The 111,231-nt window shown below is 68.2% G+C and carries 105 protein-coding genes and 1 pseudogene (1 of these 106 only partly in view); 36 read left to right on the top strand and 70 right to left on the bottom strand.

What is annotated here, in order from left to right; genetic code table 11:
- A protein-coding gene (locus AC3A6R_RS17220) for a cupin domain-containing protein (protein ID WP_487865036.1) crosses the window boundary here: on the top strand, positions 1–191 show its end. Its footprint begins 352 nt before the window's first position; 191 of the gene's 543 nt are visible here — the last part of the coding sequence; the start codon falls outside the window, past its left edge; the stop codon is at positions 189–191.
- Here AC3A6R_RS17220 and AC3A6R_RS17215 read toward each other — a convergent pair.
- Positions 144–2,201: a hybrid sensor histidine kinase/response regulator gene (locus AC3A6R_RS17215; protein WP_487865035.1), complete on the bottom strand. Its 2,058-nt coding sequence runs from the start codon at positions 2,199–2,201 to the stop codon at positions 144–146. The genes AC3A6R_RS17220 and AC3A6R_RS17215 overlap by 48 nt on opposite strands.
- Before the next feature lie 274 nt (positions 2,202–2,475).
- On the opposite strand from AC3A6R_RS17215, the gene AC3A6R_RS17210 reads away from it, so the two are divergent.
- The gene (locus tag AC3A6R_RS17210) at positions 2,476–2,733 is read left to right on the top strand and encodes a hypothetical protein (protein WP_487862020.1); all 258 of its coding nucleotides are present in this window, start codon (positions 2,476–2,478) and stop codon (positions 2,731–2,733) included.
- Between the two features lie 25 nt (positions 2,734–2,758).
- On the opposite strand, the gene AC3A6R_RS17205 is transcribed toward AC3A6R_RS17210, so the two are convergent.
- The 6 genes from AC3A6R_RS17205 to AC3A6R_RS17180 are packed head-to-tail and all read right to left on the bottom strand — an operon-like array spanning position 2,759 to position 8,284.
- Positions 2,759–4,744 (bottom strand): hybrid sensor histidine kinase/response regulator, encoded by a 1,986-nt coding sequence (locus AC3A6R_RS17205; protein WP_487862019.1) that lies wholly within the window; start codon positions 4,742–4,744, stop codon positions 2,759–2,761.
- Between the two features lie 2 nt (positions 4,745–4,746).
- Positions 4,747–5,619 (bottom strand): sensor histidine kinase, encoded by an 873-nt coding sequence (locus AC3A6R_RS17200; protein WP_487865034.1) that lies wholly within the window; start codon positions 5,617–5,619, stop codon positions 4,747–4,749.
- A gap of 3 nt (positions 5,620–5,622) precedes the next feature.
- Positions 5,623–6,669 (bottom strand): ATP-binding protein, encoded by a 1,047-nt coding sequence (locus tag AC3A6R_RS17195; RefSeq protein WP_487865033.1) that lies wholly within the window; start codon positions 6,667–6,669, stop codon positions 5,623–5,625.
- The gene (locus tag AC3A6R_RS17190; protein WP_487862016.1) at positions 6,660–7,064 is read right to left on the bottom strand and encodes an anti-sigma regulatory factor; all 405 of its coding nucleotides are present in this window, start codon (positions 7,062–7,064) and stop codon (positions 6,660–6,662) included. Before AC3A6R_RS17190 ends, AC3A6R_RS17195 begins: the two co-directional genes overlap by 10 nt.
- Entirely contained in the window at positions 7,054–7,428 is a 375-nt protein-coding gene (locus AC3A6R_RS17185; protein WP_487862015.1) for an STAS domain-containing protein, read from the bottom strand. Before AC3A6R_RS17185 ends, AC3A6R_RS17190 begins: the two co-directional genes overlap by 11 nt.
- A gap of 10 nt (positions 7,429–7,438) precedes the next feature.
- Positions 7,439–8,284: an STAS domain-containing protein gene (locus AC3A6R_RS17180; RefSeq protein WP_487865032.1), complete on the bottom strand. Its 846-nt coding sequence runs from the start codon at positions 8,282–8,284 to the stop codon at positions 7,439–7,441.
- Positions 8,285–8,610: 326 nt separating this feature from the next.
- Between AC3A6R_RS17180 and AC3A6R_RS17175 the strand changes: the two genes are divergently transcribed.
- The 3 genes from AC3A6R_RS17175 (at position 8,611) to AC3A6R_RS17165 (ending at position 9,894) form a co-directional block, all read left to right on the top strand.
- Positions 8,611–8,868: a hypothetical protein gene (locus AC3A6R_RS17175; RefSeq protein WP_487865031.1), complete on the top strand. Its 258-nt coding sequence runs from the start codon at positions 8,611–8,613 to the stop codon at positions 8,866–8,868.
- Positions 8,853–9,314: a hypothetical protein gene (locus AC3A6R_RS17170; RefSeq protein WP_487865030.1), complete on the top strand. Its 462-nt coding sequence runs from the start codon at positions 8,853–8,855 to the stop codon at positions 9,312–9,314. The genes AC3A6R_RS17175 and AC3A6R_RS17170 overlap by 16 nt, the downstream gene beginning before the upstream one ends.
- A gap of 70 nt (positions 9,315–9,384) precedes the next feature.
- Entirely contained in the window at positions 9,385–9,894 is a 510-nt protein-coding gene (locus tag AC3A6R_RS17165; RefSeq protein ID WP_487865029.1) for a guanylate cyclase, read from the top strand.
- A gap of 1 nt (position 9,895) precedes the next feature.
- Here AC3A6R_RS17165 and AC3A6R_RS17160 read toward each other — a convergent pair whose 3' ends face one another.
- The 6 genes from AC3A6R_RS17160 to AC3A6R_RS17135 form a co-directional block, all read right to left on the bottom strand.
- Complete coding sequence (locus AC3A6R_RS17160) at positions 9,896–10,264, bottom strand: GFA family protein (protein ID WP_487862010.1); 369 nt, start codon at positions 10,262–10,264, stop codon at positions 9,896–9,898.
- 238 nt (positions 10,265–10,502) lie between these two features.
- Positions 10,503–11,660: an acyl-CoA dehydrogenase family protein gene (locus tag AC3A6R_RS17155; protein ID WP_487862009.1), complete on the bottom strand. Its 1,158-nt coding sequence runs from the start codon at positions 11,658–11,660 to the stop codon at positions 10,503–10,505.
- On the bottom strand, positions 11,657–12,862 hold the full coding sequence (locus AC3A6R_RS17150) for an acyl-CoA dehydrogenase family protein (RefSeq protein WP_487862008.1): 1,206 nt from the start codon (positions 12,860–12,862) through the stop codon (positions 11,657–11,659). The genes AC3A6R_RS17155 and AC3A6R_RS17150 overlap by 4 nt, the downstream gene beginning before the upstream one ends.
- A 4-nt stretch (positions 12,863–12,866) precedes the next feature.
- Entirely contained in the window at positions 12,867–13,853 is a 987-nt protein-coding gene (locus tag AC3A6R_RS17145; RefSeq protein WP_487865028.1) for a tripartite tricarboxylate transporter substrate binding protein, read from the bottom strand.
- A gap of 21 nt (positions 13,854–13,874) precedes the next feature.
- On the bottom strand, positions 13,875–15,989 hold the full coding sequence (locus tag AC3A6R_RS17140) for an acetate--CoA ligase family protein (RefSeq protein WP_487862113.1): 2,115 nt from the start codon (positions 15,987–15,989) through the stop codon (positions 13,875–13,877).
- Between the two features lie 11 nt (positions 15,990–16,000).
- On the bottom strand, positions 16,001–16,795 hold the full coding sequence (locus AC3A6R_RS17135; RefSeq protein WP_487862006.1) for an enoyl-CoA hydratase: 795 nt from the start codon (positions 16,793–16,795) through the stop codon (positions 16,001–16,003).
- 82 nt (positions 16,796–16,877) lie between these two features.
- Between AC3A6R_RS17135 and AC3A6R_RS17130 the strand changes: the two genes are divergently transcribed.
- Positions 16,878–17,648, top strand: coding sequence for an IclR family transcriptional regulator (locus AC3A6R_RS17130; RefSeq protein ID WP_487862005.1), 771 nt, complete (start codon positions 16,878–16,880; stop codon positions 17,646–17,648).
- A 14-nt stretch (positions 17,649–17,662) separates the two neighbouring features.
- Here the strand turns inward: AC3A6R_RS17130 and AC3A6R_RS17125 are convergent, their stop codons facing one another.
- The 8 genes from AC3A6R_RS17125 to AC3A6R_RS17090 are packed head-to-tail and all read right to left on the bottom strand — an operon-like array spanning position 17,663 to position 25,634.
- Entirely contained in the window at positions 17,663–18,460 is a 798-nt protein-coding gene (locus AC3A6R_RS17125; protein ID WP_487862004.1) for a crotonase/enoyl-CoA hydratase family protein, read from the bottom strand.
- Between the two features lie 16 nt (positions 18,461–18,476).
- Positions 18,477–19,487, bottom strand: a complete 1,011-nt coding sequence (locus tag AC3A6R_RS17120) for an acyl-CoA dehydrogenase family protein (protein ID WP_487865027.1) — start codon at positions 19,485–19,487, stop codon at positions 18,477–18,479.
- Positions 19,488–19,519: 32 nt separating this feature from the next.
- Positions 19,520–20,680 carry an acyl-CoA dehydrogenase family protein gene (locus AC3A6R_RS17115; protein WP_487865026.1) on the bottom strand — a complete coding sequence of 387 codons (1,161 nt, stop codon included), beginning with the start codon at positions 20,678–20,680 and terminating at the stop codon, positions 19,520–19,522.
- Positions 20,677–21,945 carry a CaiB/BaiF CoA transferase family protein gene (locus AC3A6R_RS17110; protein ID WP_487865025.1) on the bottom strand — a complete coding sequence of 423 codons (1,269 nt, stop codon included), beginning with the start codon at positions 21,943–21,945 and terminating at the stop codon, positions 20,677–20,679. The genes AC3A6R_RS17115 and AC3A6R_RS17110 overlap by 4 nt, the downstream gene beginning before the upstream one ends.
- Positions 21,929–22,909 carry a Bug family tripartite tricarboxylate transporter substrate binding protein gene (locus AC3A6R_RS17105; RefSeq protein ID WP_487862000.1) on the bottom strand — a complete coding sequence of 327 codons (981 nt, stop codon included), beginning with the start codon at positions 22,907–22,909 and terminating at the stop codon, positions 21,929–21,931. The genes AC3A6R_RS17110 and AC3A6R_RS17105 overlap by 17 nt, the downstream gene beginning before the upstream one ends.
- An 11-nt stretch (positions 22,910–22,920) precedes the next feature.
- Entirely contained in the window at positions 22,921–23,919 is a 999-nt protein-coding gene (locus tag AC3A6R_RS17100; protein ID WP_487865024.1) for a tripartite tricarboxylate transporter substrate binding protein, read from the bottom strand.
- A 39-nt stretch (positions 23,920–23,958) separates the two neighbouring features.
- Entirely contained in the window at positions 23,959–24,462 is a 504-nt protein-coding gene (locus AC3A6R_RS17095) for a MaoC family dehydratase (protein WP_487861998.1), read from the bottom strand.
- Positions 24,459–25,634 carry a CaiB/BaiF CoA transferase family protein gene (locus AC3A6R_RS17090; protein ID WP_487865023.1) on the bottom strand — a complete coding sequence of 392 codons (1,176 nt, stop codon included), beginning with the start codon at positions 25,632–25,634 and terminating at the stop codon, positions 24,459–24,461. The genes AC3A6R_RS17095 and AC3A6R_RS17090 overlap by 4 nt, the downstream gene beginning before the upstream one ends.
- An 89-nt stretch (positions 25,635–25,723) precedes the next feature.
- Here AC3A6R_RS17090 and AC3A6R_RS17085 point away from each other — a divergent pair, with 89 nt between their 5' ends.
- Positions 25,724–26,620: a LysR family transcriptional regulator gene (locus AC3A6R_RS17085; protein WP_487865022.1), complete on the top strand. Its 897-nt coding sequence runs from the start codon at positions 25,724–25,726 to the stop codon at positions 26,618–26,620.
- On the opposite strand, the gene AC3A6R_RS17080 is transcribed toward AC3A6R_RS17085, so the two are convergent.
- From AC3A6R_RS17080 to AC3A6R_RS17070, 3 genes are read right to left on the bottom strand one after another with little or no spacing between them, the layout of a single operon-like run.
- On the bottom strand, positions 26,575–27,840 hold the full coding sequence (locus AC3A6R_RS17080; protein WP_487861995.1) for a type II toxin-antitoxin system HipA family toxin: 1,266 nt from the start codon (positions 27,838–27,840) through the stop codon (positions 26,575–26,577). The two genes, AC3A6R_RS17085 and AC3A6R_RS17080, sit on opposite strands and share 46 nt — an antisense overlap.
- Positions 27,833–28,159 carry an XRE family transcriptional regulator gene (locus AC3A6R_RS17075; RefSeq protein WP_487865021.1) on the bottom strand — a complete coding sequence of 109 codons (327 nt, stop codon included), beginning with the start codon at positions 28,157–28,159 and terminating at the stop codon, positions 27,833–27,835. The genes AC3A6R_RS17080 and AC3A6R_RS17075 overlap by 8 nt, the downstream gene beginning before the upstream one ends.
- Before the next feature lie 48 nt (positions 28,160–28,207).
- Complete coding sequence (locus AC3A6R_RS17070) at positions 28,208–29,005, bottom strand: AraC family transcriptional regulator (protein WP_487865020.1); 798 nt, start codon at positions 29,003–29,005, stop codon at positions 28,208–28,210.
- Between the two features lie 83 nt (positions 29,006–29,088).
- Here AC3A6R_RS17070 and AC3A6R_RS17065 point away from each other — a divergent pair, with 83 nt between their 5' ends.
- Complete coding sequence (locus tag AC3A6R_RS17065) at positions 29,089–29,622, top strand: peroxiredoxin-like family protein (RefSeq protein WP_487861992.1); 534 nt, start codon at positions 29,089–29,091, stop codon at positions 29,620–29,622.
- Positions 29,623–29,626: 4 nt separating this feature from the next.
- On the opposite strand, the gene AC3A6R_RS17060 is transcribed toward AC3A6R_RS17065, so the two are convergent.
- Positions 29,627–30,253, bottom strand: a complete 627-nt coding sequence (locus AC3A6R_RS17060; protein WP_487865019.1) for a TetR/AcrR family transcriptional regulator — start codon at positions 30,251–30,253, stop codon at positions 29,627–29,629.
- Positions 30,254–30,390: 137 nt separating this feature from the next.
- Between AC3A6R_RS17060 and AC3A6R_RS17055 the strand changes: the two genes are divergently transcribed.
- Positions 30,391–31,575, top strand: a complete 1,185-nt coding sequence (locus AC3A6R_RS17055) for an MFS transporter (RefSeq protein WP_487865018.1) — start codon at positions 30,391–30,393, stop codon at positions 31,573–31,575.
- Here the strand turns inward: AC3A6R_RS17055 and AC3A6R_RS17050 are convergent.
- From AC3A6R_RS17050 to hmpA, 3 genes are all read right to left on the bottom strand, one after another.
- Positions 31,556–31,747, bottom strand: a complete 192-nt coding sequence (locus tag AC3A6R_RS17050; RefSeq protein WP_487865017.1) for a hypothetical protein — start codon at positions 31,745–31,747, stop codon at positions 31,556–31,558. The genes AC3A6R_RS17055 and AC3A6R_RS17050 overlap by 20 nt on opposite strands.
- A gap of 15 nt (positions 31,748–31,762) precedes the next feature.
- Entirely contained in the window at positions 31,763–32,326 is a 564-nt protein-coding gene (locus tag AC3A6R_RS17045; RefSeq protein ID WP_487865016.1) for a type 1 glutamine amidotransferase domain-containing protein, read from the bottom strand.
- A 283-nt stretch (positions 32,327–32,609) separates the two neighbouring features.
- On the bottom strand, positions 32,610–33,809 hold the full coding sequence (hmpA, locus tag AC3A6R_RS17040; protein ID WP_487865015.1) for an NO-inducible flavohemoprotein: 1,200 nt from the start codon (positions 33,807–33,809) through the stop codon (positions 32,610–32,612).
- Between the two features lie 140 nt (positions 33,810–33,949).
- On the opposite strand from hmpA, the gene norR reads away from it, so the two are divergent.
- The 7 genes from norR (at position 33,950) to AC3A6R_RS17005 (ending at position 40,623) form a co-directional block, all read left to right on the top strand.
- The gene (gene norR / locus AC3A6R_RS17035; RefSeq protein ID WP_487865014.1) at positions 33,950–35,548 is read left to right on the top strand and encodes a nitric oxide reductase transcriptional regulator NorR; all 1,599 of its coding nucleotides are present in this window, start codon (positions 33,950–33,952) and stop codon (positions 35,546–35,548) included.
- A 124-nt stretch (positions 35,549–35,672) separates the two neighbouring features.
- Positions 35,673–36,896: a helix-turn-helix domain-containing protein gene (locus AC3A6R_RS17030; RefSeq protein WP_487865013.1), complete on the top strand. Its 1,224-nt coding sequence runs from the start codon at positions 35,673–35,675 to the stop codon at positions 36,894–36,896.
- 48 nt (positions 36,897–36,944) lie between these two features.
- Complete coding sequence (locus AC3A6R_RS17025) at positions 36,945–37,649, top strand: Vgb family protein (protein ID WP_487865012.1); 705 nt, start codon at positions 36,945–36,947, stop codon at positions 37,647–37,649.
- A gap of 18 nt (positions 37,650–37,667) precedes the next feature.
- A complete protein-coding gene (locus AC3A6R_RS17020) occupies positions 37,668–38,480 on the top strand; it encodes a DUF899 domain-containing protein (RefSeq protein WP_487865011.1) in 813 nt (270 codons plus the stop codon).
- A gap of 39 nt (positions 38,481–38,519) precedes the next feature.
- Positions 38,520–39,761: an MFS transporter gene (locus AC3A6R_RS17015; RefSeq protein ID WP_487861979.1), complete on the top strand. Its 1,242-nt coding sequence runs from the start codon at positions 38,520–38,522 to the stop codon at positions 39,759–39,761.
- A 125-nt stretch (positions 39,762–39,886) separates the two neighbouring features.
- On the top strand, positions 39,887–40,285 hold the full coding sequence (locus tag AC3A6R_RS17010; RefSeq protein ID WP_487865010.1) for a type II toxin-antitoxin system RelE/ParE family toxin: 399 nt from the start codon (positions 39,887–39,889) through the stop codon (positions 40,283–40,285).
- Between the two features lie 11 nt (positions 40,286–40,296).
- Positions 40,297–40,623: a HigA family addiction module antitoxin gene (locus AC3A6R_RS17005; protein ID WP_487865009.1), complete on the top strand. Its 327-nt coding sequence runs from the start codon at positions 40,297–40,299 to the stop codon at positions 40,621–40,623.
- A 23-nt stretch (positions 40,624–40,646) separates the two neighbouring features.
- On the opposite strand, the gene AC3A6R_RS17000 is transcribed toward AC3A6R_RS17005, so the two are convergent.
- Complete coding sequence (locus AC3A6R_RS17000) at positions 40,647–41,447, bottom strand: 2-keto-4-pentenoate hydratase (RefSeq protein ID WP_487865008.1); 801 nt, start codon at positions 41,445–41,447, stop codon at positions 40,647–40,649.
- Between the two features lie 203 nt (positions 41,448–41,650).
- Here AC3A6R_RS17000 and AC3A6R_RS16995 point away from each other — a divergent pair, with 203 nt between their 5' ends.
- Positions 41,651–42,673 carry a tyrosine-type recombinase/integrase gene (locus tag AC3A6R_RS16995; RefSeq protein WP_487865007.1) on the top strand — a complete coding sequence of 341 codons (1,023 nt, stop codon included), beginning with the start codon at positions 41,651–41,653 and terminating at the stop codon, positions 42,671–42,673.
- On the opposite strand, the gene AC3A6R_RS16990 is transcribed toward AC3A6R_RS16995, so the two are convergent.
- Complete coding sequence (locus AC3A6R_RS16990) at positions 42,674–43,060, bottom strand: YbaN family protein (protein ID WP_487865006.1); 387 nt, start codon at positions 43,058–43,060, stop codon at positions 42,674–42,676.
- A gap of 108 nt (positions 43,061–43,168) precedes the next feature.
- Here AC3A6R_RS16990 and AC3A6R_RS16985 point away from each other — a divergent pair, with 108 nt between their 5' ends.
- Positions 43,169–43,522, top strand: coding sequence for a hypothetical protein (locus AC3A6R_RS16985; protein WP_487865005.1), 354 nt, complete (start codon positions 43,169–43,171; stop codon positions 43,520–43,522).
- Positions 43,523–43,551: 29 nt separating this feature from the next.
- Here AC3A6R_RS16985 and AC3A6R_RS16980 read toward each other — a convergent pair whose 3' ends face one another.
- Positions 43,552–44,370: a helix-turn-helix domain-containing protein gene (locus AC3A6R_RS16980; RefSeq protein WP_487865004.1), complete on the bottom strand. Its 819-nt coding sequence runs from the start codon at positions 44,368–44,370 to the stop codon at positions 43,552–43,554.
- 126 nt (positions 44,371–44,496) lie between these two features.
- On the bottom strand, positions 44,497–45,210 hold the full coding sequence (locus AC3A6R_RS16975) for a response regulator transcription factor (protein WP_487865003.1): 714 nt from the start codon (positions 45,208–45,210) through the stop codon (positions 44,497–44,499).
- 28 nt (positions 45,211–45,238) lie between these two features.
- On the opposite strand from AC3A6R_RS16975, the gene AC3A6R_RS16970 reads away from it, so the two are divergent.
- Positions 45,239–47,332 carry a sensor histidine kinase gene (locus tag AC3A6R_RS16970; protein WP_487861971.1) on the top strand — a complete coding sequence of 698 codons (2,094 nt, stop codon included), beginning with the start codon at positions 45,239–45,241 and terminating at the stop codon, positions 47,330–47,332.
- 30 nt (positions 47,333–47,362) lie between these two features.
- On the opposite strand, the gene AC3A6R_RS16965 is transcribed toward AC3A6R_RS16970, so the two are convergent.
- From AC3A6R_RS16965 to tssJ, 9 genes are all read right to left on the bottom strand, one after another.
- Complete coding sequence (locus AC3A6R_RS16965) at positions 47,363–48,220, bottom strand: relaxase/mobilization nuclease domain-containing protein (RefSeq protein ID WP_487865002.1); 858 nt, start codon at positions 48,218–48,220, stop codon at positions 47,363–47,365.
- Positions 48,213–48,494 carry a hypothetical protein gene (locus tag AC3A6R_RS16960; RefSeq protein WP_487861969.1) on the bottom strand — a complete coding sequence of 94 codons (282 nt, stop codon included), beginning with the start codon at positions 48,492–48,494 and terminating at the stop codon, positions 48,213–48,215. The genes AC3A6R_RS16965 and AC3A6R_RS16960 overlap by 8 nt, the downstream gene beginning before the upstream one ends.
- A 460-nt stretch (positions 48,495–48,954) precedes the next feature.
- Positions 48,955–49,839 (bottom strand): ArdC family protein, encoded by an 885-nt coding sequence (locus AC3A6R_RS16955; RefSeq protein WP_487861968.1) that lies wholly within the window; start codon positions 49,837–49,839, stop codon positions 48,955–48,957.
- Between the two features lie 922 nt (positions 49,840–50,761).
- Complete coding sequence (locus AC3A6R_RS16950; protein WP_487865001.1) at positions 50,762–51,139, bottom strand: hypothetical protein; 378 nt, start codon at positions 51,137–51,139, stop codon at positions 50,762–50,764.
- Between the two features lie 65 nt (positions 51,140–51,204).
- Entirely contained in the window at positions 51,205–52,242 is a 1,038-nt protein-coding gene (locus tag AC3A6R_RS16945) for a helix-turn-helix transcriptional regulator (RefSeq protein ID WP_487861966.1), read from the bottom strand.
- A gap of 131 nt (positions 52,243–52,373) precedes the next feature.
- The gene (locus AC3A6R_RS16940; RefSeq protein WP_487865000.1) at positions 52,374–56,183 is read right to left on the bottom strand and encodes a type VI secretion protein IcmF/TssM N-terminal domain-containing protein; all 3,810 of its coding nucleotides are present in this window, start codon (positions 56,181–56,183) and stop codon (positions 52,374–52,376) included.
- Complete coding sequence (locus AC3A6R_RS16935; protein WP_487864999.1) at positions 56,183–56,869, bottom strand: DotU family type IV/VI secretion system protein; 687 nt, start codon at positions 56,867–56,869, stop codon at positions 56,183–56,185. Before AC3A6R_RS16935 ends, AC3A6R_RS16940 begins: the two co-directional genes overlap by 1 nt.
- Positions 56,870–56,872: 3 nt before the next feature.
- A complete protein-coding gene (gene tssK, locus AC3A6R_RS16930; RefSeq protein WP_487864998.1) occupies positions 56,873–58,264 on the bottom strand; it encodes a type VI secretion system baseplate subunit TssK in 1,392 nt (463 codons plus the stop codon).
- A gap of 11 nt (positions 58,265–58,275) precedes the next feature.
- On the bottom strand, positions 58,276–58,968 hold the full coding sequence (gene tssJ / locus AC3A6R_RS16925; RefSeq protein ID WP_487864997.1) for a type VI secretion system lipoprotein TssJ: 693 nt from the start codon (positions 58,966–58,968) through the stop codon (positions 58,276–58,278).
- A gap of 107 nt (positions 58,969–59,075) precedes the next feature.
- Between tssJ and AC3A6R_RS16920 the strand changes: the two genes are divergently transcribed.
- Positions 59,076–59,582 (top strand): hypothetical protein, encoded by a 507-nt coding sequence (locus AC3A6R_RS16920; protein ID WP_487864996.1) that lies wholly within the window; start codon positions 59,076–59,078, stop codon positions 59,580–59,582.
- Positions 59,583–59,610: 28 nt separating this feature from the next.
- On the opposite strand, the gene AC3A6R_RS16915 is transcribed toward AC3A6R_RS16920, so the two are convergent.
- The 14 genes from AC3A6R_RS16915 to tssB all read right to left on the bottom strand — a co-directional run bounded on the left by AC3A6R_RS16915 (position 59,611) and on the right by tssB (position 78,125).
- Positions 59,611–60,432: a hypothetical protein gene (locus AC3A6R_RS16915; protein ID WP_487864995.1), complete on the bottom strand. Its 822-nt coding sequence runs from the start codon at positions 60,430–60,432 to the stop codon at positions 59,611–59,613.
- A gap of 7 nt (positions 60,433–60,439) precedes the next feature.
- On the bottom strand, positions 60,440–61,507 hold the full coding sequence (locus AC3A6R_RS16910) for a serine hydrolase (RefSeq protein ID WP_487864994.1): 1,068 nt from the start codon (positions 61,505–61,507) through the stop codon (positions 60,440–60,442).
- 21 nt (positions 61,508–61,528) lie between these two features.
- Positions 61,529–61,921, bottom strand: coding sequence for a DUF4150 domain-containing protein (locus tag AC3A6R_RS16905; RefSeq protein WP_487864993.1), 393 nt, complete (start codon positions 61,919–61,921; stop codon positions 61,529–61,531).
- Positions 61,922–61,933: 12 nt separating this feature from the next.
- A complete protein-coding gene (locus AC3A6R_RS16900; RefSeq protein WP_487861957.1) occupies positions 61,934–62,650 on the bottom strand; it encodes a DUF3540 domain-containing protein in 717 nt (238 codons plus the stop codon).
- A 12-nt stretch (positions 62,651–62,662) separates the two neighbouring features.
- On the bottom strand, positions 62,663–63,760 hold the full coding sequence (locus AC3A6R_RS16895; RefSeq protein ID WP_487864992.1) for a pentapeptide repeat-containing protein: 1,098 nt from the start codon (positions 63,758–63,760) through the stop codon (positions 62,663–62,665).
- Positions 63,757–66,489 carry a DUF2169 family type VI secretion system accessory protein gene (locus AC3A6R_RS16890; RefSeq protein ID WP_487864991.1) on the bottom strand — a complete coding sequence of 911 codons (2,733 nt, stop codon included), beginning with the start codon at positions 66,487–66,489 and terminating at the stop codon, positions 63,757–63,759. The genes AC3A6R_RS16895 and AC3A6R_RS16890 overlap by 4 nt, the downstream gene beginning before the upstream one ends.
- A gap of 10 nt (positions 66,490–66,499) precedes the next feature.
- Positions 66,500–69,514, bottom strand: coding sequence for a type VI secretion system Vgr family protein (locus tag AC3A6R_RS16885; protein WP_487864990.1), 3,015 nt, complete (start codon positions 69,512–69,514; stop codon positions 66,500–66,502).
- 16 nt (positions 69,515–69,530) lie between these two features.
- On the bottom strand, positions 69,531–72,197 hold the full coding sequence (tssH, locus tag AC3A6R_RS16880) for a type VI secretion system ATPase TssH (protein ID WP_487864989.1): 2,667 nt from the start codon (positions 72,195–72,197) through the stop codon (positions 69,531–69,533).
- Entirely contained in the window at positions 72,184–73,194 is a 1,011-nt protein-coding gene (tssG, locus tag AC3A6R_RS16875) for a type VI secretion system baseplate subunit TssG (protein WP_487864988.1), read from the bottom strand. The genes tssH and tssG overlap by 14 nt, the downstream gene beginning before the upstream one ends.
- Positions 73,182–74,945: a type VI secretion system baseplate subunit TssF gene (tssF, locus tag AC3A6R_RS16870; RefSeq protein ID WP_487864987.1), complete on the bottom strand. Its 1,764-nt coding sequence runs from the start codon at positions 74,943–74,945 to the stop codon at positions 73,182–73,184. The genes tssG and tssF overlap by 13 nt, the downstream gene beginning before the upstream one ends.
- 31 nt (positions 74,946–74,976) lie before the next feature.
- Entirely contained in the window at positions 74,977–75,408 is a 432-nt protein-coding gene (tssE, locus tag AC3A6R_RS16865; protein ID WP_487861950.1) for a type VI secretion system baseplate subunit TssE, read from the bottom strand.
- 24 nt (positions 75,409–75,432) lie between these two features.
- Positions 75,433–75,921, bottom strand: coding sequence for an Hcp family type VI secretion system effector (locus tag AC3A6R_RS16860; protein ID WP_042579186.1), 489 nt, complete (start codon positions 75,919–75,921; stop codon positions 75,433–75,435).
- 214 nt (positions 75,922–76,135) lie between these two features.
- The gene (gene tssC, locus AC3A6R_RS16855) at positions 76,136–77,617 is read right to left on the bottom strand and encodes a type VI secretion system contractile sheath large subunit (protein ID WP_487861949.1); all 1,482 of its coding nucleotides are present in this window, start codon (positions 77,615–77,617) and stop codon (positions 76,136–76,138) included.
- Between the two features lie 13 nt (positions 77,618–77,630).
- Positions 77,631–78,125: a type VI secretion system contractile sheath small subunit gene (gene tssB / locus AC3A6R_RS16850; protein ID WP_487864986.1), complete on the bottom strand. Its 495-nt coding sequence runs from the start codon at positions 78,123–78,125 to the stop codon at positions 77,631–77,633.
- Positions 78,126–78,451: 326 nt separating this feature from the next.
- On the opposite strand from tssB, the gene AC3A6R_RS16845 reads away from it, so the two are divergent.
- From AC3A6R_RS16845 to tssA, 3 genes are read left to right on the top strand one after another with little or no spacing between them, the layout of a single operon-like run.
- The gene (locus AC3A6R_RS16845; protein WP_487861947.1) at positions 78,452–80,086 is read left to right on the top strand and encodes an ATP-binding protein; all 1,635 of its coding nucleotides are present in this window, start codon (positions 78,452–78,454) and stop codon (positions 80,084–80,086) included.
- Entirely contained in the window at positions 80,083–80,832 is a 750-nt protein-coding gene (locus tag AC3A6R_RS16840) for a response regulator (protein WP_487861946.1), read from the top strand. Before AC3A6R_RS16845 ends, AC3A6R_RS16840 begins: the two co-directional genes overlap by 4 nt.
- A 36-nt stretch (positions 80,833–80,868) precedes the next feature.
- A complete protein-coding gene (tssA, locus tag AC3A6R_RS16835) occupies positions 80,869–82,446 on the top strand; it encodes a type VI secretion system protein TssA (protein WP_487864985.1) in 1,578 nt (525 codons plus the stop codon).
- Positions 82,447–82,451: 5 nt separating this feature from the next.
- Here tssA and AC3A6R_RS16830 read toward each other — a convergent pair whose 3' ends face one another.
- The 5 genes from AC3A6R_RS16830 to AC3A6R_RS16810 form a co-directional block, all read right to left on the bottom strand.
- Positions 82,452–84,089 (bottom strand): serine hydrolase, encoded by a 1,638-nt coding sequence (locus AC3A6R_RS16830; protein ID WP_487864984.1) that lies wholly within the window; start codon positions 84,087–84,089, stop codon positions 82,452–82,454.
- A 133-nt stretch (positions 84,090–84,222) separates the two neighbouring features.
- Positions 84,223–84,954: a carbonic anhydrase family protein gene (locus tag AC3A6R_RS16825; protein WP_487864983.1), complete on the bottom strand. Its 732-nt coding sequence runs from the start codon at positions 84,952–84,954 to the stop codon at positions 84,223–84,225.
- Positions 84,955–85,097: 143 nt separating this feature from the next.
- A complete protein-coding gene (locus AC3A6R_RS16820) occupies positions 85,098–87,074 on the bottom strand; it encodes a hypothetical protein (protein ID WP_487864982.1) in 1,977 nt (658 codons plus the stop codon).
- A gap of 241 nt (positions 87,075–87,315) precedes the next feature.
- A complete protein-coding gene (locus AC3A6R_RS16815) occupies positions 87,316–88,197 on the bottom strand; it encodes a helix-turn-helix transcriptional regulator (protein ID WP_487864981.1) in 882 nt (293 codons plus the stop codon).
- A 525-nt stretch (positions 88,198–88,722) separates the two neighbouring features.
- On the bottom strand, positions 88,723–89,706 hold the full coding sequence (locus AC3A6R_RS16810; protein WP_487861940.1) for an AraC family transcriptional regulator: 984 nt from the start codon (positions 89,704–89,706) through the stop codon (positions 88,723–88,725).
- A gap of 538 nt (positions 89,707–90,244) precedes the next feature.
- Between AC3A6R_RS16810 and AC3A6R_RS16805 the strand changes: the two genes are divergently transcribed.
- The 5 genes from AC3A6R_RS16805 to AC3A6R_RS16785 are packed head-to-tail and all read left to right on the top strand — an operon-like array spanning position 90,245 to position 93,758.
- Complete coding sequence (locus tag AC3A6R_RS16805; protein WP_487861939.1) at positions 90,245–91,030, top strand: ABC transporter substrate-binding protein; 786 nt, start codon at positions 90,245–90,247, stop codon at positions 91,028–91,030.
- A gap of 15 nt (positions 91,031–91,045) precedes the next feature.
- Positions 91,046–91,717, top strand: a complete 672-nt coding sequence (locus AC3A6R_RS16800) for an ABC transporter permease (protein ID WP_487861938.1) — start codon at positions 91,046–91,048, stop codon at positions 91,715–91,717.
- 4 nt (positions 91,718–91,721) lie between these two features.
- Complete coding sequence (locus AC3A6R_RS16795) at positions 91,722–92,402, top strand: ABC transporter permease (protein WP_487861937.1); 681 nt, start codon at positions 91,722–91,724, stop codon at positions 92,400–92,402.
- 13 nt (positions 92,403–92,415) lie between these two features.
- Positions 92,416–93,003, top strand: coding sequence for a hypothetical protein (locus AC3A6R_RS16790; RefSeq protein ID WP_487861936.1), 588 nt, complete (start codon positions 92,416–92,418; stop codon positions 93,001–93,003).
- Positions 93,000–93,758, top strand: a complete 759-nt coding sequence (locus tag AC3A6R_RS16785; RefSeq protein ID WP_487861935.1) for an amino acid ABC transporter ATP-binding protein — start codon at positions 93,000–93,002, stop codon at positions 93,756–93,758. Before AC3A6R_RS16790 ends, AC3A6R_RS16785 begins: the two co-directional genes overlap by 4 nt.
- Positions 93,759–93,777: 19 nt before the next feature.
- Here AC3A6R_RS16785 and AC3A6R_RS16780 read toward each other — a convergent pair whose 3' ends face one another.
- A complete protein-coding gene (locus tag AC3A6R_RS16780) occupies positions 93,778–94,374 on the bottom strand; it encodes a chorismate mutase (RefSeq protein ID WP_487864980.1) in 597 nt (198 codons plus the stop codon).
- A gap of 404 nt (positions 94,375–94,778) precedes the next feature.
- Between AC3A6R_RS16780 and AC3A6R_RS16775 the strand changes: the two genes are divergently transcribed.
- Positions 94,779–96,164 carry an RAD55 family ATPase gene (locus AC3A6R_RS16775; protein ID WP_487864979.1) on the top strand — a complete coding sequence of 462 codons (1,386 nt, stop codon included), beginning with the start codon at positions 94,779–94,781 and terminating at the stop codon, positions 96,162–96,164.
- A 16-nt stretch (positions 96,165–96,180) separates the two neighbouring features.
- On the top strand, positions 96,181–96,624 hold the full coding sequence (locus AC3A6R_RS16770) for a response regulator (protein WP_487861932.1): 444 nt from the start codon (positions 96,181–96,183) through the stop codon (positions 96,622–96,624).
- 269 nt (positions 96,625–96,893) lie between these two features.
- Here AC3A6R_RS16770 and AC3A6R_RS16765 read toward each other — a convergent pair whose 3' ends face one another.
- On the bottom strand, positions 96,894–97,406 hold the full coding sequence (locus tag AC3A6R_RS16765; RefSeq protein WP_487864978.1) for an Lrp/AsnC family transcriptional regulator: 513 nt from the start codon (positions 97,404–97,406) through the stop codon (positions 96,894–96,896).
- Positions 97,407–97,498: 92 nt separating this feature from the next.
- Between AC3A6R_RS16765 and AC3A6R_RS16760 the strand changes: the two genes are divergently transcribed.
- Positions 97,499–101,101: an indolepyruvate ferredoxin oxidoreductase family protein gene (locus AC3A6R_RS16760; RefSeq protein ID WP_487864977.1), complete on the top strand. Its 3,603-nt coding sequence runs from the start codon at positions 97,499–97,501 to the stop codon at positions 101,099–101,101.
- Between the two features lie 388 nt (positions 101,102–101,489).
- Here AC3A6R_RS16760 and AC3A6R_RS16755 read toward each other — a convergent pair whose 3' ends face one another.
- Both AC3A6R_RS16755 and AC3A6R_RS16750 read right to left on the bottom strand, forming a co-directional pair.
- Complete coding sequence (locus AC3A6R_RS16755) at positions 101,490–101,924, bottom strand: TA system VapC family ribonuclease toxin (protein ID WP_487864976.1); 435 nt, start codon at positions 101,922–101,924, stop codon at positions 101,490–101,492.
- Positions 101,914–102,153 carry a DUF6364 family protein gene (locus tag AC3A6R_RS16750; protein WP_487861928.1) on the bottom strand — a complete coding sequence of 80 codons (240 nt, stop codon included), beginning with the start codon at positions 102,151–102,153 and terminating at the stop codon, positions 101,914–101,916. Before AC3A6R_RS16750 ends, AC3A6R_RS16755 begins: the two co-directional genes overlap by 11 nt.
- Positions 102,154–102,497: 344 nt before the next feature.
- Here AC3A6R_RS16750 and AC3A6R_RS16745 point away from each other — a divergent pair, with 344 nt between their 5' ends.
- The 3 genes from AC3A6R_RS16745 to xseB all read left to right on the top strand — a co-directional run bounded on the left by AC3A6R_RS16745 (position 102,498) and on the right by xseB (position 106,305).
- Positions 102,498–103,592: a hypothetical protein gene (locus tag AC3A6R_RS16745; protein WP_487864975.1), complete on the top strand. Its 1,095-nt coding sequence runs from the start codon at positions 102,498–102,500 to the stop codon at positions 103,590–103,592.
- A 641-nt stretch (positions 103,593–104,233) separates the two neighbouring features.
- The gene (gene xseA / locus AC3A6R_RS16740) at positions 104,234–105,973 is read left to right on the top strand and encodes an exodeoxyribonuclease VII large subunit (protein WP_487864974.1); all 1,740 of its coding nucleotides are present in this window, start codon (positions 104,234–104,236) and stop codon (positions 105,971–105,973) included.
- Positions 105,970–106,305, top strand: a complete 336-nt coding sequence (gene xseB / locus AC3A6R_RS16735) for an exodeoxyribonuclease VII small subunit (protein WP_487861925.1) — start codon at positions 105,970–105,972, stop codon at positions 106,303–106,305. The genes xseA and xseB overlap by 4 nt, the downstream gene beginning before the upstream one ends.
- A 215-nt stretch (positions 106,306–106,520) precedes the next feature.
- Here xseB and AC3A6R_RS16730 read toward each other — a convergent pair whose 3' ends face one another.
- The 4 genes and pseudogenes from AC3A6R_RS16730 to AC3A6R_RS16715 form a co-directional block, all read right to left on the bottom strand.
- On the bottom strand, positions 106,521–106,661 hold the full coding sequence (locus AC3A6R_RS16730) for a hypothetical protein (RefSeq protein ID WP_487864973.1): 141 nt from the start codon (positions 106,659–106,661) through the stop codon (positions 106,521–106,523).
- Positions 106,662–106,819: 158 nt separating this feature from the next.
- A complete protein-coding gene (locus AC3A6R_RS16725; protein WP_487864972.1) occupies positions 106,820–108,124 on the bottom strand; it encodes a hemolysin family protein in 1,305 nt (434 codons plus the stop codon).
- A gap of 134 nt (positions 108,125–108,258) precedes the next feature.
- The gene (locus AC3A6R_RS16720; protein WP_487861923.1) at positions 108,259–108,585 is read right to left on the bottom strand and encodes a hypothetical protein; all 327 of its coding nucleotides are present in this window, start codon (positions 108,583–108,585) and stop codon (positions 108,259–108,261) included.
- Positions 108,586–108,679: 94 nt separating this feature from the next.
- Positions 108,680–108,849: pseudogene (locus AC3A6R_RS16715) on the bottom strand (IS3 family transposase); the annotation flags it as partial.
- A gap of 145 nt (positions 108,850–108,994) precedes the next feature.
- Here AC3A6R_RS16715 and AC3A6R_RS16710 point away from each other — a divergent pair.
- Positions 108,995–109,681 (top strand): GNAT family N-acetyltransferase, encoded by a 687-nt coding sequence (locus tag AC3A6R_RS16710; protein ID WP_487864971.1) that lies wholly within the window; start codon positions 108,995–108,997, stop codon positions 109,679–109,681.
- Between the two features lie 20 nt (positions 109,682–109,701).
- On the top strand, positions 109,702–110,073 hold the full coding sequence (locus tag AC3A6R_RS16705; RefSeq protein WP_487864970.1) for a hypothetical protein: 372 nt from the start codon (positions 109,702–109,704) through the stop codon (positions 110,071–110,073).
- 220 nt (positions 110,074–110,293) lie between these two features.
- Here AC3A6R_RS16705 and AC3A6R_RS16700 read toward each other — a convergent pair whose 3' ends face one another.
- Both AC3A6R_RS16700 and AC3A6R_RS16695 read right to left on the bottom strand, forming a co-directional pair.
- Positions 110,294–110,533: a hypothetical protein gene (locus AC3A6R_RS16700; protein ID WP_487864969.1), complete on the bottom strand. Its 240-nt coding sequence runs from the start codon at positions 110,531–110,533 to the stop codon at positions 110,294–110,296.
- A 339-nt stretch (positions 110,534–110,872) separates the two neighbouring features.
- Positions 110,873–111,231: hypothetical protein (locus tag AC3A6R_RS16695; protein WP_487864968.1), on the bottom strand; the 359-nt coding region annotated here is incomplete at its 5' end.

The raw sequence follows: 111,231 nt of genomic DNA, 5'->3' as shown, positions 1-111,231 counted from the left end.
CAGGCATGCACCGCACCGACACCATCGACTACGCGCTCATGCTCCACGGGGAACTCGTCGCAATCCTGGACGACGAGGCAACCGTGCTTCGTGCAGGTGACGTCCTGATCCAGCGGGGCACACGGCACGCGTGGGCAAACAGATCAGGCGCCCCGGCGCGAATTGCCTTCGTGCTGATCGCCGCGCGCTGAGACCCGTTCCACCCCCCGCCGCACCGCCTGCGCCAGCACCGACGGCTGGATCGGCTTGGTCAGGTGCTCGTCGAAACCCGCAGCCTCGGTGCGGGCCCGGTCGTGCTTGGCGCCCCATCCGGTCAGCGCGACGATCGCCATCTGCTGCGGCGGGTACTGGCGGCGCAGTTCCCTTGCCACCTCGACGCCGTCCATGCCCGGCAGGCCGAGGTCGAGCAGCACCAGGTGCGGCACATGCCGCGCTGCCTGGTGCACGGCGTCCGGTCCGCTGGCGACACCCTGCACTTCGTAGCCCAGGTCCTGCAGCAGTTCGATCAAGGTCTCGCGCCCGTCGTCGTTGTCTTCCACCACGAGCACCCGTGCCTGGGCAGGCACCTGCTCGCTGGCGAGGTGATCGGCAGGGCCGGGCGCGGCGGCAGCGTCTTCGGCATCTGCCGCGAGCATGGGCGATTCGCTGAGTGGAAGCTCGACGAAGAACGTGCTCCCCTGGCCGACGCCGGGGCTGCCGACCCACGCGGCGCCCCCATGCATCTCCATCAGGTTCTTCACGAGGGCGAGCCCCAGTCCGAGCCCGCCCTGCGCGCGCGACTTGGTGTGCGCCAACTGGGTAAACATCGTGAAGAGGCGGCCCTGGTCGGTTTGCGAGATGCCCATGCCCGTGTCGCGCACCGAGAGCACGACCTTGCCGTCGGCGACGGCCGCCTTGACGTCGATGCGTCCGCCCTTGGGCGTGTACTTGGCCGCGTTGGTGAGCAGGTTGCCGACCACCTGCACCAGCCGCGTGGGATCCACATGGACGGTGATGCCCGCCGGCACCCGCACTTCCACCTGGTGAGCCTGCGCGCTCAGCAGGGCCTCGGTGGCCTCGAGCGCGCGCGCCACCATGCCGTCGAGCTGCGCGTCCTCGCACTGGAGTTCGATCAGCCCGCGGTTGATCCGCGAGACGTCGAGCAGGTCGTCGAGCAGCCTGGCCATCACGCTCACCTGGCGGTCGATCACCGCGAGCTTGTCGGCCAGCGCGGGCGACGGGTTCTGGCGAGCGGCAATGGCCACCGCGTACTTGATCGGGGCGAGCGGGTTGCGAAGCTCATGGGCCAGCGTGGCGATGAATTCGTCCTTGCGCACGTCCTGCTCCTTGAGCATGGCGGCGTCGCGTACCCGTTCGATGTGTGCCCAGCAGCGGTCGACCACTTCCGAGACGACCGTCACCTCGTCTTTCGTCCAGAGGCGCGGTCGCGCCTGGTGCAGCGCCATCATCGCCACCAGCCGGCCTTCCTTCACCAGCCCCGCGCAGATGATGGCCTTGATGCCGATCGCATTGAACATGCGCGCGCCGCCGTCGTCGCCGAGTTCCGCGTCCACGTCGTTCACCACCAGGTGGCGGCCCTGCCGCAGGTTGGAGGTGGCCTGCGGGCCGAACAGGTCGAGCGAGTAGACACCGGCGCTGCTGGGCACGCCGTCTACGGCCCAGTCGCTGCGGATCGTGAAGCGGTCGCTGTCGCTGTCGACATCGGCATAGGCGCAGCGCGTGGCGCCGAGCGCCTGCCCGAGGATGCGCGCGGTGACGGTCATGACGGCATCGCCGTCCTGGAGGTGGCGCGTGGCCTGGCCGATCTCGTCGAGGATGCGCAGGCGCTCCTCGCTCACGCGGCGTGCGGCTTGGGCCTGCATGCTCTCTGTCACGTCGATGACGAACCCGACCCACTGCGTGACCTTGCCGTCGTCGATCACGGGCGCGCCCTGCGCGACCACGTGGCGGTACTCGCCGTCGCTGCGGTGAAGGCGGTATTGCAGCGTCATCGGCTGCGCCGACGCGGCCGCCTCGTCCCACAGTGCCCGCACCGTCGCGCGGTCGTCGGGGTGGATCGCATCGAGCCAGCCCCAACCCGCGTAGTCGTCGTAGGTCTGGCCCGTGAAGGCCTGCCACAACGGGTTCAGCGTGGCGACGGACCCGTCAGGCGAGGTGTACCAGACCAGGGTGTTCCTGACTTCGGTCAGTTGCAGCGTCATGTCCCCCGGTCCTCCGAAACGAAGTTGTTCTTCATATGCCCGCTCGATCCTAGCGAGGGCGGCCCTGGGTCACGTGGGCAGGAGGCGCTGCACCGCGTCAGCGGCGCGGAAGCCCCGGCGTGTCGCCGGCCTACAGCGGCGAACTCCCTCGCCTGACGCACCGCGCGCACGAGGCACGCGACCCTTCAGCGTGCAGCATACCGTCGCCCAGTATGAGATTTTTTTCTTCTTCACGGCCAGTCATCCCCTCCCCTACCCAGGCAGGAGCCCGCCCATGAACGGCGCGCTCGATCTTGTGCAGTGGCCCGCCTTCGTTGCTTCGGTTGCCGCCGCCTGGCTGGTGGCTTCGCGCCACGAGCGCCGCCGCAACCTCGGTTTCTGGGTCTTCCTGCTGAGCAACGTGCTGTGGACGGTCTGGGGCATTCACACCTCGGCCATGGCGCTGATCGCCCTTCAGGTCTGCCTGGCCGCGCTCAACGTCCGCGGGCTGTTCAAGACCGACCCCGATGCCGATGCAAAGCAGAGCGACTGAACGCGGCATCGCGCGCGGTCCTCGCTCAGTCGGCGCGAGTCTTCGTTCGAGCGCTGATGAGGGAAACCAGCGCATGGGGCTGCAGCGGCTTGCCCAGGTGAGCATCGAAGCCCGCCTCGGTCGCCTTCACATGGTCCTGTGGCCGGGTGAATGCCGTGTGCGCCACGCAGTAGAGCCGGGGCCGGCCCATGGCGCGCTCACGCTGCCGCACCTCGCGGATCAGCTCGTAGCCGTCGCGCCCCGGCAGACCGATGTCGCTGATCAGCACGTCGGGCCACTTCTCATCGAAGAGTTCCAGCGCCGAGTCGTGGTCGACGCCGAGGCGCACCGTGGCGCCGGCATCGGACAGCACGACCGCCATGATCTCGCTCGCGTCGGCGTTGTCCTCTACCACGAGCACATCGAGGCCCGCCAGCACGCGAACGGACGAAGCACCCGGGTGTGCGTCGGCGGACTGGCGCGGCACGGCCGGTGCGGCGCCCGAAGGCACCACGCCCAGCACCACGCGCAGGGTCGCGCCTCGGCCCTCGCCTTCGCTATGCGCCGACACGCTGCCGCCATGCAGTTCGGCCAGGTTCTTCACGATCGACAAGCCGAGTCCGAGTCCGCCGTGGAAGCGGTTGTCGGGTGAATCGCTCTGCGTGAAGCGGTCGAACAGGTGAGCCAGAAAGTCGCGATGGATGCCGCGGCCGTGGTCGCGCACGCTCAAGGTCAGGGTGTCGCCCTCGCGGTCCATCTGGATCTCTATCTGGCCGCCCTCGGTCGAGAACTTGATGGCGTTCGACAACAGGTTCCAGGCGATTTGCTGGAAGCGCGTGGCATCGAGCCAGGCGGGCGGGTCCGCCCTGCCCTGGTCGAAGACGATCTTCAACTGCTTGGCGGCAGCGGGTGCGGCCAGCGCATCGATGGCCGCGCTCACCAGCGAGCGCGGCTCGATCCATTCCTGGTGCAGGCGCAGCTTGCCCGAGCTGATGCGCGACACGTCGAGGATGTCTGCGATCAACCGCGTCTGCGCCTTCACGCTGCGGTCGATGGCGTTGAGTCCTTTTTCCATCTGCTCGGGCGTGCGGTTGCCGGCCTTCAGCACATGAACCCAGCCGCCGATGGTGTTCAGCGGATTGCGCAGCTCGTGGGAGAGCACCGCCACGAAATCGTCCTTGGTGCGGCTCAGCCGCTCGGCGGCAGCGCGTGCGGCCTGTTCGCGCTCCAGCACTTCGCGGCGCTGGGCTTCGAGCTCGAAGCGCTCGGATACGTCGAGCGCGATCCCCACGCGCAAGCCCGGCTCGATGTGCGCCGACATGGTCCATTCGAGCCGCACCCACGAGCCGTCGTGCCGCAGCAGCGGAAACTCGCTTTTCCACGACGATGCGGCCGGCTGCGCGCCCGCGGTCTGCTGCGCCACGACGCCCGCCCAATCGGCCGGCGCGAAGGCGCTGATGGTGTGCCCGATCAATGCCCCGCGCGACCGCGCGAGCATCGCCACCATGGCCGGATTCACGTCGGCGAACCGGCCTTCGTTGTCGATCAGCGCCATGCCCGTGGGCGCATGGTCGTAGATCGCGCGAAAACGTGCCTCGCTGTCGCGCTGTTTCTCCTCGGCCATGCGCGCGCGGATCAGCGCCTGCAACGTCGCCACCAGCACCGGCGGCTCGACGGGGTGCACGAGGTACGCGTCGGCACCGGCATCGAGGCCCGCGACCTTGTCCTCGTTGCGCACGAAGGTCGCCGACAGGTGCACCACCGGCAGCGTCGCGGTCGCGGGCCTGAAGCGCAGCTCGCGGCAAACCTCAAAGCCGCTGAAGTCGGGCAGGTGCACATCGAGCACCACCGCCGAGATCTGGCGCGTGGCGAGCGCCAGCGCCTCACCGCCGGTGCTCGCCTCGAGCGTCTGGAACCCGCCCGCCCGGACCACGCGGGCCGTGGCGTAGCGCGTGGCGGGGTTGTCGTCGACCACCAGCACCGTATGGCGCGATCGGTCTATCGTGATGTTGATCAGGGGCTCTGGTGCCATGGTCAATCCGATGGACCGGGCGCTTGCCGCGGCAACAGGACTGGCAACGTCACGGAGAACACCGACCCCTTGCCGAGCTCGCTCTGCACTTCGACGTGCCCGCCGAGCAGCCCGGCGAGCTGCCGGCTCAGCGAGAGCCCGAGCCCGGTACCTCGCAGCCGCTTCTGCACCGGCGAATCGACCTGCGCAAAATCGTCGAACACCGCCGCGTGGTGCTCGGGCGCAATGCCGATGCCGGTATCGGCCACCGAGAACTTCACGGCGTCTTCGCCGGCGGGCGTCGCGGTGACACGCACCTCGCCGTGCGGCGTGAACTTGAGCGCGTTGGAGATGAAGTTGCGCAGGATCTGCGAGAGCTTGCGGTCGTCGGTATAGAGCTTCGGCAGTCCGTGCGGCTCCTCGAAGATCAGCGCAGTCTCGGGGTTGTGCAGCACGGGCCGAAACATGCCGCGCAGCGCCGAGAACAGGTCGACCATCTCGAACCATGCCGGCGAGATGTCGACCCGGCCCGCCTCGATCTTGGCCAGGTCGAGCAGGTCGTCGACCATCTCGGCGAGTTCGGCCGCGGTGGTGCTGACGAAGCCGACCTGCTTTTGCTGTTCGGGCGTGAGCGGGCCGTCCATCTGGTCGCTGAGGAGCCGCGCGATGCTGCGAATGGCGCCGATCGGCGTGCGGAACTCATGGCTCATGTAGGCCAGGAATCGGCTTTTGAGTTCGGTCGCCTTCCTGAGCTGCTCGGCCTGGGCATCGAGCTCGGCATACAGCGCCACCACGCCGCGGTTGGTTTCCTCGAGTTCGGCGCGCAAGGCCTCCATCTCGCGCTGGGTCTCGGCCAGTGCGGCTTCCAGGTCGGTCGTCGCTGCGGGCGGGTTCATCTGCTATTCCTTTCGGCGGATGACCACGACAGTCGCATCGTCGCGGTGCCGGGTGTGGTCGCGCAGCAGCACAGCAGCCACCAGCGTGGGGTCGCGCTGCAGCAGCGGCCGGATGCGTTCGGGCGTCCATCGCGTGTCGATGCCGTCGCTGTGCAGCACCACCAGTGCATGCGGCGGCAGCTCGAGCGCGGTGGTCTCGGGATTGCGGATCTGCAGGCCGGCAGTGCCGTGCTGCGTGACGAGCGACTTGTCGAACACCCCGGACAGCACGCGGCCCACGATGTTGCCCGCGCCGCTGTAGCGCACGGCCGCGGCCGCCGTGTCGACGCGCAGCGCGCACACGGCCGCGCCGCGTGTGGTGCGCAGCTCTGAATGCACGCGTTTCAAGATCTCGCGCAGATCGTCGTGCGGCGCCCGTGCAAAGGCGCCGAGCGCCGCGCGAGCGGCCTTGGCCGCCTCCGGTCCGTGGCCCAGCCCGTCGGCGACGAGCAGCGAGGCCTCGTCGCCATGAAATGCGAAAGCCCAGCCATCGCCGCACTCGGTCTCGTGCGGCGCCGGCAGGCAGATTGCGCCGATCTCTACGGGCGCAGCCGCCCATTGCGTGCCGGGCGCAGGCCCTTCATGGGCGGGCTTCGTCTCGCGCACGCGCGCCACGGCCACCGTGCCATCGGGCAAGGTGGAATGGATGTCGAAATCGTCGGCCAGCCGGCGCACCGCGCCCAGGCCGGTGCCGGGCGTGCTGGCGGAGGAATGGCCGTCCTGCATCGCGAGCGCCACATCGGGAATGCCCGGCCCCTCGTCGATGGCAACGATCTCGACTTCGCGCCATGCCGTGCGTTGCGCCACCAGCAGGCGGCCGCCCTTCGCATGGCGGTGCAGGTTCGTCCCGAGCTCGGTCACCACCAGCGCGAGCCGGCCCGCATCGACTTCGCCCCAGCCCATGTCCGACGCAGCGCGCGCCGCATGGCGGCGTACCTCGCCCACGCGGCTCGCGTCGTCGATCGAGAACGCCCGGTGGGTCCAGCCCGAGACCACGCCGGCTATTTCCACTTGGTGATGCTCACGCGCGTGCCTGCGCCGGGCGTCGACGAGATGTCGAAATCGTTCACCAGCCGCTTGCTGCCCGGCAGCCCCAGGCCCATGCCGGTGCCGCTGGTCCAGCCATCGGTGAGTGCGAGTGCGATGTCGGGGATGCCCGGGCCTTCGTCCTCGAAGTGGAGCGTGATTCCGCGGCGTCCGTTGCGCTCGGCGAACTCCCAGCGCATGCGTCCCCCGCCGCCGTGGATCAGTGTGTTGCGCGAGAGCTCGCTGGCGGCGGTGACCATCTTGGTCTGGTCGACGAGCGAGAGCTTGAGCTCCTGGCACAGCGCGCGGACCATCTGCCGGCTTGCGACGATGTTCTGCTCGTCCCGCAGCGGCAGGCTGCCGGTGTGTTCAACGGCCAATCGCGTTCTCCCGCCGGGCGCGCCGCAGGAGTTCCATGCCGCGCTCGACATCGAGCGCCGTCTTCACGCCGTCGAGCGACAGGCCGAGCTCGACCAGCGTGATCGCCACCGCCGGCTGCATGCCCACCACGACGGTGGTGGCCGAGAGGATGCGCGCGATGCCGGAGATGCTTGTGAGCATGCGCCCCACGAACGAATCGACGATCTCGAGCGCCGAGATGTCGATCATGACGCCCGACGCGCCGGTGGCGGCGATGCGGTTGGCCAGGTCGTCCTGCAGCATGAGGGCGGTCTGGTCCTGCATGTCGACCTGGATGGTCACCAGCAGGGTGTCGCCCATGCGAAGAATGGGTATGCGGTCCATGGTGCGTGCTTCAGCCCTCGCGCGAGATGCGCCAGCCGGCCTGCTGCAGCGCGAGCGCCAGCGCGTCGGCCAGCGTGGCCTTGGTGCGCACGCCCTGCAGGTCGATGCCCAGGTGCACGATGGTCTGGGCGATCTGCGGACGGATGCCGCTGATGATGCAGTCCGCGCCCATGAGCCGGATGGCCGTGACCGTCTTCAGCAGATGCTGGGCCACAAGCGTGTCGACCGTCGGCACGCCGGTGATGTCGATGATCGCCAGTGCGGAGCCGGTCTCCACGATCTTCTGCAACAGAGCTTCCATGACCATTTGCGTGCGTCCGCTGTCGAGCACGCCGATCATCGGCACGGCCAGCACGCCCTCCCATAGCTTGACGACCGGGGTCGACAGTTCGAGCAGTTCCTCCTGCTGGCGGCGGATGATGTCCTCACGTGCGATCTGGAAGGTCGCGACCGTGTGCTGCGCCAGCCGGTCGACGGCCGTCGACAGCGCCCACAGCGCACTGCCCATTGCGACCGGTTCGGCAGCCAGACGACGCTGGACCGCTTCGAACAGCGGCTTCTTGAGCGCCAGCACGAACATGCTCGTGTCGCCCGCCGACTGGCCCTTGGCCGCGCGCGACCTCGACAGTTCCGAGAGCGCGTCGCGCAGCGGCGCCCAGGCGGGCGCGTCGAAGCGCGCGGGGTCGGCATCGGCCTGCAGTCCCTCGTGCAGCCGGCGCACGATCTCGCTTGCCTCGGCCTGCGTATTGCGGCGAACCGCGGGATCGCTCAGGCCGGCTTCGTTGAGCCAGCCCGCGACGATGCCCTGCTCTTCCTCGCTCAGGAGGGCCAGCAGCACCTGGTGGTCGTTCTTCATGAGTTCCTCTGTCGTTCTATGTGTGCGTGAAACCCGAGGCTGCAAGAAAGGAAGCAACCGCTGCAGGCCCGGCGGGCCGTTTCACGGCATCGATCGTAGCCGGGCGCGAGCATGTCCTGCGCCTCCATGAAAAGCCCGAGTGCGCATTTTTCTGTAGGCGAATTCCTACACGACGATCTCTCCGGTAGCGCGGTGCCGACGCGGCCTCGTCCTCGTTGCGAACGAGGCGCCCTCCTCAGGTGCGCATCGCGCGCGCCTACAAGCCCGCGCGGTCCGGCTGCGTACAAAGATTCACAAGCCAACAGAACGAAGAAGGAGCTCGGGCGATGACGCTGCAGCAGACGATTGAAAAATTCAGGCGTGTGGACGCCAGCCGCGCCGACTATCCGGGTGAACATCTTGCGGTGCTTGGTGCCGGCGTGCTGCTTTTGCTGGCCGCGGGCCGCAGCCGCTCGTTCCTCATGCGTATTGCGGCCGGAGCGGCCGGGGGTGCGCTCATTGCGCGGGCCGCCAGCGGCTCGGGCGGCATTGCCAAGCTCGCAGGCGTCCTGCAGTCCGGGGGGCTCGGATGGCCACGACGCTGACCTTGCGCGGCCCCGAGGGCGCGCCGCTGCGCCGCTGTCTGGCGATCGGCGGGGCCGTGGTGCTCGTGGCCATGTACGTGTTCTATGCGACGCTGACGGACATCGTGCGCGAAAGCGTCGCCCGGGTGCCGCGCCTGCCGCCGTCGATCATCGAAGTCCACAAACCCGCGCCGCCGCGCACGCTCGAGACAGCCGACGCGGTCTCGCCGCCTGAGGCGGCCCGCGTCACACGCCATGCGTATCCCGCATCGCTGGCCACGCCCGCTTCGCACAGCACGCCTGTGCGCAGCACCGTGAGCACGGCCCCGGCCGCTGTCATCGAAGTTCACAAGTGCGCCGGCCCCGACGGGGCGAGCTATTCCGACGGCCCCTGCACCGCTGGCGCGCATGTGGAGACGCTGCGGCTGCCGGGCGCTCCCGGCAGCACCGCCGCGGCCCAGCTTTGAGCAGCTTGTGCTGCGGCGCCAAGACGCGCATGGCCTGCAAGGCAAACGGGTCCGATGCGGCGGTCGTCCCATGACATCCGATCGGCCCGAGCCACCCCACCCCGTGCAGCGTCTTGGCGCGGCGGCCGACACGCCTCCGAGCGAAGCGGTCGGTGAGTTCCTCGCGGCGTGCGCGGCCGACGGGCTCGACGCGGCACTGGAAGCGCTGAACCGGCGCGTGCTCCACCGCTACACAGCGATTTACCGGCTCGAGGGCGCCGTGCTGCGCAACGTGGCGCTGGTCGACAAGGCGCAGCAGATGCGCCCGGAGTTCCTCGCTGAAGTGCCGCTGGCCGCAAGCTTCTGCCAGTTCGTGCTCAGGGACGGTGTGTTCCTCACCGCCGATTCCGCTGGTGACGACAGGCTCGACGGCCATCCCTACAAGGGAGTGATGGTGGCGTACCACGGCGTGCCGATCCCTGACGAGGACGACAAGGTGTTCGGCACGCTCTGCCACTTCGATGTCGAGGAGCAGGCCTTGAGCGACGCAGAGTTCGACAACCTGCAGAACATCGCACGCGTGGTTCGTCCGTACCTTTAGCTCAGGCCGAGCGGCCGTCGTGCAGCGTGACCGGCACCGCCTGCAGGTCGATGCCCTCGATGCAGCGGATGTTGATGGCCGCCATTTCGCCGCCCGCGGGCGACCTGCCCTCGCCGTAGGGGTGGATGCCGCAGGCGCGGCAGAAGCGATGCCGGATCGCATGCTTGTTGAACAGGTAGGTGCCGGCGTTCTCGTCGGGGGTCAGCAGGCGCAAGGCGCTCCGCGGCACGAACCACAGCAGCGAACCCCTGCGCTGACACATCGAGCAATTGCACGACAGCGCCGAATCGATCGCGCCCTCCACCTCGAACTTCACTTGGCCGCAATGGCAGCTGCCGATGTGCTTCGTGGCGGGTCCGGTGTCTTCCATGGGGATGCTCCTTCAATTACTAAACCTTGTGGTTGAGTATCGAGGGCGCCCCTGCCCTTGTCAAGCGAACGCCGCGGGTCATGGCCTCGCTGTTGCTGCTGTTGTGGATCGCGGCCCTTGCCGGTGCCGCGCCCGAGGCGCTCGAAGCGCTGGCACGCGACGGCCGCTGGGCCGACCTGCACGACTGGACCGAGCGAGTGAGCGGTCCTCCGCCGGCCCTCCGGCGCCGGGAACCGGCTCAGCCCAGCACGGTGCGGGCGATCAAGCCCAACTGCACCTCGGCGGCGCCGCCGAAGATGGTGAATGCCCTGCTGTTGCAGTACTCGGGCACCAACGTTGCCGTGGCGGCCCGCTGGTCCGGCGGGTCGCTGCGCCAGCGCAGGCTCTCGCTGCCCAGCGCCTCCACACCCAGTTCACCGATTGCCTGCTTCAGGCGGCTGGCCCGAAGCTTCAGGATCGACGAGACCGGCCCGGGGCTCGCCCCGGGTTCGATGGCGCCCATCGTGCGCAGCTCCAGCCATTCGAAGGTGTCGAGGTCCGATGCCACTTCGCCGAACCGGCGCAGCAGCGCGTCGCCGGCCGTGCCCGGGGCCTGAAGCACCTGCGCGACGCGCTTGAGCTGCGCGCGCAGCCGGGGGCTGAAGATGCCCGCGCCGCGTTCGAACTCGAGCAGATACTTGGCGCATTCCCATCCTGCGTTCTCCTCGCCGACGCGGTCGGCCTTCGGCACGCGAACGCCATCGAAGTGGACCTCGTTGACCTCGTGGTCGCCGCCGATGGTCTCGATGGGTCGCACGCTGATGCCCGGCAGCGCCATGTCGACCAGCAGAAAGCTGATGCCCTGCTGCTTCTTTCCCTCGTTGCCGGTGCGCACCAGCGCGAACATCCGGTTGGCGCGGTGGGCGTAGCTGGTCCAGATCTTGGTGCCGTCGAGCACGTAGTCGCTGCCGTCGCTGCGCGCCTGCAGGTTCAGCGAGGCCAGGTCGGAGCCGGCATTCGGTTCGGAGAAGCCCTGGCACCAGTAGTCCTCGCTCGAAAGGATGCGGGGCAGGTAGCGCTGCTTCTGCGCCTCGGTGCCGTAGCGCAGCAGTACCGGCCCCACCAGCCGCACGCCCATGGGATGCACCAGCGGCGCGCCCGCCAGGGCGCACTCGGTCTCGAAGATAAAGCGCTGGAGCGCGCTCCAGCCGGTGCCGCCCCAGGCCTTGGGCCACAGCGGCACGAGCCAGCCCTTGGCTTGCAGTGCCTCCTGCCAGGGCGTGGAGATCTCGGGCGCCGGATACATCGAGGTCGTGACGCCCTGCCCTTCGCGCATGGCTGCCGTCAGGTGCTGCGCGAGAAAGTCGCGCACTTCGTCGCGAAACGCCTGCTCGGCGGGGTCGAGGTCGAGGTTCATGGGCTGGCTTCCGTTGCCAATGGACGGCACTCTGGGAGCGCCTGGCTTTGCGCGAAGGCGCCGTTGTCGATGAGCGACTTGCCAAGATGAAGTGCGTGCGATGCGGCGTCGCCGTCCTGCTGGCCGAACGCCAGCAGCAGCCGGAAGGTCGCCGCGATCGGCAACGCTTCGCACACGCCCATCGCGCCATGCAGCTGCACTGCCTCCTGCGCAACGTAGCGCGCCGCGCGAACGACCTTGGCCTTGACGAGCGCCGCCTGTTCGATGCCGGCGTCCGTGCTCGACGCGAGGCGCATGGACGCGAGTTCGCAGGCGGCCTGTGCCTCGGCGCAATGAACGGCCATCTCGGCCAGGCGGTGCTGCACCACCTGGAACTGCGAGAGCGACTGCCCGAACTGCCGCCGCTGTTGCGTGTATTCGGCCGTTCGGTCCAGTGCCGCCTGCATGGCGCCCGTGGCCTCCCACCCGAGCGCCACGATGCCTTCGGCCAGCACGCGGTGGATCCGGCCGGCGGCGTCCGAGGCCTCTTCGCCCCCGACCCGTTCGGCTGCGACCGCGTCGAACGCGATGTCGGCTGCGCGGCCACCCGCCGTGGTGTCGTACGCGTCCATCGCGACGCCCTGCGCGGCAGGGTCGACCAGGAAAACCGCCGCTTCCTCGCCGGCGCTGGCCGTCACCAGCCAGCGCGTGGCACCCGGTGCCGAAAGCACCTGACGCTTGCAGCCGCTCAGCTGCCAGCCGCCCGCGGTGCGGCGCGCCGTCGTCGTGCGCGGGCCCCATGGCAGCCGGTCGCCGGGCTCGGTGTGGGCCAGGGCCAGGCGCGCATCGCCGCTGGCGGCGGCGCCCAGCCATTGCGCTTGCTGCGCGGGCGTGCCGGCCAGCGCCAGCATGCGCCCGGCCTGCAGCACCGACGCGTGCCACGGCTCGACCACGAGGTGACGGCCGAACGCCTGCATCAGCAGGCCGACCTCCAGCGGTCCGAGGTCGACGCCGCCGGCGGCATCCGGCAACGGCAGGCCGAGCCAGCCCATGTCCGCGAACGCCCGCCAGGCGCCGGGCGCACCACCGTCGCGGTGCACGCCGGCTTCGCGCTGCCGGAAGTCGTAGTGGTCGGCCAGCCACGCCAGTGCGCTCGACTGGAGCATGGCCTGCTCTTCGGTGAGCGCGAGCCTCATGCGCACGCCCCCGTGTTGCGGATCCACGCCATCAGTTCGCCTTGATCTTCGCGCTGGAGATGACACGCTGCCACTGTTCGATGTCGCGGCGCAGGAAGGCCTCGAACTCGGCGGGCGAATTGCCGATGATGTCCAGGCCCCACCCCTTGAAGCGCTCGCGAAGTTCCGGGTCCTTCAGGATCTCGATGATCTCGCGGTGCAGCCGGTCGACCACCGGCCGGGGTGTTCCGGCCGGTGCCACCAGGCCCAGCCAGGGCATCGCTTCGTAGCCCGGCAGGCCGGACTCGGCGACCGTCGGCAGCTCGGGAATCGAGGGTGAGCGCACGGCCGTGGTCACTGCCAGCGCGCGCAGCTTGCCATCGTTGATGAAGGGCCTCGACGAGCCGAGAGCGTCGAACATGACCGTGACCTGGCCGCCGACCAGGTCGGTCAGCGCCGGACCGCTGCCCTTGTACGGCACATGCACGATGTCGATGCCGGCCATGCTCTTGAACAGCTCCCCTTCCAGGTGCGTCGAGGTGCCGGTGCCGGTGGACGCGTAGTTGAGCTTGCCGGGGTTCTTCTTCGCATAGGCGATCAGCTCGGCCACCGATTTCACCGGCAGGCTCTTGTTGACTTCGAGCACATGGACCACCGACGCGACCTGCGTCACCGGGGCGAAGCTCTTCACCGGGTCGTAGGCGACCTTCTCGTACAGCATCGGTGCGGTGCCGAGCGACGACGCTGCCAGCAGCAGCGTGTACCCGTCGGCAGGCGCGCGCGCCACATGGTCCGACGCGAGCACCGTTCCCGCGCCGGGATTGTTCTCCACGATCACCGGTTGGCCCAGGCGCGGCGACAGCTTTTCCGCCAGCGCGCGCGCCAGGATGTCGGTCACCCCGCCGGGCGGGAAAGGAAGCACCAGCCGCACCGGCTTGTCCGGATAGCCCTGGGCATGCGCCGCCAGCGGCACCAGCAGCGCCGCTGCGCCGGCCATGCACATTGCCGCCACGGCCTTCGTCACGTTCCGTCTCTTCATCGTCGTCTCCTGTTGTGAATCTCAGCGGGGCGGAGCCGCCAGCACCAGCGCATCGAGCGCGACGGCGCCCTGGCCTGCGGCACGCACCTGCAACGGGTTGATCTCGAGCGCCTGGACCTGCGCGCCCAGCGCCTGGGCGGCATCGCACAGCGCGGCAATGCCCGCGCTTGCGGCCTCGACGTCGGCCAATGGCCGCCCGCGAAAGCCGTCGAGCAGCGGCCAGGTCTTCAGTGCGCGCAGCATCTCGCCGACCATGGCGGCGTCGACCGGCAACAGACGGTGGCTCGCATCGCGGTACAGCTCGGTCAGCACACCGCCGAGCCCGACGGTGAGCGCCGGCCCGAACACCGGGTCGTGCGTGACGCCGGCGATCAGTTCCGCCACACCGCCCGCCGCCATCGGCTGCACCAGCACGCCGTCTATGGCGGCGTCCGGATGGTGCCGGCGTGCGTTCGCCAGCACTTGCGCGCAGGCCGCGCGAAGCGCCGCCTCGTCGCGGAGGTTCAGCCGCACCGCGTCGGCCTCCGTCTTGTGCGCGATGTCGGCGCTGAGCACCTTCAGCGCCACGGGCCAGCCCAGCGCGCGGGCCGCATCGAGCGCCGCGTCCGCGTCGGCGCAGGCCCGCCCGGGCAGCGTGGGCACGCCATGGTGCGCCAGCAGCTGCACCGTCTCGTGCTCGTTGAGCCGGGCGGGCAGCATGCCGGCCGCGTCGTGGCGGGGCGCAGACGCGCGCAGGGCCGCCCAGCGCGCCGCGGCGTCGCGACGCGATTGCCACAGCAGGAACGGCGCCAGGGCCTGGGTCGCGCGGCCGAGATCGTCGAACACCGGCACGCCGCCGGCCGCAAGACGCTCGCGCGAGGTCGCGGCGCCGGTGTCGATGGCGACGAACAGGCGGCGATGGCGCGCGCTGGCATCGATCAGCGCGTCGGCCATGCGGTCGAGCATGTACCCCGGCGCGTAGACGACCACCGCATCGACGGCATCGCTCTTCGCCAGCTCGGCAAGGATCGTCTGCACGAACGCGGGGTTGTTGACCACGTTGCCCGTGACATCGACCGGGTTGGACACCATGCCGTAGTCGGGGATGCCTTCGCGCAGTGCCTTCTGCAGCGCCGGGGGCAAGGTCGGCACGTCGAGCCCGGCGCCGATGAACTTGTCGGCGAGGATCGCGCCGAGCGCACCCGACATCGTCACGATGGCCACCCGCTTGCCGCCCTCTCGGGCCCGAAAGCCGCTGAGGTACGCGAGATCGGCCATCTGCGCGAAGTCGGTGCCCCGGATCACGTTGAGCTGCTCGAAGGCCGCGCCGTACAGCGCCAGGTTGCCTGCCAGCGCGGAGGTGTGCGAGCGCACCGCCTCGGAGCCCTTGTCGGTCTCGCCGGCCTTGTAGATCACCAGCGGTTTGCCTTGCGCCGCGAAGCGCAGCGCGGCGTCGACGAAGCGCGGGCCGTTGCGCAGTTGCTCTACGTAGCCGATCACGCAGTCGGTGTGCACATCCTCGGCCAGGTACGCCAGGTACTCCGAGAACTCTAGCGTCGCCTCGTTGCCGGTGTTGATGAAGTGCGACACCGGCACGCCGAGCCGGCGGATGAGTGCGAACACCGCCGAGCAGACGTTGCCGCTCTGCGTCAGCACGCTCACGCGGCCCGGATCGCTCTGCGGCGGCACGTTGCGAAAGACCGAGGCGAATGCGGTGTGGGCCTGCAGGTTCAAGTTGGCGAAGCCCATGCAGTTGGGGCCGGCCACCACCATGCCCGTGCGTGCCACGAAACTTTCGAATTCGGCCTGCAGTGCCGCGCCGCTGCCGCCCGCTTCGGCAAAGCCCGCGGCGTAGACGATGGCCGCCCGCGCGCCCTTCGCGTGGCAGCGCTCGAGCATGGCCGTGACGTCTTCGGCGCCGATGGCAAGCACCACCAGATCGGGGGCTTGCGGCAACGATTCGATGTCGGGGTAGCAGGTGTAGCCGAACACTTCCTCGTACTTCGGATTGATGGGGAACACCTGGCCGGCATAGCCGAAGTGGCGCAGCAGGTCGAGCGGCATGCCGCCGATGCGGGCGGGGTTGTTGCTGGCACCCACCAAGGCGATCGATCGCGGCTGCAGCAGTGCGTCGAGCCGGTGGGCGCCGGGCTGCATCTGGCGTGCGCTCACTTGGTGGTCCCCTTCTGGATCGCGTTCGAAAGCCCTGCCTCCTTGGTGCGCCGGTACTCCTCGCTCACGTGGCTGAGCTGGTGCACGTCGAAGTGCGACGAAAGCGCCTGGCGCATGCCCTGCACATCGACCGAGCGGTTCAGCGACTTCTTCAGCACGCGCAGCGCGAACGGCGGTGCGGCGGCGATGCGCTGCGCGAGCGCCATCGTCTCCGCGTCCAGCCGGTCGTTCGGCGCGATGCGGTTGACCATGCCGATCTCCTTTGCATCGGCGGCCGAGAGCCGCTCGCCCGTGAACAGGAACTCCTTCGCCCTGCGCAGTCCCATCACCCAGGGATGGATCAGCACCTCGGTGGCCGCCGCGCCCATGGTGTGCGTCACCGGATCGGAGAAGAAGGCGTCTTCCGAGGCCACCACCAGGTCGCACATGTTGGCCACCATGAAACCCGCGGCCACGCAGGCGCCCTGCACCTGTGCGATGGTGGGCTTCGGAAAGTCCCAGATGCGCATGCAGTAGCCGAAGTAATGCTGCTCCTCGTAGGCCCAGCGTTCTTCCACCGTGAACTGCGCGCGCTCCGCCTCGGCCTGCTTCAGGTCATGCCCGGCGGAGAAATGCGCGCCCTTGGCGGCGAGTACGACGACCCGGGTTTCGGTGTCGCGGCGTGCGTCTTCGAAGGCCGCGTCGAGCTGGTCGAGCATCTGCTGGCTTTGCGCGTTGCGGGCCTGCGGCCGGTTGAGCCAGATGCGGCGGACGGCGCCGGCCTGCTCGATCAGAAGAAGGGGTTCGCTCATGAAGGGTTCCTGACGTTGTGGACGCCGATGCTCGGCGCGTTATGCTCACATCGCGATCAGGACCTGCAACTTTTCCCACATCATGAGCAAACCTATGGAAACCCCGGGGGCACAGAACATGCGCCGCTCGCTTGCCGTTCTGCGCGTGCTCGGCGCGCACCACGAAGAGGGACTGGTGGTCAACGACGTGGTCGCGCTCACGTCGCTCGAGCGCTCGACGGCGCACCGGCTGCTGACCTGCCTGGTCGAGGAACAGTTCGCAGAGCGCGATCCGGCCACGCGCCGCTACCGGCTGGGCCTCGAGGCGATGCGGCTCGGATTCGCGTCGCTCAAGCGCGCGCCGCTGGTCGCTTCGTACCAGCCGGTGCTGCAGCGGCTGGCCCGCATCTCGGAAGACACCGTGTTCCTCCTCGCACGGCAAGGCGACTACACGGTCTGCCTGGCGCGCGAGGACGGCGCCTTCCCGGTCAAGATCTTCAGCACCCGCGTCGGCGATATCCGACCGCTGGGCATCGGCGTGGCGGGCCTGGCCATCCTGGCTTCGGCGCCGGACGACGAGATCGCGCGCATCACGGCGCAGCACGCCCCCGCGTTCGACGCGGCCGGCTTGACGCCCCTGCAGAGGAGCAAGGCGATCGCGCGCACCCGGCGCACCGGGTTCTCCGAGCTCGTGGACACGGTCACCGAAGGCGTGGCCGGCGTCGGGGCGGTGATCCCCGACGCGGCCGCGCCGTTCGCCGCAATTTCCATCGCGGCCATCAAGCCGCGCATGTCGCCGGCACGGCGCATCGAACTCGGCAAGCTCCTGATCGAGACGCTCTCCGCGCCGGAGCGCTCGACAGTGCCCGCCTAGGCGCGGGCACGCCGTCAGTCGTTGCCGAACATCGGCTTGCGCTTCTCCACGAACGCGCGCACCGCCTCGCGGTGGTCGCCCGTCATGTGGGCGATGGCCTGGTAGCCGGCCGACATCTCGAGCAGCGACTCGAGCGTGCTGCGCTCGCCTTCGCGCAGCAGGCGCTTGGTCATGCGCAGCACGCCGCCGGGGTTGGCGGCAATGCGCGCGGCGAGCGCGAGGCTTTCTTCCATCAGCCGCTCGTGCGGCACCACGCGCGACACCAGGCCACAGGCGAGGGCCTCCTGCGCGCTCAGCGCGTCGCCGGTGAATGCCATCTCGCAGGCCTTCGACATGCCCACCGCGCGCGGCAGCAGCCATGCGCCGCCGTCGCCGGGCACGATGCCGACCTTCACGAAGCTCTCGGCGAAGGTCGCCTTCTCCGAGGCGATGCGGATGTCGCACATGCAGGTGAGGTCGAGGCCCGCGCCCACCGCCGGGCCGTTGACGGCGACGATGACCGGTACGTCGAGGTTGTAGAGCGCCTTGGGCAGGCGCTGGATGCCGTTGCGGTACTCCTCGCGGATCACCTCGGGCGAGAGGCCTTCCTTCTCGTAGCGCTGCATGTCCTTGACGTTGCCGCCCGAGCTGAACACGGGGCCTTCGCCGGTGAGCACGACCACGCGGATGCCGCGGTCGCGCGTGATCTCGTCGCACGCCGCGACGATCTCTTCGACGGCGGTGTTGCCGGTGAGCGCGTTGCGGGTCTCGGGCTGGCTCATGGTGAGCGTGAGGATGGCGCCGTCGCGCGCGGTCTTCAGGAATCGGGTCATGGGGGCGTCCTTGTTCTCAAACGGGATCGGTGGTGTCACGCACGAGGTCGAGCGTCAGGCCCTGCCGCTGGTCGACCAGCTCGCTGCCCAGCACGTCGTGCCAGAAAGACTCGGACCCGCCGGCCTGGCGCCAGGCGTGCAGCCGGCGGGTGTACATCTGCAGGTCGAACTCGGCAGTGAAGCCGATGGCGCCGTGGATGGAATGGCTCAGCGCCGCCACCTCGAGCGCGGCCTCGCTGGTGCGCGCCTTGGCGATCGCCACGCGCAGCCGGTCGCCGCCGCAGCCCAGCTGCGCGGCCATGCGGGCCGCGAACACGTGCTCCGAGATCACGCTGAGCTGGTGCTGGATGGCCTGGAACTTGCCGATGGGCCGACCGAACTGCTGGCGCTCGTTGGCGTACCGCAGCGTGCGGGCGAACACGCTGCCCAGCGCGCCAGCCAGCTGCGCGGCCAGCAGGCCGGCCTGCAGCACACGCAGGTCCGCCGGCGCAAAGGCCTCGGGCACGGACGGCGCGGCGGCAAGCACCGGCGCGGGCCACGAGAGCGCGGCGTCGAGCGCCGCAACGGCGCCGGCCGAAACGGCGGCATCGACCGGCAGCAGGCGACAGGCGCGGCCTGCATCGCCGGGCCCGGCGACCTCGGCGAGCACCCAGTCGGCCACGCGGCCGCCCATGACGCGGTCGCACACCAGCATGCCGCCGGCCTGCATGCGGCCTTGCGCCAGCGCGATGCTGCCCGCAGGCCGCGGCAGCCCGGCGCGTGCGAGCAGCGCGCGCGCCACCATGGTTTCGGCGAGCGGCACGGGAACCACGAATTCGCCGCAGAGTTCGATGAGTGCGAAGGCTTCGGGCAGCGAGAGCCCGGTGCCGCCTTCTTCCTCGGGCAGCAGCGTGTCTGCAAAGCCCGATGCCTCGATCGCCTGCCACAGGCCTGCGGCCGAGGCGCCGCCCTCGATATGGCGCACGGCGTCGAGGCTGCAGTGATCGGTGAGCATGGCGCGCAGGGCGTCGATGTAGATGTCGTCCATCGGTTCGTCTCTTTCTGCTTCTTCTCTTGCGCTCAGCGCAGGCCGAGGCCGCGCGCGATCATGCCGCGCAGGATGTCGCGCGTGCCGCCACGCAGCGAGAACGAGGGCGCCACTTGCGTCACGTAGTCGAGCGTGTGCAGCAGCGCGAGCGGAATGTCCTGCCCGTCGCGCGCATACAGGTCGTCGGCGATGGCGGCCGGAATCAGCTGCTCGACGCCGGTGCCCAGGTCCTTCACGAGCGCCGCCTCGACGACCGGGCTGCCGCCCTGCGCCACCTTCTCGGTGACGGCAATCGACATCGCGCGCAGCGGCGCGAGCTGGCCGAGGATCTTGCCGGCCAGCCGCACCGATGCGGGCGTGCGGCCGGCGGGGGTGCGCACGAAGGCGAGCCATTCGTCGAACAGCACGATGCTGGAGTAGAGCCGCTCGGGCCCGCTGCGCTCGAAGGCCAGCTCGGCCGTCACCTGCTCCCAGCCCTTGCCCTCCTCGCCGATGAGCGCGTCGGGTGCGAGCGCCACGTTGTCGAAGAAGACCTCGCAGAAGTGCGAGTCGCCCGAGAGGTCGGTGATCGGCCGCACCGTCACGCCCGGCAGGCGCAGGTCGACGATGACCTGCGACAGCCCCTTGTGCCGGTCCTGCGCATCGCCCGACGTGCGCACCAGCGCGATCATGTAGTGGCAGTGGTGGGCGTTGGTGGTCCAGATCTTCTGGCCGTCGAGCGTGAAGCCGCCTTCGGCCGTGCGCACCGCGCGGGTTCGCACGCTTGCCAGGTCGGAGCCGGCATCGGGCTCGCTCATGCCGATGCAGAAGAACGACTCGCCGCGGCAGATGGGTGGCAGGTAGAACTGCCGCTGCGCCTCGGTGCCGTACTTGAGGATCAGCGGGCCGCTCTGGCGGTCGGCGATCCAGTGCGAGCCGACGGGCGCGCCGAAGTTGAGGAACTCCTCCACCAGCACGTAGCGCGCGAAGGCGCTGCGGCCGCCGCCGCCGTAGGCCTCAGGCAAGGTGATGCCGAGCCACCCGCGCCGGCCGAGTTCGCGGCTGAAGGCGCTGTCGTAGCCCGACCACGACCGGGCGCGCACACGGGCGGGCACGCCCGCCAGCGCCTCCGAAAGAAAGGCCCGCACGGGCGCGCGCAGCGCCTCGTCCTCGGGCGGAATGGCCGTCAGCGACAGCGAGGTCAGGGCACTCATCCGATCACTCCTTCTTTCATCAGCGCGGCGATGGCTTCGGGCGCCATGCCCATCACATCGGCCAGCACATCGTGCGTGTCCTGGCCAAGCAGCGGCGGCGCGCGGCGGTACTGCACCGGCGTGTGCGACATGCGCAGCGGGCTGGCCACCAGCGGGATCTCGCCGGCCACGGGATGCGTCATCCGGATCTGCGTGCCGCGCGCGCGCACCTGCGGGTCGGCGAACACGTCGGCAATGGTGTTGATGGGGCCGCAGGGCACGCCCACCTGTTCGAACAGCGCGATCCACTCGGCGGTGGTGCGCGTCACGGTCAGTTCGCGCATCAGTGCGATGAGCTCGGCGCGGTGTGCGATGCGGTCGGCGTTGGTGCTGAAGCGCGCGTCGTCGGCCCACTCGGCGTGGCCGACCGCGCGGCAGAAGCTGCCGAACTGGCTGTCGTTACCGATCGCAAGGATCATGAAGCCGTCCTGCGTCGGGAAGTCCTGATAGGGCACGGTGTTGGGATGGGCATTGCCCATGCGCCTGGGCGTGCCGCCGTAGAGATGGTTCATGCCCTGGTTGGCGAGGCAGGCCACCTGCACGTCGAGCAGCGCCAGGTCGATGTGCTGGCCCACGCCGGTGAGGTCGCGCGACTGCAGCGCCGCCAGGATGGCGGTGCTGGCATAGAGCCCGGTGAGGATGTCGGTGAGCGCCACGCCCACCTTCATCGGCCCGGCGCCCTCTTCCCCGTCCGCACGGCCGGTGATGCTCATGAGGCCGCCCATGCCCTGCATCAGAAAGTCGTAGCCCGCGCGCTCCGCGTACGGCCCGGTCTGGCCGAAGCCGGTGATCGAGCAGTAGACCAGCCGCGGATTGATCGCGTGCAGCGCCGCGTGGTCGAGGCCGTACTGCGCGAGGCTGCCGACCTTGAAGTTCTCGATCACCACGTCGCAGCGCCTGGCCATCTCGCGCACCAGCGCCTGGCCTGGCGCGGTGGTGAAGTCGATGGCGACCGATTTTTTGTTGCGATTGGCGCACAGGTAGTAGGCCGAGTCGCGCGTGTCGGCGCCCTCGCGGTCCTTCAGGAAGGGCGGGCCCCACAGCCGCGTGTCGTCGCCGCGCCCGGGCCGCTCGACCTTGATGACCTCGGCGCCCAGGTCGCCCAGCGTCTGGCTGGCCCAGGGGCCAGCGAGCACGCGCGAGAGGTCGAGCACGCGGATGTGCGAGAGCGCGCCGGCGGCGGCCTGCGGCGGCACCGGTGGCGCCTTGCTACTGCTGCTCGACATTGGCCTTGACCGCAATGCGCTTCCACAGCTGGATCTCGGCGGCCTGGAAGGCGCGCATCTCCTCGGGCCCGCCGCGCATGACCTCGGCACCGAGGCGCTCGTAGAACGCACGCGTCTCGGGCAGGTTCGCGATCTTGGTGAGCAGGGTCGCGAGCGTGTCGGTCTCGGCCTTGGGCGTCTTGGCCGACACCATGGCGCCGACCCAGGTGTAGGCCGCGAAGCCCGGCAGGCCGGCCTCGCTGGCGGTCGGCACGTCTGGCAGCACGGGCACGCGCTTGTCGGCCGCTACGGCCAGCGCTTGCACCTTGCCGGCCTTGGTCAGTTCCTGCACGCTGGTGATTTCCGCAAAGGCCATGTCCACCGTGCCCGACACCACCGCCATCGCCGCCTCGCCGGCACCCTTGAACGGCACATGCGTGGTGCGGACCTTGGCCGCGTCGTTGAAGAGTTCGGACATCAGCTGGTAGCCGGCCGAGCCCGCACCGTAGTTCAGCACGCCGGGCCGGGCCTTCGCACCCTCGATCAGCGCCGACAAATTCCTGTAGCTCGAGTTGCCGGGCACCACGACGAGCGCGGGCGACCGCATCATCATCGTGAGCGGCGCAAGGTCGGCCACCGGGTCGTAGGGCAGTTGCCTGAACAGCGCGACGTTCACCGCCAGCGTGGAGTTGCTGCCGACGAACACGGTGTAGCCGTCGGCCGGCGCCGAGAGCACGGCCTTCACGGCGATGAAGCCGTTGGCGCCGGGTTTGTTCTCCACCACCACGGGCTGGGCCGTGAGTTCGGTGAGCTTGCGTGCGAAGTAGCGCGCCGAGGTGTCGGTGCCGCTGCCCGGCGGAAACGGCACGACGAACTTGATGGGCCTGGAAGGAAAGTCCTGCGCATGCAGCGGGGCCCCACCGAGCAGGGCCGCCAGCCACACGAGCGACGCGGCGAAACCGCGATGGAGGAAGGACATGGACATGGTCGGCACCTTCATTCCAGAGTCACGCCGGTGGCCTTGACCACGCCGGCCCAGCGTGCCAGTTCCTTCTTCACGTAGGTGCCGTATTCCTGCGGGGTAGAGCCCAGCGGTTCGGCGCCCTGCACGGCCAGCCGGTCGCGCACCTCCGCCGACTTGAGCGCCTTGACGATCTCGGCGTTCAGGCGCTCCACCACGGCCGGCGGCGTGGCGGCCGGCACCATCACGCCCTGCCATGCGCCCACCTCGAAGCCCGGCATGCCGGATTCGGCCAGCGTGGGCACATCGGGAAACAGCGACATGCGCTTGGCGGTGGTCACCGCCAGCATCTTCATGCGCTTGTCGCGCACGAAGCCCATCACCGAGTTGACCGTGTCGGTCATGAACTGGATCTGGCCGCCGACCAGGTCGACGTCGGCCGGCGCGCTGCCCTTGTAGGGCACGTGCGTGGCCTCCAGGCCGTGCGCCTGCACGAACTGGAAGGCGCCCAGGTGCGTCACGTTGCCGTTGCCCGCCGAGCCGTACGAGAGCTTGCCGGGGTTGGCCTTGGCATAGGCCACGAACTCCCTCACGTTGTTCGCCGGAATCGACGGATGGGTCACCAGCGCGAGCGGCACCACGGCCACCAGCGCGACTGGCGCGAAGTCCTTCAGCACGTCGTACGACACGCTCTTGTAGAGCGCCGGGCTCAGCGCGATCGACGAGGTGTTGTAGAGGACGGTGTAGCCGTCGGCCGGTGCCTTGGCGACCATCTGTGCGCCGATGTTGCCGTTGGCGCCGCCGCGGTTGTCGACCAGCACGCTCTGGCCCAGCTGCTCGCCGAGCTTCTGCGCGAGCACGCGCGCCACGAGGTCGGTCGGCCCTCCCGGCGGGAACGGCACGACCAGCGTGATGGGCTTGGCCGGCCAGGCCGGCGCCTGTGCGAAGGCGGCCGGGGCGGCGATCGCGAGCACTGCGGCGGCAGCACTCGCGATCGCCAGCCGGCGGCGCGAAAAGAGGCGGGTTGCTTTCATGGCGGTGTTGTCTCCGTTGTGGTTGTTGGCGGTTCGAAATCAGGCGGATGCGTCCGCGGCGCGGCCCGCGAGCAGGCGCCGCGCGTCGTAGTGCATGACGCATTGGCCGTGCTGGTTGAAGACCTCGATGCGCGAGTCGACGATCGCGCGGTTGCCCTTGGAGGTCGGCCGGATGCCGGTGACTTCGACCACGGCCTCGATGCTGTCGCCCACCCGCACCGGCGCATGGATCTTCTGCACCAGCTCGAGCATGGCCAGGCCGGTGCCCTGGATCATGGTCTGCAGGATGAAGCCTTCCACCAGCGTGTAGGTGAGCGCGGCCGGCACGGGGCGGCCCGCGATGGCGCCGGCTTCGTACTCGGCGTCGATGAAGATCGCCTCCAGCATGCCGGTCACGCCGATGAAGTTGACGAGGTCGGCCTCGGTGATGGTGCGCCGGAAGGTGCGCATGCGCTGGCCGACCGAGAGGTCCTGCCAGGCGAAGCCTTGGCCCAGGCGGGGCAGCGCGCGGTGCGCGGGGGTGAACTGCGGAAGATCGGTCATCGGGAGGTCTCCAGGAAGGTGTCGATGCGTGCGGTGGACCAGCCCGCCGCGGCGAGGCTTTCGCGTGTGTGCTCGCCCAGGCGCGGCGGCATGCGCACCGGCGGGCGCACCCCGTCGAACTTCACCGGCACGCCGGGGAAGCGCATCGCCCCCATGTGCGGGTCGTCCAGTTCGGCGAAGAAGCCCGTGGCCACGAGGTGCGGGTCGGCCGGCAGGTCGTCCAGCGTGCGGATGGGTGCGGCCGGGATCTCCAGCCGCTCGCAGGTGGCGAGCCACTGCGCGGTGCTGCCGCGTGCCACGAAGCTGCCGGCGAGCGCGAGCAGCTCGCCGATGTGGCGCGTGCGCGCGGCCATGTCGGCAAAGCGCGGGTCGGACGCCAGCGCCGGCTCGCCGACTTCGGCGAAGAAGCGCTGCCAGTGCTGGGTGGTGTACGGCATCATGCAGATGTGCCCGTCGGCGGTGCGCCAGGGCCGGCGCCAGGGCGTGAGCACGCGCGGATAGCCGGCTGCGGCGAGCGGCGGCTCGAAGTGGCGGCCGTACATGTGCTCGACCAGGTTGAAGGCCACCATGGTTTCGAACATCGGGATCTCGACGAAGCAGCCGCGGCCCGTGCGCTCGCGCCCGAACAGCGCCGCCAGGATGGCCTGCGCCGCGACCAGCGCGCAGGTCTTGTCGGCCGCGATGGTGGGCAGGTAGCGCGCCTCGCCGCCCTGCTGCGCCATCAGGGCCGACAGCCCGGACATCCCCTGGATCACATCGTCGTAGGCCGGGCGCCCCGCGTAGGGACCTCCTTGCGCAAAGCCGTGCAGACCGGCATACACCAGGCGCGGAAAGCGCGCGGTCAGCGTCTCGGGGTCGATGCCGAGCGCGGCGAGCTTCTGCGGACGCATGCTGTGCATGAACACGTCGGCATCGGCCAGCAGCGCCAGCAGCGCCTCGCGTGCGGCCGGGCGCTTGAGGTCGAGCACCACGCTCTTCTTGCTGTGGTTGCTGCCGAGGAACACGGCCGACATGCCGGCCTCGGCGGCCGGACCGGTGTGGCGCGTGGAGTCGCCCTCGGGCGGCTCGATCTTGATCACCTCGGCGCCGTAGTCGGCCAGCGTCTGGCTGGCCAGCGGCCCGAACACCACGCTCGATAGATCGAGCACCTTCACACCCTGAAGGGGAAGCATCGTCTGTTTGTCTCCTGGCCCCCATTCTGGAAAGGGCGCGCTGCGCCGTCCAATATCAAATTCCCGCTCTGTGATACCTTTTGGAGATCATGGACATACGCCAACTGCGCCACTTCATCGCTCTGGCCGAGACGCTCAACTTCCATCGCGCGGCCGAGCGGCTGCACATGGCGCAGCCTCCGCTGTCGGCCTCGATCCGGCGGCTCGAAGAACAACTCGGCGTGCCGCTGTTCGTGCGCAACCGGCGCGGCACCGAGCTCACGCCCGCCGGCGCGGCCGCGCTCGAGAACGCGCGGCGCGCGGTGTTCCACAGCGAGCAGTTCGCGCTCGCGGCACAGGCCGCTTCGCGCGGCGAGGCCGGCATCCTGCGCGTGGGCTTCGTGGGCTCGGCCACCTATGCGCTGATGCCGCGCGTGCTGCCGCGCTTTCGTGCGCGCTACCCGGGCGTGCACCTGCAGCTGGCCGAGTCGACCACGGCGCGCATCGTCGAGATGGTGGAAAGCGGCGACGTCGACGTCGGGCTGGTGCGCTTTCCGATCGGGCGCGCATGCAAGGCGCGCATCTTCCCGGCGGAGCGCGACGTGTTCATGGCGGCGCTCTCGGTCGACCACCCGCTCGCACGCCGCCGGCGGCTCACCCTGGCCGACCTGGCCGGGGAGACCTTCGTGATGTACGGCGCCATGGAGGTGCCGGGCCTGCACGCCGCGGCGCTGCTGGCCTGCCAGCAGGCGGGGTTCATTCCGAACGTGCAGCAGGAGGCGGTGCAGGTGCAGACCCTCATCAGCCTGGTCGAGAGCGGCCTCGGCGTGGCGCTGGTGCCCTCGGTGGCGGCGCGCCACGTGGCGCGCAACATCGTCTTCAAGAAGCTGGCCGGACCGGGCGCGCAGACGGCGATCGGCATCGCGCTCGCGCTGCCGCCCGGCGGCCAGACTTCAGCGGCTCAGCGTTTTCTGGAGAGCGTGCTGGCGCCGGCAGCGGCGGCGTAGGCCCTGCGTTGGGTGCCGAGCCTGTCGTTGTCCAGGTACTGCGCGAGCATGGCCAGGTCGGCCTCGCCGACACCGCAAGCCCGGAAGTGCGATTTCCAGTGGCCCACGACCTGTGCCATCGCCTGGACGATGGCCTTGGCCGCGGGAAGCTTGAGCCCGAAGGCCGCATGTCCGGACAACGCGTTGTCCAGCGTGGAAGCCGAACCGTCACGCCCCACGAGGAGCGCCTGGTAGCCGAGGCCGCTCATGCTCGGCACCATGTCGAACGCGGGCGACAGGGACCAGCTGCCGTCCGCGTGTCGCAGCAGCGCATGGTTCTTTTCATGGTCGTCGGTGTTGTCCATGAGGATGTTGAACACCATGCGCCTGAACAGCTGGGCCTGCTGCTGCGCGATCTCGTTCGCGCGGGCCATGCGCCGCAACTGCTGCGCCAGGTTCGGGTAGCCGTAGGCCTCGCCCACGGCGCGCAAGGCCACGTGCGCAGAAATTGCGTGGATGCGCCAGCCCGCGTCCCGGTCGAAGCGGCGAACCGCGACAGCGTGCCGCGCGCCCACCGGCAGCGCCCGCGTGGGGGCCACGTCGATGCCGCACTGCGCGGCGAGCGTCATCGTTGCATGTTCGATCAGCGGCGTGTCTTCGTCCTCGCCTTCGCAGAACTTGACGAGCCAGGGTTCGCCGTCGATCTCGACGAGCGACTTCGGCCGTGCGCCGCCGAGCGAGACCCCGGGCCGCAGCAGCCGCTGCTCGATGTCTCCAACGGCTTCATTGGCAAGAACCTTGCGGATCACTTCGCCCATCGCCGGAAGATCGCCGAGCGTCGGGATCGGCGATGCGCCCCAGGGGCTGTACGTGTCCGGCAGCTGGCTCACGCCGAGTGCGCCGTAGCGGTCCGCGCCAGCGAAAAGCAGGAACTCGAGCAGCGACATGCGCGGCGACCGCTCGAACTTGCGGATGACCCGCTCACCCCATCGATCGGGCCGCGCATCGTCCACCGCCCCGGCCGCTTCCTGCTTCTGCGAAGGAACGAAGAGCTCGTCGACGAGCGGGAGATCCTCGCTGATCGCAAACCCGTGCCGAAGCCAATGTGCGTCATAGCGCAAGGCCACGCCCTGCCCGCGCAGCGACAGCGAGACCTCGCCCACGCGCACGGGGTTGTGCGGGTCGGTGAGCATCCAGAGCGACAGCCGGTCCGTCGGTTCGTAGGTGCTGCCGTCAGACATGGGTCTTCGCTCCCCGGCGCGTGGCCGTCTGGACGTCGTTTTCCAGCGCGACCAGATCGTGCTTCGGGTCCGCCAATGCCGCCAGGGCCTCATGACGCCTTATCAGCCAGAGCGCTGTGGCGTAGACGCCCGCCGATACCGTGGGATCGCCTTTTTCCATCTTCGCCAGCGTCGGCACGGAGACGTTCAACCGGGCTGCCCATCCGCGCAGCGACTGCTTGCGGCGCTTGCGCGCGATGGCCAGGTCGTTGCCAAGCTGCGCCAATGCATTCAGCACCACCCCGGGCAGGCTTTCGACGGCGTTCGATCTCCTTGGCATAAAACTATTCTTTCACAAATAAAGAAAATCTGGAAATAATAGTTTCTGTCAGAAGATGGTCGCCGGCCGCAGCACGTCGGTCGCACGCCCTGCGCGCGCGCTCTTCATCGTGGCCGGCGCATGGCCATAGGCTTTGGAGAATGCGCGCGAGAACGCCTCGGCACTGCCGAAGCCGGTGCGCCGCGCCGCGAGCTTCACGGTATCGCCGGCCATCAGGTAGCGCCTCGCGAGCGCCAGGCGCCATGCGCTCAGGTAGGCCATCGGCGTGGTGCCCACGACGGCACGGAAGGTCGACATGAAGCTGCTGCGGGACATGGCCGCACAGTCCGCGAGTTCGTCGACGGTCCACGCCCGCGCGGGCATGTCGTGGATCGACACCACGGCGCGATGCAGCGATGGATGGGCGAGTGCAGCGAACAGGCCGGGCTTCTGCGTGCCCGCGTCCACCGCGCTGCGCAACACCATCAGCACCAGCACTTCGCCGAGCCGGTTCAGCGCCGCGCTGCGGCCGCAACGGCTTTCGGTGGCCTCGGCCATGAATGCAGTGGCCGTGGCCTGCAGCGAGGGCGCACCGTCGAGCGCGACGCTGATCTCTTCAGGCATGGCGCTCATCAGCGGATTGGCTTCGTTGTCGAAATCCACGGCAGCGGCGACCAACGTGTCGGGCGGCAGCTGCGCGAAGCCGCGGGAGCGCAGGAGCATGCGCGCCGCATGCGCCGGCGAACCCGCGAGCACCAGCGCCGCGGTGCCGGCTTCGGCCGGCGACAGAACCGCGACGCGGAGCTTGAAGACTTCGATGAAGGCCGCAAGCCGGTCGAGCTTCGGCGGGTTCGGACTTTGGATCATGAAAGACGGACGTTCCATGGCTTCGAGCATGCGATCTTTGGGCAGCCATGGCAATCCTGCCGAAACCCCAAGGAGCTCCCACCATGTTGATCCCACGCCAACAGGCGCCCGAACTCACCGTCGAGACGCTCGATGCCGGCCGCTTTCGCCTGGCCGACGAAACCCCCGAGCGCATGACGCTCGTGTGCTTCTATCGCGGGCTGCACTGCCCGATCTGCGCCACCTACCTGAAGGAGCTGGAGCGGCTCACGCCCGCCTTTGCCGAGCGCGGCGTGCGAGCCATCGCGATCAGTTCCGATACCGAGGATCGCGCACGTGCCATGGCCGAGAAGATCGGCGCGCAGGCGCTGCGCATCGGTTATTGCCTGCCGCTGGCCGACGCACGCGCATGGGGCCTGTACGTGTCGGCCTCGCGCGGCAAGACTTCGATCGGCATCGAGGAGCCCGCCCTGTTCTCCGAGCCGGGGCTGTTCCTCGTGAAGCCCGACAACAGCCTCTACTATCTGTCGGTCCAGTCGATGCCGTTCGTGCGGCCCGCGTTCGCGGAGATGGTGCAGGCGCTGGATTTCGTCATCAAGAACGACTACCCGGCGCGCGGCGAGCAGGTGCCCGCGTAACGCGTCATTCGCCGGTCGTGCGGGTCGCCTTCCCCGCCAGATGGCCGTCGCGCAGTACGCGTTCGGTCATCGTCCGTGCGCCTCGCAGCATCCGGTCGTCGCCGTCGATGCCGCGGTGGGCGATGGCGCCTTCGAGCAGCAGGAAGATCAGGTCCGCCGCCGTGTCGGCATCACCGATTTCGGGATGATCGGCGCGGATCAGTGCCGCGAGGTGACGCCGTACGGCCTGCTTGTGCGCACGGATCACGCGGTGGCCAGGGTGGTCCGCAGGCAGTTCTCCGGCCGCGTTGATGAACCCGCAGCCCCGGTCGGAGGACGCCGTGTCCTCGGCGTATGACGCCCAGACGGCGAGCACCCGCGAGCCCTTGGCCTCGGCGAGGCGCCGTTCCATGCGCTCCCACCACCGCTGATGCCGCGCCTGGAGATACGCCTCGACCAGCCCCTCCTTCGAGCCGAACCGGTCGTACAGCGTGCGTTTGGTGATGCCCGATTCGGCGGCGATGGTGTCGACCCCGACCGCATGGATGCCTTGCCGGTAGAAAAGATCGGAGGCGACCTCCAGGATGCGCTGCGCCCCGGCGGTCAGCACGGGTGTGCGCAGCACGCCGTCAGGATCGCGATCCGGCTTCATCGTGGTTCTCTCCTTCGCCATGGGTTCCTCATTTGTTCGATTGACTTCACAGATCAGTATAGATAACATCGAGAGGTTTACAGACCTGTGAGATTGGAGCGGCAATGGCGGATCGATGTCTGGAACCGGAACAAGCCGTGGCGGCCCTGCCCGCTCGGCGTCATGAACTGCAGCTCGTGGGAGCGGGCGCGTTGCTGATCGCCGTGTGCTACGGCCTGGCTCGGTACGCCTACGGCTTCTTCGTACCGGTCTTCCGGACCGAGTTCGGCCTCGATGGCGCGACCGTGGGCCTGATCGCCGCCGGCTCGTACGCGGCCTACTGCGTCGCGATCGTCGCCGCCACGATGCTGGTACCGCGCATCGGCGCACGTCCCGTGGCCGTGTCCGCCGGCTGCCTCGCGATCGGCGGCGTTCTCATGGTGGCTTTGGCTCCGAACGCCCTGGTGCTCGCTGCGGGGGTGCTCATTGCCGGATCGAGCACAGGCGTGGCCTCGCCTCCGCTGGCCGATGCGGTCGCGCGCACGATGAATACCAACGCGCGCGACCGGATGCAGACGGTGATCAATGCGGCGGCCGGCCTTGGCTTGGCCGTTGCCGGCGCGATCGCGTTGCTCACCCAGGCGCATTGGCGAAATGCGTGGATGTCCTTCGCGGTCGTCGGCACGGCGTCCGCGCTGTGGGTCGCGTTCGCCGTCCCCGAGGCAACGCATAGGACGGCGGGGCGCCATCCGACGGGCGGGCTGCTGCCAAGGCCGCTGTTGCCTGCCGGCGCTGGCCGGCTGCTGGCCGCCGCCGCACTGCTGGGCGCGGCCAGCAGTGCGGTCTGGACGTTCGGCCGCGATGTGCTGGTCACCATCGGCGGGATGGACGAATGGGCATCGACGATTGCCTGGGTCCTTCTTGGCGCTGCCGGCCTGCTCGGCGCCGCAGCCGGAGACCTGGCACGCCGCTTCGGCATCGCGACAGGATGGATCGCGAGCATGCTGGCACTGGGCGTCGCGACCCTCCTGCTGGCCGCATTCCCGAGCGTCAATGTGATGGCATGGCTCAGCGCCGCGGTGTTCGGTGCCGTCTACATGATCGTGACGGGGCAGCTGCTGATCTGGGGAACCCAGGTGTACGCCTTCGCGCCCGGCGCCGGCGTCGGGCTCGCGTTTCTTGCCCTGTCGCTGGGCCAGGGCGCGGCCGCTCCGCTGATCGGCGGCCTTCTGGAGGGATTCGGGCCACGGCCTGCATTCGCGGCAGCCGCGGTCGTGGCATTCGTCGCCACGCTCGCCCGGCCCAATCACCCTCCGGGGCTTGTCACTGGACGAAGGGCCTGATCTTTTGCAGGAACACCCGGTGCCGCGCGTCGAGCTCGTCGAGGTCGCGCTGCAGCGCCGCCTTGTCGAAGGGCTCGCCGGCCGCGATCGCGGTCATCCAGCGGTCGTGCTTGTCGCGCTCGCCGCGCCACGCTTCGTAGGCGACGCGGAGTTCGTCCCACTGCACCGTCATGCGTCACCCCTTCATTCATGCATGCGCCAACGCGTCCGCGAAGAGGCGGACCATCTCCCGGTCGAAGGCCGGCAGATCCTGCGGCTTGCGGCTCGTGATCAGGTTGCCGTCGACCACCACTTCGCGGTCGACCCATTTCGCGCCGGCGTTCGTCAGGTCGGTGCGCAGCGACGGCCACGAGGTCAGCGTGCGGCCGCGGACCGCATCGGCCTCGATCAGCGTCCAGGGGCCGTGGCAGATCGCGGCGATCGGCTTGCCGGCCTTCACGAAGTCGCGCACGAAGGCGATGGCCGCCTCCTCGATGCGCAGCGCATCGGGGTTCATCACGCCGCCGGGCAGCAGCAGCGCATCGAACTCGTGCGCGGCCGCCTGCGACAGCGGGGTGTCGACGTTGAACTCGTCGGCCTGCTTGTGGTGCTTCCAGCCGCGCACGACGGTGTCCTTCGGCGACACGATCAAGGTCGCCGCGCCCGCTGCCTCGAGCGCCTTGCGCGGCTCGGTCATCTCGGCCTGCTCGAAGCCGTCGGTCACGAGGATGGCGACCTTGGCGCCGTCGAGCAGGGTCTTGTTGCTGGTCATCGGTGCTCCTTTTCTCGTTCAAAAAAAAAAAAGGGATGTGGCGGGCTTTTCACACCATGCGCTCGCCCAGGAGACTGGCTCGTTGGGTCTGCCTGCCGGTGTGTCGGGTCTGGTGCGCATCGTGCTCGCTGGTTGCTTTGAAGCACCGTTCGGCATCCGCCCCGAGGAGCGCGCCACATCGAGAGACCAGACTGCAATGCCTGCGCGACGCGGTGTGTCAGCGGGACGCCGAAGCGCTGTAGGAAATGCACCCACGAAAGCGCCCACACGGGCGCGTTCGCGTTCAGCCTTCCAGCGCTTCCAGCGGCCCGAAGAACTCGTAGCGCAGCTGCTGCTTCGGCACGCCGAGCGCGAGCCCGTGCGCATAGACCGCCTTCATGAATGGCTTGGGGCCGAGGAAGTACAGGTCGACGTCGCGGTCCTCGGGCAGCGCCTGGGCGATCAGTTCGCGCGTGACGAAGCCGGTCGCATGCGGCTGGTCGACGGCGCGCGGCGCATCGTAGACGTAGAGCGCCTTCACGTTGCGGTGCCGCGCCGCGAGCGCATCGACGCGCGCGCGGAACGCATGCGCACCGCCGTGCCGCGCCGCGTGGATGAAATGCACCGGCCGCCCCGTGTGCGCCACCGCTTCGAGCATGCTCATCGCGGGCGTGATGCCCACGCCGCCCGTCACGAGCACCAGCGGGCGCGCCGCCGATTCGCCGCCCGCGGCCGCGGCCGGCTGCAGCACGAAGTCGCCGCAGGGCGCCTGCACCTGCAGCAGCGTGCCGACGGTGGCCGACGCATGCAGCCAGTTCGAGGCGCGCCCGCCCTCTTCCTTCTTTACGCTGATGCGGTAGAACGGCTTGCCCGGCGCGTCGGACAGCGAGTAGTTGCGCCGCAGCGGCTCGCCGTCGATCGCGAGCACCAGCGTGAGGTACTGCCCCGGCGTGAACGCGAGCAGCGGCCCGCCGTCGGTGGGCTCGAGGTAGAACGACGTGATGATGTCGCTCTCGTCCTCGCGCCGGGCCACCCGAAATTCGCGCGTGCCGCGCCAGCCGCCAGGCTGCGCGGCGTTGGCGCGGTAGACCTCTTCCTCCGCGCCGATCAGCAGCGCCGCGAGCGATTGGTAGGCCTCGCCCCAGGCATCGATGATGTCGTCGGTGGCCGCCTCGCCGAGCACGTCCCGGATCGCCTGCAGCAGGCACGCGCCCACGACCGGATAGTGCTCGGGCAGCACGCCGAGCGCGGCATGCTTCTGGATGATGCGTGGCAATGCGCCCGCGATCTCTTCGAGGCGGTCGATGTGCTGCGCATAGGCGAGCACCGCACCCGCGAGCGCGCGCGCCTGGCTGCCCTGGGCCTGGTGCGCCTCGTTGAAGAAGGCCTTCACCTCGGGATGGCGATCGAACATGAGCTGGTAGAAGTGGCGGGTGATCGCCTCGCCGTGCGCCTGGAGCGCGGGCACGGTGGCCTTGACAATGGCAATGGTCTGGGGGTTCATCTGGGTGTCCTTCGAACGATGGTGACGGATGCCTGTGCACTCTCACGTTCCGTGCCAGCCAGCGGGCGCTCGCAAGTGCCTGCCGCTGTTGGGGATTCTCCAGGCGTGGTCAAATTCGCAACAAACAGGATGTTGTGCAAATGACCACGGAAAGTGTCGAATCGACCACAAACCCCGCTACGGAAGGCCAGCGCTTCCGTGCGCTGCTGGCCGCCGCGCGCGGGCTCGTGCGCTGCGATGCGGCGGCGCTGCTGCGGCTCGAAGGCGAGGTGCTGCGTCCGCTCGCGGTCGACGGACTCAGCGACGAGACGCTCGGGCGCCAGTTCCCGGTGGCGGCGCATCCGCGCTTTGCGCGCCTGCTCGAGAGCGGGCGCGGCCTGCGCTTTGCGCACGACTGCGGCCTGCCCGATCCGTACGACGGCCTCGTCGCCGGGCAGCCGACGCTGCTGCCGGTGCACGACTGCATGGGCGCGCCGCTCAGGTTGCGCGGCGAGGTGTGGGGCCTGCTCACGCTCGACGCACTCGACCCGGGCACCTTCGAGGCGGTGAGCCCGGCGCAGCTCGACGCGTTGGTCGCGCTGGTCGAGACCGGCATCGAAGCCGCGCAGACCATCGAGGACATGGCGGCGCGTGCCATGCGCGAGCAGGCCGTGGTGCAGGCATTGCGCGCGGGCCGCGGCGCGCCGCGCGAACTGCTCGGCAACAGCCCCGCGATGAAGCAGCTCTGCAGCGAGATCGACACCGTCGCCGCATCGGACCTGACCGTGCTGCTGCTCGGCGAGACCGGCGTCGGCAAGGACCTGGTCGCGCAGCGCCTGCATGCCCGCTCGCGGCGCCACGATGCGCCACTGGTGCAGGTGAACTGCGCGGCGCTGCCCGAGTCGCTGGCCGACAGCGAGCTGTTCGGCCACAAGCGCGGCGCCTTCACCGGCGCGGTGCAGGACCGCAGCGGAAAGTTCGAGCTCGCCGACGGCGGCACCCTGTTTCTCGACGAGGTCGGCGAGCTGCCGCTCGGCGTGCAGGCCAAGCTGCTGCGCGTGCTGCAAAGCGGCGAGGTGCAGCGGCCCGGCAGCGACCGGACGCTCAAGGTCGAGGTGCGCGTGATCGCGGCCACCAACCGCGACTTGCCCGCGGCCATTGCGCAGGGCCGCTTTCGCGCCGACCTCTACCACCGGCTCTCGGTGTACCCGCTGGTGGTGCCGCCGCTGCGAGCGCGCGGGCGCGACGTGGTGGCGCTGGCCGGCGGCTTCCTCGAGGAGAACCAGCACCGCCTGGGTGCGCGCAACCTGCGGCTGTCGCCGGCCTCGAAGGCCGCCCTGCTCGCGCACCGCTGGCCCGGCAATGTGCGCGAGCTCGAGCATGTGATCAGCCGCGCGTCGCTCAGGGCCTTCACCGAGCCGCGCCGCGGCGCGCGCTGGACGGCGATCGAGCCGCACCACCTTGCGCTCGATGCGGCCGCGGTGACGGCCGGCGCGGCGGCAGCGCCGGCTGCGCCGGCTGCGCCGGCTGCGCCGGCTGCGGCCGAGCCTTCAGCGGCCATCGCTCCATCCACCGCCGCGGTATCTGCCGGCGGCACGCTGCGCGAAGCCACCGAAGCCTTTCAGCGCGCCTGGCTCGCCGAGGTGCTGGCACGGCACCGCGGCCATGTGGCCGATGCGGCGCGCGAGGCCGGCATGGACCGCAGCAACTTTCATCGCGCGCTGCGCAAGCTCGGGGTGGCGCGGGCGGAAGCGCCATAGCGGTCGACGTGCACCGATGCGTCGCGTATCGGCGTGCCATTACATTCCGGGCACGGCGGCGCAATGCGCGGCCCCACGACGGAAGGCGCATGGACATCGAACACCCGACGACGGACCGGACGGCATGGATTCGCTGATCGCCGCTTCCGCGCGCGCGCTGGCCGCGGGCGATGCGCTCGGCGCGCTCAAGCGCGTGGCGCTGCGCGACGATCCGCCGGCGCTTGCGTTGCGCGGCATCGCGATGGCGCAGCTCGGCGAGCTGTCGCGTGCGCGCGAATTGCTGCGGCTGGCGGCGCGCGGCTTCGGCGTCCATGAAGAACTCGCACGTGCCCGCTGCGTGGTGGCCGAAGCCGAGGTGGCGCTGGCCGCGCGCGACATCGGCGATTCACCGCGCGGGCTCGCGCAGGCGGCGGCCACGCTCGAAGCGCACGGCGATGCGGCCAATGCGCTGCAGGCGCGGCTCATCGCGGCGCGTCGGCTGCTGCTGCTGGGCCGGCTCGACCAAGCCGCGGAGGCGCTCGCGCGGCTCGTGGATGCGAAGGGGCTTTCGCCGTCGCTCGCGGCGGTGGCAGCGCTCGCACAGGCCGAGCTCGCGCTACGCTCGCTGCGCGTGGAGGCAGCGCGGGCGGCGCTTGCGCGGGCCCGCGAGGCGGCCGACCGTGCGGGCGTGCCTGCGTTGCGCGCCGAAGTGGCCGAGGCGCAGGCCGTGCTCGAGCGGCCGGCCGCGCGGCGTCTCGCTGCGGGCGGCGAGCAGGCGTTGCGCCTCGACGAGGTCGCGGCGCTGCTGGCATCGGACGCGCTGGTGGTCGATGCCTGCCGCCGCGGCGTCGGTGCCGGCGGGCGATGGCGGTCGCTGGCGCGCCGGCCGGTGCTGTTCGCGCTCGCGCGGGCGCTGGCCGAGGCCTGGCCTGCCGACATCGACCGCGAAGCGCTGATCGCGCATGCCTTTCGCATGCGCCTCCCCGACGAGACGCACCGCGCGCGGCTGCGCGTCGAGATCGGGCGCTTGCGTGCGCTCGTGGCGCCGCTCGCGGCCATCGAGGCCACCGCGCGCGGCTTCGTGCTCCATCCGCATGGCGAGCGTGCGGTGGCCGTGCTCGCGCCACCCGTCGATGGCGACCAGGGTGCGCTGGTGGCCCTGCTGTCCGACGGGGCGGCGTGGTCGACCTCGGCGCTCGCGCTCGCACTCGGCGCGAGCCAGCGCACGGTGCAGCGCGCGCTCGCCGAGCTCGAGGCCGAAGGCCGTGTGCGCTCCATCGGCCAGACGCGCTCGCGCCGCTGGCTCGCGCCGCCGCTCGCGGGATTCACGACGATCTTGTTACTCCCCGCTGCGCTGCCGATTGAATAGAGTGGCTCCAGGGCGTCGAACCGGCGCGATTCATCACCAGGAGCAGCCATGTGCAGCAAGACCACCACGACGACGACGGCGACGAGCGGCAGCAGCCACCGCGCCGAACCCACCACGCAGCCCGCCGAGATCGTGCGCGAGTACGGCCCCTTCGAACCCGCGACCTCGGTCGGCGGCGTGACGCACGACGGGCGGCATGTCTGGGCCGCGATCGGCGCGAAACTCGTCGCCTTCGACCCCGCCAGCGGTGAATCGGCGCGCGCCTTCGACCGCGCCGCCGACGCCGGTACCGCGTTCGACGGCACGCACCTCTACCAGATCGCCGAAGCGCGCATCGACAAGATCGATCCCGCCACGGGCCGGGTGCTGGCCTCGATCCCCTCGCCTGGCGCCGGCAGCGATTCGGGGCTCACCTGGGCCGAAGGCAGCCTCTGGGTCGGCCAGTACCGCGACCGCAAGATCCACCAGATCGACCCCGCCACCGGCGCGGTGAAGCGGACCATCGAATGCACGCGCTTCGTGACCGGCGTGACCTGGGTCGACGGCGAGCTGTGGCACGGCACCTGGGAAGGCGACGAAAGCGACCTGCGTCGCATCGATCCGCAGAGCGGCGCGGTGCTCGAGCGGCTCGAGATGCCGCAGGGCACCGGCGTCAGCGGGCTCGAATCGGACGGCGCCGATCTCTTCTACTGCGGCGGCGGCGCGAGCGGCAAGGTCCGCGCGGTGCGCCGGCCCAAGGCCGTGCGCGCCTGAGGCGAAGGAGCACAGACCATGGACACCGAAGCCGTCTTTGAAGCCGTTTCCGAAGCGGGCATCGCGAACCATCCTGTGGTTTCCACCGAACAGTGGCTCGCCGAGCGCAAGAAGCTCATGGCGCGCGAGCGCGAGCTCACGCACCTGCGCGACCAGGTCGCAAGCGAGCGCCGCGCCCTGCCCTGGCGGCGCGTCGACAAGGCCTATGTCTTCGACACGCCGGAGGGGCCGCGCCGCCTTGCCGACCTGTTCGACGGCCGCCGCCAGCTGCTGGTGCAGCATTTCATGCTCGGCCCGGGCTGGGCGCAAGGTTGCCCGAGCTGCTCGTTCATGGCCGATCACACCGACGGCATGAACGTGCACCTTGCGCAACGCGACATCCGCTTCGTGGCGATCTCGCGTGCACCGCTGGCGGAGATCGAGCACTTCCGCCAGCGCATGGGCTGGCAGTTCAGCTGGGTGTCTTCGCACGGCAGCGACTTCAACCACGACTTCCACGTGAGCTTCGCGCCCGTGGACGTGGCCAAGGGCGAGGTCTACTACAACTATGCGGTGCGGCCCTTCCCGTCGGACGAGGCGCCGGGCCTCAGCGTGTTCTACCGCAACGACGCGGGCGAGGTGTTCCACACCTATTCGACCTACGGGCGTGGCGTGGAAGTGATGATGGGCGCCTACCAGATGATGGACCTCGTGCCCCGGGGCCGCGGCGAACGCGACGTGCCGCACAAGATGGAATGGCTGCGGCACCACGACCGCTACGAGGCCGCGCCGGCGGCGGCGGCGCCGGCGCCCTGTCCCGGATGCATTCGGGACGGAATCCATTTAAAGTAAACCTATTGGTTCACTTTCAACTTTTCTGGAACAAGACCCATGAACGATCCCGCAAGCCGGCGCGCCGTCGCCGCGATCGACACCAACTGGTCCATCGTTGCCGCAGGCGCGCTGATGACATGCGTCGCCATCGGCGTGGTGTTCTCGCTCGCGGTGTTCCTCGAGCCGATGAGCGCGGCCACCGGTTGGTCGCGCGGGGGCATTTCGACCGCCATGACCTTCGCCTTCCTGAGCATGGGCGTGGCCGGCTTCGGCTGGGGCGCGCTGAGCGACCGCTACGGTCCGCGCGTGGTGGTGCTCGCGGGCACGCTGCTGCTCGGCCTGGCGACCGTGCTTGCGAGCCGCGCGAGTTCGCTGCTCGAGTTCCAGCTGATGTTCGGCGTGCTCATGGGCATTGCGGCCGGCAGCTTCTTCGCGCCGGTGATCTCGACCACCGCGTCGTGGTTCGAACGCCACCGCAGCCTCGCGGTCTCGCTCGTGTCGGCCGGCATGGGCGTGGCACCGATGACCATCGCGCCGCTGGCCGCCTGGCTCGTGACCCGCTACGACTGGCGCATGGCCCAGCTGATCATCGGCATCGGCGCCTGGGTGCTGCTGCTGCCCGCGGTCTGGTTCATTCGCGCGGCGCCGGGCACCGGCAGCGCGGCCGGCGCGGGTGCCGTCGCCCCGGCGCCGGCCATGCCGGTCGGCCAGGCGCTGCGCTCGCGTGCCTTCCTCGTGCTCGGCATCACCTTCTTCGCCTGCTGCGCGGCGCACTCGGGCCCGATCTTCCACACCGTGAGCTATGCCATCGGCTGCGGCCTGCCGACCTTCGCGGCCGTGACGATCTACAGCATGGAAGGCGCGGCCGGCCTCGGCGGACGCCTCATCTTCGGCGTGCTGGCCGACAGGCTCGGCGCCAAGCGAGTGCTCGTCGCAGGGCTCTTGATCCAGGCCTTCGCTGCCGCGAGCTACCTGATGGTCAGCCAGCTCGGCGGCTTCTATGCGGTGGCGATCGTCTTCGGGCTCGCCTATGGCGGCGTGATGCCGCTCTATGCGGTGCTGGCGCGCGACTACTTCGGCCCGCGCATCCTCGGCACCGTGCTCGGCGCGGCGACGATGCTCTCGAGCCTGGGCATGGCGCTCGGGCCGGTGCTCGGCGGCTGGCTGTTCGACCGCTACGGCAGCTACACGTGGATGTACATCGGCTCGATGGCCGTTGGTCTCGGTGCGGTGGCGATCGCGCTCACCTTTCCGCGCACGACGCCGCAGGCGGCGCCGCGGCTGCAGCCGGCGGGCTGAAGCGCTGCCGCTGCGGTCGGCGGGCCGGGAAACGACGCATTCATATATCGACCGCCAGCGGGCGTCCGGACAACGGGGCACTCGTCAGCGTGTCGAGCGGCACGCTGTGCCGACGGGACCGCCAGGTGATCCCCAACGTCGTGCTCTTCGCCGCAAGGCGGATGTCGAGAAGGGCCCGGCGCGTGGCGGCCTTTACACAGCGGTTCTTTGTTGATTTGTGTAGCGTTACACGCTACACTTGGAAGATGATAAGAACATGGCGCCACAAGGGGTTGGAAGCGTTCTTCCTGGCCGGCACGAAGAAGGGCATTCAACCTCATCACGCGCCAAAGCTGCGGCGCTTATTGGCGGTTCTGAATGCCGCAACAACGCCAGAAGCCGTGAACCTGCCCGGGTTCGGCTGGCACGCCCTCCATGGCGACCTGGCTGGCCACTGGGCCGTCTCGGTGAGTGGCAACTGGCGCGTGACCTACTCGTTCGAGGGCACGGATGCGATCCTGGTCGATTACCAGGACTACCACTGAAAGGAATTGCGATGGTTCATATGTTCAATCCTCCGCACCCCGGCTCGATTCTGCGTGAGGATGTACTGCCTGCATTGGGTCTGAGTGTGACGGAAGCGGCGGCGCAACTGGAGATTGCACGCCCCACGCTGTCGCGTGTGCTGAACGAGCACGCAGCGATCAGCGCCGAGATGGCGATTCGCCTGTCCGAATGGCTTGGAGGCGATGCCGGCACCTGGCTTCGCATGCAGGGCGAGTTCGACCTATGGGTCGCAAAGAAGCGACACAAGGTCAAGATCAAGAAGGCGGTGGCGGCGGTTCCCGCGGCTGAAGACGAGCGCTTTGCGCTTGCCGCCTGAGCGCCGGCAAGCCCGACAGCCTCCTACCGCAGCGTGATGTCGAGCGACTCGAAGGGCGCGTCGAATTCGGCGCGCCAGCGCTGTCCCGGCGCCAGCGGCCAGGCATCGGTCCATGTGCCGGTGGTCACCACGTCGCCGGGCTGCAATGCCGGCGCGCCCGGGCAACGCTGCAGTTCCTGGCTGAAATGGTGCAGGGCATGCAACGGACCATCGAGCACGTTGATGCCGGTGCCTTCGTCGATCAGCACGTCGCCCTGGTACAGCCGGACGCGGGTGCGGCCCAGCAGATCGTCCAGTGACTGCCCGCTACTGGCGAGACGCCTGACCGGCGTCTCGCGCCCGATGAGCAGGCGCGCATGCAATCCCCCGTCGACCACGGTGTCCGCGGCGCTGAACTTCCAGTCGGGGCAGTGCGACTGCACGATCTCGAAGCCGGGGGCCAGCCATACGATGCACTCGAAGAGCTTTTCCAGCGTGGCATCGCGCGGTGGCGTTGCGCCGATGCCGAACACGATCTCTGGCTCCAGCCGGGGCTGGCAGGTGCCTGCGAGGCCCACCTCGCTTGCACCGTCGCTCGCGCACGACAGCGACGTGTTCCAGACGGTTCCCCAGATCGGCGCATACACCGCGTAGCGCTCCCAGATGGTTCGGTTCGTGAAACCGATCTTGTAGCCCACGGGGCGCTCGCCGCGGCCCATGCGCAACGCCCGCAGCGCCAATGCCTGCTGGTAGGCAGCGTCGATGTCCGCGGCGATCGGAAGCACGCGGTCAGCGGGCCACAGGTGGCCTCGGTCGTAATGGTCGAGAACGGATAGAGGCGTCATGCGCGGCAGTCTACTGATCGACGCAGGCGGGCGGGCGCTCCTCTAAGCAGGGTGGAATCCGCAACCTGAAACCCCACTTTCAAAATACACTAACGGCAATCGGCTTGAATAAAGCACGCGCTCAACCGACACGTCGCGCAGCAATCCGTCAACCAGTGGAAAGACATACTCATCCAACATCGGTCGCCGTTAGCGTATTTTTTATGTCGTCCCTTCCACTGTTCCCCGAGCCCGCCGGCGATTCGCACCAGGCCGCCTTCGATGGCTGGCTTGCGGCCCAGCAGGCCAACGGCGCGCTGCGGCTTCCTTCGTCGGTCGCGGTCTACCGCGACATGTGGGGCAGCTTCACTGCCTGGTGCCTCGGCCAGTCGCCGGCGGTGACGCTGGCCTCGCTCGACCGCGGCGACCTGGCGGCGTTCCAGCAGGCGCGCTTCGGCATGAAGAGCGCCGACCTGTCGCTCTCGCCGCGCTATGCGCTTCGGCTGCTGCGCCTGATCGACCGCGTGCTCCGGCACCATGCCGAGGCGACCGGCCAGCGGGCGAACACCGCCGCCGCCGACTGGCTCGCGGAGCAGCCGACCGTGCGCTACGCCGATTCGGCGCGCGCCGATCCGCTGCCCGAGTTCCTCTCGCTCGCCGAGGCGAAGCAGCTCATCACCTGGCTTTCGAGCGCCCGCCCGCGGCCCGGCAGCACGGGCACGCGGCATGCGCAAAGCGCGCTGAGCTGGCAGGCACTGCGCAACCGCGTGGCCGTGGCCCTGCAGCTCGGCGCAGGGCTCGCGCCTGGCGACGTGCGCGTGCTGCGGCTCGATGCGCCGAGCTCGCAGATCGCGGGCCGCCGCGACCGGCCCTGGAAGCTCGCGGTGCCCGGCAACGGCAACTCGCCGGCGCGCGAGGCGCCGGTCGCGCCCTGGGCCGGCGAACTGCTCCAGCACTGGCTGCAAGTGCGTGCCGAAACCGGGATCGCGGGCGACTTCCTGTTTCCGGCCACGCGCACCGGCAAACCCTGGAGCAAAGAGGCGCAGTACGTCGCCGCCAGGCAGGTGCTCGAAGAGGCCGGGATCGAAGCGGTCGGCGGCGGCTCGTTCCTGCTGCGCCACACCTTCGCGCTGCGGCAATTGCGTCGCGGGGCGCGGATCGACGAGGTGGCGCGCTGGCTCGGTGTGGAACCAGAGGCGATGGGCAAGTACCAGCGCGTTCTGCAGGGCCCGGCCGACGTGGTGTGATCAGGCCTCGGGCCGTCGCCACAGCCAGAACGCCACCGCCGCCATGACCAGCGGCGCCCCGACCTTCACCGCCAGCGGCGCGCTCGTGGCCAGCAGCACGGCCGCACTCAGGCTCATCATGCCGGTGGCAGCCCATTTCGCGCGGCGCGGCACCGCCCCCGACTGCCGCCAGCGCACGATGTGTTCGCCGTAGCGCGGGTGCGCGAGCAGCCAGCGTTCCAGCGCCGGCCAGCCATGGCCGGCCGCCCAGGCGGCGGCGAGCAGGAAAGGCACCGTCGGCAGCACCGGAAGGAACACGCCGATCAGGCCGAGGGCCAGCAGCACCAGTGCGAGCAAGCGCCAGAGCAGCTTTGCGATGGCCCCATCGAGCCGCCTCAAGACGCGCACCGCCCGGGACGATGTTCCGACGCTATTTTCGACACACACATGGACGCATGGTAAATCGCCCGCGCACTCCAGATGGCCACAGCACGGTTCTCCGACACAATCGGCGCCATGAAGGAGATCGCACCTCTGCTCGACCAGGAGCCAGTCGCCGCTGCCACTGCGCGGCACGGCTCGCTGGCGCACGCCATGGCCCGCCGCGACGTGCAGCTCGACGAGGCCTTGGCCGCGGTGCGTGCCGCTGCCGAAAGCGCGGCGGTCAGTGTCGATGCCCTGATGGGCGTTGCGACGCCGGATACGCGGCTCAGGCTGGCATCCCTTGCGGCCGCGGAGTTGCCGCAGCGCACGGATTTCGTGAGCGTGGCGCAGCAACTGCAGGACATTGCCCTGCAGCTGCGCGCGATCGAGTCTTCGGTGCGCAAGGCGCTGGAGCGCCAGCGCAAGCAGGCCGAGCGGATAGGCTGAGGCGAACGCTGCGTGGTGGATGCTGCGCGTCAGGCGCCGCAGGCGCAACTGCGATGCAGCCGCCGATACGCCGCCGGCGTGCTACCGAGGCGCTCCCGGAATGCCGTCGTGAAATTCGCGGCACCCGAGAACCCGACCGCATGCGCCACTTCCTCGATGGCGAGCGGCGTCTCGACGAGCAGTCGCTGCGCGCGCAACAGCCGGGCCTCCCGCACGAATCCGGGCACGGTCCGGCCCGTGTGGACGCGGAACGCCCGCGCCAGCCGCTTCTCGTGCGTGCCCACGCGTGCGGCGAGTGTCGGCATTGGAGGCACTTTCGCAAGATCGCTCTCGATGAGCCGCTGCGCGGCCGCGGCGATCACGCGGTCCACGTCGTGAGCTGGTTGGTCTCCGGATTCCGACGGCGTGCCCGGCGCACCGACGACACCGTGCGGCACTTGCGCGCTGCGACGTGCGAGTGTGAGATGGACCGCGACGCGAACCAGCACCTCTTCGGGTTCGAAGGGCTTGAGGATGTAGTCGACGCCGCCCTCGCGCAGGCCGGTCAGCCGCTCTTCGAGCGTGGCCCCGGCGGTGAGAAAGATCACCGGAATGTGCGCCGTGGCGTGGTCCGCCTTCAGCAGCCGGCACACCTCGAAGCCGCTGGCGGCGCCCAGGTGCACGTCGAGCAGGATCAGGTCGGGCTGCAGCGCGCCGGCGCGGCGGTAGCTCTCGAGCGCGTCGAAGGCCAGGCTGATTCGGTGGCCGGCGTGGCGCAGCGATGCAAGCAGCACCTGGAGTTCCTCGACGTTGTCGTCGATGACCATGATGTGCGCACGCTCGGCGGGAGATTGAAGCCAGTAGGACATGAAGATGCGGCGCGTTGCGTGCCGCATGGTGCAAGTCCCGGTGTTTTTTTTCCTGCGCCCTGCCTGACCTTTTCTGACGGTTCCTGACCACGCGCCAGGCCCGTCCGTGCCGCTGCCCGGGGAGCGTCAGTTCGCGAGCACGTAGCCGGTGCCGCGCACCGAATGCAACGGCAGCCGCATGCCGAGCTTCGCGGCCTTGCGCCGCAGCCGGCTGGCGATCGCGTCGATGCGGTGTTCGTCGAAATCGAACACGTCGCCACCGAGCGCGCGGATCAGGTCGTCACGGCTCACTGCCGTGCCACGCTGCCCGAAAAGGCAGCCGAGAAAGGCGCGTTCGCTCGTCGTCAGCGCCATCTGCCGGCCTTCGGGATCGCCGAGAATCCAGTCGCCTTCGAGCAGCCGCCAGGCGGCGGGCTCGGGCGGCACAGGCGCTGCGTTCTCCAGCGGCGCGGCCATGAGGCGCCGTCCGACAGCGTGCAGCGTCTCGGCCAGTTCCATCATGTTCACCGGCTTCACCAGGTAGGCATCGGCACCTTCGCGCAAGCCCAGCAGCCGGTCTTCGAGCCTGCCCCGCGCGGTGACCAGCACAAGCCCGAGCCGCTGCCGCACCGCACGCAGGTGCGACACGATCGCGAGGCCGTTCTCGCCTGGCAGCCCGATGTCCACCACTGCGATGTCGCAGGGCTGAACCGCGAATGCCTTGTAGAACGACGAGGCATCGCCGAAGCCTTCCGCGTCGAAGCCGAGCTCTCCAAGCGCGAAGACGGTTTCTGCACGGATGTCTTCGTCGTCTTCGATCACATGGACGCGAAGACCGGTACGCGGGCTTGAGGATGGCATGACACGGAAAGTATAAAGTCGCGCCCCAATGCGCCTCCACGTCGAAACCATCCGGGCAGTCCCGGGCCGCCTGCTCGTTCTTCTCTGCCTGCTGCTGCTGTGGTGCTTTGCGACGCCAGCCGGCGCGCTGGTGCTGTCGGCTTCCGATGGCATCGACCGTGGCCTCGAGCTCTCCAGCGGCCTCGAGATCCAGCGCGACCCCTCGGGCCGGTGGCGCATTGCCGAGGTGGCCGGCGGCGCGCAGCAGCACGGATTCGCGCCGCTCGAAGGGCCGGTGCAGGAAGGCTTCAGCCGCGACGCGGTGTGGCTGCGATTCTCGCTGGCGCGCACGGCCGATGCGCCTGCACGATGGCTGCTGCGGGTGCGCCCGCCACGCATCCACGAAGCCACCTTGTATGCGCCCGACGGGCGCGGCGGATTCGTCGAGACGCCGCTCGGCGACGCCCGCCCTTTCGCGGCGCGCGAGATCCCCGACCACAACTTCGTGTTCCCGGTCGACCTGTCGACGGAGCCGGCCACTTATTTCCTTCGGCTGCGCAACAACGGGCCGTCCTTGCGGGCCGAGCTGGACCTGTGGCAGCCCGTCGGCTTCGAGCGCGACCGCACGGCCGACTACGCCATCATGGGCGTGCTGCTCGGCGCGGTCATGCTCGCCGTCTGCATGAACCTGATCTTCGGGGCCTGGCTGCGCGACGGGCTCTACGTCCACTACGCGCTCTACGTCCTCTGCATCGCAGCACTGTCGGTCAACCGCCAGGGGTTCGCAGCGGAGTGGTTTCTCGACCATCGCCCGGAGCGCGTCGCGCAAACTCTGCTGGCGGTCAACTGCTTCTTCAACATGGTGGGTACCGCGTTCATGTCGCGCATCTTCCAGTTCCGGCGCCATTGGCCGCCCGCTGCGCATTTTTTCAATGCAGTGGTCGTGTTCAACTTCGTCGCGTTCATGTTGGCCCTGGCCGGCCATCACGCCGCCATCGCGACCTGGGTCAGCGCGGGCAGCACCGCGTCCACGCTGTTCGGCGCCGTTTTCGTCTGCTACCTGATCTTCGTGCGACGCCAGTTCGGATACCTGCTGCCGGCCTCGGCCTTTGCGGTGGGAACGGTGCTGGGGCTCTATGGGCTGTTGAAGCTCTGGTTCGGCGACTGGGTGCCGGGCGCGCCGCCCGACCGCATCTACTGGCTCGGGACCATGGTCCACCTCATTCTGCTGAACGTGGCCGTGGCCGACCGCACGCGGCGCGCCGAGCGCGACTACCGCGCCGAGCGCGAGCGCGTGCTCGCGGTGCGGCTCGAAGCCGAACAGGCACTCGAAGGCACGGTGGCGCGGCGCACCGCCGAACTGCAGCAGGCCAACACCGCGCTGCACGAGGAAGTCGCGGCCCGCGCCCGCCTCGAAGCCCGGCTGCGCGCGTCGCTCGACGTCGAGCGGCAAGCGATCGCGCAGCAGCGCGAGTTCGTCTCGATGGTGTCGCACGAGTTCCGCACGCCGTTGACGGTGATCGACGGCGCGGCGCAGTCGCTCGACATCTCGAAGCTCGGCGCGGAGCCCGTGGTGAAGCAGCGCACCGAGCGAATCCGGCGCGCCGTGCAGCGCCTGACGATGCTGATCGAGAACATCCTGCTGGCCGACCGCCTTCAGCCCGAGAACCGGACGCTTCGCGTCGAAGCCCTCGACCTGGCAGCGCTTGCGCGCGGCCTGTGCGAGGGCTTCGACTTCCCCGGCGCTTCGCGCCTGCTGCTCGAGGTCCACGCCCCCCTGACCCAGGTGCGCGGCGACCGCGCGCTGCTCGAGATCGCGCTGCAGAACCTGATGCAGAACGCGCTGAAGTACTCGCCGCCGGAGCACCCGGTTCGCGTCGTGCTGCGGCAGACGGGCGACACCGTGCAGGTCGACGTGATCGACCGCGGGCCCGGTGTTGCACCGGCCGACGCGGACCGGATCTTCGAGAAATACTTCCGAGCCGAAACCGTGGGCGCGGTGGCGGGCACCGGCCTGGGGCTGCACCTGTCGCGCGAGATCGCGATGCGCCATGGGGGCGATGTGGTACTGCACGAGACAGGCGCCAGTGGGTCGACATTCCGCCTGGCGCTTCCTGCTGCGCCGCTCGAACGTAGCCCCTGATCGTCCGCGCGCATGCGAAAAACACCCGTGTCACCGGCTGCGGTTTTGGGGAGGGTAGGTGGAATCGTGTGTGCGGTCCCTTGGTGCACCGGGCTCGGTCCGTCGGGTATCGCTAGTCGCACAGCGTTGCGTGTTGCCGTCTGCTGCGCCCGCATCAATGCATAGCAGGCGCAGCGAGCGCGGAGCATGGTCCTCCACGCCGTCGTGGACAACCTCGCGCTGATTGCGGGCCTGCCAAGGCGTGGCAGTTGCCGCCACGCCTTGCGCCCGCATCAATGCCGCGAACTGCTGCCGCCATCGTCGCAGCGTATCCCTGCGAACACACAGTCGTTCGCCTGGTTCGTACTCCGGCTCGGATTTGACGCTCAGGTGGACATGAGGATGGGCCTGGTCCGTGTGAAGCACCATCGCATATCGGTACTTCGACGAGAAGTTCTGACGGGCAAAAGCGCGCGCAGCGGCAATCACCTTGCGCGGCGGCGTCCCATCCGGCATCGACAGCACGATATGGTGCAGCAGCTTCGCACGCGTATCCTTTCGGCCTTTCGGCGGCTTCGGCCGGTACCCGCTAGAGCACAAGTCAAGCTGCCATCCGTCGACCAGACGACTGATTGCGGAACGTCCATGCACCAGCTCGCCATCGTCCGTTTCGATGTCGAGCTTCCCGTTGCGGCCGATGTAGGTCAGGTGCGCCAACGCTCCTTCGATGTCTCTTGCGCCGCCGGATATTTTCACCACCACTTCGGGTCCATCGGGATTGGCTCCCCTCGCCAACTCGACCGCTCCGCCGCTTGACCGGCAAGTGGCGACGGGCCCGCGTCGGCCGTGGCTCACGAGGTCCAGCTCCAAGCCTGGCGTGCGGGGCAGCACCACCAGATGCCTACCCATGACCGGCTTCCCAGCTCTTGAGATTCGCCCGCACCACCGAAGCAACCGCTTCACGGACCGATTGAACGGCACGCGCGAGTTCCATCAGACCGTCCGGTGTGCAGGACGCAGATACTGGATCGTGTCGAGACAGGCGCAACATTTTCAGATTTCGGTCAATCGCGCCTAAGCGCCCAGCAAGTGCTTTGAGAGCATCGATTTCCGCAGGAGGCATGACCTGCGCGGTGCGCACGTGCGCTCGGATCAGCATCGAGAGATAGCGAGATGTCTTCATGTGCCGACTTGCGGCACGGGCTTCTGCCAACGCCCGGTCGCCAGGCCGCAACCTGAGCGTGACCCGGTCACTTGCTCTCCTGGGATCCGGCATCTCCGTCAGTACGTTGTGTGTGTCTCCAGCGAGGCTGGCACCGAGCAGCCTATCGATGGAAAGTGCAAGCAGCGCGGATTCCGTAAGCCCTTGTCTCGAGGCGAGCAAGGCAAGGGCCGCCTTGGTCTCGCGGGGGACTCGGGTTGAGACGACAGCGGGGCGTGGGGCGCAACGCATCAGGAAATCTATTGGACGTATACGATGGCTGACATCAGTCTATCCTGCCCTCATAGCAACACAAGGCCGCCACGTTCGGCATGCCGAACAGTCGAGATGCGAACATCGCATCCAGTAGCCGGAGCCGGAACGCAGGCATCGGCGACACACTTGCGCCGCCATACGCCCTAGGCAACGGAGTTCGCGAAGCTTACGGAGCGGCCAGGTCTCCTGGCTGGGCCATCGAGCGGGCGAGGATGAATTCGAACGCGTCGCCCGCATGGCGCGCAGCGGTGAAGATGGCGCTGCGATCGCCGCGCAGAACGCGCAGCCAGCTCTCTAGATAGGCCGCATGGCCTTCGATCGTCGCTTCGACCAGGCCGCAGTGCCCCAGCACGAAGGCGGCGCCGAGTTCCGCAACCAATTCCTCAAACGCATACGCACTGTCGCCGAAGCGCTGGCCGAAGCACCGACTCAGGCGGCTCGGGTGACCAGTCCAGTGGACCAATTCATGCAGCGACGTCGCGCAATACGCTTCGCCACTCGTGAAGCGCTCAGGCAGCGGCAGCCGGATCTCGTCGAGGTCCGGCAGGTACATCGCGCGCTCAAAACCATGGCGGATGGTGGGATTGCAGCCGCCAAGGAGCCGCACCGCAGCTTCCACCGGTCCGCCAGCGAATGTCTCGGGCGGTGGACCGAGTGCAGCCACCTCGCTCGGGAGCCCAGCTATTTGAGCCACGTTGAACAGCCAGAACGGCCGACACAGGAGCCGGCCCTCGAACGGCGCATGCTGCACCCGCTCATCGGCCGGCGGATCGCGATCCTCGTCCACGCGCTGGCCGCGATCTGAGAGCGCGCGCTCGAAATGCACGCACATCACAGCACGTTCTCCGCGCCTGACCTGGGCTCCCAGCGAGGCCGCCTGCTTGTAGGTCAGCCAGACGTTGGAGCTGTAGCCTTGCTCGATCGCCTCGTCCCAGAGAACCAGCACATTCGCGCCGCGATAGGCCTTGCCTGTCTTGCCGTTGCGGGGCATTCCGCGGCCGGCTGCCCGCAGCCAACGTTCGCGAAAAACATGGCCGCCCTTCTCGAGCATGGCAATGATCCGGTCCGTGAGGATCTGGCGCGGGTCCTTGCGACCGATGGATCCATACTTCGATGCCCGATTGCTCCCGAGCGCTGCTTTTGGTGAGCCCTCGGGGGGTACGGGGGGAACGCCCGTGGCTGCCAAGGCATCTGACCGAGATTGGCGAACGGGATTGCGTACTGCGCGCATGACTGGGCCTTTCTGCGGGGTGTGCCGCGGTGGTTGAAGATCTGCTTTCGGAGCCGCCTCGACGCATGAAGAGCGAGTGAAAGGGGCGATGTCCAGGGACCGCCCGGAAGCCGCAGCCGAGCAGCGAGAGGACCGGGTGAGGACGGTGGCGAAGCCCGAGCCCTGGACAACGGCACGCGCGAGCTATGCGTCGATCAAGAGGTGGCCCGAAGGCGGATGTGCCGCCGTACTGCCCGTCGCACAGGCCCGTGATGCGCCTCGCAGCGACATTGCCCTTGCTGCTGCCGCTTGACGTAGGCACAACGATCCGGCCTCAGGATCTTGTGCGCATGGAGCCGGCGAGAAGCGCGGCCGATGCCGTCCTTGCCGAGGAACTGACCGGTCGAGCATCCTGAACCTCCGGGCGGGCCAGTCCCTCATTTCATACGGCTTCTCGCCGCTTCACAACTTGCACTTCTCACAGGGGGGCCTTTCTTTGCCTCTCGCCATGTGGCGATGCATGGCAGCGAAATCTTCGCGTCCGTCGGTACTTCTGGAGGTACCTGCACTTGGCTTGAACCACGTACCGACAGCAAGGGAATGGCGATGCCGCTGACAGACACTTTCGTGAGGCAAGTGAAGCACAAGCGCGCCCCGACTGGCGAGCGCTACGCAGAGGGCGGCGGCATGTCTTGCGTCAATGGGTTGCCGGCAGGTACTGGCGCAAAGGCGATCGCTTCCAAGGCAAGGCCAAGACGAGTCGCTACCTTGGCGCAGCAGCGCCACCAACTCCTTGTGTGCCGGCGATCTGCTCGGGCGACCAGCATTGCGCCATCAATGCTCGAACCTTGCGCCACAGCGCGCCCTCGAAGTGGAGCTTGCACAGGCGCCGTGCCCGGCGTCGTACGCGGCGCGAGCGAGCGCCGGCCCTCACCACGTCGTAGCCACCCGCGATGCGCGGGCGCCCGATCGTGTCGAGCTCTGCATCGGCTTCGAAACCGCTGCGTCCCGACTCTCGTGTGATGGCGCTGGGAGCGCGCTGCAAGGTCCGGGCGATCGATCTGGCACGGTGGCCTTGCAGCTTCTTCCCCATGATCATCCCGCGCTCTCCGTCACTCAACTGTTCGTAGCTTCTGTTCATGGAAGCTCTCTCCTTCGGGATCGAGTGTGTTGCACTTCGAACTGGAAACCGTCCGTGTTCAGGTTTCAAGCTGACGGATCTCCGGATGGTCCGGAATCAATCGTCACGGTAGCGAAACGTGCATCCACCGCATGTTCTATTGGCATGCGCCGACGCGCCTCGCGCGCGGACATGCCGAAGCGCTGGCGAAAGAGCTTGCTGAAGACCGCCTGGTCGGAAAAGCCGCAAGCGTAGGCGATGGCGCCGATGCTCAGCTGGCCGCCTTTGGGCTGCTGCAGATAACCCAGGCTCTTGAGCAGGCGCTTTTCGCGCAGGGTCGCGTGCACGCTCATGTCCTGCGAAGAGAACAGGCGGTAGAGCTGTGCACGCGACAGCCCGGTGTCCCGTGCGATGTCGACGACGCTCAGGTCATGCCGATGCAGGTTGCTCTGGAGGAACCGGTGGACCATCTGCAGTCGATCCACGGCGGGCGCGGACCCGGCCAGATACACCGAACCGAGCAACGTCTCAGCAGTCTGGAAGATGCCTGCCAGGACCGCCTGCCGCTCATCAGATCCCAGCGCGACGCCATGGTGGCCAAAGGTACCCAGCTGAGATGCCAGGAAAGGCGCGAGCGCAAGATGGCCGATGGCCTCGATCGAGCGCGCCCTTGCCGCCGGCGCCTGGCCGATCAGCTGCACCAGCCGCGGCCTGGCGGGGCGCACGATGCTGACGCGCGCGTGGTCCCAGCGCCCACGCAACGGCTGCGCCACGTCACACAGCAATGCGCTGCCGGGCCCGAAGCGGGTTTGTATGCCGTTGCTCTGCTCGACCGTGAGCGTGCCGCGCTCGATGAGCCACAGGCAGATGTCGGCCTCTCGAGGCGCGCCGATGCATCCCAGGGTCGAGCGCATCTCCGATGCAGGCACTTCGCAATGCGCGACAGTTCCGTTGGAGTCTTCGCAAAGCACGCCATGGCCGCGCACCGCATCGTCCGATGCGAGCTCCAGGTGCATCGATCTGAAAATGTCCGTCGTGACTTCGCTGCGATGCGTGGCAGCGCTTCGGCCGGCGGCCGAGACAAAGCGCCGTCCGCCGCCGAACGCGGAAGAGGCTGCCGCCATCGACTTGTCCGAGGCCGTCGGGTCTGCCCGGAGGCCAGCGCGCGAGGCTCCTGTCATCGCGCTGGATGGCCAAACAGCAGGCATGGCAGGCGCGCTCGGAGTTCCGAAGGGTTCCATCACGGATCTTCGCGTCACGGCGCGCCGCCGGGGGCGATCAGCGCGTCGAACATCGCCTGCAGGGTCTGGGGCGACTTGCGGCGGCTGTCCAGGCTCCAGCACGCGCCCACGCGCGGCGGGACCGAAACCTGCATGAGCGGCTCGCCAGAGGCGCCCGGCGTGCGAATGTCCACCAGTGCCTGCGCCTGTCCGAGCTGCTGCGCGGCGAGGCGCTGCTTCTCGGCCGCCATCTCCACCAGATCGCGGGCGAGCTTCGTGAGCTGGGCCTGCGTCTTCAGGAGTGCGTCCTGCCCCTGCATGTCGTACCGCACGGTGATTCTGCTGACCTTCATGGCCTCGAGCCGTGCGCGACTCTGGGGGAAGTCGAGCACGCCATAGTCGCGTGTGCCGTCGCGGAACTCCCCCACGAAGTCGGCCACTCCGGTGGCACCCGCAAAACGCCGGCTCAGCGTGAGCTCGCCGAGCCGGATCTCCAGCGTGGCCTCCCCGCACGTCGCAGCGCTCCATTCGAGCTGCTCGGTCACCGGGAAGTTGTAGTTGTTGATCACGTTGGCACGCGCGGCGCAACGCAGCGTGAGCGTCGTCAGGTAGGGCTTGACCGTGGCCCCCGGATTTACGCCGGTGGGCTGCGCGGTGAGGGTCAACGGCAGTGGCACGGCGCGCAGGGTCTCGGTCTGGCGGCGGGTTTCGGCCAGGCGTGAATCGATCGCCTGCACCGCCTGGCTGGCTTCGAGCTGCTGCTTTTCGATGTCGGCCTGGCGTTTGCGTTGTGCAAGTTCGAGCTGTTGCTGGCCGACAAGCTGCTCGACGCGCTTGTTCACGGCGCCGTTGAGCAGCGGCAGGAAGTCCGGCGTCACGGGCAAGCTGTAGCCCAGCGTCTCGACCATGCTGAAGCGCGTCGCGTCGCGCCGCAGGAACGGCTTTGCAGGCCCGTCGACGAATGCCCATACGGTGCCCCGGGTGCCGAACAGCTGGTCCATGATCTGGGTCATCGAGGTGGCGCTCTGCAGCGGCCACATGACACTGGTCTCCCAATCCTTCTGCAGGACGCACGAGGCCTGCTGGTCTACATAGCGCAACAGCAGGTGCGAGGGACCGCTGGCGAGCTTCCAAACGACCGCGCTTTCGCCGCCGTCGAAGCCCGAGTCCTTGCGGAGCTCGCGCATGGCATCGGTCACGGCATGCAGGCGGGAGGAGGAAACGGCCGGGTCTCTGCCGAAAGCATGGAACTCACCCGCCAGCGCCATGGACTTGCCTTCGCCGTCGAGCGCCTCACGCATGACCGCATCCAGGCTGGCGTCGTACATCTTCAACTGCTTGCGCAGGGAGAGGTCCCGCCGCACTGTCTCGCGCCCGAGCGACAGGCTGGACGTGCTCGCCTTCAGCGCCCGGCCGCCGACCGCGTCGAGCGAACTCATCAGCGACACGGTGGCACTGTCCGCCAGCATCGCGCCGGTCCGGGTCTCGACCTGGAGCCGCCCCAGCGTGCGTGACAGCAGGAGCCAGGGCGGCAATTCCTCGTCGCGGAGCGACGCGAATTCCTGCCGCAGCCGCTCGATCAGCATCGTGTAGGGATCCTGCCGGTGGGCCACGCGCGCCAGCACGGTTCGCCAAGCGGCTTCGCTTGCGAGGAGCTGTTCGCCGGCTGGAAAGCCGATCGCGAAATGGTGCCAGGCGTTGGCACGCTGCAGCCGGTACCAGTGCTCGAAGCGCAACCTTTCACGCGCGAACCGGGGTCGATCCCGGACCGCGCTTGCCATATCGTCGAGGAACCGGTCGATGGCGCGCTGGCCCTCAAGCGTGAAGGCCACCGGCACGCGCGGGGCGGCCAGCTCGGCTGCGGCAGCCTTGGCGCTCATGCCGTCCGCGGCGCCCGCCACGGGCCGCCAAAACAGGGCCAACGTCACGTCGTCGCCCAGCAAGGCATCCGCCGGCAGGTCCAGCAGCCAGGCCAGTGGCAAAGCCCCGGCATAGGCCTCCTGCTCCAGTTGCATCTGCGAAGACGCGAGCCGGGCATCGAGGAACCCGTCCTCATCCGGATGCCAGGCAATGTAGGAGAGCCCAAGTCGCTCCAGCCGGTGGACCATCTGCGCGTCGACGCGGCGGGCCGGATCGACCGGCAGCAGACCCGGCAACCCGTCGAGATCGCTGCGCGAATCACCCGCGAGGCGCCGCTGGATGTGATGGATGCGGCGCACCAGGTTGTACGCGCGGCCCGCGCGCAACTGCTGGGTCGATATCCCGCTGTTCGGGCCCACATCCTGAAAGGCCTCGTAGTTCCCCCTCTCGATGTAGCGGCGAAAGTTGGAAACAAAACTGCGCTGGAGCTGCTGCTCGAGCTCGCCCACCTCGCTGGTCGCCACCATCCATTGGCCGACCCAGCGGTCGTTGCGCCTGTCGACCACGGCCAGTGCGTCGCTGATGCGCTCGAGCGTTCGCGCATCCTCGTCGAGCTTGCCGACGAAGCGCGCATCCAGCGGGTAGGTCTCGCGCACCAACCCAACTGTCGTGCGGTTGTGCTGGAAGGCCGCCGCCATCAGCAAGACGGCCGCAAGGCACAGGGTCACCCACGCGAGCAGCCCGAGGTGGCGCGTGGCCCGCCGCCAGTGGTTGACCAGCGCGGCTGGAAGGCCGGCGTTGCGGTCGCGCGGCAGGACGCGGCCAAAGAAGTCGTGCAGGAACAGGCCCGTATGGGTCGTGCGATGCGCGGGCACCGGCGCCAGCAGCTCTGGCAGCAGGGTCGAGACGGCGCCGCCTTGCTGCGCGCCGCTGCTGAAGAACAGGCCGCGCAGGAAGGGACTTTCCAGGTAGGGATGGTCGCTGAAGCAGGCGTCCAGAAACAGGCGCAAGCCGGCCTTCACTTGCGCGAGTTCGCTGGGGAACATCAGCAGCGCCGGCGTGGCGCCGGGCGCGCGCGCCGCCAGCTGCAGGCGCAGCAGGCCCAACCGCTCCCCGATGCGGGCGAATGCGCGGTCGACGAAGTGCTGCTCGCTGTTCGTCGCCAGATAGCCCATGGCATGGTCGAGCGCGCCGGGTTCGAGCCGCGCCGACCAATCCTCCCAACCGTACAGGTGGTCGCACTGCGTCACGAGCAGGTAGATGGGGAAGCGCCGGTCGAAGAGCCGGATCAGCTGCTCGATGCGCTCACGCAGCACCCGGCCCTCCTCGGCCAGGCCATCGCGATCGGGGTGCTGCAAACGCCGCACGTCGATCGTGAGCACCAGGCCGTTGATGCCCTCGTGCGGACGGTAGCGCGCGAGCTGGTCGAGCACCACGCTCCATTCCTCGCGGTCCTCGCGCGAGCCTTCGGCTTCCACGTAGCGGCCGGCGCAGTCGATCAGCACGGCATCGTCGAAGAACCACCAGTCGCAGTTGGCAGTCTGCAGGATCGGCGCGTTGCGGTCGACCTGTTGCAGGGGCAGGCTCAGCCGCGAGCGCGTGAGCGCCGTGGTCTTGCCGGCGCCCGAACGGCCCACCAGCATGTACCAGGGCAGCACGTCGAGCGGGTTGCCGTGGCGCCGCAGGCCCGAGCGCCGCAGCGTGTCGACGGCCATCTTCCAGCGCCGCTTGAGCACCGCCTGCGGCGCCATCGCCTCGGTGCGCAGGCGCTGGTCCATGTCGGTCCGCGCGATGGCGCTGCGCGAGCGTGCCGCCACCAGAAGGCGGCGCAAGAAGCGGTAGAGCAGGTAGAGGCCCACGGCGCCGCAGACGAAGGCCACCGCGCTCCACCATGGCCACCCGAGGTAGAGCGACACGCCCCAGCCGAGCAGCGCGAGCAACGCCAGCACGCAGGCCCAGACGATCAGTTTGCGGAGGAACTTCATCAGATCAGGGGCAAGATGGCCTGCACCTCATTGCGCAGCACCAGAAAAAAGACCAGGTACAAGCCGCAGAGCACCAGCACCGGCACCGTGAGCACCAGCACGCTCAGGCGCGAGAGCGCGAACCGCCGGCGACGCGTCGTTCCCCTGCCCTCCGGCGACTTCAGTTCGACGCCCGGGAACACCAGCGCGGCCACCTCCGCCGCGTCCAGGCCCCGCGCATTCGCCTGGGCGAGCACGCGACGCATCGCGCGAAGCCGTATGTCGGCCAGTGCGCGCCCTGCGTCGCCAGGGTCGCCATGGCCGAAGCGGCCCGTGAAGCCCATCGAGAGGCACAGCACATAGACCTCCTGCACGTCGGTCTGCGCGTCGCCAAGCCTGGCGAGCCTTTCGAAAAAGGCCACGCCCGCATTCGACACGTTGAAGAACTGCCGCTGCAGCAAATGGCGCTGCCAGCTTCCGGCGTGCGGCCAGTCGCAGGTGGACAGCGTTTCGTCGACCCAGGCCGCGACCGCGAACAGTGCACTGCGCAGGTCGTCCTCGGGCGTTCCGATGGCGAGCGCTTCCTGCTGCGCCAGCACCAGCAGCGGCTGCAGCCGCTCGGCCGTCGCCGCGGCGTCGCCGTCCGGGGCCAGAGCGAACTGGCGCACCACGGCCAACACCGGAATGAAAGCATCGACCAGTTTCACGGCCTACCTTCTGACGACGGCGATCTCGGCGCGAAGGTCGCTTGGCGCATCGAGCCACGACAGCGAGATCAAGCCGTCGTGCGTGATCGACTCCCACTGCCGGCTGATCTGCTCGATGCGGAAATAGTGCGAATCCGCGCGCCGCGGCAGCCCTTGCGGCGCCACCGGCAGGTGGATCAGCTCCAGGCCCGGCAGCGCCAGCGAGCGCAGTCTGGGCATCTCGGCGGTTGGCCCAAGCCGGGCATCGCTCGGTATCGCCTGCGCGACCGCGAGGGGAATCGAGTTGCTGCGAATGAGCAGGTAGAAGCGGTTGTGCTCGCTGAAGAGGCGCTTGGGCAGTTCGCCGTTGTAGAGATGGTCGCCTTCGGGCTGGAGCTGCACGATGAATTCGGCGCCCACGGTGATCTCGTTGAGCATGTGGGTGATCAGGGCATGCGTGCGGGCAAAGCAACGCCCGATCTGGCGATGGTCGTAGGCCGGAACGCCGGCGGTGCCATCCTCGGCCTCGCCGAACAGGTTGAAGCGCTGCGAGAACGAGCTCAACTCACCCACCAGTTGTCGCAGCACGCCATAGACCGCCCAGGGGTGCAGGTTCTCGACCTCGCTCAGGTGCTGCAACTGCGGACTGAAGCGGTTCATGGTTCGCAGCGCCAGCAAGAGCACCACGTCCGCTGCGTCAAGCCCCGCGCCGCGGGTCTCGCCCGGGGCCTTGTAGGCCTGAAGCTGCCGGGCCCGGCCCGCGAGCTCGTCGCGGATGTCGCGGACCTGCTGCTGCAGCCACTGCGAGCCCGTCATCGCATAGCAGGGGGGCACGTGGTCCTCGACCAGCCGCACCAGGGCGCCGTCGCGCACCAGCCTGGCGATCGGCACCAGCTCGTAGTCCTGCAGGGCTTCGATCTCGCCGTCCAGGAAGATGCGCAGCACGAACACCAGCGAGCGCACCTGCGCGGGAGGCGCGCTCGAATAGAGGTCGGGTACCTCGTCGCTCGCGTAGGTGGTGGCGTACCGGGTGGGTGCGAGGGCCGCATCGGCGATCTCGTCGACCGTGCTGACGTTCGACTCTGTCGCGTGCAGGCGGCGCAGTCCCAGGTAGACGGTCAGCGGCTCGTCGCCCTGAAACTGCTCCGTCGTGAAGCTCCGGCCCGCGATCACCGCATTGCCCGGGTACTCCACATAGGTGCGGTCGCGAAAGAGAACCCGGGCCGATTGCAATTCGATGCGCTGGTTCGCGATGGCCGCAGCGCCCAGCACGAGCTCGCCCACGCCCCAGAAATGCGGCTGACCGCTCTCCAGCGCCGGCTTGCGCTGGAACTGCTGGTGCAGGTCGGACTGCTGAAAATGCTGCGGCTGCAGGAACATGCCCTGCTGCCAATAGATGCCGGCCTTCTCGTTCATGGAATGGGTGCTCAGAGTTTGCGGGTGGACGGATCGAGGGCCTCGCCGGACCGGGGCGCGAGGTCGATTTCGCGGCCTCCCCCGTCCAGCGGAATCCACGCCGATTCCTTCTTCGGTATCGGGTAGGCATTGAGCATGCTCGCCGAGACGATGCCTTGCGCGCCCAGGTTCAGCCGGATCGCCAGCGGCACCGGCTCGGCGCTGTAGGTGCTCGAGAGCCAGCCCTTGCTGCTCACGGTGAGCGGCACTTCGAAGAGCCGGGCGTTGCCCTCGGCATCGAGCTGGTAGTAGCCGGCCACGAAGCCGACGTAGCGACCCTGCTGCGCCCGGTCGAGCGCGAGCAGCGTGCGCCGGCCCGGCGCCACCACATACCGGCTGAGCTGCAGGAAGTCTGGGCCGGCCTGGCCGCTTGCGAGCACGTGCGACATCCGCTGCGGGTCGGATTTCAGCTTCTGGAAGGCTGCGGCGTCGGTCATCTGGAACACGCTCAGCAGCAGCGTGTGCGGCACGTTCTCGTGGAGGTTGAGATCGGTGGCGGACGTGATCTCGATCAGCACACCGTCTTTTCCTGCCTCCCAGCTGACCTCGGCGCGCGCCTGCCTGGCCGTGTTGCCGCCCATCGCGGAATTGGCTGCCGCGCAGCCCTGCAGCACGGCGACGGCCACGGCACTCAGCGCCAGCGCGGCGGCCCATCGGCGGCTCACGAACGCCCTCCGGCCATGTTGCCGATGAAACAAAGCGCGTGTCGATTCGCAAGGCGCACCGAGGCCCGAGCCCGTACGATGGCGGACCGCTTCCGCCTCGCCCTTGCATGCACTGCCTGCCCTTCTCTCTTCGGTTCGCCTGGACCTCCGCCGTGTTCTGCACGGCGGCCATCGCAGGGGGTTGCGCCCATGCACCCAAGCCCCCACCCGGTGCCGAAGCCCAGCCGGTTGCCACGCCGCCAACCGTGGTACCCGCCCCGACTGCCGTCGGCCCGTTCAGCATCGCTGCGGTGCTCGCGGTGTACCGCACGCAGGTGATGCAGAACGGCACGCGCGAGCGCTGTGGCGTGCAGTTCGCAGCGCCGCCCGAAGCATCGCTGTGGTCGCGGATGTTCTCCTCCGAACCCACTGCAGAAGGCGATGTTCCGCCACCGGCCTTCGCGCCCGAGACCGTCTGCGACCCGGTCGCCACGCAGCGCCTGCAGGCCGCACGCTATCGCGTCACCTTCGGGTTCGACGGCGAGGAATACAGCGTCGATCTTGGCTACGACCCCGGTGCCGCGCTGCGCCTGGATTCGCTCGGGCACGTGATCGGACCCGCCCTGCTGCCCTGAGAAGCTGTGAACCATGAGGGCGCTGGCCTCAGTCGAGTGCGAGCAGCGTGGCATCGGCATCGTCCTCTTCCGTGTAGGGCATCCACAGCACCGCCTCGGGGCGTCCGCGTACGCGTGCGTAGTACGACATGGGCCCGGCCGGCGTGGCGCCGACCTCGTTGCGCAGGGCCCAGCCGGTGAAGGTGCGCCCGGCGCTCTCGAGCTTCAGGCCCGCTTGCCCGTAGGCGATGGTCGATGTCTCGGGCAGGCCACCGCTGGGCCCGGTGGCGTGGAAGTCGATCGAGGCGCCCTCGCCTGCGACGGCGAACATCACGCCTTGCCAACTGCCCGCACCGGGGGCAAGTTCGATCCATTGACCGAGTTGCGCGTTGCCGTGGACCGAGATCCGGTCGGCGCTCGCCGCGGGCCGGCGCCCTGCCCGATGCACGTGCGCGACCAGCTTGGCGGGCCAGGCCGCGCCAGGCGCCAGCACGAGCGCATCGCGCAGCTGCGCGGGCAGCGCGGCACGCGCGGAATCCGACGCGCCTCCCGCACCGGCGTCGTCGGGCCACAGGACGGCGATTCCGAAGTCGCCGCCCAGGGCACTGCGCAGGTTCGCGGCGATCAGGTTGAGGCCGTAGCGCACCGACGGGTCTTCCAGCGCCTTGGCATCGGCAAGCACCAGCCAGAGCGCGGCGCGCCGCGCGACGAACGCATCCACCATCGGTCGCCAATCGACTTCGAGCACCTTCTGCGACGTGGTCTCCCATGTGCCGCCCAGCGCCTTGAGGCCATAGCGCGCGAGCGTGCCGGCCACGGCGGACAGCCGCTGCGGATCGGGGGCGAGCGCGGTGACGGCGACGATGGTCATTGCGCTCTCACGCGGTGCGCAGCGCGTCGGCCACCGCGTTCAGGACCTTGGACGCGGCCGCGCCGAAGGCAGGCGTGCGTGCGTTGCTGGTCTCGCCGCCGCGCCAGTTCAGCATGAAGGCGAAGGTGACCGGCACGTTGTCGAATCGCATCTGCCCTGCCAGGGACAGCGCATGGAAATCTTCCCAGTCGATGCTGCCGCCCTTGCCGTAGGAAATCACGTCCGCGGGCACCACCTGCCACAACGCCGTCGCCTGCGAGGAAACGCGCTTGAACTCGCGCAGGCTGGCCGCCGTGGTGAAGTACTTGCCGGTCAGCACCTGCTGATACCAGTTCACCAGGTCGGCGGCAGAACTCAGCATCGACTCGGTGGGATTGATGACATCGGTCCGCGAGGCAAATCCGCTGCTCTCGCCGTTCTGGATCTTCTGCATGCCGGGCCAGCCCAGGTCGACCCCGATCGGGGCGCCCGCCAGGTAGGAGAACACGCGACGGGTCGAGTCGAAGATCTGCGTGTTCGTGAGGCCCGCCTGCGCGATCAGGCCGCGAACCCGTTCCGGTCCGGCCGCCGCCATCGCGATGTCGGTGGCCGTGTTGTCGCTGCGCGCGATCATGGCGTCCAGCACGTTGCCATAGTTCGATGTGCCGGTGAGTTCGCCCAGCACCGGGCTTCCGAGACTGCGCTGCATGTCGCTCACCTCGCAGCGGGTGGACAGGCCGACGCTGCTGCCCTCGGCCTCGGCCCCGCGCAGGAACTGGGCGAGGATGAAGGTCTTGACCGCGCTCGCTGCGAAGAGCTTGCGCTCGGTGCCCTGCCCCGCAGACCAGGGCGTGAGCGGTACGTCCGCACGCACCATCGCGCCCGCGGTGTCGGGCGCCATGGCCATGAACTCGGTGATCGCCTGGTTGACGGCCGCGGGCGCAGACTGGGCAAAGCTGCTGAAGCTGCTGCCCCCGCCGCCACAGGCCACGAGGGCAGGCGCTGCAATGGCCGCGGCGGCGCTGCGAAGCGCCTGTCGACGGCCGGGCAATGGAGGGGTGTCGGTTGGGGGTTTCTTGCCTGGGTGGAATTTCATGTGGGTTCCTCTGTTTCCGATTCAGCTGACGATGACGACTTTGGATTGGCTTGGTGCGAGCACCGCGCCCACGGCGTTGCCGGCGTTCTGCTTGGTGGGTGTGGCCAACCGAACGGCGGCCTGGCCCTCGAACTTGACCTTCGCGCTGCCGGCGATGAACTCGACTTCGCCCATCACCTTTCCCGACACCGCGCCCCCGGCCGTGCCGAGCTGGTCGCCGTTGGTGAGCGGAATCTTCGAGGCCTTGGTCAGCGCGGGCATGCCGCTCACCAGCACCTTGGTGGCCGGCGAATCGCCCATCGGCGGCACGCCGATGTTCGGAAAGGGCGTGGGCACCGGTCCCAGGGGCGTGGGCACCTGGCAGACATCGGGGGTGGCCAGGCACTGGCCGCCGGCAAGGGTCACTGCGAACATGGGTGGCGCCCTTCAACCGAGGTCGATGCGTTGGCCGTCGATCTTGACGGTGCCTTCGGCGAGCACGGTGGCCTGCCGCGCATGCAGCTGGGCATGGCCTTCGACCTCCCAGCGCGTACGCCCGGCACGCAGGTCGTCGAGTTCTTCGACCGTGCGGAAGCTGCTTCGCACCTTCTGCACCAGGCGGCCGACCTGCGCGCTGAGATCGCGTGCGAACAGCCGCATCTCGCCGACGACCCCGGTGAAGCTGCCGGCCGAGGCATTCGCGTGGCCGAAGCGCAGGTCGCCCCGGGTGGCCTCCAGCGTGAACTGCGGCGTGCGCGCCCGCAGCCCGGAGGACGCCGTGATGCCGACCTCGCGGCCTTCGATGCGAAGGCTCCCCTCCTGCGTCACGAGCCTGGCGCCGCCCGGCAGCTGCAGCGTTGCCTGCGCTGTCGCCGGGCGCGACAGCACGGCCAACACGTGCTGGCGGCAGGGCAGCACGCTCGTCGCGCCATTCCGCGGCTCGGCCAGCGGCATGTCGGACACAAGGCACAGCAGCACCACGTCACCGTCTTCCGGCGCCAGCAGACAGCTGGGCGCGACCTGCGCGCGCTGCTCGCCTTCGCTGCTGCGCACGAACAGCCAGGCACCGGCGCCACCGCAGACGGTGCCTGTGACGAGACGGGGCCCGGGCTCTGCAGCGCGATCGAGCGCGCAGGTCGAGAGGGATGGGTCGTGGTTGCTCATGGGGAGGTGCTCTCAGGAAAGAGTGGCCGGCGTCGGGCGCCAGTCTTCGGCGCGGGCGCGCCCGGCATCGGTTGCATGGCTGCCGCGACGCACGGCGTCGCGCCAGTTCGTGCCGCGCTCGACGACGCGATGCAGGTTCGCGCCGCTGAAGTCGGCATGGCTGCAATCGGCGTCGCTCAGCTCGGCATGCGAGAAGTCGCTGTCGACGAACACCGCCCGCGCCATCTGCGCGCCCTGGCAGCGGGCACCCGCGAAGTTCGATTGCGTTGCGCGCAGCTGCACCAGCCGCGCGGCCACGAGATCGGCACGCGCGAAGTCCGACATCTCGAAGTTGGCTTCGTCCAGCAGCGCGCGCGCCAGACGTGCATCGCCAAAGCGCACGTGCAGGCCCGTCGCACCGCTGAACGCTGCGCCCTCGAGCATCGCGTGCTGGAACTGGGCCTGCCGCAGCTGCGCCTTCGAGAAGTCGGCGCCCGCGAGATCGGCGCGGTTGAACTGCGCCATCAGCAGCACGCAGTTGCCCAGTCGCTGGCCCGCCAGCCTGGCGCCGGCGAGGTAGGCTTGGGTCAGGTCGGTGGCGTCGAAGCGGGCGCTGCCCAGGTCGGCGTCCATGGCGGTGAAGCGCTGCATCAGCGCGCGGCTGAAATCGGTGCCGTCGAAGCGGCACTGGTACGCATCGACGCGCAGCAGCGCGGCATCGGTGAAGCGGGCTGCCGACAGATCGCATCGGTCGAGCGTGGCATGGGTCCATCGCGCGCCTGCGGCATCGACCTCGCGCAGGCTGCATTCGCTCATCGAGATGCGCTCACCAAGCGAGTCGCGCAGCAGCGCGCCTTGCAGGTCGCAGGCTTGCCATTGGGTGGCCGTGAGCATGGCCTCGGCGAGCACGGCCCCGGCCAGCGTGCAGCGCTCGAACACGGCGCCTTCCAGGTTGGCACGCTCTAGCCGCGCCTGTCGCAGGTCGACGTCGCGCCAGTGCACCCTGGAAAGGTCGCACCCTGCGAAGTCGAGTCCGGCGACGCTGGCACCGGCCAGTTGGCGGCCGCCCTGGGCAACTGCCGCCAGGGCGGCGTCGGCATCGGCGAAGGAAGCGGGTCCGGTCGCGTTCATGCCTGTCGCGCCTCGGGCCGGCCCGGGATCTGCATCAGCGTGCCTGTGGTGAGTGCGCCCGCCGTGTGGGCATTCACGATGGCCGAGCCATAGGCGTCGATGGCATGCAGGTTGGCGCCGCCCAGTTGCGCGCCAGCGAGCTGCGCATGGCGCAGCGACGCGCCCATCAGGTTGGCACCGGAGGCGTCGGCAGCGTCCAGCGCGGCGCGGGAGAAATTGGCGCCCCTCGCATTGGCGCGGGCCAGCAGGAGTCCGGCCGCGCGCGCGCCGCTGAAGTCCGCGCCTTCCAGCGAGGCCGACTGCATGGCCGCGCCCTGCAGGTCGACGCCATCGCTCCAGGCCGCGCCATCGAGATTCGCGCCGCGCAGGTTCGCGCCCGCGAACACGCTGCCCACGCCGGCGCGCGCGCCGCGCAGCTTGGCACCGCTGAAGTCCGCCTTCGGCGCCTGCGTGGCATACCACTGCGAACGCTCGGCCTGGACGCAGGCCAGCACGGCGCCTTCCATGAGCGCTCCATCGAAGCGCGCGGCCGTCAGCGTCGCACCTGTGAGGTCCGCGCCCTCGAGCGCGCAGCCGCTGAAGTCGGCTTGTTCGGCTTGCAGGTTCGCGCCACGCAGGCCGGCCATCCGGCTGCCGCTGAAGTCGGCCCTGGCGCACTGGGCGTCCTGCAGGCTGGCGGCGTTGAACGCGCTGCCGCTGAAATCCGCCGCGTTCAATGTGGCGCCTCCGAGTGCGGCACCGGTGAACCGGCTGCCGGCCGCGCGCACCGACTGAAAGCTGGCGTTCGTCGCATCGACGCCCTCGAAGCTGGCCCCCTGCAGGATGGCCTGGTCGAAGCGGGCGCCGGCGAGTCGGGTGCGGTCGAAGCGCGTCTTCTCGAGCGTGGCCGTGCTGAAGTCGGCGTTGGACAGGTCGAGCTCGCTCAGGTCCAGGTCGTCCAGCTTCAGCCCCGCGAAACTGCGGCCCTCGGCCTGCCAGGTGATCACTTCCTCGCGGTTGGTCGGAGGATGAGGCACGGGCGCGGGCGCGAACGCGGGTTCCGGTTCTGGTGCAGGTGCTGCTGGTGCCGCCGCGATGCTCGCAGGCGTTGGGGTGGCCGCTGCGCCGGTGGCCGACGGTGCGCCAGGCGGCGGCAGCGCCGGCGGCTTCGCATCGATCAACGCCAACGCCGGAAACTGACGCATGAAGGAAACCGCATCGTCATGGGCACCGCGGCTGCTCAGGAAGTCAGCCACGTCGTCATGGTCGATGCCGTTGTCGCGCATCACCTGCACGGTGTTCAGTCGCATCTGCCGTGTCTGCGCCTCGATGTCCGCCAGGCTCACGTCGGCCGGCGGCAACGCGCCCTGGCGCCCGCGGATGAACCCGTCGACATCGGCCTGCGTGAGGCCGTGTTGCGCCAGCACGGCCGCGCGCTCAGCCTGCAGCTTCTGCGTCATGGCATCGATCTCGGCCAGCGACACGTCGCGCACCGGCGGTGGAGGCGGCTGCATCATGGCCTCGATCTGCGAGCGCGGGATGCCGTGCTCGGCAAGCAGCCGATCCGTCTGTGCATTCATCTCGGCCGTGAGGCGTTCGATCTCGGCCGATGCAGGGTCGGCAACCACTGCGGGCACCGGGGCGGCCACGTTCGGCTTCGGGGCTTGCCCGGGCGATGCCGAATCGGTCGCACCCGCTGCAACGGGCGCTGCAAGCACGGGTGCTGGTGCCACCGTTGCCGCTGCCGACCCCGCGGCCGCCGGGGGCGGCAATTGGTCGCGGTAGTGCGCATCAGGCAGCGGCGCGTCGCACAACCGCTCCCAGCCCATGACGAGGCAGGCAACGTCCTGTGCCTCCTCGTCGTCGATCTCCAGCGTGCCGCGGTAGAGCACCGCGCCCAGGCCCAGGCCCGGCATCAGCCAGAGCGTCTCGGCACGGGTGGCGATCTCCCTGAACCCGGCCTGTTCGCCTTGGCCGCGGAGCGCCGCGAAGCAGCGACCGCGCAAGGCCGGCAGCGCGCTCTCGATGTGCGGCTGCTCGGGATGCAGATGGCTCAGTTCGATCGCCTCGTCGCCGGCAAAGAATCCGGCCAGTCGCTGGTCCGGCGGCGCGCTCTGGAAGTAGTCGCCGCCCGTGTCCTCGGGCAGGTGCGGCCAGGTCTTCTGCAGCCAGGCCGTGCCGACGGCGCCCAGGTGCCGCTGGCGTTGCGGCGCGCCGCTGTCGACACCCCAGTAGCCGGCCGGCGCCGGACGGTCGCCCATGAAGGCAATCGGATCGCGCGGGTCCTCCACGTTGGGCAGGGCCGGCGCGGCCTTGCCGAGCGCGTTCGCTTCGTTGCCCGGGCCGCCGAAGGCGTTGGCCGGCACGAGGGGCATGCGTGTGAAGGGCGCGGTCGCCGACATCGTGCCGAGTGCGCTCCATTGCCGGTCGCCATGGACGATCAGGGGCTTGACCAGGCTGCCGACGCGCGCGCGCACCGCGAGTTCGGTCACGGCATTGGCGCCGGGCGCACAGGCCTCGCCGTAGATCAGGAACTCGGCCTTCGGCTTCGGGTAGCCCTCGTCGAGCACGGCCGGCGCGCCGGGCGCCTGCGCCAGTCGCTGCCACAGCTCGGTTTCGGGGCGCAGCGCATCGAGGCCCGCCGACGCCAGCGGAAACAGGGCCACCAGGCCGACGGCCAGGCGGTCCTGTGCCTGCCATCGCAGCGCGCGATGGACGACCGCCATGTTGTCGGGCTTGATGATCTTCATGGTCGAGGTCTCAGCCCAGCTTGACCAGGGCGCCGTCGAGGCTGACGCCGAACGACTGGAACTTCCCCGATGCGGATCCGCTTGTGAGCTCAAGGCCCTGATCGCTGGCCTTCCACCCCGAAACACCAAAGGTCAGCGAGGCCGAGCTGCTGTCGATGCTGATGCGCCGGGTCGCCGAGGCAACGTTGTTGGCCGCCACGCTGATCCGCACCTTCGGCGCAGCCAGGTCCAGGGCATCCGCTTCTGCCTTCACCGTGCCCTGCTTGGACTGCAGGCTTGCCGTGTCCTTGCCCACCGAATAGGAAAAGCCCGTCAACCGGTTGCCGACGACGTTGCCCAGGTGGCCCGTCGGCGCATCGAACTCGAGTTCGTCGGCAGACAAGTGAATGCGCTTGGCGCCCATGGTTATTTCGCCCCCGGTCGGCGGATTCGCATTCCAATCGGTTTTCTTTTTTGCCTGGATGCTCACGCCCTTCGAGGGCGACATGTCGAACTCGCAGTGAACATCGAGCGCCTGCATGGGTTGGAACGCCGGTATGCCCGCGTCGGGGCCATTGACCGTCTGCTTGATGCCGTCCACCCCCAGGCTCATCTCACTCATCAACTTGAGGTCCTCGATCTCGGCCTGCAGCTTTCTTGCATAGGCCTGCATCAAGGCCATCGCGGTCACATTGGAAACTGCATCCAGCCCGAACTTGCCGATGATGCCGGGCCAGCCCTGCAGCGTCTGGCGATCGGGGTTCGAAGAGGCGGCGTGTTCGGCGGCGCGCTTCTTGTACTTGTCCTCGATCTCTTTTTCTTCGGCGAGCCGCCATGCCAGCCTGTCGGCGTCGGTCTTGACGTCGGAAGGAATCAGCTTGTTCTTGAGACCTTCCTTTTCGCTCGCCTCGTCCTTGGCCTCGTCCTCGGCGAACTTGGCGTCCCTGGCCTCCTGGTCCTTCTTGGCCTGTTTCTGCTTCGAGCCCAGTGCAGCCCCGCCGGCGCTCGCGTTCACCGCCATGCCGAAGGCGGTGGACTGCGCGAAGTTCAGCGCCGTGTAGGCAGCGATCATCGCGCGCAGCTTCTGCTTCGACTTCTCGAGTGCGGCAGAGGTGGCCTCATCCTCGAACGCGCCGGCCTGGATGGTTGCCGTGTCGTTGGATTTGCCCCCGAAGGAGCGCGACAGGCTGACCCCGCTCGAGTCGTCGATCGAGAGGTTCTTGAGGCCGTCCGAGCCCTTGAACGCGCCCATGGCGGGAAGCGTCCCCAGACTCATCGACCAGCTGATGCTGGAGGACGCGCTGATGCCGATGCTCGTACCCATCGAGACAGCATTCGAGAAGGCCGCGCCGATCGACGCACTGGTACCGAGCGAGAGTGAATTCGACGGCCCGAAGCTCATCGCGTTGTTGTTGCCGAAGGACACCGCGTCCATGCCGCCGGTGGTGGCCTCGTAGATGCTGCCGCCGCCCTCGGGATGAACGGAGCCGATGCCGATGCTGCTCTTGTGAAAGGGCGAATGCAGCCAGATCACTTCCTTGCCCTTGGTGTCGGCCATCAGCACCTGGTTGCCGCCCTTGGTGCTGATCAGGTTGTCCTGCGGGTTGCGCTGGTCGACCACGTTCGGGTTCTGCGAATTCGGCACTGCGCCGACGATCACAGGCTGGTCAGGGTCACCGTCGGTGAACGACAGCAGCACCTCCGCGCCCTTGTGAAGCGGAAAGTGCATGCCGTGATCGCTGCCCGCGTAGGGCGAGGCCATGCGCACCGGCGCCGAGCCCTTGGCCGCACCCTTCTCCGTGCGGTCGAAAGGAATCTGCACCTTGTACTGGCCGTAGGCGTCGAGCTCGGCGTAGTCGCCGCTGCCCTCGGCGTCGACCGTGGCGTTCATGATGCCCGCCACGCGCGGCTTCGGCGTGGTGCGCGAGGGACGGAACTGGGCCGCCGCCGGCAGCGCGAGGAAGCTGTTGCGATAGCTGGTGTGGCCCTCACGCTCGTCGAAGGGGGTCTTCAGGCCCGCCAGCAGCGCGCCCGCCTGCGAGCCTTCATGCGTGATCTCCGTGACCAGGTAGCGGCCGTTGAAGTCGTCGCGGTAGTGGTGCGACAGGTCCATGAAATAGCCGGTGCGCAGGCCCACGGCGGTGGATTCGCCACTGAATACGCGCTCGCCGCAGCGCAGTTCCTGCGCACGGATGTTGGCGTAGCGCTGCCCCTCCTCCTCGGTGCGGAAATTCTCGCCATACAGCATCTCCTCGCCGATGCCGTTGGCCGCGACCTCGACTTGTGCCACCAAGGGCACACCCGCGCGTCGGTGGTTGTAGTCCTGCAGCACCAGGCTGCGCGGCAGCGGTCGCGTGCGACAGACGAAGCCCTGGACCGAATCCGGCGCCAGTCCGACATCGAGTTCGTCGGCCGGCCGGTAGTTGACCGCCACCGCCTGGGCGGGTTGGGCGATCTTGCCGTCGAGCAACACCAAGCGGTCGGCGCCATCGACCTGTTCGAAATAGTAGTAGATGCCCTCGCGCTCGAACCACCGCGAGACGAAGTCCAGTGGCGTCTCCTGGTACTGGCAGACATAGCTGAGCGGGCGATAGCGCTCGATCAGCCTGAATTCGTAGTCGTTCGCCGGGCTGAAGCGCGCGCCCTTCAGGATCGCCTCCACGATCTCCGGAATGGTCTGCTCGTGCAGGTAGACCTCGGAAGACCGGCAGAGCGAGAGTTGCCACAACCGCGGCACCAGCACCGCACGGTAGAAGGTGAAGCCGCCAGCCTGGTGCAGCTGGTCGAACTCGGCCAGCACGCCCGCATACGGGGTGGCCTGCGCGCGGCCGTCGGGCGCGAGGATGCGCAGCTCGGCCTTGGCGGCGAGCACGCGCGCGAGGTCCAGCTGCGCGTTGTCGGAGACGAGCAGGAGTTCGAAGCGGTAGGGCTTCGAAATGGCCTCGAAGCCGCTCATGCGCACGACCGCGAAGGTGTCGCTCGGGCAGGCCGCGCTTGCGAACTCGAAGCGGCGGTCGGAGGGAAGGCGATCGGAGAGGGTGCGCATGGCTTGGACTCGTGGATCAGGCGGTGGCCTCGGCATCGAAGCGCACCGTGAATTCGCCCGCGGCATCGACATCCAGATGAACGGTGCTGGCAGGCTCGCCGCTGCCCATGCGCTGCAGCATCTGCTGCGACATCAGCGGCAGCACCTTTCCGCGCAGGATGAAGTCGATGTTGCGGGCACCCGTCTCCACCTCGGTGCAGCGCGCCGCAATGCGCTCGACCACCGCGTCGGCAAAGGTGAAGCGCACCTTGTTGTTGTGCGCCAGCCGCAGGGCGATGCGCTCGAGCTTCAGGCGCACGATGCCGCCGAGCGCCTGGGCGTGGAGCGTCACATAGGGCACGATGGTCATGCGCGCGAGCAGTGCGGGCTTGAAGTGGCTCGACAGCAGCGGCCGGATCGCAGTGGCAAGAAGGGCCGGATCGACCGGATCGTCGCCCTGCGTCATCTCGGTGATCACATCGGTGGCGAGGTTGGAAGTGAGGAAGATGACGGTGTTGGCGAAGTCGATCTCCTTGCCCTCGCCATCCGACAGCATCCCCTTGTCGAAGACCTGGTAGAACAGGTTGAGCACGTCCAGGTGGGCCTTTTCGACCTCGTCGAGCAGCACCACCGAATAAGGCCGCTGGCGCACCGCTTCGGTCAGGAGTCCGCCTTCGCCGTAGCCCACGTAGCCCGGCGGCGAGCCGATCAACCGGCTCACGTTGTGGCGCTCCTGGAACTCGCTCATGTTCACGACCACGGTCGACTTCTCGTCGCCGAACAGCAGGTCCGCGACAGCCAGCGCGGTCTCGGTCTTGCCGACCCCCGAAGGGCCGACCAGCAGGAAGACGCCCAGCGGCTGACGCGGATCGTTCAGGCCCGAACTCGCGGTCTTGACGATCTCGGCCACCTGGTCGAGCGCGGCGTCCTGTCCGCGGATGCGGCGCTTGAGCGCATCGGCCAGGCCCAGCGCGGTGCTCGCGCGGTCGCGCTGCATCTTGCCGACCGGCACGCCGGTCCAGTCGGACACCACCTTGGCCACCACCTCGGGATCGACATCGATACGCACCAGCGCGTCGCCGCCCTGGGCGCGGGCGAAGGCCTGCTCGGCCTGGACCAGCACGGCTTCGAGCGCCTGCAGCGCCGGCGCCTCGGGCAATTCTCCTTGCTCGCCCTGCTCGCGCCGCGCCGCGCCGAAGGCCGCGCGCGCGTCGCGCAGAACCTGGGCGGCGGCGCGCTGTGCCTGCCAGCGCGCCCGCAGTTCCTCGGCCTCGGCCGCGAGCGTGCGCATCTGCGCGTCGATGTCGGCAAAACGCCCGGCATCCACGGGCTGGCGATGATCGACGTCCTGCCGCAGGCCGCGCGCCTCGCGTTCGAGCGCCTGCATGCGCCGTTCGGTGTCCTCGAGCCGGTCGGGCTTGGCGTGCTGCAGCACCTTGACCCGTGCGCACGCGGTGTCGAGCAGGTCCACGGCCTTGTCGGGCAATTGGCGGCCCGTGATGTAGCGGCTGGAGAGTTCGGCCGCGGCCACCAGCGCGTCGTCGCGGATGGCAACCTGGTGCACCTCCTGGTAGCGCTCGCGCAGGCCGCGCAGGATCTGTATCGCGGTGGCGACATCGGGCTCGTCGAGCTTCACGAGCTGGAAGCGGCGCGCCAGCGCAGCGTCCTTCTCGAAGTACTTCTTGTACTCGGCCCAGGTGGTGGCGGCGATGGTACGCAGCTCGCCGCGCGCCAACGCGGGCTTCAGCAGGTTGGCCGCATCCGACGTACCGGCCTGCCCGCCTGCGCCGATGAGCGTGTGCGCCTCGTCGATGAAGAGAATGATCGGCGTGGCCGAGCCCTTGACCTCCTCGATGACGCCCTTCAGGCGATTCTCGAACTCGCCCTTCACGCTGGCGCCCGCCTGCAGCATGCCCATGTCCAGGCCCAGCAGCGTCACGTCCTTGAGCATCTCGGGCACGTCGCCCTCGACGATGCGCAGCGCCAGGCCCTCGACCACCGCGGTCTTGCCCACGCCTGGATCGCCGACGCAGATCGGGTTGTTCTTGCGCCGGCGCGCGAGGATGTCCACCATCTGGCGGATCTCGGCGTCGCGGCCGAAGACCGGATCGATCTTGCCGGCGCGCGCCTTGTCGGTGAAGTTCTCGCAGTATTTGGCGATCGCACCGGCCGGCGCGCCGCCTGCACCGCCTTCGACGCCTGCGCCCTCCCCCACGGCCGAGGGATGGCCCTCGATCGAGCCGGCGCAGACGCTGGGGAACTGCGCGAGCAGGGTCTCCTTGTGCAGCGGGCGCAGCAGCGGCCCCAGGGCGCCGCCGGCATAGAAACCCGCGCGCGCCACCAGCGCGGCGAGCACGGCGCCGGAGCGGATGAGCGTCTGCCCGAGGTCCACCGACCCCAGCAGCCAGGCATCCTGCAGCAGCTCCAGCAACAGCGGCGAGAACGCCGGCCGGCCGGCATTGCCGGTGCGCATCTCCTCCAGGACGCGGTCGACGCCGTGGCGAAGGACGCCGGCATCGATACCGTTCTGGCGCAGCAGCAGTGACAGGTCCGCCTGCGGCTCGTCAAGCAACCGGTGCAGCAGGTGTTCGAGCGTAATTTCGTAATGGCCGCGCGAGATGCACAGGCCGGCTGCGTTCTCGAGCGAGGACTTGCAATGGTCGTCGAGGCGGCCGACGAGCGGCTTGAGTTCAACCAGCAACATGGGGAGTGGTCCTTGTAGGGGAAGTGAGGGGCGCCGCAAGGCGGAAGCCGACGGCCGGCTGGTCGCCGTCCCGCGCACCGGGCAGCCAGGTGTCCAGGCCCAGGCGCGACCAGACCGGCGCACCGAGACGTGCCGTGCGTCCCTGGTCCTTGCGCAGCCTGAGTTCGACAGCCACCTGCAGCGGCCGCGTGAGATAGAAGCGCACCAGAAACTGCAGCCGCCGATGGCCCGCCGCACCCGGCAGCAGTTGCTGGAAAAGCGCCTCCGGCAGTTCGGCGAAGACCAGGCACAGCAGGTTGTCGCAGTCCTCGACCTGCACGCCGAGCGGGCAGGTTTCACCCAGTGCATGGGCCTGCAGCCCAAGCCGCAGGCGCTGGTCGTCGGGTATCGGCACCCAGTTCGGCACGCAGGACTCAACCTCGACAGCGGCCGGCGCAAAGGCATCGGCCAGCAGCATGCGAAGCCCCAGCACAGAGCGCGTGCGCTGCGCGAACAGATTGAGATGGCGCAGCAGGCTCCCGGCCTCGGGCGCCAGGCTCTCGCGCTGCGCGGGCGAGCCCAGGCCGGCGAAGGCGTACAGGGTGTCGAGCGCTTCCGGGTCCTGATCCTCGACCACGCGCATCTGCAGCCGGTACTTGCGCCAGGCATCGAACAGCTGCGGATAGAGCGAGCCGTGCAGGATGTCGAGGAAGTCGCGCCGCGCGTGGCGGCCCTCGCGCTCGTCGTCGAGCAGGTCTTCGGTGTAGAAGGTCGGCAGCGGCGATGACACACCGTAGAGGCCGAAGAAGCTGGCCGTGACGCGGTAGGCGTCCTCGCTGCCGTCGGCTGCGGCACCCCGCATGCGCTCGATGCGCGCGATGTCGTTGTCCGGAAACCCCAGGCTGAGATGGGGCCGCACGCGGATGTTGCGCGCCCCGGCGCGGCGCAGAAGGCGGATCGCCTGGAAATAGCCGTAGTTCGAGGCCCGAGCGCGCAGATCGTCTTTCAGAGCAGGCATTGCCGTCCCAGTCTGGCCGGCCATTCGAAGGCCTCGCCCGTGTCGATGTCGCGCAGTTCGAGCCTGGTGTAGGCGTTGATGGTCGCGTAGTCGCCCAGGAAGCGCTCGATCACGCAACCGAAGACATAGAGGCCGCCCAGGCTCGCGAAGTGGCTGCTGCGGCAGCCCAGGCGCAGCCGCTGGCCGCTGAGCATGCGCCGTCCGATCAACCGCGTCTCCGGCTCGGCGAGAAGCGACTCGATGCCCGCGATGCGGTGCCGGTTGGCGATCTCGCGGCCATGGTCCTGTCGCTCGGAGAAGATGTACAGGCCCAGCATCATCTTGAGGTTGGCCGCATCGGCCAGCGACAGGAAGTTCAGCGAGATGTGCGAGATCATCCGCCACAGCAGGTGCTCGTCGGCCGGCGGATCGAGCTGCGGCGTGACCGGCCGGATGTTGCGAAAGGACAGCCGCTCGGGTGAGCTGCTGGTGGGCTGGCTGATGTCGCCGAGCTTCAGGCTCTCGGGCAGCTCGTGGTTCGTGCAGGTCAGCGAGATCGACAGCGTCTCGCTCGCCAGCGGCTGGTGGCGCGGGGTGGCGATCGACATGAACAGGTCCTGGCCGCGGCCCACGGCCGAAGCGCGGCGAGACAGCGAGTAGCTCGCCGGTGCCTGGTTCGCCTGGTTCGCCTGGCCCGGCAGGCCGGCCATGCCGAAGGGCAGGTACACGCGCTCCTCGCCCGCACCCTGCACATAGCCGACGACGCGGTCGACCGAGAAGATCTGGTAGTGGCCCTTCTTCTCGTTCTCGGGCCGCACGCGGTACTCGCTCGTGCGGTGTTCATGCGGGATCGGTTCGCCGGGGTGTTCGAACAGGTTGAGCACCGGCACCACATTGAGCTGAAAGCTGTTGTCACGCAGCTCGGGCGCCCACTCCGGCAGGTCCGTGAGCGTGAGCCAGACGCTGAATTGCTGGCCGGCGCGTGCGTCACCCCAGCGCTCGAACCCGTCGAGCTCGATGAACAGCAGCTTCTCAGGCAGCGCGAAATATTCCTGGATGACGCGAAACCCCGAGAAGGCATGCTGCGGATAGGCCAGCATCTCGTGATCGAAGCCGGCGCATCGAAGCGCCTCGCGGCCGAGTGGGAAGCGTTCGCCGCCCTGTTGCGGGCTTCCGGCGGCGACTTCGACCTGCGCCACGCGGGTCATCAGCAGCATCAGCAGGTTGCTGGCCTGGGCAAAGCCCGCGCCCAGGAAGAGCCGGATCCGCCCGCGCCGCCATTGCGAGAGGTCGATGCCCTGCAGCGCGAAGTCCAGCCGCAGCGCGGGCGCCCGGCCCGCATCGTGCACAAGTTCGAAGCCGCGCAGCGCGAGTGGCTCCACCTGCAGTGCATGGCTGAGCCGAAAGCGGCAGCGCGTGCCATCCACCGGCAGCGAGGCGAGCTCGCTGCCCGCGGGCACCTGCACCGCCTCGGTGAGCGGGGCCTTGGGCTCGAACACCACGAGCGTCGCCGCCGGCACCGGCCGAAGGTAGTGCGGGAACAGCTGGTTGGCGAGCTCCTGGAGCAGCTCCGGAAATTCGTCGTCCAGTTTCTGCCTGGTGAGGCCGTTGAGGAAGGCCACGCCTTCGAGCAGCCGCTCCACGTCCGGATCGCCCGAGGGCTCGGCCAACATCGGCGCCAACGCCGGGTTGGCGCGTGCGAAGTCCACCGACAGCGTGCGCAATTGCTGCAGCTGGTCCTGGTAGTAGCGAAGAAATGTGGCTTTGCTCATCTCGTCTGGGGGCGCGGTTCGCGCGAGGCGGTCAACGCCTCAGTGCATGGTCGGGCACGCTGACCTTGCCGTTGCTGCCGACGATGGTCGATAGTTGCAAGGGGATCTCCTGGCCGTCCACATCGAGCCGCCCATCGACATCGAAGCGCAGCGACATCGGTTCGAGCGGATCGGCACGCAGCCTCACCTGGGGCGCACCCAGGCGGGGCTCGTAGCGCAGGATCACCTGCCGGATGGCGACTTCGATGTCGCGCACCGATCCGGCCGAGAGGCCGCCCGCGAGATTGGTGAAGTCCGGCACGCCGAAGTGCGGATCGAGCGGGACGCTGCCCTGGCGGGTGTTCAGGATGCAGCGCAGGTGCGCGATCACGGAGTCGATCAGCAGGCTCGCCCCGGCGGCAGCATGGCGCTCGGTTCCGCTTTCCCAGCGGGCCACGCGTTCGAGCAGGCGGAATTCACTCACGGCACGCGATCAGCCGCCGTCCGCTCAGGACTTCGGCGCGAGCCAGGAATCCTCGGCTTCGATGCCGTCGGGATTGAAGGTCCAGGTGATCTTCTCGTAGGTGAACGCCACGTCTTCCATGTGCCCCATCTGCTTGTTCTCGGGGTTCAGGCAGTTGGGCGTCCAGGAGCGGATGCTCGTGAGGATGGCGTTCTCGAGCTTGACCGTGTAGTACTTCTCTTCGGTGCCCTTGGGCGAGATCCGGTAGAACTCGAGCTCCACCGACTTCATCTGCTCGCCCGAGGTCAGGGCCTGGAACAGCTTGGGCGAGGACTTGTCGATTTCCTTGGTCAGCGTAGTCGGGCCGTGGACGCGCTTGCCGGTAGGCAGGCCGGTCTGCGGACTCTTGGGAATCTCGATCGTGTGCTCGACGGCCTGCACGAGGATTTTCCCGTCATGGCCCTTGACCTTGGTGGAGCCTTCGATCTTTCCCTGATTCTGACCTTCGAGGGTGAGGTAGCACGGCATCGGCATTTGAATACTTTCGTTGTTCGGCAATTCGTGCCGACGTTAAAACCCCGTCAATTCGAAGAATGCGTTCGCATAATTCGGATTTGAATCGCGGCCTGGGGCAGAGTTATTGGCTGCGTTGGTCTCAATTGTGTTGGGGAGCGGCTACCGCAGTATTTCCTTTTGGGCCGTCCAGGTTACCCATGCAACATGGACGGGCCGCTCCTGCAATAAAGGACTAATTCTTTTCGAGCTTGCCGACCAGCGACAGTGTGAAAGACGCGCCCATGTACTTGAAATGCGGCCGCACCTTCAGATCGACCCGGTACCAGCCCGGCTCGCCCTCGACGTCGAGCACGTTGATCTCCGCCTGGCGCAGGGGACGGCGGCTGCGCACGCCCGCGGCCGGGTTGTCCATGTCGGCCACGTACTGGCGGATCCAGAGGTTGAGCTCCTTCTCGAGGTCGGCGCGCTCCTTCCACATGCCGATGTTTTCGCGCTGAATCACCTTGATGTAGTGCGCCAGCCGGCTCACCACGAAGATGTAGGGCAGCTGGGTGCTGAGCTTGTAGTTGAGCTCGGCCTCCTTGCCCTCCTTGCTCTGGCCGAAGAACTTCGGCTTCTGCGTCGAGTTGGCCGAGAAGAACGCCGCGTTGTCGCTGTTCTTGCGCATCGTCAGCGCGATGAAGCCCTGCTCGGCCAGCTCGAACTCGCGCCGCTCGGAGATGAGGATGTCGGTCGGGATCTTGTTCTGGATCGCGCCCATCGACTCGTACGAGTAGATCGGCAGATCGGACACCGTGCCGCCGCCCTGCGGCCCGATCACGTTGGCGCACCAGCGGTAGTCGGCGAAGCTCTCGGTCAGTCTCGAGGCAAACGCAAAGGCCGCGTTGCCCCAGAGAAAGTCCTTGTTGCCGCCGGTCACGCTCTCCTGGTAGTTGAACTTCTTGCTCGGCACCGTGTCGGCCCCATAGGGCGTGCGCAGCAGGAAGTGCGGCAGGGTCAGGCCCACGTAGCGCGCGTCCTGGCTCTCGCGGAAGGCATTCCACTTGACGAACTGCGGGCCCTCGAACACCGACGACAGGTCCTTCAGGTTCGGCAGCTGCTCGAAGGTGTCGATGCCGAAGAACTGCGGCCCGGCCGCCGCGATGAAGGGCGTGTGCGCCATGGCAGCGGTGCTGGCGGCGTACTGCAGGAGCTTGATGTCCTGCGCCCCGGGGCCGAACTCGTAGTTGGCCACGATCGCGCCGAAGGGCTGTCCGCCGAACTGGCCGTATTCGGCCGTGTAGAGGTTCTTGTAGAGCCCCGACTTCGTGACGTCCGCGGCGTCCTCGAAGTCTTCCAGCAGCGCCTGCTTGCTGACGCTGAGGATCTGGATCTTCACGTTCTCGCGGAAGTTGGTGCGGTCGACCAGGAACTTCAGCGAGCGCCAGGCAGACTCCATGGCCTGGAATTCGGGATGGTGCAGGATCGCGTCGACCGCGCCGGAGAGCCTCTGGTCGAGCCCCGCGATCATGTCGTCGACGGTCGCCTGGGTCACACGCTCGACCGCGTTCTGCGGCTCGAGCAGGTGCGAGATGAACGCCTGCAGTCCCTGGCGGGTGATCGGATAGGCATCGTCGCCGGGTTTGACGCGCGCGGATGCGACCAGTTCGTCCAGCAGCGAGGCAGCGGCGGCGGCAGGCGCAGAGGCGTCCGGCTGGGCTTGTGTTTTTTCCATGGCGGGCCTTCCGTTACTTTTCTTCGATGCCGAGTTCGCCCAGCAGGCGCGCGCGCACCTGTTCGTCCTGGACCAGCTCCTGCACGCGCTTGCGGAAATCGGGGATGTTGCCGAGCGGCCCCTTCAGCGCCTTGAGCGCGTCGCGCAACAGCAGCAGTTGCTGCAGCTCGGGCACCTTCCCGACGAGAGCATCGGGCGAGAAGTCGTCGATCGACTCGAAGCTCAGCTTGACCGGCAACTGCGCGCCCTCGGGGGCCTTCGGGTCGAGGTTGCTGTCGATGCCGATGCTGAGTTCGAGCTTCTGGGCCTTCAGCACGTCGTTGAAGTTCTCCTTGTCGACCGACACCGGCCTGGTGTCCTCGACGGCCTGATCGGTGGCGCGCCCCGTGAAGTCGCCCAGTACCAGCAACTTCAGCGGCAATTCGACTTCCGACTGCGCATCGCCGACGGCGGGGCGATAAACGATATTGACGCGCTCCTTGGGAGCGACTGATCCATCGGCTGCCATGGAAATCTCCTGAAATAGGTTGAGTGACCCAACGCAAAAAGCCAGAGGAAAAAACGCCCCATGCATTTCACACAAGATGCCATCGAAAGTATTCATTTCAGTGGCATGCGACGTTGAATGCCGTGCGTTTCCGGAGCGACGAAGTTTCGGGTTAAAAAGTGTTTCCCCGTTAGTCGATGCATCTCAAACTCTTGTCAATTCGTCTCAACCGTTAATTGGCTGACCGAGTGCGGTTAAAGTCCGGCCGCAAAATGCAACCGTTACAGATGAAAGAACCGGGGTCCCCGAAATTGCGCCCGCCCGGTGTGTTGGCCGGCTGCGCCGCCTTGTCCTTTCTGCTCGGCCTGTCCTACTACCTCCCCGCCCATGCCGGCCCGGGGATGGCGGCCGACCCGTCGCTGTCGACGCTCGCCTGGCCGGCGCCCGCCATCGGCGTGGCGTTGCTGTGGCGCCGGCATGTCCGCGAGTGGCCGCTGTACCTGCTGCTGGCCGCCGGGGCGCTGGCGCTGGCCGGCGCGCGTGCGCCTTCGACATGGTCGGCGGTCAACGTCATGCTGGCCGCGCTGGCCCTGCTCGCAGTCGCGCTGGGCGCCTGGCTCGGACAGCGCTGGATCGCGAACGACGGGCACCTGGATTCCTCGCGCCGCCTTTTGCGCTTCACGCTACTTCTGCCGGTGGGCTGGTCGATGCTGCATGCGGCGCTGGTCGCCACCCTGCTCTGGTGGGGCAGTGCGGCCGAATGGCTGGCGCCCTGGCGAGGTGTCTACGTTGCCAATGCGGTGGCCATGCTGACGCTGGTGCCCGCACTGCTTGCCTGTGGAACACCAGCGGCCAACACGGTCTTGCGCGAGCGCAGCAACTGGTCGCCGATCGCGGCCACCTTCGCCTGCCTGGCGCTGGCGCTGGTGCCCGGCATGCACGACGAAGTGGTGCGCACGGCCCTCTCCCTGCCGCTGTGCTGGGCCGCGGTGCGCAGCGGCATGGTGCTGGTGGCCCCCCTGAATGCGGTGATCGCCATCGGCATGGTCGGCCTCACGCTGGCCGGCTTCGGCCCCTACGAGGAATTCGGCTACGGCATGTGGACCCTGCAGGTCGACCTCATCGGCATTGCTGTTTTGTCGCTGCTGCTCGCGGTCTCGATCGGCGAACGCCAGCGCATGGCGGCCCGGCTCGACCAGGCACGTCGCTTCGAATCGCTCGGCTTTCTGGCCGGTGGCGTGGCCCACGACTTCAACAATGTGCTGGGCACGATCCGCGCGTGTGCCGAAATCGCCGGCGAGCGCATTCCGCCCGACAGTCCGGCCCAGGCCGAACTGGCGCAACTGGGCCGCGCCACCGACCGTGGCATCGACATGACCCAGCAGATCCTGCTCGCCGCGCGCCAGGGCGATCCGAAGCGCGAGCGTGTCGACCTCGGCGCACTGGTCGACGAGGCGATCGAGATGGCACGCCCGCTGTGCCCCGCGCACATCCGCATCACGCGCGCACCCATGGCCGAACGCGCCCGGACGTTGTCCGCACCCCTGGTGCTGGCCCATCGCGGGCAGTTGTTGCGGGCGGTCCAGAACCTGTTGCGCAACGCGGTGCAGGCAGCGCGGCAGCAGGTCACGCTCACGGTCGGCGCGCACAGCGCCGCGGCCCGGTGCGACGTCCGCTTCGACATCGTGCTGGGCGACCAACGCGCCGGGAACGGTGGCGCGCACGGCTGGGTGGAGGTCGTGGACGACGGCCACGGCATCGCCGCAGATCACTGGCCGCACCTGTTCGATCCGTTCTATTCCACACGCCAGGCGCAGGGGGGCTCGGGCCTCGGGCTGGCGATCGTGGCGGGCGTGGCGAGCGGGCACGGAGGCTTCGTCGGCATGGCCACGGCGCCAGGGCACGGCAGCCTGTTCCGGCTCGAAGTGCCGTTGTTCGACACCGCCGGCGCCGAGCCCCCACTGGAAAGACCATGCGCATGAAGATCGAAGCCACGAACCCGCAACCACGCGGGCCCGTCCTGATCGTCGACGACGACGGTTCACTGGCCACGCTCCTCGGCAGCTACCTGGCGGGCCATGGCATCGAGAGCCACGTGACCCGCAACGTCAAGGAATCGCTCGAGGCCGTCGAGCAGCGCGACTACACCATGGTGCTGCTCGACCTCGGACTGCCCGACGGCGACGGCGTGGACCTGACGCGTCATTGGCGCCAGGAACACCGGTTCCCGATCATCTGCATGAGCGGGCGCGAGGACGAAGCCGACCGGGTCATGGGGCTGGAACTCGGTGCAGACGACTATGTGGTCAAGCCGTTCTCCTTGCGGGAGATGCTGGCGCGCATGCGCGCGGTCTGGCGTCGCACCGATGCAATCCGCAGTCCGGTGACGCGCGGCAAGCATCCGCGGGCCTACCGGTTCGACGGCTGGGAGCTGAATCTCAACACGCGCCGCTTGCGGTCCGGCGAGGGCCGCGAGGTGGCGCTGTCGCCGAGCCAGTTCAACCTGATGGTGATGTTCCTGGGCGCGCCCGGAACGATCGTCACGCGCGAGCAGCTGATCGAAAGAACGCGCGCCTTCGACGACGTGTTCGATCGCTCGATCGACGTTCAGATACTGCGCCTGCGCCGAAAGATCGAAGCCGATCCGAAGCGTCCCGCGCTGCTTCGCACCGAGCGCGGCGCGGGCTACTACTTCGACGCGCTCTGCGTCGAGGCCATCTGGGACTGAGCGCGCTGCGCCACAAGACGACGAGGAACGACCAAAGTGGACATTGCCCTGCTGGACGGCATCGGAAGCCGGCCCGTCACCGCCATGCAGCCCGCGGGCAGCAATGTGCGGGAGGATCCGCGCTTCGACGCGCTGCAGCTGGAGATCGGCAAGCTCTCGAACCCCGGCGCCGACGGCCAGACCGACTGGCCGCGCGTGGCACGGCTTGCTGCGCCGCTTCTGGCCGATGGCGGCAAGGACCTGCTGGTGGCGTGCTACCTCAATGCCGCACTGCTGCAGACGGACGGCCTGACCGGCCTGCGCGCTGGCCTGCAGGTGCTGGCCGACCTGCACGAGAATTTTTGGGAGGCCATGTCGCCACCCGTGACGCGACTGCGCGCGCGCCGCAACGCGCTCCAGTGGCTGCTTGATCGGATCGAGCTGAGTGCCCGGGAGCGGCCATGGAGCGAACTCGCACCGCAGGCCTCCGGGCTGGTCACCGGCCTCCTGGCCGCCGGCCGGCGCATCGATGACCTGCTGCGCGCCAAGGACGAAGAGGCGCCCTCGATGCGGGCGTTGCTGGCGTTGATCGATCAGGTGCCCGTCGCCGAGAACGCAGCGCCGGCGGTCGCCGCGCCAGCAGTTGAGATGGCCGGCACCTCCCCTTCCCCCGTCTCAGCGCCCGCTGCGCTCGCAGCGCCGCCCAGCCTGCCCACGCTCACCGCCCTGGCCCCACCGGCCCCCGGTGAGGATCTCGCCCAGGCGCTGGCACCCGCCCTCGCGCATCTGAACCACGTGGTCGACGTCATGATGGCAGCGGACCCAGGCGATGCCCGCGCCTATCGCATCAGCCGCTTCGCCAACTGGGGCAGCATCGACGCGCTGCCACCCGCCACGGACAGCATGACCCAGATCGGTGCGCCGATCTCGCAGGTGGCGGACGCGATGCGGCGCATGCAGGACGCAGCGGCCGAGCCGCTCGACGCCATCGGCTTTGCCGAGTCCCAGTTTCCGGCCTATCCTTTCTGGCTCGATCTGCAGGCGCTCAGTGCCGCGGCGCTGGCGCAGATCGGCGATGCCGGCGCTGCCGCGCGTGCGGAGGTCGAGCGCAGCACCTTCGCACTGCTGCAGCGGCTGCCGGGGCTGGACAGCCTGTGCTTCGGCAACGGCATGCCCTTCGCGAGCGCGCGCACGCTGGAATGGATTGGCAGCTTGGGCGGGCCCGCGGCGTTGGCCAGCGGCGCCGCAGCGGGCATGACAGGCGACGGCCTTGGCAGCGTGGTGGCGCAGGCCCATGGGCTCGCGGCGAGCGGCGAACTCGAGGCAGCCGTGTCGCTGCTGCGGCAGGCCATCGCCCGCGCTGCGGACGCACCCGCGCAGCTGCGCGCGCAGATCCGGCTGTGCCAGTTGCTCAGCGTGCACCGGGAGGGTCGCGTGCCGCTACCCTTTGCGCGGCTCCTGGTCGAGAGGATCGAGCACCACGACCTGGACCGGTGGGACCCCGAATTGGCGATCGAGGCATGGGTGGCGGTCTACCCCGTCCTGAGCCAGGACGATGCCGATCCGCTTGAGCGGCATGCCGCACTCACGGCCATCGCCCGGCTGGACCCGGCGCGCGCGATCGCGCTGACCTGACCCGCTCAGGGCGTGCGGGTGAACGTGCCGCGGTCCAGGTCCTCCGCGTAGTAGTCCATCGTCAGGCCCGTGGAGATGCCGGAGACGCCGGGCTCGAAGTCCACCCTGCCGAGGGATCCTGCGGGAGCGTTCTCGCCCGACAGGTCGAACACATAGGTGTTGCCGCTCCAGTGACGCAGCGGGAAGCGCCGCTCGCCCGTCGGCCCCATCCTCAACACCAGCCCGCTGCCGTCGAATTCCACGATGGCGCTGCCGTAGTAACGGCTGGCATAGGTGCCGGTGTAGGCATTGCTGCCGAGCGCGGGCACCGGTTGTGCGGGCGACTGCTGGCCGGCCAGCGAGCCCTCGGGCGCGTAGAACGGTTCGAAGCGCTCTCCATAGGCGGCGATCCAATCTTCCGAGGTCGTGCCACGTTCGACCAGTTCTTCGAACGTCTGGTTCAGCGCTTCGGCCGCGCCCACCGGTGCGGCGTTGATCAGCGTGACGATCGCGAGGTCGGCCGCCGGAATCACGGTGAAGGCAGTGCCCGCGCCGAGCATGAAGGCGCCCGAATGGGACAGCTTCAGGCGCCCACCCGTCGACGTGCCGACATTGAATCCATAGCCGTAGTGATTCGCACGCTCGGACGGGTCCGCGGGCGGGGGCCCGTTCACGATCTGTCCGGTGATCGCGGGCTTCAGCGCCGCGGGGGTGTACACCGTGCGCCCCTTGTAGCGGCCGTCGCGAAGAAGAAGGGTCATCCACTTCGCGATGTCGTTGACGCTCGAACTCACACCGCCTGCAGGCGATTGCGCATCGGGCTGGCGCTGGTAGACGGCCTGGTAGCTGCCGTCCTGCATCACGTGCGGCGTCGCGCGGTTGGCGCGCTGCATGAAGTCGACGAAGCGGGAACTGGTGGCATTCATCCCCACCGGCGCATAGAGCACGCGCTCGGACAGCGTCGCCCAATCGGTGCCATAGGCGTTGGCCGCCGCCTCCGCGCCCGCGGTGAGGCCGAAGTTGGCATAGGCGTAGCTGGTCCGGAAGGCCCGCAGCGGCACGTAGCGCAGGCGTTGCAGGATCTGCTCGCGGTCATAGCCCAGGTCCTCGAGCTGGTCGCCGGCAGCAGGCGGCAGGCCGGAGCGGTGCGCGAAGAAGTCGCCGATCGTGACCTGTTGCGTGACCGCCGCGTCCGACAGGCTGAAGCCCGGCAAATGGCTCGCTGCAGGCATGTCCCAGGAGACGCCATGGCCTCCCACGAGCCCGGCGACGACCGTCGCGGCGATCGGCTTGGACATCGATGCAAGCTGGAACACCGTGTCGGAATCGATCCGTTCCGGCGAACCGACCCGGCGCACGCCGAAGCCCTTGGCGTAGACGACCTGTCCGTCCTTCACCACGGCGATGGCCATACCGGGCACCTTCGTGCGTCGCATCACTTCGGCCGCCACGCCGTCGAGCTTGGCCACGGCGGCATCGATCTGCGCCGAGGCAACGGGTGTGATGTTGAACGGCGCAGGCGACGGCGTGCCCGGCGACGAGGGCGGCACGTGGAACGCTGCGCCACCACCACCACCACCGCCGCCGCAGCCGGCCAATGCGGCACCTGCCGCGAGGAAGAGCGCATGGACGAAGCGGCGCAGGAGAACGGGTTTGCAGATCATTGGAATCCGGAAGTTGAAGGAGCCCCGACGAGGGCGGCCGATGGTGCGCAAGGGGCATCGGGATGGCAAGGCTGCAGGCGCGGCCGAGTGATGCAAGCTGAGCGCGGTGCGCGTTGGTCAAACCGCATGTCGGCTAGACCAGCGTGACCCTGCCCGACGCAATGTCGTACATGGCGCCGACGATCTTGATACGCCCGTCCGCCTCCAGACCGGCCAGCACTGCGCTGCGTCCTCGGATGAGCGGCAGCGCCTGCTGCACGTGGGTCTTGGTCACGGCGTCGACGAAGGCGTCGTTCTTCGAAGTGCGCGGGCCTGCGAACACCGTGGCGTCGATGGCCGACTTGAAGCGAGCCAGCAGCAGCGTGAGGTTTCCGAGCACGACGTTGTCGATCGCCCCCTTGGTGGCGCCGCAGCCGGTGTGGCCCATGACCATCACCACCTTGGCCCCTGCCGCGGCGCAGGCGAATTCCATCGACCCCAGGATGTCGTCGTTCACCGCGTTGCCGGCGACGCGCGCGTTGAAGGTGTCGCCAATGCCAAGGTCGCAGACCACCTCGACGGGCGCGCGCGAGTCGATGCACGACAACACCATGGCCGCCGGGAACTGGCCGGCGGCGCTGGAACGCATCTCCGCCAGGAAGTTGCGCTCCTTGTGCACGCCCGACAGGAAGCGCGCGTTGCCGTCCATGATCTTCCCGATCACCTGGTCGGGCGTCATCGCGTTGCGCTGCGCCTCGCTCAGCGAAGCCGCCTCGGTGGACGACGATGCGGTGCCGACGCCCACGCCGACCAGGGCCGCCGCGAAGGAGGTGCCCAGGAAATGACGGCGGTGCGGCTCGCAACAGGCTGGGCGCAGGCTCTTCATGAATGATCTCGAGGGTTGTGACCGCGGCAAGTCTCTCTGCAAACGCCCTCGAGGCGTTAGCTCGTCCGTCTCACGCTTTGGTCGATGCGTCTCACAGGGCCAGCGCGCGGCTTGCGCGCGCTGTTTCGTTCGTCAGGCCGCGCTCAGGGCAGGTAGTCGACCGGCACGGGGAAGCTCAGGAAGTTCTTCGTGAGCTGCTCGTCCCTGATCTGGTTCGGATTGGCCCCGTTGCACCATTGCGCCGACTTTGGATGCACCCCACCGTCGCTTCGGGTCACGCTGCAGGACAGTCCGGCCTTGATCCCGGCCTTGTTGCTGGGACATTGTCCCGGCTCGGCACCCGCTGCGCACGCCGCGAACTGCTCGGTGACATGGAACGTGTACAGGTTGTCCTTCAGGTCGGTGAAGCGCACCTTGACCGGATAGCTCGGCACGCTGCCCACCCGGAAACCCGCGATCAGGCTGTTGGTCGGCATGGTGACGTCCTGCTTGATCGCGCTGCAGCCCGGATCGCTCGCCTCCTGGTTCAATGAGCACACGCCATACTTCTTGATCAGCGGGGTGCCCTGGCTCAGCGTGGACGGCGCGCCGATCGCGAGCGAAAAGCCATCCGTGAAGCTGAACTGCTTGGTATTCTCCAGCCCGTTGGCGCCGCCGACCACGAAGACCAGGCCATCGCCCAGCTCGCTCATGAAGCCCACGGCGTCGTCGACCGAGAACCCGTAGGCATTCATCTGCAGATCTTCATGGATCAGCGCGACGTATGGGTTGAAGTTCAGCTTGGGGTTGTTCTTGACCGCAGGCTGCCGGTAGCCGTATTGCAGGTCGTGGATGTACATGGGTTGGATCGTTGCATGCGTCCAGCCGGGGATCTTGGTCCCCGCCAGCTTGTTGTCGCCCGCGCCACACCCCTCGTTGAACGGCACCCAGCCGTAGATGTGCTTGAGGGCCTCCATGTAGGTGAAGACCGGCTTCTCGGGCTCCTCGCCCTTGCAGGATCCGCCCTCGTAGAGCGCCAGGTATTCCGCGTGGTTCTGCGCGAAGAACTGCCTGACCGTCTCCATCTTCGTCGCCATGTCGGCCGGGCAGGCGATCGTCTCGGTGACGTAGGGGCTGAGGTCCTCGGCGCCCCAGTTGGCGCAGGAGCCCCACAGGTTCTGCATGCGCTGGACCGCTTCGCCGAAGTGCAGATTCTTCTTCTCGTCTTCGGTGCATTGGCCCCCGATGCACTTCTGCACCGTCAGGACCGGCGGGCTGTCCGCCGGCTTGACCGGCACGTCGTCGTTGGGGGGCAGCACACCCGTTCGTTGCGCGAAGACGTTGTAGCCGCCCGGCAGCTTCAGCGAATGGAGGTTGTAGACCGGCCATCCGCTGCCTGCATCGGTCGCCATGAACGAGGCCAGCGCATCGGCGAACTTGCCCAGAGATTGCACGGACCCGCTGTACCCGATGTAGGGGTTGTTCTTGGGGCCGATGCCGACCGGCAGATAGACGTGGTCGACGTAGGAGATGTTGTAGCCGACGTTGTCGGGCTTCAGCAGCGGCTTTTGCCCATCCGGAATGATGGCATCGCCGAAGGTGTATTCCGACAGCTGCGCATGGATGTTCTCGGGGAACTGGACCTTGCTTGAATAGACGGTCAATGCGCAGCTCGTGTTCTGGCCCTGGCACGACACGGCGCCTGGGGTTTGCAGCTTCACGTCTTCCTGCTCGCGCAGCCTGTCGTTCCTGTCCGCCAGGACGACACGGCCGCCGTTCCACCAGGTGATGTACTTCTCGGCCGACAGCGCCGTGTACAGCGGGAGGGTGACGGTGACCGACGAGTTGGCCGGAATCCCCGTTCCCTCGTTGACGTACAGCTTGTAGACACTCTCGGTCGGGTACAGCTTGTCGTCGACGCGGAAGCATCCTCGAATCCATTCGTTCTTCGAGTTTTCGCTCGTCGAGAGCACGGGATAGATCACCCGGTCGGAGTTGTTGTGCACCGTGATCGACTTCGGCTTGACCGTGACGGGATTGCCTTCGAAGTCCTTGCAGGTGACATCTGCAGACGGAGTGCCGCCACCGCCGCCCCCACCGCTGCCGGAGTCCGGGGGCGGCACTACTGGCAGGAATGCCACCGGGAAGGAGGAACCCCCTCCGCTGCCGCCGCCGCACGCGGAAAGTACCACCGCGACAACCAGTGTACCGGCGCGAAGCAGGGCGCCGGCCATTCCATGCTTTGCCGACTTGCTTACCAATATGTTCATCGTTTTCTCCAGGAACCCAACGTCAGCGACGGGGTGAATTTCAATTCTGTGGGAGCAGCCAGGGCGCCGAGCTCGAATGTTTCGAATGAAATAAATTGCATTTGAAACAGCGCTACCTCGCCGGCCCTTGCGCAGCGCGCACGTCGCGCGGTGTCGCGTTGAAGCGCTGGCGAAACAGCTTGCTGAAGACGGCCGGATCCGAGAATCCGCAGGCATGGCTGATCGCGCCGATGCTCAGCCGCTCGCCCTCGCCCTGCGCCAGATGGGCCATGCTTTTCTGCAGACGCCGCTCGCGCAACGTGCCGCGCACGCTGGTCTCCTGCGTCTCGAACAGCCGATAGAGCTGCGCGCGCGACATGCTGGTGCCGCGCGCAATGTCTGCCACGCTCAGCTCAATGCGGTGCATGTTGTGCTCGATGTAGCGATGCACCGCCTGCAGTTTGGCGGCGTCAGGGCTTTCGTGACCGGCCGCCGGGGACGCGGACGCCACCGCCTTGAGCAGCGCCTCGGCGACCTGGACGATGCCGCCGACAACCTCGCCGAGTTCCGCGGCTGTCAATGTGGCGGCGTGGACGGCGAAGGTCTGGAGCTGTGCCGCGAGGAAGGGCGCGAGCCCAAGGTGCTCGAGACGCTGCGCAGCGCCCGGTCCGCTGGGGGCCACATGCTCGGGGATCTGACTGTGCCGGGGGGCGTTCAGCCGGATGTAGCTGAAGCGCGCGTGACCCCACCGCCCGCGGAGTGGCTGCATCCCCCGCCAGAGCAAAACGGTGCCAGGACCGTATTCGGTGCGGCCCGTGCCCGCCTCTTCGAGCGCAAGCTCGCCTTTCTCGATCACCCAGATGCTGATGCCGGGCACGATCGGGACGCAGTTCTCTGCAGGCAGCGCGCGCATCTCGGAAGGCGGCACTTCGCTGTGGCCTACCCAGCCATGGCGGCCCTCGCAGAAGAAGCCTTCGGCGCGAAAAGGAGGATCTGCAACGATCTCCAGGTTCATAGGCGCGGCGAGCCGAGTGGCGTGTCCGCACTGCGCCACGACAGGCGCGACGCCTCTCGGCATGAGCGGAATCGTCCATCCGGTCGGCACAAGTGCTCGAAAGCCGTTGCACGCCTCTTCGGGCAGGAGGCGTGCGGCGAAACGCGTCGCTGCCGCGCCCATTCCTGCCACGGTTGCGGGCTGGCCATGTTGCGCGCCTGCGAGCCCGCTCATGCGAGGCCCCTGATTTCACGGCGGGTCGAACGAGGCATAGAGCATTGATGTGCCATGCGCGGCACCCAGCCTGGCTCAAGCCCCAGAAGCGAGGCGGTCATCGCGCGACGAGTGAATGTCGCGGCGCTCATGGCGAAGGGCCGCGTACAGCGCGCAGCAAGGTCAAAGGCATTGAGGTTCGGCAGCGTGAAATAGTTCACGCGGACGATAGAAGCGCCTCTGGCAGGCGACAAGCACCGAACACGACAGCGTCACTATCCGAGTGCGCCACGGCCGCACCACCGGCCAGCTCGCGCGGCTGCCTGGCCGGCTTCAGCGGGCCTGTCTGAAATCCGCCGGCGTCTTGCCGGTCCAGCGCTTGAAGGAGCGGTAGAAGGAGTTGGGCTCCGAGAACCCGAGCAGGTAGGCGATCTCGGTCAGGGTGGCGCGACCGGCCGACAGGTAGCGCTGCGCCATTTCCAGACGGACCTCATCCAGCAGGGTGGAAAAGCGCACACCCTCGTCCGCCAGGCGGCGCTGCAGCGTGCGCGCGCTCAGGAAGAGCGCGCGCGACACGCTTTCGATGTCAGGAACGTCGCCGTGCAACTGCTGCTCCAGGATCTCGCGCACCGCCGCCGCCGTGCCGCTGCACGTGGTCTCATAGGTCTGCAGGTCGCGCTCGGCCGCATCCTCGAACATGGAGGCCACGCGCCGGTTGGCACTGACCAGCGGCAGGTCAAGATCGGCGCGGCGGAAGACGATCGTATCGTGCGCCTGGTCGAACAGCGCCGGGCAGCCGAAGGCATCGGCGTACATCGTGTGATAGGAGGGCCGCTCCTTGAGGGTCACGCGCACCGGCACGATCTCGCGCTCGGTGAAGGTGCGCCCGAAGACGAGCAGCGTACCCATCTGGATGTCCAACTGGGCCCGTCTGTAGGGTCGCGGCGGTCCGTCGAAGCGGATCCGGAGCTCGCACTCCTCGGCACCGGGATGCATGTCGATGTGGCAGGCCGACACCAGCGCGTTGTAGCGCGCGATCCGGGCCAGTGCCGCGCCGAAGTTCGCGCTCAGCATGCCGGCGAATCCCACCACACCGAACAGTTCCGAGCGCATCGGCTGGAGACCGACCGCGAGGCCCGCAGCGGGGTTGGCCGCTTTCTCGTGCATGACGACGAACACACGGTCGGCCTGCTCGCCGGACAGCGGTTTCCGGAGTTCGTCGGGTTGGAGGCCGGCAAGCACTGCCACCTCGTCCAGATCCATTCCGGCTTTCTGCAAGCCGTCGAGCACGTTGAAGGGGAGGCGGGCCAGGGTCATGGAAATGGGTGGAGGGGCCCGCCTTCGGCGGACCCTGTTGGTGCGGGGTCAGGCCTCGCGGCGAGCCGGCAGCGGTCTGACCTGATTCTCGGCCAGGGAATGTTACAGATCAAGACCGAGCGGTAGTTCAGGCGCGGATCGTTCCCATGCGAGCCGACGCGCGATACGAAAGTTCTAGATCCGCCGCGGAACGATCGCTGGTGAGGTGACGGCCACGCTGCGAGTGCACATGAAGGGTCTGCGCGGGGAGATCATCCGTGTCCGAGCGGCACGAGCGGCGCGGCGAATTCCCGGCCTCGCGAAGCGTCGGATGCATGCGCCAGCCGGGAGGCAGCCGTGCCGAGGCCGAAGCGCACGTCTGGCGGCGCCGCCTTGAAATTGCCTGTCATGCAACGCGTGCGCGCGGACGAAGGCCTGCCCCAAGTGTGCGAAAGGATGGCCTGGCGCCGCACAGTTGCATCCGATGCAAGCGTTGCGCACGCGCAGAAGCTCGTCGAGGATGCCGCCATCACAACGAACGACGCCGGAGACAACGACGATGCACTCTCGAACTTCCTTCACCGGTCCGCGCCGCAGAACCCTCTGCCTCTTGCTCTCGACCTGCGCCTGGATGGCGGCAGCTCACGCGCAAGGCAGCTACCGCATCGCGACCGAGGGTTCCTATCCCCCGTGGAGCTTCAAGGATGCGCAAGGGACGCTGCAGGGCTGGGACGTCGAGATCGCGAAGGCGCTCTGCGAGAAGATGAAGGCCAGGTGCGAGATCGTCGCCCAGGACTGGGATGGGATCATTCCCGGCCTCGTCGCGCGCAAGTACGACATGATCGTCGCGAGCATGGCCATCACGCCGCAGCGGCGCGAGCGCGTGGCCTTCTCGGCCAAGTACAAGGACACCATCTCGCGCTTCGTCGCCCGCAAGGGAACGCCGCCCGACGTCAGCCCCGCCGCGCTCAAGGGAAAGACCATCGGCGTGCAGCGCGGCTCCGTCCAGGCGGCCTACCTCGCGCAGAACTACCGCGACGCCGAGCTCAAGTTCTACGACACGCCGCAGGCGGCCGAACTCGACCTCGTCGCCGGTCGGGTCGCGTACATCCTCGGCAACATGGTCACCTACCATGTCGGCTTCCTGAAGACGCCCGAGGCGAAGGATTTCGCGTTCACCGGGCCGGAGCTCAAAGGCGGCATTCTCGGCGAGGGCAACGGCATCGCGGTGCGCAAGGACGACGGCGAGACGCTCGCGCGCATCAACGCCGCGCTGGAGGCGATCCGAGCCGATGGCACCTACGATCGCATCACGGCGAAGTACTTCCCGTTCAAGCTGATGTAGGCGTCGCGGCCTCCAATGGACTTCCTCCAAGGTTTTGGTGGCCAGTTGCTCCTGGGCACCCTCGTGACGCTGCAGCTCGCCGCGTGCTCCCTCGCGCTCGGCACACTGCTCGGTGCCGCCGTTTGCGCGCTGCAGCTCGCGGGCAACCGCGGGCTGCGGGCGCTCGGCAACGGCTATGCGGCGGTGATCCGCGGCATTCCCGACCTGCTCGTCGTCTTCGCGGTCTTCTTCGGTGGCTCTCTCGCGCTCGCCACCCTGACCGGGCGCTATGTCGAGATCGACACGTTCCTCGCGGGTGTCGTCGCGCTGGCCCTCTCGTTCGGCGCCTACGCGGCCGAGATCGCGAGGGGCGCGCTGCTGGCGGTTCCGAGGACGCAGCGGGAAGCCGCGAGGACGCTCGGTCTTTCAGGCCTTCAGGCGCTGTGCACCGTCGTGCTGCCCCAGGCAGTCCGCTTCGCGCTGGCACCGTTCGGCAACCAGTCGATCGTGCTGCTCAAGCAGACCTCGATCGTCTCCATCGTGGGATGCGACGAGCTCATGCGCAAGGCCGCCGAAGCTTCCGGCGCGACGCGCGAACCGTTCACGATGTATCTCGCCACGGCCTGCATCTACCTTGTCCTGACCGGCTTCGCCACGCTCTGCCTCGAGTGGGGAGAGCGGCGCGCCGCGCGTCCCCTGGCCAGCTGATCCCATGTTCGACATCACCCTCCTATGGTCCGTCGCCCCCGCTCTGCTCGAAGGTGCGTGGCTCACGCTGAAGCTCACCGCATGGGTCGTCGGCATCGGCACGGCCCTGGCTGTCCCCGTGGCGCTTTGCAAGAACTCGCGCGTGAGCGGAATCCGGGCGGTCGCGCATGCCTACCTGCTCTTCTTTCGCGGCACGCCCGCGCTGGTACAGCTTTTCCTCCTCTACTACGGGGCGGGCCAGTTCGATGCCATCCGCCACTCCGCGCTGTGGCCCGTGCTGCGCGATCCGTTCTGGTGCGTCGTGATCGCGTTGGGACTGAATTCCGCCGCCTACACAGGCAAGACGCTCGGGGCGGCGCTCGCGGCCGTTCCGCGCGGCACCCGGGAAGCGGCGCGCGTGCTCGGGCTCGCACGTGCGCACACCTTCTGGTTGGTCGAACTGCCGCTTGCGGCACGCACCGCGCTGCCGGCGTTCGGCAACGAGGTCATCCTGACCTGCAAGGCCACCTCGCTCGCGAGCACCGTGACGCTGCTCGAGCTCACCGGCACGGCTCGGCTGCTCACTTCCGAAACCTATGCGCCCTACGAGGTTTTTCTAGGGGCTGGCATCGTCTACCTCGCCATCAACTACGCGCTGCTGCGCGGGCTGCGCGCGCTGGAAGCCCCTCCCAGCCGCGGGCACTGAATCGAGCATCCCCATGAAATTCATCACCCTTGGCCCGACCGGCAGCAACCACGAATTCGTGGCCCGCCGCTACCTCGACTTCCATGGACTGCAGCACACCGCAAGCCTGGCCCTCGCGCAGGACTTCGATCGATGCGCAGACGCCGTGCTGCGTGGGACCGCGGATTTCATGATCCAGTGCGCCGTGCATCCCGAGACCGCTTCGACCGTCGCGAAGTGCTTCATCGGGCTGCATCTGATCGACACCTTCATCGCCCCGAGCCAGGACCTCGCCATCCTCCAGCGCCACGACGCGGCGCAGCCCACGTCGCTCGCGGTCATGCGCCCCACCCTGCCCTACATCGACCGTCATCGCTGGCAGCACATCGAGTTCGTGGACACTGTCGCAGAGGTCACGCAGGGCGTGATCGACGGCAGGTATCCGGCCGGCGTGGGCTATGCCCGTGCGGCCCAAGAGCATCCCGCGCAGTTGCGCATGGCGCAGTTCATCGGCACGGTGGACGATGCGTGGATGGTCTACGGCCGCACCCGCGTCCGCACGGGGGAACTGACCGCCTGGCGCGACAGCCCGGCAGCCGAACTCTACAAGGGGGCGGCATGAGCGCGGGCACGCCGGCCGCCACCATTTCCCCGGTGGTGTCCGTCGAGGGCCTGTCGAAGGCGTTCGCAGCCCACAAGGTCCTCGACCACATCGATCTGAACGTTTCTGCGGGCGAGCGCGTGGTGGTCTGCGGCCCGTCGGGCTCGGGGAAATCAACGCTCGCGAGGTGCATCAGCGGACTCGAGGGCTACGCAAGCGGTGCGGTGACGGTCAACGGGGTCGTTGTCTCGCCGCGCATGCGCCACGCCGATCTGGTGCGGGCCAATATCGGCATGGTGTTCCAGCAGTTCAACCTGTTCCCGCACCTTACGGTGCTCGAGAACTGCACCTTGGCGCAGCGCTGGGTGCGGCGCCGTTCCGCGAGCGAAGCCCGTGAGACGGCGCTCGAGTACCTGGGGAAGGTCCGGCTCGCCGAGAAGGCCTCGGCGTACCCGGCTCAGCTCTCGGGTGGACAACAGCAGCGCGTCGCCATCGCACGCGCGCTCTGCCTGAATCCCACGGTCATGCTGTTCGATGAGGCCACGTCGGCGCTCGATCCCGAGATGGTCAAGGAAGTGCTCGAGACCATGATCCTCCTCGCGCGCGACGGCATGACGATGATCTGCATCACGCACGAGATGGGCTTCGCCCGCGCGGTTGCGGACAAGGTCGTCTTCATGGACGACGGCCGCGTCGTCCAGTCGGCACCACCCGGCCAGTTCTTCGGCGAAGGCGCCGACCCGCGGATCCGGAGATTCCTCAGCCAGGTCTTCTGATCCGGCGCGCACGGGTCGATCAGTTCGCGCACACGCGCGCCAGCCCGCGGTCCAGCGCGATCCCGTAAAGCGGCGGCAACCGGTTCGCCGCAGCGTGCCATGCGGTGGCATCGGCCAGCTGCTCGCGGCAGTCGGTCCGAGCGCGAAGCGAACGGGTGGCGATGAGTTCATCGATGAACCGCGGGCGCAGGCGGTCGAGCGCGGGGCGCAGCTCGCCGCGCAGATCGGCTCGAGTTTCTGCCGGCGCCCGCCCCCCGCGCCGCCACTCGGCCATGAGCGCGAACTGGACGAGCTTGCTCGCTTCGATCTGGTCCGTGAAGAAGGCCGTCGCCACTTCATGCGCCAGGCCCCGGTCGTTCGCCTCGCGCGCTGCTGCCGCGACGACCTGGCCTTCGCGCGGATCGCCCGGCGGATCTTCGACCGGCTGGCCTGTGTCCCATTTGGTGAGCGCCACCTGGCGCGACAGGTCGAGCCGCACCGCGCTCATCGCGACGAGCCGCGAGAACCCGGTGCCCGGGTCAGGCCCGTGCGCATCCGAAGCGCACGCGAGCAAGACCATGCCGACGAGGCAGGCGCCGGCCGCCCGAAGGCCGGTTTTCAGATAAGGCAGCTGCATGGGAACCTCCGATCCGAGCGGCCCGCCGGCGGCGCCGGCGTCATCCGTTCGACGTCACGCCAGCCTAGCGACCCCGCGATCTCGTGTCGCCTGCAAAGGTTCCGAGTTGCATGCTCTCGCGTCAGCGGTCATTGGCAGGTTTCATCGGTTCCGATGCAGCACCCTCCGCGCTCAGGTGATTCCGCGCCGGCTGGTGATCGAACAGCACGAGCGGCGTCGGGGTGCGGCCGTCGCCGAGTCCGATGCGCCAACTCACAGGCACGGGAGCGATCGCTGCGTTCCAAACAGGCGCAGCCCCGGCCCGTGCAGGGAGATCCCATCTTAGAATTTGAGCCGCGGACCACTCCCGAAGTCCTCGCCGCTGCCTCACCACAGATCCAACCCGTCCCGATTTTCCGATGCGAATGAAAAGATTGCCCACTGCAGTTCCAGGCCTGGACGTAATCCTCAGTGGCGGGCTGTTCGAGGGTGGCGTCTACATCTTCGAAGGACCGCCCGGCGTGGGAAAGACAACGCTCGCCAACCAGATCGCGTACACGCTGGCCCGGCGGAGGATGCGCACGCTCTATGTGACCATGCTTGCCGAGTCGCATGCGCGCATGCTGCAGCACATGGAACAGCAGGTGTTCTTTGATCAGGCCGATGTCAATGCCGAGGTCTTCTACGTCAGTGGCTATCGCGAGTTCGAGCAGGGCGGGCTGAAGGCCGTGGTCGAGTTGCTGCGCGGCGAACTCCAGCGCAGCGGCGCCGGTCTTCTAGTCATCGACGGACTGGTGGTCAACAGGGGTGTGACCACCGATGATTCCGTGCGCCAGTTTGTGCACGAGCTGCAGAGCCTGGTCAGCGCGATGTCATGTACCTGCTTGGTGCTGACGAGCGGCACCGGCAATGCCCTGAGCGCCGAGCAAACCATGGTCGACGGCATTTTCTCGTTCGAGGACCATGGCTTCCATTGGCGTGCCGAGCGCCGCATGCAAGTTCGCAAGTTCCGCGGCAGCCAGGTCATACGCGGGCAGCATACGTTCTGCATCACGATGCAGGGGCTGCAGTTCTTCCCCAGGCTCGAGAGCCTGCCGCGGCGCGACGACAGTGTCGAACTGGGTCGCGGCATTCTCCCGACTGGCCTGGGCCCGCTTGATGCAGTCCTACAAGACGGTGGAGTTCTCTCCGGCAGCTCTTCAGTGGTGATCGGGCACAGTGGCTCGGGCAAGACAGCATTGGGCCTTGCATTCGCATCCGGCTGTTCTCCGGCCTCACCCGGCCTGCTGCTTTGCGGCACCGAATCCGCGGCGGATCTGCTGCTTGCGTCGACCGAACTGGGCTTCGCCGCGGGTGAAGCGGTGGACGAGGGTGTCCTGACGATCGAACAACTGGGAGGCGAGGACGAGTCTATGGATGAGATGGGGCACAAGCTGTTGAGGCTTGTCGACGAGCTGAGGATCCGAAGGTTGGTGGTGGATGGCCTTGAAGGCCTGGCGGACACCCTGGCATTTCCTGAGCGGGGCTACCGCTTTCTGGGTCGACTGCTTCTCGAACTCAAGCAACGCGGCGTGACATCGATGTTCACGGTGGATCCCGCCGCTTTGGCTGTTGCGGCTGGTACCCCGCTCGCCGATGGCGTGGTAGGCCGGTTCGACAACGCTTTCACTTTCTCCGCAGCGGCGGTTCAGGCCCTGCAACCCGGCAGGCGTCCCCTCGAGATCACCAAGGTTCGCGGAACGCGCGCCACCAAGAGAGCCGCCGACGTTCACCTGTCCCGATTCGATGCCACACAGCCCCCAAACGCCTGAGTGAAAGGAGCCGTTCATGAAGCTGGTCCTGATCGTCGAGGACGAATTTGGCAATGCCGAGGTACTGCGGCTCTTGTTTGAAGCCGAGGGCTATCGCGTGGCTGCCGCGTCCAACGGACGCGCCGCGCTGGCGCTGCTCCAGGGTGAAAAGCCGGCGCTGATTCTTTCGGACTTCATGATGCCGATCATGAACGGGGCCGAACTCGGCAACGCCGTTCGCAGCGATTCGACGTTGTCGCAGGTACCGTTCGTTTTCATGAGCGGGACCAACGAAGAGGTCGTGCAGCGCCTCTTTCGGGACTACGACGCTTTCCTCTCGAAGCCCTTCGACTTTCCGGAGATGCTGTCGCTGGTGGAGCGATTGATTGCGGGGGGACGCCCGGCCCGGCCGAGCGCCGAGGAAGTGGACAGATCCATGCGGCACCTGCTCAAAGGGATCCACCTGCCACCGGAACGCTGAGCGCCCTGGCGCCCGGGTGCAACGAGCGCATCGGGACCGGAGGACACGCAATCAGGCTCTCGCGTGTGCACGCGGCGGTCCTGCGCCCCGCATCTCGCATTGCGCGATGGCGCAGGCGCCCCAGATCGGAACTCTGCCGGGCGGCGCCCGATCCCAAGGACTGCGCGCCGTCTCCGAGGCAGGCTGACGCCTTCGCACTGCCCCGCGACACAGTCTCTGCACGCCAGGTCGCGCGGGTTGTTTGCCCGATGTCGGAAGCGCGCCCCGATTCAGATCGCCCTGCGCGCCGTCGGCGCTGTCTGACCCAGATCGATCGGCAGCGTACCGCCGGCCTTCACTTCCCGAAGCACGACCGCCGAGCGCACATGCGTGACGCCGGCCTGCTCGAAGAGCGTGGTGTGAAGGAATTTCTCGTAGTGCTTGATGTCCGGCACGAGCACCGTGAGGATGTAGTCGGCCGGCCCCGTGGCCGAAACGCAGCGCACGATCTGTGGGCTTGCCTGCACCGCACGCTCGAAGTCGCGGACCTTGGACTCGTGATGCCGGTCCAGGTTGACTTCGGTCACGGCGGCAAGGTTGAGCCCCACCTTCTCGCGGTCGACCACGACCGTGTAGCCGCGGATCACGCCCGTGGCCTCCATGTCCTTGATGCGGCGCCAGCATGGGGTCGAGGACAGCCCCACCTTGTCGGCGATCTGCTGCACGGACTGGCGCGCGTCGCGTTGCAGTTCGAGCAGGATCTGGAGCGAGTAGGCATCAAGAGGAACAGAATCGTCGTTCATGGTGGTTTCGGGAGGAAGTTCTTCTCAAAACAAGGGTGACCTCGGGTGCATCGGGAAGAGTATTCCTCCGGGCGGCGAAGAACAATCCTTGCATGAAGCCGCCCGCCACCTCCCCTGTCCAGCGCCCCAGCTACCAGCTCTCCGACGGCCTCTGGGCCCGCTCGGGCGCCGTGTTCCTGACCGGCACGCAGGCGCTCGTGCGATTGCTCCTGATGCAACGACAGCGCGACGCCGCGCGCGGCCTCGACACCCGCGGCTTCGTCAGCGGCTACCGCGGCTCGCCGCTCGGGATGGTCGACCAGGCGATCTGGAAGGCCGGCCCGGACTTCGCCGATGCGGGCATCCGCTTCGTACCGGCAATCAACGAGGAACTCGCGGCCACGCAGGTGCTCGGCACGCAGCGCGTCGAATCCGACCCCGAGCGCACGGTCGAGGGCGTGTTCGCGATGTGGTACGGCAAGGGCCCGGGCGTCGACCGCGCCGGCGACGCGCTCAAGCACGGCAATGCCTACGGATCATCCCCGCACGGCGGGGTGCTGGTCGTCGCAGGTGACGACCACGGCTGCGTCTCGTCCTCGATGCCGCATCAGAGCGACCACGCGTTCGCGGCCTGGAGCATGCCGGTGGTGCAGCCGGCCTGCGTGGCCGAGTACCTCGAGTTCGGCCTCTATGGCTACGAGCTCTCGCGTTATTCGGGCGCCTGGGTCGCGATGGCCGCGCTCTCCGAGGTGGTCGAGAGCGCGGGCACGGTCGACCTCGACCTGATCGCCGCGCGCGCCGCCGCCTGGGCCGATGCCGAGGGCGTGCACGCCGCCTCCGGCCATCGCGCCCCGGCCGACGGCCTGCACTACCGCTGGCCCGACCTGCCGTCGCTGCGCATCGAGTCGCGGCTGGCCGACAAGCTCGCGGCCGCCGCGGCCTTCGCGCGCGTCAACAGCATCGATCGCGAAGTGATCCACAGCCCGCAGGCGAGGGTCGGCATCGTGACCTGCGGCAAGGCGCACTACGACCTCATGGAAGTGCTGCGCCGCCTCGCGCTGACGCCCGAGACGCTGGCGCGCGCGGGCGTGCGGCTCTACAAGGTGGGCCTGAGCTTCCCGCTCGAGCAGACCCGCATGCGCACCTTCGCGCAGGGCCTGGAAGAGATCCTCGTCGTCGAGGAAAAGGCCTCCGTCGTCGAGACCCAGCTGCGCGACCTCTTCTACAACGCGCCAGCGGGCGCCAGGCCGGCGCTGGTGGGCAAGCAGGATCGCGACGGCCGGCCCTTCATCTCGGCGCTCGGCGAGCTGCGGCCGTCGCGCCTGATCGAGCAGGTGGCCCGATGGCTTGCCGCCCACTTTCCGGACCACCACGAGTTCGGAGGCCCTCTGCTGCAGCATGTGCGCGATTTCACGCCGCCGCAGCTGCTCGGCAACGCGAGCGACACGGTCAAGCGCCTGCCCTACTTCTGCGCCGGCTGCCCGCACAACACGAGCACACGGGTACCCGAGGGCTCGACCGCGCGTGCCGGCATCGGCTGCCACTTCATGGCCAACTGGATGGACCGCAGCACCGCGGGACTGATCCAGATGGGGGGCGAGGGCGTGGACTGGATCTCGCATGCGATGTTCACGCGCACCCCGCATGTGTTCCAGAACCTCGGCGACGGCACCTACTACCACTCGGGCTACCTCGCGATCCGCCAGGCCGTCGCCGCCAAGGCGACCCTCACCTACAAGATCCTCTTCAACGACGCGGTCGCGATGACGGGCGGCCAGCCGGTCGACGGTGTGATCAGCGTCGACGCGATCGCGCGCCAGGTCGAATCCGAAGGGGTCAGGCAGATCGTCGTCGTCAGCGACGCGATCGAGAAGTACGCGCCGCAGCGCGGCCGCTTCCCGGCCGGCACCGAATTCCATGACCGCAGCGAGCTGGACGCGGTCCAGCGCCGGCTGCGCGAGGTTCCCGGCGTGACCGTGCTCATCTACGAGCAGACCTGCGCCGCCGAGAAGCGCCGCCGGCGCAAGAAGGGGCAGCTGGCGGATCCGCCCACGCGCCTGTTCATCAACGAGGCGGTCTGCGAAGGCTGCGGCGACTGCTCCGTCCAGAGCAACTGCGTCGCGGTGCTGCCGCTCGAGACCGCGCTCGGCCGCAAGCGCAAGATCGACCAGACGAGCTGCAACAAGGACTATTCGTGCGCGAAGGGCTTCTGCCCGAGCTTCGTCAGCGTGACAGGCGGGACGCTGCGCAGGAAGCGCGGCGCGCTGGCCGACGGGCACGACGCCTTCCTTGAGCAGGTGCAGGCACTGCCCGGGCCTGCCGCTCGCAGCGACTGGGAAGCGCCCTACGACCTGCTCGTCACCGGTGTCGGCGGCACCGGCGTGGTCACCGTCGGCGCGGTGATCGCGGTGGCGGCTCACCTCGAAGGCAAGTCCGCCAGCGTGCTCGATTTCATGGGCTTCGCGCAGAAGGGCGGCGCCGTCCTGAGCTTCGTGCGGCTCGCCGACCGGTCCGAACGGCTCAACCAGGTGCGCATCGACACCCAGCAGGCCGACGCGATCCTCGCATGCGACATCGTGGTCGGCGCTTCGCCGGAAGCCCTGCAGACCGTGCGCCACGGCCGCACCCGCATCCTCGCGAACACGCACGGGATCCCGGTGGCCGAATCGCTGCGCAATCCCGACGCCGACCTGCAAATCGAATTGCTCTGCGAGAAGATGCGCTTCGCGGCCGGCCGCGACCAGGTCGAAACGTTCGACGCGCAGGTCCTGGCCGAGGAATTCCTCGGCGACACGCTCGCCTCGAACATCCTCGCCACCGGATATGCCTGGCAGCGCGGCCTGATCCCGCTGAGCCTCGAGGCGCTGACGCGCGCCATCGAGCTCAACGGCGTCGCCGTCGCAGCGAACCTCACGGCGTTCGCACTCGGGCGCCTCGCCGCAGACCGGCCAGACGCGATCGAGACGCTGCGAGGCGGCGGCGCAGCCGCCGCAACGGACCTCGCCGATGCATCGCTCGATACGCTGATCGCCGAAGCCCGTACGCAGTTGCACAGCTACCAGGACGCCGCCTGGGCGCGGCGCTTCGAAACGCGCGTGCGCCGGATCGCTCAGTGCGAGGCCGCGCTGGTGGGCGGCGATCCGTCCCTGCCGCTCGCGCGCAATGCTGCACGCAGCCTGCGCAAGCTCATGAGCTACAAGGATGAATACGAGGTCGCGCGGCTCTATAGCGACGGCCGCTTCCGCAAGGAGCTCGCCGGGCAATTCGAAGGCAATCCAAGCCTCGCGTTCCACATGGCACCACCCTTTCTCGCGCGTCCCCGCAACGGCCAGCCACCGGCCAAGATCCGCCTGGGCGGCTGGATGCTGCCTGCCATGAAATGGCTCGCCCACGGCAAGCGGCTGCGCGGCACGCCCTTCGATCCCTTCGGCCACACGGCGGAGCGACGGCTCGAACGGGCGCTGATCGGCCAGTTCGAAGCCCGGCTCGACGAACTCGCATGCGAACTCACGCCTGCCAACCAGGTGCTCGCCGCCCAGATCGCCGCACTGCCGCTCGCGATCCGCGGCTTCGGCCATGTGAAGCTCGCGAACCTTGCCATGGCCCGCGCCCGCGAGGCGGAGCTGATGCACCGTTTCTCGCCGGATCGCTACCCGAGGCCCGCGGGTCCGCCCGGCGTGGGCCAGATCCGAGGGATCGCCGTCGTCGCGCAGTGAACGACAGGCGCAGTGTCCTTCAATGGTGGACCCGTTGATCGTTGGCAACGGCGACACACCCTTCCGACGGCCGCACCCCGGGCCTGCGGCATGGCTAAGCCTGCATGACTGCGAAAACGTCCAGGGTGTTGCGGCAACGCTCGGCGTGCAAAAGACGGAAGGAGCACAGCGCCCGACGGGCGTCGATTCCCGGCCTGGCCGCAGATCCTTGCCACCCGCAGCTTAGCTGCGCTGCAGTTCGAGAAGGCGTCCGGCCAAGTCCTCACTGTCGCAGGCGAGCTCGCAGCGGGCCAAGCCGAAACTTCAGCCGGCATCTCGCATTCGCCGAATCGGTCCGGCGAACCGTTCCTCGATCTGAACGTCGTGCTCCGACTGCGGCAGCATCTTCCTAGGTCGCAAGCCGCGTGAATTGCGCTCTGGTGAGGAGCCGCTTGAAATCGCCGTCAAACGTTACAAGGTGCTCGCCCTGGTGCGAGACCGCCGCAGCCAACCACGCGTCCGGAATGTCGTTAGCGGTCAGATTGTTGTCGGCGCAGAGTCGATGCAGCAGATCCCATTCACCGCCAAGCTCCCTCATCTCGACCCCGGGTGAGTTCAGGATAGCCTGGACGAAATTCAGCGCCGCATCGATCGGCGTGGGCATCACAAAGATTTTTGAGTTCGTCACCAGGCGCAGAAAGCTCGCAACCACCATAGGCTGCAAGGCAAGAGAGCGTCCTGCGCTCGCATCCGCAAGCGCTCGCTCAAGCCAGCTGAGTGCGGTTGCATGGTTCGGATGGTCGCTTCGAGACGCCGCGACCAGAACATTCACGTCAGGCGTCACGGTCAGCCGCGTCCAGCAGTTCCTTGTTGCTCAGGCCGCTCATGCGGCCGACCAGCCCCCCCTTGCCGCGAAACACGGGCAAACGCGCAGTCTGGGAAGCTGCCGGCTTGACCTTCAGCCGCATTTGTAGCCCTTCCTCGATAAGGCGCGTGAGGCTCGTGCGCTGCTGCGCCGCAAGCGACTTGGCCTGCATCAACAAATTGTCGTTCAGATCAAGCGTCGTCTTCATAATCAACCCGCCAAAAATGCGATACAGATTTCTGTATTATAACTTTGCGTCGGTGCTGGTCAAGGCGCGGCGCTCTGACCATGGCGTGTGGGGGCATCGATCACGACCTGGTCGGCGGCCACTGGCGAGCGATATGCACCAAGGTCGATATCCAGCGTCGGCACGCACCTCGTAGATCAGCCGATAGCTCTCGTGTGGGATCAACTCACGCGTGCCGAGGATCTGTCCGGCCCGTCCTAGCAGGGGATGCTCGGCCAGCCGGCCCAGGCCGAGATCTACGCCGCCCGCTAAGCCGAGCAAGACGACGCCGACTGGAGCCCCGATGCACCTTGTCTTTGACACCGATGCCCTGTCCTTCGCGCTACTGGAGCGCGGCACACCGCACCACCTGCTGTAACGGCCGCTGGTTCCATGGCAACGACGAGATCTGCAAGTTGCCGCAGACGATCCTTCTCATGTGCGTCGTCATGCCGGCGTGGTTCGCCGCCGGCTTCGCCGACTGGGCGCTGCACCGGCGCACGCGGTTCGAACGCAACGCGGGCGTGCGGGAGTCGGTGTTGCACATCGTCATGCTGGCCGAGATCGGCATTCCCATCCTGGCCGTGATCCTTCTCGAGTTCAACGCCGGTGTGCTTGCGCTGTGCCTCTGGGCTTTCGCGATGCACGAGGTCACGGTGTACCTCGATCTGCGGTGGGCAGCGCCTCGGCGGGCGATCACCCCGCTGGAGCAGATGGTGCACAGCGTGCAGGAGATGCTGCCCGTTGCGGCCATCGCCCTGCTTGCTTCCTTGCACTGGGAGGCCACACTGCGTTGCTGGGCGTCGGGGCGAGGCAGCGTTCGCGCCCGTGCTGCGCGCCGATGCCCCGCCGCTGGGCTATCTGGCCGTGCTCGCGGTGGCTTCCGTGCTGCTGGGCGCTTGCTACCTCGAGGAGCTGTGGCGCTGCATCCGCCATTGGCGGCGCGGCGCGCCCGGGCGAAGAACGACGGCCGAAGGTCGGGACCTGTCCGATCGGTGAAACTGCCAACGCCCACGCCGCGAAGGGCAGGCAGAATGCGGTTGGGAGCATCTCACGGACCGAAGCCTGCGAAGTTTGGAGGAGAACAGCCACGAAGCCGTGGACCATCCTCGTGGCCTGGTCGCGATCGCTCCGGCATGGGCGCAGACCCTGCGGTCCTGCTGGAAGCATGCAACGCGATGGAGCCGGCCAGCAACCGCCTCGAGTGCCTGCGTGCAGCCAGCGGCATCGGCCACGGCGCCCCGCCCCTCTCAAGCCAGGACTCGGCCATGCCGCAGCCCGTGCATGCGCCAGGCGCGCCGCGCACTGCTGTCTCCCGGACCGAGAACGGCGCCGCCGGAGGCAAGACCTGCCCCGTCGGCTCCCGCGGCGCAACGTACACGATCACCGCCAGGGGGCGGAAGAAGTACGGCGGATGCTGAGCATCGCGTGGCCGGGTGGGACCTGGCTTGCGAGCCCTCGCGATGGCGCCGCCGCCGCGCTTGCGTCATCGCCGCATGCCGCGCATACCGATAGCCAAGACGATAGCCAGGCGCGTCGTCAGTGGCTACAACTCTTTCTCGCAGGAGCCGCCGGGTAGCTACCCCATCGTGCGCGCGTGACTCGCGACGCGCGATCAGAATCTCCGACGCCTGCCCCACCAGGGCAGGTCGTGTCCGCTCGACGACAGGAGGAACCCAGCCGCGAGGAGGCCCGTCAAGGCCGCCGGTGCCCAAAGCCTGGCGGCCTTGTTGTTCGTGCGGCTCACAATGGCGCGACGCCGACGAGCGCCGTGGCTCGTGCGCTGGTGGCCGGCGTGGACGCTGCCGCAACGGCGGCCGCAAACTGCACATCGACCTGCACTGCACAGGATCACGGATGTGGGCGATGCTGTTCGTGCTGGCCCTGAGCAGCGTCGCCTTCAACCTGCCCCAGGTGTACGAGCCCGCGATGAAAGCGCCTGCAGCAACGGGCTATCTGGGAAAATCGACCTGCTGCCTGAGTGCGTCCAACTCGGCATCGATCGGGCGCTCGCTCAACACCTTTCGGCAACAATGCCGCAGCACAGGGTCCCTCCGCACCGATGTCTCGCCAATATTTGAACGTTCCCTTCGCTCAGAAGGACGCTGCCAAGGCGCTCGGCGCGCGCTTCGATGGTGCGGTCAAGCGCTGGTACGTCGAGCCCGGCACCGACCTCGTCCCCTTTGGCGCCTGGCTGCCGGCGGATGCAGCCTCTGCGGGCGCTGGCTCCGGCGACCTCGCCCTCGCGGGCACCGCGGAAACGGGCTTGGCCCTTCCCAAGGGTGGCATCCCGCTCTCGCGCCTCCTCGGTGGCGTTGCAAGCGCCGTGGCCCAGGCTTTCGCCGGCGGCGTCTGGACCCTGGTGGAGGTCAACGAGGCCAGCATCCGCAACGGGCATGTCTATCTGGAGCTCTCCGAGCGCGATCGCAGTGGCCAGCCGATCGCCCGGGCGCGGGCCATGATCTGGGCCTCGACGGCCTCCCGCATCCTGCCCGACTTCGAAAACGCCACCGGTGCCGTGATCGGCGCGGGCATCAAGCTGTTGGTGCGGGCCAAGCCGGTGGTGAACGCGCGGTTCGGCCTGAACCTGGAAATCGATGCCATCGATCCCGAATACACACTCGGCGACCTCGAGGCGCGCAAGAAGGGAATACGCACACGGCTCCAGCAGGAAGGCCTGTTCGACCGAAATCGCCGGCTTCCCCCCGCGTGGGACTACAGCCTCGTGCTCGTCGTTGCGCCGCAGGAAGCCGCCGGGCTGGGCGACTTCCGTAAGGAGGCCGAGCGGCTTGCGCAGTTCGGCATCTGCCGCTTCGTCTACGCGCACAGCCGCTTCCAGGGCGAGGGCGCGGGGCGCGAGATCGCCGGCGCCGCGGCCGCGGCGCTGCGCAGAATGGAAGATGACTTTGAGGCCCGCCCCGACGCCATCGTCGTCATTCGAGGCGGCGGGGCCGTGAATGATCTCGCGTGGCTTGATGACTACGACCTGGCCCGCTTTATCTGCGAGCAGAACATCCCGGTCCTGACCGGAATCGGCCATGAGCGCGACAGCACGATGGCCGACGAGGTGGCGCACACCCGCTTCGACACGCCGAGCAAGGCCATCGGGGGCATCGAGCAGCAGATCGCGCGCCGGGCGCGAGAAGCCCGGATGGCCGGGGACGCAATCCTCGCAGCCTCTGCGCGCGACGCGCGCACCGTCTCGGTGTCGCTGGAGCGTTTCAACGCGGAGATCCGGGCCGACGCACGGGAGCATCTCTTCCGGGCCAAGCAAGCCAACACGACGGCGCTCCATGCGGTCTCGGTCGGTTCGGTGCAGCGCGTCCACGACGCCTCGAGGCATACCGAAGCCCTATTCAACCAGGCGCGCGGCGACGCGCTTCAAGCACTGGCTACGGCCGGGCAGCAAGTGCCGTCCTGGATGACCGCGATCCGCGCCGGCGCGCTGGCGAATCTCAATGCGTCCCGATCGGCCACACGCGTCGCCCTCAACACGGTGGTCGACCGCACGGGCGCGGCGGCGCGCGCCACCGCGCAGGCGCTGGATGGGTGCATGCAGCAGGTCGCGGAGCGTTCGGACGGCGTCATGCAACGGACCCGAGACAACGCCCAGGGACTGATACGCGAGATCGCCGGACAAGGCCCCGAGAAGACACTGACCCGCGGCTTCGCCATCGTGCGCGCCCCCGACGGGAAGCCGGTGACCTCGAGCGTGCAGGCGCGAAGCGCGCCGCAACTCCAGATTCAATTCAAGGACGGACCCACCGACGTCCGGACCGTCCCTGCCCAAAGAAGGAAATGACCATGGCTCAACGAAGTTTCAAGGAGGCGTACGGCGTGCTGCAGCGGCATGCCGAGACGCTGCGCGACCAGAACGAACCGAACATCGACGACCTGCTGACGATCGTCACGGAGTCCGTCGATGCGTACAAGGTCTGCAAGGAGCGCATCGACGCTGTCGAAGCGGCGCTCAAGGCGGCTCTCGACGGCGCGGGTGTCGGGGCATCGATGTTCGGCGCTGCTGCCGCTGAGAGAAACAGCGAAACACCCAGGAAAAGCACCTCCGCAACACGAGCGCCACATGCGGCGCCAGCGGCGGAGAAAGGCTTCGACGACGACGACAACCCATTTTAGGGAAGGTCTTGGACGGGCGCCTCCCGGATCACAAGGAAATCGTAGCGTGAAGAGGCAGGAGGCAGGGCTGCAGTCTTATATCCGGCCCGTTCTGCAGGCTGATATGCGCGCTGGCCTTGATGGTTTTCGCTGACAAGGTTCCCATCTGAACATCGAGCTCGCTGCTCTTGTTCCCTATCGGAGTGTGCTCGTCCCGGTCCGACCTGCCTGTCCCATCAAACGCGCCCATGCCATCTGAACAAGTCCACCGAAAGCGGCAGTTCGGCTTGGTGAAGGTGCGTCTCCTTGGCTTGGCGACTGAGGTGCGCCTGATCGCCGATCACGTCGGGTTGCCGCAGAAGTTCGGAGATGCCCATGTTCTCCGGCCTCAGCAGAGCGGGACGTCCTTGGTCGGGTAGCCGTCGGTGCAAGCGGTGCCGAGGGCAGCCAAGAGGAGCAAGCTTCCGGCGACCCTCTGGCCGGCAGAAGCAGCGACTCGATGCTTTGCCACGGAATCTACTCAACGCCGAAGGTTTCATCGGCTCGAGGCCGGGGCCTTGGGGACGCGTGCCGCCAGAACCTTGTCGATGGTCTTGCCGTCCATGTCGACGATCTCGAAGCGCCAGCCTTCCCAGTCGACGGTGTCGGTGATCTTCGGCAAGCGTCCCGTCAGCAACATCATCATGCCGCTGAGGGTGTGGTAACGGCCGCGATCCTCTTCCGGCACCTCGTCCAGTGTCAGCCTGTCCTTCAGTTCGGGAACTGGGATGTGGCCATCGAGCAGCCAGCTGCCGTCATCGCGCTGAACGGCCCACGATGTCTCTGGATTGCGCGGCTGGAACTCGCCGGTGATGGCCTCGATGAGGTCCTGCAGCGTGACGATGCCCTGGACTTCACCGTACTCGTCGACAACGAACGCCATGCGGACATCGGAGGATCGGAAGTTGTCGAGCAACTCCATGCCGGTCAGCGTCTCGGGTACGTAGAGCGGCGTCTGCAGCGGTTGACTGCTCAGGGCGCGTTGTCCGCCGCGCAGGGCCTGGGACAGCCACTTGCGTGCATTGACGATGCCCAGCACGTTGTCGAGACCGCCGCGCACAACTGGAAAGTGCTCGTGGTTCGAGGATTCGATCCGGGCGAGGTTTTCCTCGAAAGGCAAGTCCACCTCCAGGATCTTCACGTCGCCGCGAGGCACCATGAGCGACCCGATCTCGCGGTCGTCGAGGCGGAAAACGTTGCGGACCATGGCGTGCTCGTGAGACTCGATCACCCCTGCGGTCGTACCTTCGACCAGCATCGCGTGGATCTCTTCCTCGGTGACCGGGCTGCCGCTGGTTTCCTTCACGCCCAGCAGGCGCAGCAGCGTGCGCGTCGAGACGGACAGCAGGACGACGAAGGGCTTGGTGGCAACGGCGAGCCAGTTGATCGGCCGCGCGACCAGGCGGGCGAACGTCTCGGGGTACGACTGGCCGATGCGCTTGGGCACGAGTTCACCGACCACGATGGAGAAGTAGGTGATGACCAGAACGACGAGGCCCGTGGCGCCGTAGCTGGCGTACGGATCGGGGACACCGAGGCTCGAGAGCCAGACGGCGAGCGGTGCGGCAAGCGCTGCCTCGCCGACGATGCCGTTGAGGACGCCGATGGAGGTGATGCCGATCTGGATGGTCGAGAGAAAGCGCGTCGGGTCTTGACCCAGTTCGACGGCAGCGACAGCGGAGCGGTTGCCCTCATCCACAAGCTTCTGCAACCGCGCCTTGCGCGCAGTCACAAGAGCGATCTCGGACATGGCGAACAAGCCGTTGAGCAGGATCAGAGCGAAAAGTATGGCAATTTCCATGGCGAACCAAACAAGGAAGAAGGAGAGTCAGTGCAGGCACACGGTTGCTGCAATGACGGAGTGGTCCAGGGCGCCGCATCGGGCGTCGGAATCCGTAAAGCGACCTCAGACGAGGTGCAATGTGTCGAAGAGGCTCAGGCGCTCTTGGGAGGGCGGCGCAGGCCCTCGAGATGAGGCGAAGCTCGCATTGGATCGTCGGCCTGCCGGGGGAGCCCTGATCCGGCGGCACTGCAGGTGATGGACACGCAAGCGGTGCCAGCCAGTGCGGCAAGGTCCAGCGCGGGTTCTCCAAAAGGCTGCGCCGGTTGATCGTCGATCACATGGTCGTCCATGGACCCATGCAGATCGCTGCGCTTGCCTTCGCCCGCCAGGCTCGCTGCCTGCTCGTGCAAGTCGAGTGCCTCGGCAAAGCGCTGCTCGGTGACGGCCAGGCTCGACCAGAGCATGAGGACGGCGAGCAAGACTGCGATGACACGGGGGGGCATTGAGCCGCCAGTGTACAGGCGAGCACTCGGGATTGTCGCCCCGGCATTGGCGCGGGCTGCTTGGTCTAAGTCAAACCGCCCCAGCAGTGGCCTGACTTGCGAATTGCCGGTGGTAGTTTGTCTCGGCTTCGTCGGGCAGGATGTACCCGATGGGTTCGAGCAGGCGATGGTGGTTGAACCAGGAGACCATTCGAGCGCCGCGAGTTCCACGGCTTCCTCTGAAATCCATGGCGCCCGGCGAAGGGAATCCGCGGCTCCCGATCGCTCTGGCCTGCTGCCGGCTCGTCCGATTTGGTTCGGATGCTGCCTGCCAGTGCGTGCGCAGGCAGCTGTTCATCGCAGGCGCCGATCTCGAGCTCGAAGGCATCCGATGCGGGCGCAGGCGATGCACGACTGGCCCTCCAACTCGCCGATCGTTGTCGCGTTGCATGTCGTCCCGAATCGAAGTACTGTGCGGACCTTCAACGATTTTGGGGCAGACCTCATGACAATACCTGGCATCCAGATTGTCGAGGCGGCCGATGAAGCCCGCGCTGTTGCTGCCGTGGTGCTGGCGTTCGGCTCGGACCCGGCGGCGCGCTGGACATGGCCTGAACCCGAGCAGTACCTCCGGCACTTCCCGGCGTTCGTCCATGCCCTCGGGGGCAAGGCATTTTCCCATAGGAGCGCCTATTGCATGGACGACCATGCAGGCGCGGCGCTGTGGCTGCCACCGGGAGTCAGTCCGGACGAAGAAGCGCCAATGGCCCTGCTGCAGCGCACGGGCTCGGCGGGCTTCAGACGGGACGGCCCGGCGGTTTTCGAGCAGATGGGGCAGTATCACCCGCAAGAGCCGCATTGGTATCTCCCGTTCATCGGGGTCGATCCCTCCCGTCAGGGCGAGGGGTTCGGTGCGGCCCTGATGAAACACACGCTCGCTCCGTGCGACCGTGAGGGCGGGTTGGCTTACCTCGAATCGTCCAACCCGAAGAACATTCGGCTGTATGAGCGGTATGGGTTCAAGTTGCTGGGTACGATCCAGGTGGGAACCTCGCCTCCCATCTTCCCGATGCTGCGCACGCCGCGGCGGTGAGCGCACCCAAGTAGTGCCGCATGGATGAACGGTCCGAGCGATCCGATCTGCTGGCGGCCCTGACGACGGAGCATTTCGTGCTGCAGACGGCGAACAACTCGACGTACTCGGAGGCCGCCGCCCGAAGCACGCTTTATGTCATGGCGCTTTCGAGCTCGCTGGTGGGCATCGGTTTTGTCGCCGGCTCCACGGACCTGCTGATCCCGTTCGCTGCGATCGTGCTTCCCGTGGTGTTCCTGCTGGGTACCAGCGCTGGCGCATCGAGGAGCGGTCTGGAACGCGGCCGTCCGAGTGACCACGTCAAAAGTCATCCGAGGACAAGCAAGGTCATGGGGTGGTTTGGACGGGCGAAGTGGCAGGCGTCCAGGAACGTCCGGTGTTGGCGACTGTAGCCGGTCGCATCGCCATCGTGAAAAGGCCTGAGCTGCTGTATCGACTTCTCCAAAGCAGACACCTCAAGTCGCCGGAGCGGATTCCTCGCTACGCCAGGGATTCACCTGCAAGTTTTCTCTGCACAGATCGTCTGCGTGAACAGTGGTAGCAGGCCGGCCCGACCCGAGACGATCGCTCGGAACCGGGTTGCCCGCCCTGGCGGGTTCGAATTCGATGACGTCAGCCATCTCCGCGGCCATCGCCTTCTCGCTCTTCAGCCCACTTCATCGCCAGCTCCCTGGCTCGGTGGAGCGCCAGCCCGGCTGTGGCGTGGCTCTCCGGATCAAGCACCAGGGTGCGGATCTGGTCGTCTGGTGGCGCCTTGTAGCGCACCGTCGCCTGAAACCCACCCGAGGGCAACTGCTCGCCGCTGCACAGGAACCGCCACCCTTGGTAGTCGAGGGTCTCCATCTCGTCCATCTTTGCCTTCCTGTCGAAAGTCTCTATTAGAGGCACTGTGACCTGCCCCCTGCTGCCGGGCCATTCATAACGAGGAAGTCCGGGGTTTCTCCGGACACGCCTGCGGCGCGAGCCCTGGGGCCTTGCGCCGGATCCCGGGTCAGAGCCTCTGCTCCCGTACAGCATGGCAGACCCTCACTCCCCTTTCCAGAGAACACACGGCCGAAGTCCTTTCGCGGCTGGCCGATGTCGACGCAGGAGATGGGCGCTTTTCAGGCAGCCGGTGCTGCTTGATCGCCTGCGGGTTGCGGCCCCGCCTGATTGCAAAGCGGTGTCGGCACGATAGGCCGGAATAGGCGGTCACGATGCCCCGGAATACCCATCTGCCGCGTTGGTCTCGAATTCCTGACCGGTCGGGTCGCTCAGGAGGTGCCGACTCTGTTGAGCTGCCCAACGATGGGCGTCGAAGAATCGCCTGGACCGCACGAGCTGTTCGTTGCCGAGATTGCCTGGGCCGCGCGCGAGCTCTTCCTGCCACGCGACTAAGGACGCAATCAGTTCGCGCACGTTCCCGAAGCACCCTTCGAGCGACTGTGCATACGCGAGCCTCGCGACCATGGTGTCGTTCAGGGTCGGCAACGTGCTGTTGGCGCCGACCGGAAACTGAGCCAGTTTTGTAGGTAGTGCCGAAGTAAAAGTGAGCCAGGTGTTCAACCTAC

Source organism: Variovorax sp. Soil_C_19 (genome assembly GCF_057657255.1).
Note: the sequence above shows the minus strand (reverse complement) of the source record. Positions and strands in the feature narration are given on the sequence as shown.

Bases quoted from the DNA above. Each gene is read 5' to 3' on its own strand.
- AC3A6R_RS16700 (WP_487864969.1), bottom strand. From the start codon at position 110,533: ATGGACGAGATGGAGACCCTCGACTACCAAGGGTGGCGGTTCCTGTGC.
- tssH (WP_487864989.1), bottom strand. From the start codon at position 72,197: ATGTTGCTGGTTGAACTCAAGCCGCTCGTCGGCCGCCTCGACGACCAT.
- AC3A6R_RS17050 (WP_487865017.1), bottom strand. From the start codon at position 31,747: ATGACGGTGCAGTGGGACGAACTCCGCGTCGCCTACGAAGCGTGGCGC.
- AC3A6R_RS17015 (WP_487861979.1), top strand. From the start codon at position 38,520: ATGAACGATCCCGCAAGCCGGCGCGCCGTCGCCGCGATCGACACCAAC.
- AC3A6R_RS17175 (WP_487865031.1), top strand. From the start codon at position 8,611: ATGACGCTGCAGCAGACGATTGAAAAATTCAGGCGTGTGGACGCCAGC.
- AC3A6R_RS17180 (WP_487865032.1), bottom strand. From the start codon at position 8,284: ATGAAGAACGACCACCAGGTGCTGCTGGCCCTCCTGAGCGAGGAAGAG.
- AC3A6R_RS16805 (WP_487861939.1), top strand. From the start codon at position 90,245: ATGCACTCTCGAACTTCCTTCACCGGTCCGCGCCGCAGAACCCTCTGC.
- AC3A6R_RS17020 (WP_487865011.1), top strand. From the start codon at position 37,668: ATGGACACCGAAGCCGTCTTTGAAGCCGTTTCCGAAGCGGGCATCGCG.
- hmpA (WP_487865015.1), bottom strand. From the start codon at position 33,809: ATGAACCCCCAGACCATTGCCATTGTCAAGGCCACCGTGCCCGCGCTC.
- tssB (WP_487864986.1), bottom strand. From the start codon at position 78,125: ATGGCAGCCGATGGATCAGTCGCTCCCAAGGAGCGCGTCAATATCGTT.
- AC3A6R_RS17000 (WP_487865008.1), bottom strand. From the start codon at position 41,447: ATGACGCCTCTATCCGTTCTCGACCATTACGACCGAGGCCACCTGTGG.
- AC3A6R_RS17160 (WP_487862010.1), bottom strand. From the start codon at position 10,264: ATGGAAGACACCGGACCCGCCACGAAGCACATCGGCAGCTGCCATTGC.
- AC3A6R_RS16940 (WP_487865000.1), bottom strand. From the start codon at position 56,183: ATGAAGTTCCTCCGCAAACTGATCGTCTGGGCCTGCGTGCTGGCGTTG.
- AC3A6R_RS16890 (WP_487864991.1), bottom strand. From the start codon at position 66,489: ATGAAGATCATCAAGCCCGACAACATGGCGGTCGTCCATCGCGCGCTG.
- AC3A6R_RS16785 (WP_487861935.1), top strand. From the start codon at position 93,000: ATGAGCGCGGGCACGCCGGCCGCCACCATTTCCCCGGTGGTGTCCGTC.
- AC3A6R_RS17080 (WP_487861995.1), bottom strand. From the start codon at position 27,840: ATGTCTGACGGCAGCACCTACGAACCGACGGACCGGCTGTCGCTCTGG.
- AC3A6R_RS17200 (WP_487865034.1), bottom strand. From the start codon at position 5,619: ATGAACCCGCCCGCAGCGACGACCGACCTGGAAGCCGCACTGGCCGAG.
- AC3A6R_RS16885 (WP_487864990.1), bottom strand. From the start codon at position 69,514: ATGCGCACCCTCTCCGATCGCCTTCCCTCCGACCGCCGCTTCGAGTTC.
- norR (WP_487865014.1), top strand. From the start codon at position 33,950: ATGACCACGGAAAGTGTCGAATCGACCACAAACCCCGCTACGGAAGGC.
- AC3A6R_RS16895 (WP_487864992.1), bottom strand. From the start codon at position 63,760: ATGAACGCGACCGGACCCGCTTCCTTCGCCGATGCCGACGCCGCCCTG.
- AC3A6R_RS16760 (WP_487864977.1), top strand. From the start codon at position 97,499: ATGAAGCCGCCCGCCACCTCCCCTGTCCAGCGCCCCAGCTACCAGCTC.
- tssG (WP_487864988.1), bottom strand. From the start codon at position 73,194: ATGCCTGCTCTGAAAGACGATCTGCGCGCTCGGGCCTCGAACTACGGC.
- AC3A6R_RS16725 (WP_487864972.1), bottom strand. From the start codon at position 108,124: ATGGAAATTGCCATACTTTTCGCTCTGATCCTGCTCAACGGCTTGTTC.
- AC3A6R_RS16860 (WP_042579186.1), bottom strand. From the start codon at position 75,921: ATGCCGATGCCGTGCTACCTCACCCTCGAAGGTCAGAATCAGGGAAAG.
- AC3A6R_RS17145 (WP_487865028.1), bottom strand. From the start codon at position 13,853: ATGAAGAGACGGAACGTGACGAAGGCCGTGGCGGCAATGTGCATGGCC.
- AC3A6R_RS17155 (WP_487862009.1), bottom strand. From the start codon at position 11,660: ATGAACCTCGACCTCGACCCCGCCGAGCAGGCGTTTCGCGACGAAGTG.
- AC3A6R_RS16985 (WP_487865005.1), top strand. From the start codon at position 43,169: ATGAAGGAGATCGCACCTCTGCTCGACCAGGAGCCAGTCGCCGCTGCC.
- AC3A6R_RS16900 (WP_487861957.1), bottom strand. From the start codon at position 62,650: ATGAGCAACCACGACCCATCCCTCTCGACCTGCGCGCTCGATCGCGCT.
- AC3A6R_RS17185 (WP_487862015.1), bottom strand. From the start codon at position 7,428: ATGGACCGCATACCCATTCTTCGCATGGGCGACACCCTGCTGGTGACC.
- AC3A6R_RS16795 (WP_487861937.1), top strand. From the start codon at position 91,722: ATGTTCGACATCACCCTCCTATGGTCCGTCGCCCCCGCTCTGCTCGAA.
- AC3A6R_RS16705 (WP_487864970.1), top strand. From the start codon at position 109,702: ATGGATGAACGGTCCGAGCGATCCGATCTGCTGGCGGCCCTGACGACG.
- AC3A6R_RS16975 (WP_487865003.1), bottom strand. From the start codon at position 45,210: ATGCCATCCTCAAGCCCGCGTACCGGTCTTCGCGTCCATGTGATCGAA.
- AC3A6R_RS17120 (WP_487865027.1), bottom strand. From the start codon at position 19,487: ATGGACGACATCTACATCGACGCCCTGCGCGCCATGCTCACCGATCAC.
- AC3A6R_RS16945 (WP_487861966.1), bottom strand. From the start codon at position 52,242: ATGGCGGCAGCCTCTTCCGCGTTCGGCGGCGGACGGCGCTTTGTCTCG.
- AC3A6R_RS16780 (WP_487864980.1), bottom strand. From the start codon at position 94,374: ATGCAGCTGCCTTATCTGAAAACCGGCCTTCGGGCGGCCGGCGCCTGC.
- AC3A6R_RS16770 (WP_487861932.1), top strand. From the start codon at position 96,181: ATGAAGCTGGTCCTGATCGTCGAGGACGAATTTGGCAATGCCGAGGTA.
- AC3A6R_RS17140 (WP_487862113.1), bottom strand. From the start codon at position 15,989: ATGCAGCCCGGCGCCCACCGGCTCGACGCACTGCTGCAGCCGCGATCG.
- AC3A6R_RS16910 (WP_487864994.1), bottom strand. From the start codon at position 61,507: ATGAAATTCCACCCAGGCAAGAAACCCCCAACCGACACCCCTCCATTG.
- xseB (WP_487861925.1), top strand. From the start codon at position 105,970: ATGACCATGGCTCAACGAAGTTTCAAGGAGGCGTACGGCGTGCTGCAG.
- AC3A6R_RS17215 (WP_487865035.1), bottom strand. From the start codon at position 2,201: ATGACGCTGCAACTGACCGAAGTCAGGAACACCCTGGTCTGGTACACC.
- AC3A6R_RS16965 (WP_487865002.1), bottom strand. From the start codon at position 48,220: ATGGGTAGGCATCTGGTGGTGCTGCCCCGCACGCCAGGCTTGGAGCTG.
- AC3A6R_RS17095 (WP_487861998.1), bottom strand. From the start codon at position 24,462: ATGACCGATCTTCCGCAGTTCACCCCCGCGCACCGCGCGCTGCCCCGC.
- AC3A6R_RS16980 (WP_487865004.1), bottom strand. From the start codon at position 44,370: ATGTCCTACTGGCTTCAATCTCCCGCCGAGCGTGCGCACATCATGGTC.
- AC3A6R_RS17075 (WP_487865021.1), bottom strand. From the start codon at position 28,159: ATGCCAAGGAGATCGAACGCCGTCGAAAGCCTGCCCGGGGTGGTGCTG.
- AC3A6R_RS17135 (WP_487862006.1), bottom strand. From the start codon at position 16,795: ATGAGCGAACCCCTTCTTCTGATCGAGCAGGCCGGCGCCGTCCGCCGC.
- AC3A6R_RS16790 (WP_487861936.1), top strand. From the start codon at position 92,416: ATGAAATTCATCACCCTTGGCCCGACCGGCAGCAACCACGAATTCGTG.
- AC3A6R_RS17085 (WP_487865022.1), top strand. From the start codon at position 25,724: ATGGACATACGCCAACTGCGCCACTTCATCGCTCTGGCCGAGACGCTC.
- AC3A6R_RS16775 (WP_487864979.1), top strand. From the start codon at position 94,779: ATGAAAAGATTGCCCACTGCAGTTCCAGGCCTGGACGTAATCCTCAGT.
- AC3A6R_RS17125 (WP_487862004.1), bottom strand. From the start codon at position 18,460: ATGACCCGATTCCTGAAGACCGCGCGCGACGGCGCCATCCTCACGCTC.
- AC3A6R_RS16830 (WP_487864984.1), bottom strand. From the start codon at position 84,089: ATGATCTGCAAACCCGTTCTCCTGCGCCGCTTCGTCCATGCGCTCTTC.
- AC3A6R_RS16915 (WP_487864995.1), bottom strand. From the start codon at position 60,432: ATGACCATCGTCGCCGTCACCGCGCTCGCCCCCGATCCGCAGCGGCTG.
- AC3A6R_RS17100 (WP_487865024.1), bottom strand. From the start codon at position 23,919: ATGAAAGCAACCCGCCTCTTTTCGCGCCGCCGGCTGGCGATCGCGAGT.
- AC3A6R_RS17025 (WP_487865012.1), top strand. From the start codon at position 36,945: ATGTGCAGCAAGACCACCACGACGACGACGGCGACGAGCGGCAGCAGC.
- AC3A6R_RS17165 (WP_487865029.1), top strand. From the start codon at position 9,385: ATGACATCCGATCGGCCCGAGCCACCCCACCCCGTGCAGCGTCTTGGC.
- AC3A6R_RS16810 (WP_487861940.1), bottom strand. From the start codon at position 89,706: ATGACCCTGGCCCGCCTCCCCTTCAACGTGCTCGACGGCTTGCAGAAA.
- AC3A6R_RS17005 (WP_487865009.1), top strand. From the start codon at position 40,297: ATGGTTCATATGTTCAATCCTCCGCACCCCGGCTCGATTCTGCGTGAG.
- tssK (WP_487864998.1), bottom strand. From the start codon at position 58,264: ATGAACGAGAAGGCCGGCATCTATTGGCAGCAGGGCATGTTCCTGCAG.
- AC3A6R_RS16840 (WP_487861946.1), top strand. From the start codon at position 80,083: ATGAAGATCGAAGCCACGAACCCGCAACCACGCGGGCCCGTCCTGATC.
- AC3A6R_RS17070 (WP_487865020.1), bottom strand. From the start codon at position 29,005: ATGATCCAAAGTCCGAACCCGCCGAAGCTCGACCGGCTTGCGGCCTTC.
- AC3A6R_RS16710 (WP_487864971.1), top strand. From the start codon at position 108,995: ATGCACGACTGGCCCTCCAACTCGCCGATCGTTGTCGCGTTGCATGTC.
- AC3A6R_RS17110 (WP_487865025.1), bottom strand. From the start codon at position 21,945: ATGTCGAGCAGCAGTAGCAAGGCGCCACCGGTGCCGCCGCAGGCCGCC.
- tssF (WP_487864987.1), bottom strand. From the start codon at position 74,945: ATGAGCAAAGCCACATTTCTTCGCTACTACCAGGACCAGCTGCAGCAA.
- AC3A6R_RS16955 (WP_487861968.1), bottom strand. From the start codon at position 49,839: ATGCTCGAGAAGGGCGGCCATGTTTTTCGCGAACGTTGGCTGCGGGCA.
- AC3A6R_RS16960 (WP_487861969.1), bottom strand. From the start codon at position 48,494: ATGAAGACATCTCGCTATCTCTCGATGCTGATCCGAGCGCACGTGCGC.
- AC3A6R_RS16920 (WP_487864996.1), top strand. From the start codon at position 59,076: ATGCACTGCCTGCCCTTCTCTCTTCGGTTCGCCTGGACCTCCGCCGTG.
- AC3A6R_RS17205 (WP_487862019.1), bottom strand. From the start codon at position 4,744: ATGGCACCAGAGCCCCTGATCAACATCACGATAGACCGATCGCGCCAT.
- AC3A6R_RS16750 (WP_487861928.1), bottom strand. From the start codon at position 102,153: ATGAAGACGACGCTTGATCTGAACGACAATTTGTTGATGCAGGCCAAG.
- AC3A6R_RS16825 (WP_487864983.1), bottom strand. From the start codon at position 84,954: ATGAAGAGCCTGCGCCCAGCCTGTTGCGAGCCGCACCGCCGTCATTTC.
- AC3A6R_RS17090 (WP_487865023.1), bottom strand. From the start codon at position 25,634: ATGCTTCCCCTTCAGGGTGTGAAGGTGCTCGATCTATCGAGCGTGGTG.
- AC3A6R_RS16800 (WP_487861938.1), top strand. From the start codon at position 91,046: ATGGACTTCCTCCAAGGTTTTGGTGGCCAGTTGCTCCTGGGCACCCTC.
- AC3A6R_RS17105 (WP_487862000.1), bottom strand. From the start codon at position 22,909: ATGTCCATGTCCTTCCTCCATCGCGGTTTCGCCGCGTCGCTCGTGTGG.
- AC3A6R_RS17060 (WP_487865019.1), bottom strand. From the start codon at position 30,253: ATGAAGCCGGATCGCGATCCTGACGGCGTGCTGCGCACACCCGTGCTG.
- AC3A6R_RS17045 (WP_487865016.1), bottom strand. From the start codon at position 32,326: ATGACCAGCAACAAGACCCTGCTCGACGGCGCCAAGGTCGCCATCCTC.
- AC3A6R_RS17115 (WP_487865026.1), bottom strand. From the start codon at position 20,680: ATGAGTGCCCTGACCTCGCTGTCGCTGACGGCCATTCCGCCCGAGGAC.
- AC3A6R_RS17130 (WP_487862005.1), top strand. From the start codon at position 16,878: ATGAGCAAACCTATGGAAACCCCGGGGGCACAGAACATGCGCCGCTCG.
- AC3A6R_RS16970 (WP_487861971.1), top strand. From the start codon at position 45,239: ATGCGCCTCCACGTCGAAACCATCCGGGCAGTCCCGGGCCGCCTGCTC.
- AC3A6R_RS17170 (WP_487865030.1), top strand. From the start codon at position 8,853: ATGGCCACGACGCTGACCTTGCGCGGCCCCGAGGGCGCGCCGCTGCGC.
- AC3A6R_RS17030 (WP_487865013.1), top strand. From the start codon at position 35,673: ATGGATTCGCTGATCGCCGCTTCCGCGCGCGCGCTGGCCGCGGGCGAT.
- AC3A6R_RS16905 (WP_487864993.1), bottom strand. From the start codon at position 61,921: ATGTTCGCAGTGACCCTTGCCGGCGGCCAGTGCCTGGCCACCCCCGAT.
- xseA (WP_487864974.1), top strand. From the start codon at position 104,234: ATGTCTCGCCAATATTTGAACGTTCCCTTCGCTCAGAAGGACGCTGCC.
- AC3A6R_RS16995 (WP_487865007.1), top strand. From the start codon at position 41,651: ATGTCGTCCCTTCCACTGTTCCCCGAGCCCGCCGGCGATTCGCACCAG.
- AC3A6R_RS16950 (WP_487865001.1), bottom strand. From the start codon at position 51,139: ATGAACAGAAGCTACGAACAGTTGAGTGACGGAGAGCGCGGGATGATC.
- AC3A6R_RS16730 (WP_487864973.1), bottom strand. From the start codon at position 106,661: ATGGGCATCTCCGAACTTCTGCGGCAACCCGACGTGATCGGCGATCAG.
- tssC (WP_487861949.1), bottom strand. From the start codon at position 77,617: ATGGAAAAAACACAAGCCCAGCCGGACGCCTCTGCGCCTGCCGCCGCC.
- AC3A6R_RS16765 (WP_487864978.1), bottom strand. From the start codon at position 97,406: ATGAACGACGATTCTGTTCCTCTTGATGCCTACTCGCTCCAGATCCTG.
- AC3A6R_RS17210 (WP_487862020.1), top strand. From the start codon at position 2,476: ATGAACGGCGCGCTCGATCTTGTGCAGTGGCCCGCCTTCGTTGCTTCG.
- AC3A6R_RS16815 (WP_487864981.1), bottom strand. From the start codon at position 88,197: ATGAACCTGGAGATCGTTGCAGATCCTCCTTTTCGCGCCGAAGGCTTC.
- AC3A6R_RS16745 (WP_487864975.1), top strand. From the start codon at position 102,498: ATGCCCTGTCCTTCGCGCTACTGGAGCGCGGCACACCGCACCACCTGC.
- AC3A6R_RS17065 (WP_487861992.1), top strand. From the start codon at position 29,089: ATGTTGATCCCACGCCAACAGGCGCCCGAACTCACCGTCGAGACGCTC.